General features: G+C 68.6%; 109 protein-coding genes and 1 pseudogene (2 of these 110 only partly in view). 53 read left to right on the top strand and 57 right to left on the bottom strand.

Annotation, left to right across the window (positions count from 1 at the left end):
• The 6 genes in view from EV644_RS11035 to EV644_RS11010 are tightly spaced (at most 51 nt apart) and all read right to left on the bottom strand, a layout consistent with a single transcriptional unit that may run on beyond the window.
• On the bottom strand, nt 1-719 hold the start of the coding sequence (locus tag EV644_RS11035) for an SCO6880 family protein (protein WP_132191762.1). 802 nt of this gene lie to the left of the window's left edge; 719 of the gene's 1,521 nt are visible here — the first part of the coding sequence; its start codon is at nt 717-719; its stop codon lies beyond the left edge, outside the window.
• Complete coding sequence (locus EV644_RS11030) at nt 694-2,184, bottom strand: TrbL/VirB6 family protein (RefSeq protein ID WP_132191763.1); 1,491 nt, start codon at nt 2,182-2,184, stop codon at nt 694-696. Before EV644_RS11030 ends, EV644_RS11035 begins: the two co-directional genes overlap by 26 nt.
• Before the next feature lies 1 nt (nt 2,185).
• Nucleotides 2,186-3,058, bottom strand: a complete 873-nt coding sequence (locus EV644_RS11025) for a TrbL/VirB6 family protein (RefSeq protein WP_132191764.1) — start codon at nt 3,056-3,058, stop codon at nt 2,186-2,188.
• Nucleotides 3,058-3,903, bottom strand: a complete 846-nt coding sequence (locus EV644_RS11020) for a DUF8175 domain-containg protein (protein ID WP_132191765.1) — start codon at nt 3,901-3,903, stop codon at nt 3,058-3,060. The genes EV644_RS11025 and EV644_RS11020 overlap by 1 nt, the downstream gene beginning before the upstream one ends.
• A 51-nt stretch (nt 3,904-3,954) precedes the next feature.
• Nucleotides 3,955-4,215 carry a TrbC/VirB2 family protein gene (locus EV644_RS11015; protein ID WP_132191766.1) on the bottom strand — a complete coding sequence of 87 codons (261 nt, stop codon included), beginning with the start codon at nt 4,213-4,215 and terminating at the stop codon, nt 3,955-3,957.
• A 15-nt stretch (nt 4,216-4,230) separates the two neighbouring features.
• A complete protein-coding gene (locus tag EV644_RS11010) occupies nt 4,231-4,773 on the bottom strand; it encodes a DUF6668 family protein (RefSeq protein ID WP_242001017.1) in 543 nt (180 codons plus the stop codon).
• A 339-nt stretch (nt 4,774-5,112) separates the two neighbouring features.
• On the opposite strand from EV644_RS11010, the gene EV644_RS11005 reads away from it, so the two are divergent.
• Both EV644_RS11005 and EV644_RS11000 read left to right on the top strand, forming a co-directional pair.
• Nucleotides 5,113-6,519 carry a hypothetical protein gene (locus tag EV644_RS11005; protein WP_199239741.1) on the top strand — a complete coding sequence of 469 codons (1,407 nt, stop codon included), beginning with the start codon at nt 5,113-5,115 and terminating at the stop codon, nt 6,517-6,519.
• A 6-nt stretch (nt 6,520-6,525) separates the two neighbouring features.
• Nucleotides 6,526-6,810 (top strand): hypothetical protein, encoded by a 285-nt coding sequence (locus tag EV644_RS11000; RefSeq protein ID WP_132191769.1) that lies wholly within the window; start codon nt 6,526-6,528, stop codon nt 6,808-6,810.
• A gap of 120 nt (nt 6,811-6,930) precedes the next feature.
• Here the strand turns inward: EV644_RS11000 and rplI are convergent, their stop codons facing one another.
• From rplI to EV644_RS10970, 6 genes are all read right to left on the bottom strand, one after another.
• On the bottom strand, nt 6,931-7,377 hold the full coding sequence (gene rplI / locus EV644_RS10995; RefSeq protein WP_132191770.1) for a 50S ribosomal protein L9: 447 nt from the start codon (nt 7,375-7,377) through the stop codon (nt 6,931-6,933).
• A 14-nt stretch (nt 7,378-7,391) separates the two neighbouring features.
• On the bottom strand, nt 7,392-7,625 hold the full coding sequence (gene rpsR, locus EV644_RS10990; RefSeq protein ID WP_012924539.1) for a 30S ribosomal protein S18: 234 nt from the start codon (nt 7,623-7,625) through the stop codon (nt 7,392-7,394).
• A 73-nt stretch (nt 7,626-7,698) separates the two neighbouring features.
• Complete coding sequence (locus EV644_RS10985) at nt 7,699-8,277, bottom strand: single-stranded DNA-binding protein (protein WP_132191771.1); 579 nt, start codon at nt 8,275-8,277, stop codon at nt 7,699-7,701.
• A gap of 90 nt (nt 8,278-8,367) precedes the next feature.
• Complete coding sequence (gene rpsF, locus EV644_RS10980; protein WP_132191772.1) at nt 8,368-8,658, bottom strand: 30S ribosomal protein S6; 291 nt, start codon at nt 8,656-8,658, stop codon at nt 8,368-8,370.
• Nucleotides 8,659-8,825: 167 nt separating this feature from the next.
• The gene (locus tag EV644_RS10975; RefSeq protein WP_132191773.1) at nt 8,826-9,668 is read right to left on the bottom strand and encodes a DUF4241 domain-containing protein; all 843 of its coding nucleotides are present in this window, start codon (nt 9,666-9,668) and stop codon (nt 8,826-8,828) included.
• A 26-nt stretch (nt 9,669-9,694) separates the two neighbouring features.
• Nucleotides 9,695-10,888 (bottom strand): MFS transporter, encoded by a 1,194-nt coding sequence (locus EV644_RS10970; protein WP_132191774.1) that lies wholly within the window; start codon nt 10,886-10,888, stop codon nt 9,695-9,697.
• A gap of 94 nt (nt 10,889-10,982) precedes the next feature.
• On the opposite strand from EV644_RS10970, the gene EV644_RS10965 reads away from it, so the two are divergent.
• The 4 genes from EV644_RS10965 (at nt 10,983) to EV644_RS10950 (ending at nt 13,444) form a co-directional block, all read left to right on the top strand.
• Nucleotides 10,983-11,480 carry an Lrp/AsnC family transcriptional regulator gene (locus EV644_RS10965; RefSeq protein ID WP_132191775.1) on the top strand — a complete coding sequence of 166 codons (498 nt, stop codon included), beginning with the start codon at nt 10,983-10,985 and terminating at the stop codon, nt 11,478-11,480.
• Between the two features lie 43 nt (nt 11,481-11,523).
• Nucleotides 11,524-12,327, top strand: a complete 804-nt coding sequence (locus tag EV644_RS10960) for a deoxyribonuclease IV (RefSeq protein WP_132191776.1) — start codon at nt 11,524-11,526, stop codon at nt 12,325-12,327.
• A gap of 136 nt (nt 12,328-12,463) precedes the next feature.
• Complete coding sequence (locus EV644_RS10955; RefSeq protein WP_132191777.1) at nt 12,464-12,874, top strand: hypothetical protein; 411 nt, start codon at nt 12,464-12,466, stop codon at nt 12,872-12,874.
• Nucleotides 12,875-12,910: 36 nt separating this feature from the next.
• On the top strand, nt 12,911-13,444 hold the full coding sequence (locus EV644_RS10950) for an NUDIX hydrolase (RefSeq protein WP_132191778.1): 534 nt from the start codon (nt 12,911-12,913) through the stop codon (nt 13,442-13,444).
• Here EV644_RS10950 and EV644_RS10945 read toward each other — a convergent pair.
• On the bottom strand, nt 13,413-14,621 hold the full coding sequence (locus tag EV644_RS10945; protein ID WP_132191779.1) for an MFS transporter: 1,209 nt from the start codon (nt 14,619-14,621) through the stop codon (nt 13,413-13,415). The two genes, EV644_RS10950 and EV644_RS10945, sit on opposite strands and share 32 nt — an antisense overlap.
• Before the next feature lie 36 nt (nt 14,622-14,657).
• Nucleotides 14,658-15,380 (bottom strand): SDR family NAD(P)-dependent oxidoreductase, encoded by a 723-nt coding sequence (locus EV644_RS10940; protein ID WP_241998873.1) that lies wholly within the window; start codon nt 15,378-15,380, stop codon nt 14,658-14,660.
• 56 nt (nt 15,381-15,436) lie between these two features.
• On the opposite strand from EV644_RS10940, the gene EV644_RS10935 reads away from it, so the two are divergent.
• Nucleotides 15,437-16,186: a class I SAM-dependent methyltransferase gene (locus EV644_RS10935; RefSeq protein WP_132191781.1), complete on the top strand. Its 750-nt coding sequence runs from the start codon at nt 15,437-15,439 to the stop codon at nt 16,184-16,186.
• 13 nt (nt 16,187-16,199) lie between these two features.
• Here the strand turns inward: EV644_RS10935 and EV644_RS10930 are convergent, their stop codons facing one another.
• Nucleotides 16,200-16,766 (bottom strand): TetR/AcrR family transcriptional regulator, encoded by a 567-nt coding sequence (locus tag EV644_RS10930; protein WP_132191782.1) that lies wholly within the window; start codon nt 16,764-16,766, stop codon nt 16,200-16,202.
• 147 nt (nt 16,767-16,913) lie between these two features.
• Here EV644_RS10930 and EV644_RS10925 point away from each other — a divergent pair, with 147 nt between their 5' ends.
• The 3 genes from EV644_RS10925 to EV644_RS10915 all read left to right on the top strand — a co-directional run bounded on the left by EV644_RS10925 (nt 16,914) and on the right by EV644_RS10915 (nt 20,092).
• Nucleotides 16,914-17,843: an SDR family NAD(P)-dependent oxidoreductase gene (locus EV644_RS10925; RefSeq protein ID WP_132191783.1), complete on the top strand. Its 930-nt coding sequence runs from the start codon at nt 16,914-16,916 to the stop codon at nt 17,841-17,843.
• Nucleotides 17,844-17,952: 109 nt separating this feature from the next.
• Nucleotides 17,953-19,083 (top strand): lipid II:glycine glycyltransferase FemX, encoded by a 1,131-nt coding sequence (locus tag EV644_RS10920; protein WP_132191784.1) that lies wholly within the window; start codon nt 17,953-17,955, stop codon nt 19,081-19,083.
• A gap of 7 nt (nt 19,084-19,090) precedes the next feature.
• Nucleotides 19,091-20,092 (top strand): alanine racemase, encoded by a 1,002-nt coding sequence (locus EV644_RS10915; protein WP_132191785.1) that lies wholly within the window; start codon nt 19,091-19,093, stop codon nt 20,090-20,092.
• Between the two features lie 65 nt (nt 20,093-20,157).
• Here EV644_RS10915 and EV644_RS10910 read toward each other — a convergent pair whose 3' ends face one another.
• On the bottom strand, nt 20,158-20,541 hold the full coding sequence (locus tag EV644_RS10910; protein WP_132191786.1) for a VOC family protein: 384 nt from the start codon (nt 20,539-20,541) through the stop codon (nt 20,158-20,160).
• A 125-nt stretch (nt 20,542-20,666) separates the two neighbouring features.
• Between EV644_RS10910 and EV644_RS10905 the strand changes: the two genes are divergently transcribed.
• Entirely contained in the window at nt 20,667-21,398 is a 732-nt protein-coding gene (locus EV644_RS10905) for a methyltransferase domain-containing protein (protein ID WP_132191787.1), read from the top strand.
• Here the strand turns inward: EV644_RS10905 and EV644_RS10900 are convergent.
• Nucleotides 21,375-22,655: an MFS transporter gene (locus EV644_RS10900; RefSeq protein ID WP_199239740.1), complete on the bottom strand. Its 1,281-nt coding sequence runs from the start codon at nt 22,653-22,655 to the stop codon at nt 21,375-21,377. The two genes, EV644_RS10905 and EV644_RS10900, sit on opposite strands and share 24 nt — an antisense overlap.
• A 117-nt stretch (nt 22,656-22,772) precedes the next feature.
• On the opposite strand from EV644_RS10900, the gene EV644_RS10895 reads away from it, so the two are divergent.
• The gene (locus EV644_RS10895) at nt 22,773-23,669 is read left to right on the top strand and encodes a LysR family transcriptional regulator (RefSeq protein ID WP_158292784.1); all 897 of its coding nucleotides are present in this window, start codon (nt 22,773-22,775) and stop codon (nt 23,667-23,669) included.
• Nucleotides 23,670-23,672: 3 nt separating this feature from the next.
• Here the strand turns inward: EV644_RS10895 and EV644_RS10890 are convergent, their stop codons facing one another.
• Entirely contained in the window at nt 23,673-24,830 is a 1,158-nt protein-coding gene (locus EV644_RS10890; protein ID WP_132191789.1) for an NAD-dependent epimerase/dehydratase family protein, read from the bottom strand.
• Between the two features lie 147 nt (nt 24,831-24,977).
• Here EV644_RS10890 and EV644_RS10885 point away from each other — a divergent pair, with 147 nt between their 5' ends.
• On the top strand, nt 24,978-25,697 hold the full coding sequence (locus EV644_RS10885; protein WP_241998875.1) for a class I SAM-dependent methyltransferase: 720 nt from the start codon (nt 24,978-24,980) through the stop codon (nt 25,695-25,697).
• Here the strand turns inward: EV644_RS10885 and EV644_RS10880 are convergent.
• On the bottom strand, nt 25,661-27,901 hold the full coding sequence (locus EV644_RS10880) for a glycosyltransferase family 2 protein (protein WP_132191791.1): 2,241 nt from the start codon (nt 27,899-27,901) through the stop codon (nt 25,661-25,663). The two genes, EV644_RS10885 and EV644_RS10880, sit on opposite strands and share 37 nt — an antisense overlap.
• Complete coding sequence (locus EV644_RS10875) at nt 27,898-28,824, bottom strand: NAD-dependent epimerase/dehydratase family protein (protein WP_132191792.1); 927 nt, start codon at nt 28,822-28,824, stop codon at nt 27,898-27,900. Before EV644_RS10875 ends, EV644_RS10880 begins: the two co-directional genes overlap by 4 nt.
• Nucleotides 28,825-29,111: 287 nt before the next feature.
• Here EV644_RS10875 and EV644_RS10870 point away from each other — a divergent pair, with 287 nt between their 5' ends.
• Nucleotides 29,112-33,074, top strand: a complete 3,963-nt coding sequence (locus tag EV644_RS10870) for a GH92 family glycosyl hydrolase (RefSeq protein ID WP_241998877.1) — start codon at nt 29,112-29,114, stop codon at nt 33,072-33,074.
• 274 nt (nt 33,075-33,348) lie between these two features.
• On the top strand, nt 33,349-34,623 hold the full coding sequence (locus EV644_RS10865) for a transglutaminase domain-containing protein (RefSeq protein ID WP_132191794.1): 1,275 nt from the start codon (nt 33,349-33,351) through the stop codon (nt 34,621-34,623).
• On the opposite strand, the gene EV644_RS10860 is transcribed toward EV644_RS10865, so the two are convergent.
• Nucleotides 34,601-35,791, bottom strand: a complete 1,191-nt coding sequence (locus EV644_RS10860; protein WP_241998878.1) for a mannosyltransferase family protein — start codon at nt 35,789-35,791, stop codon at nt 34,601-34,603. The genes EV644_RS10865 and EV644_RS10860 overlap by 23 nt on opposite strands.
• Before the next feature lie 163 nt (nt 35,792-35,954).
• Nucleotides 35,955-38,171 (bottom strand): transglycosylase domain-containing protein, encoded by a 2,217-nt coding sequence (locus EV644_RS10855; RefSeq protein ID WP_132191795.1) that lies wholly within the window; start codon nt 38,169-38,171, stop codon nt 35,955-35,957.
• A gap of 418 nt (nt 38,172-38,589) precedes the next feature.
• Between EV644_RS10855 and EV644_RS10850 the strand changes: the two genes are divergently transcribed.
• From EV644_RS10850 to EV644_RS10835, 5 genes are all read left to right on the top strand, one after another.
• Nucleotides 38,590-39,171 (top strand): PadR family transcriptional regulator, encoded by a 582-nt coding sequence (locus EV644_RS10850; protein WP_132191796.1) that lies wholly within the window; start codon nt 38,590-38,592, stop codon nt 39,169-39,171.
• A 10-nt stretch (nt 39,172-39,181) separates the two neighbouring features.
• Nucleotides 39,182-40,261: an inositol-3-phosphate synthase gene (locus EV644_RS10845; RefSeq protein WP_132191797.1), complete on the top strand. Its 1,080-nt coding sequence runs from the start codon at nt 39,182-39,184 to the stop codon at nt 40,259-40,261.
• A gap of 119 nt (nt 40,262-40,380) precedes the next feature.
• Nucleotides 40,381-41,232, top strand: coding sequence for a DUF72 domain-containing protein (locus EV644_RS10840; protein WP_132191798.1), 852 nt, complete (start codon nt 40,381-40,383; stop codon nt 41,230-41,232).
• Nucleotides 41,233-41,323: 91 nt separating this feature from the next.
• Nucleotides 41,324-41,500 carry a hypothetical protein gene (locus tag EV644_RS44465; RefSeq protein ID WP_158292783.1) on the top strand — a complete coding sequence of 59 codons (177 nt, stop codon included), beginning with the start codon at nt 41,324-41,326 and terminating at the stop codon, nt 41,498-41,500.
• Nucleotides 41,497-42,603, top strand: coding sequence for a hypothetical protein (locus tag EV644_RS10835; RefSeq protein WP_199239739.1), 1,107 nt, complete (start codon nt 41,497-41,499; stop codon nt 42,601-42,603). The genes EV644_RS44465 and EV644_RS10835 overlap by 4 nt, the downstream gene beginning before the upstream one ends.
• A gap of 273 nt (nt 42,604-42,876) precedes the next feature.
• Here EV644_RS10835 and EV644_RS10830 read toward each other — a convergent pair whose 3' ends face one another.
• The gene (locus EV644_RS10830) at nt 42,877-44,508 is read right to left on the bottom strand and encodes a PEP/pyruvate-binding domain-containing protein (RefSeq protein ID WP_199239738.1); all 1,632 of its coding nucleotides are present in this window, start codon (nt 44,506-44,508) and stop codon (nt 42,877-42,879) included.
• Between EV644_RS10830 and EV644_RS10820 the strand changes: the two genes are divergently transcribed.
• Both EV644_RS10820 and EV644_RS44460 read left to right on the top strand, forming a co-directional pair.
• Nucleotides 44,501-45,214 carry a hypothetical protein gene (locus tag EV644_RS10820; RefSeq protein ID WP_241998880.1) on the top strand — a complete coding sequence of 238 codons (714 nt, stop codon included), beginning with the start codon at nt 44,501-44,503 and terminating at the stop codon, nt 45,212-45,214. The two genes, EV644_RS10830 and EV644_RS10820, sit on opposite strands and share 8 nt — an antisense overlap.
• Before the next feature lie 53 nt (nt 45,215-45,267).
• A complete protein-coding gene (locus EV644_RS44460; protein WP_158292782.1) occupies nt 45,268-45,933 on the top strand; it encodes a transcriptional regulator in 666 nt (221 codons plus the stop codon).
• A gap of 475 nt (nt 45,934-46,408) precedes the next feature.
• Here the strand turns inward: EV644_RS44460 and EV644_RS10810 are convergent, their stop codons facing one another.
• Nucleotides 46,409-47,734 (bottom strand): pre-peptidase C-terminal domain-containing protein, encoded by a 1,326-nt coding sequence (locus EV644_RS10810; protein ID WP_242001016.1) that lies wholly within the window; start codon nt 47,732-47,734, stop codon nt 46,409-46,411.
• Between the two features lie 222 nt (nt 47,735-47,956).
• On the opposite strand from EV644_RS10810, the gene EV644_RS10805 reads away from it, so the two are divergent.
• A protein-coding gene (locus EV644_RS10805) for an IS3 family transposase (RefSeq protein ID WP_132333354.1) occupies nt 47,957-49,362 on the top strand; the annotation gives its coding sequence in 2 pieces (ribosomal slippage) (nt 47,957-48,317 and nt 48,317-49,362; 1,407 coding nt in all).
• A gap of 373 nt (nt 49,363-49,735) precedes the next feature.
• The gene (locus EV644_RS10800) at nt 49,736-50,371 is read left to right on the top strand and encodes a dihydrofolate reductase family protein (protein ID WP_132189880.1); all 636 of its coding nucleotides are present in this window, start codon (nt 49,736-49,738) and stop codon (nt 50,369-50,371) included.
• Nucleotides 50,372-50,472: 101 nt separating this feature from the next.
• On the opposite strand, the gene EV644_RS10795 is transcribed toward EV644_RS10800, so the two are convergent.
• Together EV644_RS10795 and EV644_RS10790 are read right to left on the bottom strand one after the other, a co-directional pair.
• Nucleotides 50,473-51,618 carry a zinc-dependent alcohol dehydrogenase family protein gene (locus EV644_RS10795; RefSeq protein ID WP_132189881.1) on the bottom strand — a complete coding sequence of 382 codons (1,146 nt, stop codon included), beginning with the start codon at nt 51,616-51,618 and terminating at the stop codon, nt 50,473-50,475.
• The gene (locus tag EV644_RS10790; protein ID WP_132189882.1) at nt 51,615-52,031 is read right to left on the bottom strand and encodes an acyl-CoA thioesterase; all 417 of its coding nucleotides are present in this window, start codon (nt 52,029-52,031) and stop codon (nt 51,615-51,617) included. Before EV644_RS10790 ends, EV644_RS10795 begins: the two co-directional genes overlap by 4 nt.
• A 147-nt stretch (nt 52,032-52,178) precedes the next feature.
• Between EV644_RS10790 and EV644_RS10785 the strand changes: the two genes are divergently transcribed.
• A complete protein-coding gene (locus EV644_RS10785; protein ID WP_132189883.1) occupies nt 52,179-53,111 on the top strand; it encodes an acyl-ACP desaturase in 933 nt (310 codons plus the stop codon).
• Nucleotide 53,112: 1 nt separating this feature from the next.
• Here the strand turns inward: EV644_RS10785 and EV644_RS10780 are convergent, their stop codons facing one another.
• Complete coding sequence (locus EV644_RS10780) at nt 53,113-53,742, bottom strand: MerR family transcriptional regulator (RefSeq protein WP_132189884.1); 630 nt, start codon at nt 53,740-53,742, stop codon at nt 53,113-53,115.
• A 77-nt stretch (nt 53,743-53,819) separates the two neighbouring features.
• Here EV644_RS10780 and EV644_RS10775 point away from each other — a divergent pair, with 77 nt between their 5' ends.
• Nucleotides 53,820-54,296: a DUF4188 domain-containing protein gene (locus EV644_RS10775; protein ID WP_132189885.1), complete on the top strand. Its 477-nt coding sequence runs from the start codon at nt 53,820-53,822 to the stop codon at nt 54,294-54,296.
• 59 nt (nt 54,297-54,355) lie between these two features.
• Nucleotides 54,356-55,636: an MFS transporter gene (locus tag EV644_RS10770; protein ID WP_199239736.1), complete on the top strand. Its 1,281-nt coding sequence runs from the start codon at nt 54,356-54,358 to the stop codon at nt 55,634-55,636.
• A 2-nt stretch (nt 55,637-55,638) separates the two neighbouring features.
• Here the strand turns inward: EV644_RS10770 and EV644_RS10765 are convergent, their stop codons facing one another.
• The 4 genes from EV644_RS10765 to EV644_RS10750 all read right to left on the bottom strand — a co-directional run bounded on the left by EV644_RS10765 (nt 55,639) and on the right by EV644_RS10750 (nt 60,075).
• Nucleotides 55,639-56,847, bottom strand: a complete 1,209-nt coding sequence (locus tag EV644_RS10765; RefSeq protein WP_132189886.1) for an ABC transporter permease — start codon at nt 56,845-56,847, stop codon at nt 55,639-55,641.
• A 128-nt stretch (nt 56,848-56,975) separates the two neighbouring features.
• Complete coding sequence (locus tag EV644_RS10760; RefSeq protein WP_132189887.1) at nt 56,976-57,668, bottom strand: ABC transporter ATP-binding protein; 693 nt, start codon at nt 57,666-57,668, stop codon at nt 56,976-56,978.
• Nucleotides 57,665-58,963, bottom strand: coding sequence for a peptidoglycan-binding protein (locus EV644_RS10755; protein WP_132189888.1), 1,299 nt, complete (start codon nt 58,961-58,963; stop codon nt 57,665-57,667). Before EV644_RS10755 ends, EV644_RS10760 begins: the two co-directional genes overlap by 4 nt.
• A complete protein-coding gene (locus EV644_RS10750) occupies nt 58,960-60,075 on the bottom strand; it encodes a hypothetical protein (protein WP_132189889.1) in 1,116 nt (371 codons plus the stop codon). The genes EV644_RS10755 and EV644_RS10750 overlap by 4 nt, the downstream gene beginning before the upstream one ends.
• Nucleotides 60,076-60,186: 111 nt before the next feature.
• On the opposite strand from EV644_RS10750, the gene EV644_RS10745 reads away from it, so the two are divergent.
• The 3 genes from EV644_RS10745 to EV644_RS10735 are packed head-to-tail and all read left to right on the top strand — an operon-like array spanning nt 60,187 to nt 63,250.
• Nucleotides 60,187-60,900, top strand: a complete 714-nt coding sequence (locus tag EV644_RS10745) for a response regulator transcription factor (RefSeq protein ID WP_132189890.1) — start codon at nt 60,187-60,189, stop codon at nt 60,898-60,900.
• On the top strand, nt 60,890-62,773 hold the full coding sequence (locus EV644_RS10740; RefSeq protein ID WP_132189891.1) for a sensor histidine kinase: 1,884 nt from the start codon (nt 60,890-60,892) through the stop codon (nt 62,771-62,773). Before EV644_RS10745 ends, EV644_RS10740 begins: the two co-directional genes overlap by 11 nt.
• A 54-nt stretch (nt 62,774-62,827) precedes the next feature.
• Complete coding sequence (locus EV644_RS10735) at nt 62,828-63,250, top strand: MmcQ/YjbR family DNA-binding protein (RefSeq protein ID WP_132189892.1); 423 nt, start codon at nt 62,828-62,830, stop codon at nt 63,248-63,250.
• A 90-nt stretch (nt 63,251-63,340) separates the two neighbouring features.
• Here EV644_RS10735 and EV644_RS10730 read toward each other — a convergent pair whose 3' ends face one another.
• On the bottom strand, nt 63,341-63,751 hold the full coding sequence (locus EV644_RS10730; protein WP_132189893.1) for a MarR family winged helix-turn-helix transcriptional regulator: 411 nt from the start codon (nt 63,749-63,751) through the stop codon (nt 63,341-63,343).
• A gap of 52 nt (nt 63,752-63,803) precedes the next feature.
• On the opposite strand from EV644_RS10730, the gene EV644_RS10725 reads away from it, so the two are divergent.
• Nucleotides 63,804-64,205 (top strand): SRPBCC family protein, encoded by a 402-nt coding sequence (locus EV644_RS10725; RefSeq protein WP_132189894.1) that lies wholly within the window; start codon nt 63,804-63,806, stop codon nt 64,203-64,205.
• A gap of 3 nt (nt 64,206-64,208) precedes the next feature.
• Here the strand turns inward: EV644_RS10725 and EV644_RS10720 are convergent, their stop codons facing one another.
• Genes EV644_RS10720 through EV644_RS10695 form a run of 6 tightly spaced genes read right to left on the bottom strand, consistent with a single transcriptional unit; the run spans nt 64,209 to nt 69,695 of the window.
• Nucleotides 64,209-65,153, bottom strand: coding sequence for an LLM class F420-dependent oxidoreductase (locus EV644_RS10720; RefSeq protein ID WP_132189895.1), 945 nt, complete (start codon nt 65,151-65,153; stop codon nt 64,209-64,211).
• Entirely contained in the window at nt 65,153-65,902 is a 750-nt protein-coding gene (locus tag EV644_RS10715) for an SDR family oxidoreductase (RefSeq protein WP_132189896.1), read from the bottom strand. Before EV644_RS10715 ends, EV644_RS10720 begins: the two co-directional genes overlap by 1 nt.
• A gap of 9 nt (nt 65,903-65,911) precedes the next feature.
• Nucleotides 65,912-66,595 (bottom strand): histidine phosphatase family protein, encoded by a 684-nt coding sequence (locus EV644_RS10710; RefSeq protein WP_132189897.1) that lies wholly within the window; start codon nt 66,593-66,595, stop codon nt 65,912-65,914.
• A complete protein-coding gene (locus tag EV644_RS10705) occupies nt 66,596-67,660 on the bottom strand; it encodes a phosphotransferase family protein (RefSeq protein ID WP_132189898.1) in 1,065 nt (354 codons plus the stop codon).
• Nucleotides 67,660-68,463: an SDR family oxidoreductase gene (locus EV644_RS10700; protein ID WP_132189899.1), complete on the bottom strand. Its 804-nt coding sequence runs from the start codon at nt 68,461-68,463 to the stop codon at nt 67,660-67,662. Before EV644_RS10700 ends, EV644_RS10705 begins: the two co-directional genes overlap by 1 nt.
• Nucleotides 68,460-69,695, bottom strand: coding sequence for an acyl-CoA dehydrogenase family protein (locus tag EV644_RS10695; RefSeq protein WP_132189900.1), 1,236 nt, complete (start codon nt 69,693-69,695; stop codon nt 68,460-68,462). Before EV644_RS10695 ends, EV644_RS10700 begins: the two co-directional genes overlap by 4 nt.
• Before the next feature lie 62 nt (nt 69,696-69,757).
• Between EV644_RS10695 and EV644_RS10690 the strand changes: the two genes are divergently transcribed.
• Nucleotides 69,758-70,393 carry a TetR/AcrR family transcriptional regulator gene (locus EV644_RS10690; RefSeq protein ID WP_241998425.1) on the top strand — a complete coding sequence of 212 codons (636 nt, stop codon included), beginning with the start codon at nt 69,758-69,760 and terminating at the stop codon, nt 70,391-70,393.
• Between the two features lie 77 nt (nt 70,394-70,470).
• On the opposite strand, the gene EV644_RS10685 is transcribed toward EV644_RS10690, so the two are convergent.
• On the bottom strand, nt 70,471-71,517 hold the full coding sequence (locus EV644_RS10685; RefSeq protein WP_132189902.1) for a LacI family DNA-binding transcriptional regulator: 1,047 nt from the start codon (nt 71,515-71,517) through the stop codon (nt 70,471-70,473).
• Between the two features lie 153 nt (nt 71,518-71,670).
• On the opposite strand from EV644_RS10685, the gene EV644_RS10680 reads away from it, so the two are divergent.
• Complete coding sequence (locus EV644_RS10680; protein WP_132189903.1) at nt 71,671-73,629, top strand: glycoside hydrolase family 30 beta sandwich domain-containing protein; 1,959 nt, start codon at nt 71,671-71,673, stop codon at nt 73,627-73,629.
• Nucleotides 73,630-73,681: 52 nt separating this feature from the next.
• Here EV644_RS10680 and EV644_RS10675 read toward each other — a convergent pair whose 3' ends face one another.
• Together EV644_RS10675 and EV644_RS10670 are read right to left on the bottom strand one after the other, a co-directional pair.
• Nucleotides 73,682-74,056 carry a VOC family protein gene (locus EV644_RS10675; protein ID WP_199239733.1) on the bottom strand — a complete coding sequence of 125 codons (375 nt, stop codon included), beginning with the start codon at nt 74,054-74,056 and terminating at the stop codon, nt 73,682-73,684.
• Nucleotides 74,057-74,073: 17 nt separating this feature from the next.
• Complete coding sequence (locus tag EV644_RS10670; protein WP_241998427.1) at nt 74,074-75,345, bottom strand: amidase; 1,272 nt, start codon at nt 75,343-75,345, stop codon at nt 74,074-74,076.
• A 148-nt stretch (nt 75,346-75,493) separates the two neighbouring features.
• On the opposite strand from EV644_RS10670, the gene EV644_RS10665 reads away from it, so the two are divergent.
• On the top strand, nt 75,494-75,943 hold the full coding sequence (locus EV644_RS10665; RefSeq protein WP_132189904.1) for a GNAT family N-acetyltransferase: 450 nt from the start codon (nt 75,494-75,496) through the stop codon (nt 75,941-75,943).
• Here EV644_RS10665 and EV644_RS10660 read toward each other — a convergent pair whose 3' ends face one another.
• Nucleotides 75,944-76,573 (bottom strand): hypothetical protein, encoded by a 630-nt coding sequence (locus tag EV644_RS10660; protein ID WP_132189905.1) that lies wholly within the window; start codon nt 76,571-76,573, stop codon nt 75,944-75,946.
• A gap of 53 nt (nt 76,574-76,626) precedes the next feature.
• Between EV644_RS10660 and EV644_RS10655 the strand changes: the two genes are divergently transcribed.
• Nucleotides 76,627-77,442, top strand: a complete 816-nt coding sequence (locus EV644_RS10655) for an aminotransferase class IV (protein WP_158292781.1) — start codon at nt 76,627-76,629, stop codon at nt 77,440-77,442.
• On the opposite strand, the gene EV644_RS10650 is transcribed toward EV644_RS10655, so the two are convergent.
• Together EV644_RS10650 and EV644_RS10645 are read right to left on the bottom strand one after the other, a co-directional pair.
• Nucleotides 77,439-78,194 (bottom strand): hypothetical protein, encoded by a 756-nt coding sequence (locus tag EV644_RS10650; protein WP_132189907.1) that lies wholly within the window; start codon nt 78,192-78,194, stop codon nt 77,439-77,441. The two genes, EV644_RS10655 and EV644_RS10650, sit on opposite strands and share 4 nt — an antisense overlap.
• 159 nt (nt 78,195-78,353) lie before the next feature.
• Nucleotides 78,354-79,814: a CCA tRNA nucleotidyltransferase gene (locus tag EV644_RS10645; RefSeq protein WP_132189908.1), complete on the bottom strand. Its 1,461-nt coding sequence runs from the start codon at nt 79,812-79,814 to the stop codon at nt 78,354-78,356.
• 24 nt (nt 79,815-79,838) lie between these two features.
• Between EV644_RS10645 and EV644_RS10640 the strand changes: the two genes are divergently transcribed.
• From EV644_RS10640 to EV644_RS10605, 8 genes are all read left to right on the top strand, one after another.
• Nucleotides 79,839-82,271 (top strand): hypothetical protein, encoded by a 2,433-nt coding sequence (locus EV644_RS10640; protein WP_199239732.1) that lies wholly within the window; start codon nt 79,839-79,841, stop codon nt 82,269-82,271.
• Nucleotides 82,264-83,919 carry a murein biosynthesis integral membrane protein MurJ gene (gene murJ / locus EV644_RS10635; RefSeq protein WP_132333352.1) on the top strand — a complete coding sequence of 552 codons (1,656 nt, stop codon included), beginning with the start codon at nt 82,264-82,266 and terminating at the stop codon, nt 83,917-83,919. Before EV644_RS10640 ends, murJ begins: the two co-directional genes overlap by 8 nt.
• A gap of 158 nt (nt 83,920-84,077) precedes the next feature.
• Complete coding sequence (locus tag EV644_RS10630; protein WP_132189910.1) at nt 84,078-85,748, top strand: protein kinase family protein; 1,671 nt, start codon at nt 84,078-84,080, stop codon at nt 85,746-85,748.
• Nucleotides 85,745-86,428, top strand: coding sequence for an RNA polymerase sigma factor SigM (sigM, locus tag EV644_RS10625; RefSeq protein WP_241998430.1), 684 nt, complete (start codon nt 85,745-85,747; stop codon nt 86,426-86,428). The genes EV644_RS10630 and sigM overlap by 4 nt, the downstream gene beginning before the upstream one ends.
• 112 nt (nt 86,429-86,540) lie before the next feature.
• The gene (locus tag EV644_RS10620) at nt 86,541-87,302 is read left to right on the top strand and encodes an anti-sigma factor family protein (protein ID WP_132189911.1); all 762 of its coding nucleotides are present in this window, start codon (nt 86,541-86,543) and stop codon (nt 87,300-87,302) included.
• 121 nt (nt 87,303-87,423) lie between these two features.
• The gene (trxB, locus tag EV644_RS10615) at nt 87,424-88,410 is read left to right on the top strand and encodes a thioredoxin-disulfide reductase (protein ID WP_132189912.1); all 987 of its coding nucleotides are present in this window, start codon (nt 87,424-87,426) and stop codon (nt 88,408-88,410) included.
• Nucleotides 88,411-88,454: 44 nt separating this feature from the next.
• Nucleotides 88,455-88,772, top strand: a complete 318-nt coding sequence (gene trxA / locus EV644_RS10610; protein ID WP_199234715.1) for a thioredoxin — start codon at nt 88,455-88,457, stop codon at nt 88,770-88,772.
• A gap of 52 nt (nt 88,773-88,824) precedes the next feature.
• Nucleotides 88,825-89,967, top strand: coding sequence for an N-acetylmuramoyl-L-alanine amidase (locus tag EV644_RS10605; protein ID WP_132189914.1), 1,143 nt, complete (start codon nt 88,825-88,827; stop codon nt 89,965-89,967).
• Here EV644_RS10605 and EV644_RS10600 read toward each other — a convergent pair.
• Entirely contained in the window at nt 89,957-92,143 is a 2,187-nt protein-coding gene (locus tag EV644_RS10600) for an MMPL family transporter (protein ID WP_132189915.1), read from the bottom strand. The genes EV644_RS10605 and EV644_RS10600 overlap by 11 nt on opposite strands.
• A gap of 87 nt (nt 92,144-92,230) precedes the next feature.
• On the opposite strand from EV644_RS10600, the gene EV644_RS10595 reads away from it, so the two are divergent.
• Nucleotides 92,231-92,557, top strand: coding sequence for a PadR family transcriptional regulator (locus tag EV644_RS10595; RefSeq protein ID WP_132189916.1), 327 nt, complete (start codon nt 92,231-92,233; stop codon nt 92,555-92,557).
• Nucleotides 92,558-92,578: 21 nt separating this feature from the next.
• Here EV644_RS10595 and EV644_RS10590 read toward each other — a convergent pair whose 3' ends face one another.
• From EV644_RS10590 to EV644_RS45260, 4 genes are all read right to left on the bottom strand, one after another.
• Nucleotides 92,579-93,256, bottom strand: coding sequence for a permease prefix domain 1-containing protein (locus tag EV644_RS10590; RefSeq protein ID WP_132189917.1), 678 nt, complete (start codon nt 93,254-93,256; stop codon nt 92,579-92,581).
• 69 nt (nt 93,257-93,325) lie between these two features.
• On the bottom strand, nt 93,326-93,703 hold the full coding sequence (locus EV644_RS10585) for a DUF2784 domain-containing protein (RefSeq protein ID WP_132189918.1): 378 nt from the start codon (nt 93,701-93,703) through the stop codon (nt 93,326-93,328).
• Nucleotides 93,704-93,722: 19 nt separating this feature from the next.
• Complete coding sequence (locus EV644_RS10580; RefSeq protein ID WP_132189919.1) at nt 93,723-94,379, bottom strand: GNAT family N-acetyltransferase; 657 nt, start codon at nt 94,377-94,379, stop codon at nt 93,723-93,725.
• A gap of 91 nt (nt 94,380-94,470) precedes the next feature.
• The gene (locus EV644_RS45260) at nt 94,471-94,647 is read right to left on the bottom strand and encodes a hypothetical protein (protein WP_199239731.1); all 177 of its coding nucleotides are present in this window, start codon (nt 94,645-94,647) and stop codon (nt 94,471-94,473) included.
• Between the two features lie 230 nt (nt 94,648-94,877).
• On the opposite strand from EV644_RS45260, the gene EV644_RS10575 reads away from it, so the two are divergent.
• From EV644_RS10575 to EV644_RS47125, 5 genes are all read left to right on the top strand, one after another.
• Nucleotides 94,878-96,188 carry an aminotransferase-like domain-containing protein gene (locus tag EV644_RS10575; protein ID WP_132189920.1) on the top strand — a complete coding sequence of 437 codons (1,311 nt, stop codon included), beginning with the start codon at nt 94,878-94,880 and terminating at the stop codon, nt 96,186-96,188.
• A gap of 120 nt (nt 96,189-96,308) precedes the next feature.
• A complete protein-coding gene (locus tag EV644_RS10570) occupies nt 96,309-97,256 on the top strand; it encodes a D-alanine--D-alanine ligase family protein (RefSeq protein ID WP_132189921.1) in 948 nt (315 codons plus the stop codon).
• 7 nt (nt 97,257-97,263) lie between these two features.
• A complete protein-coding gene (locus EV644_RS10565; protein ID WP_132189922.1) occupies nt 97,264-98,112 on the top strand; it encodes an SURF1 family protein in 849 nt (282 codons plus the stop codon).
• The gene (locus EV644_RS10560) at nt 98,109-98,462 is read left to right on the top strand and encodes a DUF3817 domain-containing protein (protein ID WP_132189923.1); all 354 of its coding nucleotides are present in this window, start codon (nt 98,109-98,111) and stop codon (nt 98,460-98,462) included. The genes EV644_RS10565 and EV644_RS10560 overlap by 4 nt, the downstream gene beginning before the upstream one ends.
• Before the next feature lie 159 nt (nt 98,463-98,621).
• On the top strand, nt 98,622-99,422 hold the full coding sequence (locus EV644_RS47125; protein ID WP_132189924.1) for a class I SAM-dependent methyltransferase: 801 nt from the start codon (nt 98,622-98,624) through the stop codon (nt 99,420-99,422).
• A 2,649-nt stretch (nt 99,423-102,071) separates the two neighbouring features.
• On the opposite strand, the gene EV644_RS10550 is transcribed toward EV644_RS47125, so the two are convergent.
• The 8 genes and pseudogenes from EV644_RS10550 to rpmH all read right to left on the bottom strand — a co-directional run bounded on the left by EV644_RS10550 (nt 102,072) and on the right by rpmH (nt 108,625).
• Entirely contained in the window at nt 102,072-103,025 is a 954-nt protein-coding gene (locus EV644_RS10550) for a ParB/RepB/Spo0J family partition protein (RefSeq protein ID WP_132189925.1), read from the bottom strand.
• Nucleotides 103,026-103,475: 450 nt separating this feature from the next.
• Nucleotides 103,476-104,411, bottom strand: coding sequence for a ParA family protein (locus EV644_RS10545; RefSeq protein ID WP_241998434.1), 936 nt, complete (start codon nt 104,409-104,411; stop codon nt 103,476-103,478).
• A gap of 851 nt (nt 104,412-105,262) precedes the next feature.
• Nucleotides 105,263-105,898, bottom strand: coding sequence for a 16S rRNA (guanine(527)-N(7))-methyltransferase RsmG (rsmG, locus tag EV644_RS10540; protein ID WP_132189926.1), 636 nt, complete (start codon nt 105,896-105,898; stop codon nt 105,263-105,265).
• Nucleotides 105,899-105,950: 52 nt separating this feature from the next.
• The gene (locus tag EV644_RS10535) at nt 105,951-106,478 is read right to left on the bottom strand and encodes a Jag family protein (protein ID WP_439649159.1); all 528 of its coding nucleotides are present in this window, start codon (nt 106,476-106,478) and stop codon (nt 105,951-105,953) included.
• 337 nt (nt 106,479-106,815) lie between these two features.
• A pseudogene (gene yidC, locus EV644_RS10530) lies at nt 106,816-107,796 on the bottom strand (membrane protein insertase YidC); the annotation flags it as partial.
• 9 nt (nt 107,797-107,805) lie between these two features.
• Nucleotides 107,806-108,117, bottom strand: coding sequence for a membrane protein insertion efficiency factor YidD (gene yidD, locus EV644_RS10525; protein WP_132189928.1), 312 nt, complete (start codon nt 108,115-108,117; stop codon nt 107,806-107,808).
• Nucleotides 108,114-108,458 carry a ribonuclease P protein component gene (gene rnpA, locus EV644_RS10520; RefSeq protein ID WP_132189929.1) on the bottom strand — a complete coding sequence of 115 codons (345 nt, stop codon included), beginning with the start codon at nt 108,456-108,458 and terminating at the stop codon, nt 108,114-108,116. The genes yidD and rnpA overlap by 4 nt, the downstream gene beginning before the upstream one ends.
• Before the next feature lie 29 nt (nt 108,459-108,487).
• Nucleotides 108,488-108,625, bottom strand: coding sequence for a 50S ribosomal protein L34 (gene rpmH, locus EV644_RS10515; RefSeq protein ID WP_132189930.1), 138 nt, complete (start codon nt 108,623-108,625; stop codon nt 108,488-108,490).
• A 645-nt stretch (nt 108,626-109,270) separates the two neighbouring features.
• On the opposite strand from rpmH, the gene dnaA reads away from it, so the two are divergent.
• The 4 genes from dnaA to recF form a co-directional block, all read left to right on the top strand.
• Nucleotides 109,271-110,911 (top strand): chromosomal replication initiator protein DnaA, encoded by a 1,641-nt coding sequence (gene dnaA / locus EV644_RS10510; RefSeq protein WP_132189931.1) that lies wholly within the window; start codon nt 109,271-109,273, stop codon nt 110,909-110,911.
• A 511-nt stretch (nt 110,912-111,422) separates the two neighbouring features.
• Nucleotides 111,423-112,568: a DNA polymerase III subunit beta gene (gene dnaN / locus EV644_RS10505; RefSeq protein WP_132189932.1), complete on the top strand. Its 1,146-nt coding sequence runs from the start codon at nt 111,423-111,425 to the stop codon at nt 112,566-112,568.
• Between the two features lie 34 nt (nt 112,569-112,602).
• Nucleotides 112,603-113,520 carry a phosphogluconate dehydrogenase (NAD(+)-dependent, decarboxylating) gene (gene gnd / locus EV644_RS10500; RefSeq protein WP_132189933.1) on the top strand — a complete coding sequence of 306 codons (918 nt, stop codon included), beginning with the start codon at nt 112,603-112,605 and terminating at the stop codon, nt 113,518-113,520.
• 1 nt (nt 113,521) lies between these two features.
• Nucleotides 113,522-113,676 carry the 5' end (the start) of a DNA replication/repair protein RecF gene (recF, locus tag EV644_RS10495; protein ID WP_132189934.1) on the top strand. The gene runs 988 nt beyond the window's last position, so 155 of the gene's 1,143 nt are visible here — the first part of the coding sequence; its start codon is at nt 113,522-113,524; the stop codon falls past the right edge of the window.

The following is a 113,676-nucleotide window of genomic DNA, read 5'->3' as shown; positions in this document are numbered from 1 at the left end:
ACCAGCGCCGAGCCCTCCGGGTAGGTCTGGATCACCTCGGACAGCATCGCCCGGGCGATCGCCGGTGTGTCGTCCTGCATGTTGTGGGTGACCTCACGGCGGAGCCGGATGCCGGTGTCCGGCGCGGACTCCACCGTCACCGAGGCGGCGATGATGCCCGGCTCGTGACCGAGGGACGCGAGCCACTGACCCCAGTGCGCCACCCAGACGTCGACCTGGTCCTCATCGACCAGCGAGGCGCCGTCCGGCTCCGCGTTGATGATGACGGTGAAGTGCCGGGTGCTGGGGTAGTAGAGCAGCGCGAACGGCCGGCCGTACGAGTCCTTGAACTCGCTCAGCTGCGAGGCCGCGGCGAGCCCGGGCAGCTGGAACTTGCCCCACGCCGTACGTCCGAGCGGACCGGACCGGTAGATGTTGTGCCTGGCCATCTTTGCTCGCTGCCATCCAATTCGCGTCGAGAGCCTCTGCAGGGTGGAGTGTCCGTGCTTGTCCTTGGTCATCAGCAACAGCAGGATCGCGCCGACGATCAGCAGGGAGATCAGCGCGCCCGGCAGACCGGCCGCCAGGGTGGCGATCATGGTCACCACCAGGCCGGCCATCATGATGCCGGTGCCGAGCGTGCCCAGACCGGCGATGCCCGCGCTGGCGGGCGCCCGCCAGTTGCCGTAGGTCCTGGGGGCGCTTCGTACGCCGTCAGCCGCTGCCACTTGGTCCCTCATCCATCGAGTCGTTGTCGATCGCCTCGGCGGCGCCGGCCTGAGCCGCTTCCTTGGTCATGTCGACGCCCTTCTTGACCGCGGCGGCTGTCGCCACGACCGCGATGCCGACCGGTCCGGCCGCAGCACCTGCTCCTGCCGCCGCGCCACCGCCGGCTGCCGCACCGCCACCGGCCGCGGCACCGCCACCGGCTGCCGCGCCGCCTCCTGCAGCACCGCCACCGGCTCCAGCGCCCGCACCACCGCCTGCACCGCCGCTGGCGCCACCGCCGGCTCCACTGGCGCCGCCACCGCCACCGCCGCCTCCTCCGCCACCGCTGGGCTGGGGACTGGAGTTCTGCGAGCCGCTCGGGCTGGAGCTCTGGGAGGACGATTTGCTGGCGCGGCCGACGTTGCGAGCACCGCTCGGCCCGTCACTCTCGCTGTCGGCGGACTGGGACACCTTGTCGGCGACCTTGTCCGCGCCGACCATCTTGGCCGCGAGCGCGCCCGCTCCGGCCGAACCCGCTGTGGCGGCGACCATCGGCGTGATGAACCGCATCAGGGCAGGCAACGCGAAGAGTGCGAGCACCAGCATCGTCACGCCGGTGATCGAGTTCATGATCTGGTCGCTGTTGAAGGACAGCGGGCCCTGTTGATGGCCCTCGCCGAAGGCGGCGCCGGTGAGCTTGAGCGCTGTGCCGTAGATCAGCGCCGCGACCGGTTTGTAGAGGATGAAGGCGACCAGCCAGGAGATTATCCGCTTGAACCAGGCCTTGCCCATCTCGGTGTGGGTGGCCGCCGCCGCGATCGGCAGCACCCCCAGCAGCAGGATCAGCATCGCGGTGCGGACCACCATCAGGACGACCTGGAGCATCGAGGCGAGCAGCGTGATGATGCCGATCGTGATCATCAGGCCGATGCCGGCACCGCCGGTCGCGGACAGGCCCAGCAGGACCACCATTGCGGCGCCGAAACCACTCGGGTCGACTTCGCCCGCGTTGCAGGTGAAACCCGCACCGGGAGTCCGATCCAGGCCGGTCAGCACGACGCAGCGGGAGAACTCGTCGCCGACCTCGATCAGCACCTGGGTGACCGCGATCGCCATCGTCGAGGCGACCGCCAGCGTGAGCAGTGAGCGGAGCAGGTCGCGGAGGTTGTCGCCGCGGTGCGACCAGGCCATCTGGGCGCCCGCCACGATCACGCCGATGGTCGCCGCGAAGACGGCGATCCACTGGGTGTGCTGCCAGATCCAGGCGACCGAGTTCGCGGCCGGCGCGCCGGTCGTCGCGCTGCCGACCGCCTGCGTCGGGACGAAGACCCAGAACGTGCCGATCGCGGCCATCATGGCGCCGACAGCTTCGGACAACGCGGTGAGAATGGGATCGAAGATCAACTTGATCAGCGCCTCAACTGCAGGGGTCAGGGCATCGAGCAGGAAGTCCTTGATGCACTCGAGCCAGCCGTCGTCGCAGAGCAACGGGTTCATGTCAGCCCGCCTTCGGTGAGACGAATCGGAGGATGGCGGGCAGGGCGACGACGGCCAGCACCATCATCGTCACGCCGGTGAGGACGGAGATCGTCACGCCCTCCGCGCCCCGGGGGACGCCGATCAACTTGATCGCGGTGGCATAGATGAGCGCGGCAACCGGTTTGTAGAGGATGAATCCGGCCAGCCAGGACACCGCCCGCTTGAACCAGGTCATCCCGACCTCGGTGTTCGTCGCGGACGCGGTCAGCGGCAGGATGCCGACCAGCAGGATCAGCATGCCGTAGCGGATCACCATCAAGACGAGCTGGACGATCGACGTGATCACCAGCAGGATGCCGATCACGATCACCAGCATCAGGCCGAGGCCGTCGGTCTCCAGCGGATCGACCAACTGGTTGCCGACCCGCTCGGAGAACGAGGAGCCGTCCAGGGCAGCGTCGATGATCTCCTGGGAGAACCAGTCCGCGATCTCGATCAGGGTGGCGGCGAAGGCGACGCCCATTCCCGACACGACCACCATGGTGAGCAGGCTCCGGAGGATGTCGCGGACCGGCTCACCGCGCTGGGAGACGGCCATCCGGATGCCGGCGATGATCACCGAGATGGTGGCGGCGATGACCAGGATCCAGAGCGTGTAGTGCTGGATGAAGGTGACGGCGTTGTTGTTCGCGACGTTCGGGGTGTCGATGTCGATCCAGAGCGTGCCGACGGTCTCCATGATCGCCTTGACAGCCGCCACCACGACCGACTTGATCGCGTCGAAGACGAATTTGAAGAGGCTGCCGACGACGCCGTTCAGCGCCTCGCCGAGATACTTGTGGACGCAGTCGTCCCAGTCCCAGGGCTTCCAGGAGCAACCGAGCGAGATCATCAGGCGCCCCCGAACCGGACATACCCCTGCAGCGACTGCAGCACGTCCGGCGCCACTTCACCGTTGAAGCTGCCGTCGGGCTGCAGCACGACCTTCCAGTCGCCCTTCAGCCAGAGCAGCGTCATCGGCAGGGCGGCCACGCTCTGCGGGTCGATCTGCACCGCGATCGAGACGATCGCCTTGGTCGGCTCGTAGTCGATCACCTTGAACCCGGTGAACTGCGAGGTATCGCCCTCGCCGCGGGGAGTCGGTGTCGACCTGACCTCGCGAAGCGCCCGGGTGAGACCGGCGCCCGGCGCGATCCGGGTCCGCAGTACGGCCTCGGTCAGGTGGGGATTGCGGATCTGGCCCAGGGTCACCATCGCGGCCAGCACGGCGCCGGTCGGCGAGTGGGCGAAGCAGTAGCGCACACCGTTGGCGTACGTCGCGGCCGGACCGCCCTGCTCCTGCAGGGGGATCAGCATGTCGGTCTCGAACTGCCAGCTCACCGACGCCGGGGCGACCCGGGGGATGCTCTGGTTCGGCGCCTTGCTCTTGCAGCCACCACGGCCGTTGTTGAGCGGCGGCGGAGTCGCCGTCGCGGTGGGCTCCCCCGGAGTGGCAGGAGGTTCAGTGGGCTCGTCCGTGGTCTCGTCGGTCGGCTCGACCACGCTCGGCGTGGCCGTCGGCTGCGTCGAGGGCGTGCCCCCGCCACGGCCGCCCAGGAGCAACCAGACCACCAGACAGACGACCACGGCGCCGATGACGATCGCCGACGCCACGAATCCGGTGCTCTCCCAGGGAGAGGTGGATTCCGCGTCGCCGGCGTCGTCATCGGAGGAGGAGTCGCGACTGAACCAAGCCACCAGAGATCAGCCTTCGGCGGGGCCGGACGGGGGAGTGTGCGGCCGGATCAATCAGACCAGCGCCTTGACGAACCCGGAGGCGGTGCCGATCACGATGCAGCCGGCCAGTACCCAGCCGAGCCGGGCGGCGTGCTCGCCACCCTCACCGCGGCGCTGACCGATCGCCATCATCGCGCCCGCGATGATGACACCGAGGATGCAGACCGAGATGGAGATCGTGGTGACCCAGCTGACCACCGTGTCGACCTTGCTCTGCACGCCGTCCGGCAGCGGCTCGAGCGGGACCAGCAGGGGAATGAACTTTGCCAACATGAGCGATGAGGCCTTTCAGTATGGGGCGGGGTAGTCCGCGGGGTTTGACGCGCGAAGAGCGTAGATGGATTCGAGAACTTCGAAAACCTCGTCAGGGGTGTTCTCTGGCGTGGGATCCTCCCCCCTTCGCCACTCCTCGATCCACGGGATGTCCCAGACCCTGGGCACCCCACCGCCGACGATGTCGGCGAAGTCGTCCAGCACCCGGGGCAACCGGCCCGGAGCGTCCGCGATCAGCACCAGCCCCAGCACCGCGACCCCCTGGACCACGCCCGAGGCCCACTCGATCGCGGCCCGCTGCGCAGCCCGCAACCCCGACCCATGCGTCCTGGCCACCAGTACTACGGGCGTCGGCACGGGCGGAGGTGGGATCGGCCAGCGGTGACCGGCCGCGCGCGTCCCCGGCAGCAGCAGCGACATCGTCGTCTCGCCGGCGCCACCGTGCACCCCGACCCACCAGAGCGTGTCGGCCGCGGGGATGGCGAACTTCGGCAGCCGCTGGTCCTCGGCCGGTGCGGGCACTCCGTGCTGAGGCGCGGAAGGGCCCCGCGGGGTCATGTCGACCTGCGGCGGCACGGGGCCTTGAGGCGGTTGAGCTGACCCTTGCCCCGACTGTTGCTGCCGAGTCCACGGGTTCTGCGGTTGCGTCATGGCCCCTCCTCTCGCGGCGTGTCACGGGCTGTCGCCCACAGTATTCTCTCGCTTCCCGGGTGTGCTGATGTGACCCATCCACAGGCGAGGATGTTTCTACCCCCTTGTCGGGGTCAGACGAGCCGACCGGCTCGCAGAGTGGTATGCCTTCGGGCGGCAGCATGTCTTCGGGCGGTCGACATGCTAGAACGAGAGGCCGACAACCCGATGACCGAGGGAGAGCAGTGGCGGGGATGAGGGGTGACCATGGCTGAGAAGGGCATCCCTTCGTGGCCCAAGGTCACGATCCGGCTGTACGACGACCACAACGCCGAGGTGAAGATCGCCGGGCGCAGTCATCCGGTGAACCACCACGATCCACGCCAGGCCGCGATCGCCCTCGTGGCCGACCGCGCGGGTCAGCTCGGCCGCCCGGTGAAGGCGACCGCGGTCGAATCCGACGGCTCGTCCTGGCCGCTGGTCATCCACCCCGACGGCCGGGTCGAGGCGATCGAAGCCGCACCCAAGTCGGACAAGCCGATCTGGCCGATCATCGCCGCCGCCGGCCTGGCCATCGTGCTCGTCGGTGGCACGGCCTTCTATCTGCTGATGCCGCGCGACAACAGCCCCAAGGACCCGAATCCCCCAGCCGCCAACAAGCTGCCCGAACTGCCCGCGCCGAAGGTCGTGCCCGACCAGTTCGTGGCCCGGCCGGCGCCGCCTGGTTGGTCGACGAACGCGGCCTGGACGGTCGACATCGCCGAGGACTCGACTCCGGTGGTGTCCCCGGACGGTAGCGAGGTCGCAGTACTGACGCAGGACAACAAGATCGCCGTCTTCGACAGTTCGGGCAAGGTGCTCTGGCAGGACAAGGTGCCGAAGAACGCGGACAACCCGGTCTACACCACCATCGACTCCAAGCCGGTGCTGGCGGTGACCACGCCGAAATCGTTGCTCTACTGGCCCGGTGACGGCATCGAGTCGACGGAGGTAGAACTGCCGGACGCCGCGCGGGTGCAGTTCTTCGGGACGTCCCCGCTGGTACTGCTGAACGACGGCGACGCGGGTGCGAGTGTTGTCAGCGGCAAGGATCTGCACCCCGTGCAGAACCAGCCGCGACTGTCGACGATCCTGCTGGCCGAGGGCGACAAGGCCTTGATGGCAAGGTATGCGGGCCCGCTGTACTGGAGCCAGACGGGCAAGGACCTGGTCGAAATGCCGCTCAAGCCGCCGGCCGGTGCCAGCGGCATCAACCACATCGCGATGGCCAGCCCCGGGCGCGCGCTGGTGATCTGGAACGTCGCGAAGTCGACCGACGTGATCCCGACGGTGAGCTCGACCGCGGACGGCTCGGTGGTCGCGACCTGCCCGAAGGTGGCGGCGCAGCAGCCGGACGACTGGAAGTGGCTGCCCGACCAGGGCGGCAAGGTCGCCGCCTGGGGTGAGTGCATGATCAACTTCACCAGCCGCAAGACGAGCCTGCTAACGGACTTCTCGCCGCAGTCGGTCACCCAGACGACGATCTACGGCACCCTCGACGGCAAGCCGGCCACGATCGTGCCGGGCGGCCGTGCTGGCACGCTGGCCGCGCCGACCGCCAGGCCGTGGGGCATCGTCGGCAACCACGCCATCGTCGTCCACGCCTCGGTTCTGTACGCCCTGGACAAGAAGTAACCCGCGATGAAGACCTCGAACGCACTCCGCGTACGCCGGGCCCGGTCGGCCCGGTGGACGGCGGCTATCGCGGCTGCCGGCGCGTTGGTCCTGACACCGATCGCGGCGGTGGCCACTGGGCTGGACGACGACCCGGCGCCTTCCGGTTGGCCCTCGGTCGCCGAGCCGGCCGACTCCAACAGCACGGTGTCGGACCCGCGGCCGACGAACCCGCCGACGGTCGCCAAGCCCCCGGAGGGGGAGGCCTCCGACCCCACGGTGCTTTCCTGGCCGGGCCCTCAGCAGCAGTAGCCGACGGCAACCGGCTTGCAGGCGGCGGCATCCCCGTAAGGGGCCGGCGGCAACGAACGGACAAACGAAACGGCCCGCTCTCGAGAGAGCGGGCCGTTCGGTGTTCGGGTGAGGGTGCCGTCAGACGGCTACGACCTCGAGGCGGACGGTGGCCGCCACGTCCGGGTGGAGCTGGACCGACACCTGGTGCTTGCCGGTGGTCTTGATCGGCGAGCCGATCGAGATCGCCCGCTTCTCCACCAGCGGACCACCGGACGACTTGATCGCGCCGGCGATGTCCGCCGGGGTGACCGAGCCGAACAGGCGGCCGGTCTCGCCGGCCTTCACGTCCAGCTTGACGCCGAGCTGCTCGAGCTGGTTCTTGACCTCGCTCGCGTGCTCCTTGCCCTGGATCGCCCGGGCGTCACGCGCCCGCTTGATCGACTGGATCTGCTTCTCTGCTCCACGGGTCCAGCCGATGGCCAGACCACGCGGTACGAGGTAGTTGCGGCCGTAGCCGTCCTTGACCTCGACGATGTCGCCGGGGGCTCCGAGGCCCTCGACCTCCTGCGCCAGGATGAGCTTCATGTCTCAGACCTCCCTCAGCGAGCGGTGCTCGTGTAAGGCAGCAGAGCCACCTCGCGAGCGTTCTTGATAGCGGTGGCCACGTCGCGCTGGTGCTGCACGCAGTTGCCCGTCACCCGGCGCGCGCGGATCTTGCCGCGGTCGGAGATGAACTTGCGCAGCAGCGCGGTGTCCTTGTAATCGACGTACGTTGCCTTGTCCTTGCAGAAGCCGCAGACCTTCTTCTTCGGCTTCCGAATGATCTTGGCCATTGTGGTGCTCTCTTCCTACTACGAAAGCCCGGCTGGTGCCGGAATGGTCACTCGGATTGTTGTCCTGCTCGGGTCAGAACGGAGGCTCTTCCATCGAGCCGCCACCGGTCTGACCTGCCCAGGGGTCGTTCTGCGGAGCGGCCTGGCCGCCACCGCCGCCACCCTGCGGGGTCGCCCAGGGGTCGTTCGCCGGCGCGCCACCCTGGCCGCCACCGCCGAAACCACCACCACCCTGGTTGCCACCGCCACCACCGAAGCCGCCGCCACCTTCGCCGCCGGGGCCCGAGCGCATCGCCCGGGTCACCTTGGCGGTGGCGCTGCGCAGGCTGGGACCGACCTCGTCCACGTCGATCTCGAAGACCGTGCGCTTGTTGCCCTCACGGTCGTCGTACGAGCGGGACTTGAGCCGGCCCTGCACGATCACGCGCATGCCGCGCTGCAGCGACTCGGCCACGTTCTCCGCGGCCTGCCGCCAGACGGAACAACTCAGGAACAGCGACTCGCCGTCCTTCCATTCACCTGACTGCCGGTCGTACGTCCGCGGGGTCGACGCGACGCGGAAGTTCGCGACGGCCGCACCGGACGGGGTGAACCGGAGTTCAGGGTCGTCGACAAGATTGCCGACCAGTGTCACGACGGTTTCGCCTGCCATTGCCGTTCCTCCTGCTATCGGGTGTGGCTGTGTCTACAGCTAATCAGTAACGGTCGGCACCGACACTGAAGCTGCTGACGACCCCAGGGATCAGTGCTGGTCCGGCCGGATGACCTTGGTGCGGAGGATCGACTCGTTCAGCGTGAGCTGACGGTCGAGCTCCTTCACCACTGCCGGCTCGGCGGTCAGGTCGATGATGGCGTAAATGCCCTCGGCCTTCTTCTTCACGTCATAGGCCAGCTTGCGACGACCCCAGATGTCGAGCTTCTCGACCGTTCCACCTTCCTTGCGGACGATGTTCAGGTACTGGTCGAGCGAGGGCTCGACGGTGCGCTCTTCGGTCTCCGGGTCGAGGATCACCATGACTTCATAACGACGCATGCGCGAACTCCACCTCCTTCGGACTCAGGCGGCCACGGTCTTTCCGTGGCAGGAGGGCGATGCGGTGTGCTCCACGCCGACAATCGCCGTCGGCGTCAAGCAAGGAGCCCGGTCGAAGGACCGGGCAACACAAACAGAATACCAGCGGCCGGACGTGCTCCTGACCACTATCCACAGGTCTGCTGGAAGGGTCTCCCGTCACTTCCGCCCCAACAGTCTCCCCAGCAACCCCGGCCCCGATCCTCGCCGCCAGCCGGAGCCGGTCCTGAACCCGCACTCGAACCCGCCGGAGCGGTGGCCGGAGCCGGTGTGTCCGCGTGAGAGACCGGAGCGTCCTCAGCCGGAGCTGCCTCGTCCTCCTCGTCGGATCCCACGACCAGGAGATCGATGTGGATGGCCAGCGGGCGGCCGGTCGCGTCCAGGGTTCGCAGTACAGGGTAGGCGCCGTCGCCCCAGCCGGAGTGGGACAGGACCACGTTCTCGCCGGCCTTCGCCAGCGGCATGACGATGTTCGCGCACCCGCCGCGGAGGTGCTCCGCCGAGTCCATCAGCGCGAACCAGCTGTCGTCCTGGTCGTTGTCGAACACGTCCTCGTACCAGTCGCCGGCCGGCATCGCGGTTCCGACCGCCTCGGCATCGGCGAAGGCGACCGTGCCCGCGTCCACCGGCACCACCCAGTACTCCCCGTCCGGCAGGTCGTCACCCGACTGCCGCGCCGCTTCCACGGCGGCCGCCTCGCCCTCGGCCAGTACGACGCTGAGGTACGCCTCGCGAAGGTGACTGCCGTCCTGCTCGTCGGACACGTCCGCGACGGTGACCCGGACCGGGTACTCCCCCGGCGGAACGCCGACGACCTGTCCTTCGCCGAGATTCACGAACGGGTCACTCGCCTCCAGGTGACCACTCGGCACCTGCAGCAGGCCGAGATCGTGGACGGTCAGCGCCCAGGTCTGCCCGTCGACCAGAACGGGTCCTGGGCGCAGGGCGTGGAAGTTCTCCGGAGTCGGCACCGCGCAAGGCTAGCCAGTCCAAGCGATCAGCAGGAGGGTTCGAGGGACTTCTGGTCGACAGGAGTGTCGCGGCGGAGGGCCACCAGGAGGAGGAGCGGCAAGGCGAGAGTGATCGAGCACGCGGCCAGGAGAGCGAAGCCGCCGGCCGCGAAGAGCCAGGTGGAAGCGGCAGTGGCCAGTGCGGCGACCGCCCACACCCAGGCTTCCACCTTGCTCTCCAGCTTGGCTCGGGCGGCTGGGGAGTTCGCGCCCGCGGTGCTGAGGAGCGCGCTGCCTCCTAGGTAGCAGAGGTTCCAGCCGTAGCCGAGGACGAACAATGCCGGGGTGAAGGTCATGCCGCTCGGTCCTGCGATGACAAGTGCGGACACTGCGACGGTGGCGAGTCCCGCGAGCATCGCCGGACGCGGGCCGGACCTGTCGATCCACCAGCCGGTGACCGGCGCCAACGCGAACATGCCGAAGGTGTGCGCCGACAGCATCAGCCCGAGCATGCTGAGCCCCTGCCCGTGGTGGTGAGCGTGGACCGGCACCGAGGTCATCAGAGCCACCATCACCAGATGCCCGACGAGCATCACGCCCGCCGCCACGAAGACCGTCGTACTGCGTGCCGCCGGCCCGCGCTGCGCGTCGTCGAGCCCCACAGCGTTCGGAGTTGCAGGGGTGGCGTGGATGGGCTGGATACGGCTAGCAGCCAGCAGGGCTGAGAAGGCAGCCGCTACGGCAAGGAGGAAGGGGCCGGCGAGGGGTGGGAGTCCCACAGAGACCGCAAACCCCTGGGCCGGCTCCAGGAGGAACGGCCCGCCCACCGCGCCCGCAGTACCGGCCCAGACGACTGTGCCCATTGCGGCGGCTCGCCGGGACGGGTCGACGGACTCCCCAGCGGCGTACCGCGACAGGAGGCTGGCTGCGTTGCCGGCGCCGAGCAGGAGCATGCCGAGGAAGAGCAGGATGACCGGTGCTCCAACGGCTGCCAGCACTGTCAAGGCGCCGCCGGCTACTGCGATGGCGTAGCCGGTGCGGAGTGCTTGTGCGCGGCCGAGCCGGGAACTCCACCGGCCGACGGCCACGGCGCCGGCCGCCGTACCGAGGACGCCTGCGGTGTTGGGCAGGCCGGCCAGGGCCGGGGAGAGTTCGTCGGCGATCAGGATGGTGCTGACCGCGCTGGCGGCGACCATCGCGGCGTTCATCAGGGCGGCGGCGAGAACGACGGGGATCAGCATGTCTTCAACGCTAGGAAGGCCGCTGCTTCCGTTGAATACCTGAAGTAAGGCGTCAGGGCTTGCGGAGTAGCGATACCAAAGGTGTTCTGGGGAGATGACCTTTCAGGAGCGAAACCTGGACGCCACCGACTGGCAGATCCTCGGCGAACTGCAGGCCGACGGGCGGCTGTCGTTCAACCAGCTCGGCAAGCGGGTGAACCTGTCGCCACCGGCCGTGGCCGATCGGGTACGGCGGCTCGAGGAGGCGGGCGTGATCGCCGGGTACAAGGCGCAGGTGGATCCGGCCCGCGCGGGGCAGCCGCTGTCGGCGTTCGTCCAGATGCGGTGCACGACCGGGCGGTGCCTGCTGAAGACGACCCGCTCGGAGGACTTCCCGGAGGTGCTGGAGATCCACAAGCTCAGCGGCAACTCGTGCTCGATGCTGCGAGTCCGGGTCGCCTCGATGCGGCACTTGGAGGGCCTGTTCGAGCGGCTCGGCGAGCACGGCGAGATGAACACCCACGTCGTCCTGTCCACCGAGTTCGAGGGCCGCCCGGTCCAGCCACCAGTGCCCGACGCCCGCCCGGTGACACGCTCCCAAGGCTGGTCCTGACACGGGTTGCGGGACTGTCGGTCGGCGGCCATAAGGTGGCGGCATGACCTTGAAACTAGGTGCGCACGTCGATCAGGACGACCCGCTGGCCGAGGCGGCCGACCGGGGCGCCGACCTGGTCCAGTTCTTCCTCGGCGACCCGCAGGGATGGAAGGGGCCGAAGGTCTCGTACTCCGACGGCGCCGAGGCGTTGCGGGTGCGGGCGGAAGCCGAGGGCATCGACCTTTACGTGCACGCGCCGTACGTGCTCAACGTGGCGACGCTGAACAACCGGATCCGGATCCCCAGCCGCAAACTCTTGCAGCAGACGCTCGACAAGGCGGCCGAGGTGGGCGTCAAGGGCGTCATCGTGCACGGCGGGCACGTGGGCAAGGGTGACGACCCGGAGACCGGGTTCGACAACTGGCGCAAGTGCATCGAGCGGGCGGCGCTCCCGGTGCCGCTGCTGATCGAGAACACCGCGGGCGGGGACAACGCGATGGCGCGGCAGCTGGACCGGATCGCGCGGTTGTGGGAGGCGGTGCAGGACTCAGGCAACGAGAACCTCGACCGCGTCGGGTTCTGCCTCGACACCTGCCACTTCCATGCCGGCGGCGAGGAACTGTCGACGATCGTGGAGAAGGTCACCGCGATCACCGGCCGGATCGACCTCGTGCACGCGAACGGGTCGCGCGATGCCTTCGGCTCCGGGGCCGACCGCCACAGCAACTTCGAGGAGGGCGAGATCGATCCCGCCGAGATCGTCGCCGTGGTGAAGGCCGCGGGCGCGCCGGTGGTGGTGGAGACGCCGAACGGCGATCACGGCCAGAAGGCGGACATCGACTACCTGCGAGCCCACCTGAAGTGAGCCCGGCCCCTGGGACGGGGCGGGAGTAGCACCGGCATCCCGGGACGTCGTACCGCCGTAGTGGCGGGGCTCCGGCGTGGAGTACTGGCGGTAGCGCTGGCGGCCTGACGCGGAGAACTGCGGTAGCGTCCGGCGCATGGCAGCGGCCGAACCTTCCCCCGAGCGTGCCCAGCGCACCACCACGCGACTCCTCTGGACCAGCGCGGGACTGACGGTGCTGGTCGGCGTGTTCCTCGTCTCCGACGTGATCCGCACCGCCGACCGGTACACCGCACTCGCCTGGGTGGGCGTCGCCCTGTCCACTCTCGCCATCCTGAGCCTGACGGTCCTGTACGCCGGCTGCGCCTCCGGCCGGCTCAGCCTGAACCAACAAGCCGTCGGCAAGCTCACCCTCTTCCAGCTCTCTACCCTGTGTCTGGTGATCGCCGTGGGCGCCGACATCCTCATCCCCGCCCGCAACACCGGCGGCCTGGCCCTACTCCTTCCCTGGGCCATCACCTACTGGCTCCACAACCTCCGCCCGACGGAGCGCAACACTCCCGCCTGAGCGGAGCAGCGCTCGTCCGCAGGGGAGAATGTCCCGATGCAGACCTGGGTGGAGCGGTTTCCGGAGCTCTTCGCGCCGGCCTTCTGGGCGTGGGGCGAGCTCGACGTCAGGTTCACCACCGAGCAGCCGGCGGACGAGCTGGTCAGCAACGTGCACGTGGTCGGCCGGACCGAGGGTGGCGTCGTCGTGTGCGCCAACGACCTCGGCTGGCGGTTCCTGCCTGGCGGGACCAGGGAGCCGGACGAGCCGATCCACGAGACCGCCCGGCGCGAACTGCTGGAGGAGGCCGGCGCCCGGATCACCGGCCCGCTGACCTGGATCGGCGCGCACCGCGCGGACCACCGCCGCCCCGGGCCCTACCGGCCGCATCTGCCGCACCCGGTCTCGTACTGGATCAACGTGGTCGCGGACGTCGTGATCGAGGCCGCCCCGACCAACCCGCCGGACGGCGAGCAGGTGACCGAAGTACTGGTGCTGCCGCCCGACGAGGCGATCGCCTATCTCGATGAGCACCCGGACGGCGTGATGGGCAACGTGGTCAGACTGGCTCAGGCAATGGGACTGGTTTAGCCGAGCGCCACGGCAGTACGAAGGCGCTGGCCAGGCAGCCAACGCCGGCGATCAGGAACGTGGTCCGCAGACTGGTGAGACCGGCCAGCACACCGCCGGCCGCTATGAAGGCCGGCTGCACGGACCGCGAGGTGATCGACCACGAGGTGAGGACCCGCGCCATGAACCCGTCCTCGGTCACGTCCATCCGGTAGGTGGCGAACGACGGGTTGAAGGCGCCGGCCGCGACCAGCAGCCCGGTGTCGGCGATCGCCAGCAGGGCGAGCCCGCCCCAGCCGGGTGGAGCAAGCGGGAACAACAGCAGCCACGGCGTCCGCAGTACGCCGAAGACGAGCAGCATGCGATGCAGCCCGTACCGGCGGGTCAGCCGCGGCGCCAGCCGAGCGCCGAGGACGGCTCCCAGGCACGGCAGCCCCAGGAAGAGCCCGTACTGCCAGGGGGCCAGGCCGAGGTCACGAAGCATGAAGACGGTGAGCAGCGGCGATGTCATCATCACCGGGCCGCCGAACAGTTGCGAGTTCCAGAACAGCGCCCTGAGCCCGCGGTGCCGCCAGATGTAGCGCCAGCCGGCGGTGACGTCGGTCTTCTCGGTGCGCTCGGCCGGACGCGGTTCCGGCTGCCGGATCCGCCGGATGCCGAGCGCCGAGAACAGGAACGAGACCGCGTCGATCCCCAGCGTCACGGTCGCTCCGACCAGGCCGACCAGCGCGCCGCCGATCGGTGGTCCGATGCTCAGCGTCGTCCACGTCGTCTGCTCGAACTTGCTGTTCGCCTCGGCTCGGTTCTCTGCCGAGACCAGCGCCTTGAGGTGCGCTCCGCTCGCAGCTGTGAACACGATCAGAGCCGCGGCCTGCAGGACGCCGACCACGCACAACTGCACATAGGTCAGCAGGCCGATCGCCGCCGCGAGCGGCACGCTCAGCAGAGATCCGAACCTGACCAGGTCGGCCGCGATCATCACCGGCCGCTTGTAGCGCTGCTCGATGAAATCGCCCGCAGGCAACGCGATCGCGGCGCCCGCCAGCGCCGACAGCGCGGCCAGCATCGACACCTGGAACGTGGTCACATCGAGCACGAGCACCGCGACCAACGGCAGCGCTCCGAACCCGATCGCACTCCCTGCCGCGCTGACGGTGAAGGCTGTCCACAACCGGCGGAAGTCCTGACCCAAGGGCATCGGCCGATCGTAGGACCGGCCACCGACATCTTCCCGTCAGCGCAGGTTGAGCCCGCCGTCGAGCAGGATCACCTCACCCGTCAGATACCTGTTCGCGAGGATCGAGGCGATCAGGTCCGCCACGTCCGAGGGCTGCGCCGCACGTCGCATCGGACTCGCGGTTCGCCACAACTCCTGGGCATCGGTCCACGATGCCGTCATCGCCGTGTCGACCAGCCCGGGCGCGACCGCGTTGACCCGTACTTCGGGTCCGAGCGCGGCCGCGAGCAACTTGGTCACGTGGTTCAGCGCAGCCTTGCTCGCGGCGTACCCGATGGAGCTTCCCTTCGGGCGGACCCCGGCATGGCTGGTCACGTTGACGATGGAGCCACCCGACTCGCGCAGCGCGGGCAGCGCCGCAGTGCAGAGCAACCAAGGGGCGATCAGGTTCACGTCGAGCAGCCGTCGCCAGTCGGCCGCGGTCAACGCCTCCAGGTCGGCGTGCGGCACCGGCCAACTGATCCCCGCGTTGTTCACCAGTACGTCGAGCCGCCCGTGCTCGGCGATCACCTGCGGCACGAGCCCGGCGGCTTCGTCGTCGTTCGCGAGGTCGGCCTGCAGGTAGGTTCCACCGAGCTCGGCGGCCAGCGCGAGGCCGGTGTCGCGGCTGCTCCGGGAGTGCACCACCACCGTCATCCCGTCGGCGGCGAGCCGCCTCGCCGTCGCTTCACCGATCCCTGAGGTCGATCCCGTCACCAACGCCACCGCACGTGTCTGCACCGACACAGCCTAGGAAGTCTGTGTACGCGGCCGCCCATCGTCCCTACTGTGAGCAGATGGGGGCATATGAGGAACTCGTCGAGGAGGCCACGTCGGCCTCCTTCAGCGGGTGGGACTTCAGCTGGCTCGGTTACCGTGCGGTGAGCGCAGATCTCTCCTGGTCATACGACCGGCTCGCCCGTGCCGCGCTGGAGCAGGCGACCGGGGTGCTCGACGTCGACACCGGCGGCGGCGAGCTGCTCGCCTCGCTCGCGCCATTGCCCGCGGCAACCATTGCCACCGAGGGCTACGAGCCGAACGTCCCGCTCGCGCGCTGCCGGCTGTACTCGCTCGGCGTCGACGTCCGGCAGCACCCGACCGGGGACCCGTTCCCGGTCGAGGACGGCGCGGTCGACCTGGTACTGAACCGCCACGGCCGCCTCGACGCCGCGGAGCTGGCCCGCGTACTGCGAACCGACGGCGTGCTGGTGACCCAGCAGGTCGGCAGCCGCAACGACGCCGACCTGAACGAGGCGCTCGGTGCTGCACCGGTGATGCTGCCGGACGCCAACACCTGTGAGGGCGCAGTGAACGCCCTTCGCGAGCACGGGTTCGAGATCCTCGAGGCCGCCGAGGAGTGGCCGGAGTTCGTCTTCCTCGACGTCGGCGCGATCGTCTTCCACCTGCGCGCGATCCCGTGGCAGATCCCGGACTTCGACGTGGACAACTACGAGCCCGCGCTTCGGGCGCTGGACCAGCGGATGCGCACGAACGGGCCGTTCGTCGCCCACAACCACCGCTACCTGATCCGGGCCAGACTCCGGTAACTCAGCCGATCTCTCAGCCGCGGTACCGCAGGCCGTCCATCAGGAGGTCGAGCAACCGCCCGGCCTGCTCGCGGTTGGACCCGGCGGCCAGTGCAACGCCGCTCAGGCTGATCAGTACGTCGCCCGCTGCGATGTCGGACCGGATCTCGCCCGCGGCAGAGCTGGCCTCGAGCAGCGGCTGGATCGCGCCGACCAGGAGCTCGAAGCTGTGCGCGTACGGGTCGGCGCCGGACGCGATCACCGCGCGCAACGCGTCGGCCATGCCGATCTTGCGGGTCATGTAGTCGATGAAGCGATCCATCCACGCCCGGGTCGCCTCGGCCGGCGGCATCGAGGCGAGCAGCTCGGGAGCGGCGTCGCAGACCACGGCCAGTTCGTTGCGGTAGGCAGCCTCGACCAGCGCCTCCCGGGTCGGGAAGTGCCGGTAGAGCGTGCCGATCCCGACCCCGGCGTTCTTGGCGATGCCTTCGAGGGTCGCCTCCAGGCCGCACTTGGAGAAGGACTCGACCGCCGCGGCGAGCAGCAGGTCGCGGTTCCGCTGGGCGTCCGCGCGCAGCGGACGTTCACCGGTCACCCCCATCCCACTCCCCTTCCACCCGCTCTGCCTACGGACCACGAACCTAGCCGACCACAGCGTCGGCTTGAGAACCGGAGGTTCCTCCGGTTAACTGTCTCTTACCGGAGGTTCCTCCGTTTAAGTCTAGCTCGGACCAGAACAGGACAGACGATGAGCAGAATCACCACCCCCTTCACCCGGGAGTCGACGGCGGACGAGGTCCTCGCCGGGGTCGACCTGAGCGGACGGCGGGCCGTCGTCACCGGCGGCGCGTCCGGGATCGGTGTCGAGACCGCCCGGGTGCTGGCAGCCGCCGGCGCCGAGGTCACCCTCGCGGTCCGCAACGTCGAGGCCGGCCGGCGCACCGCAGCCGAGATCACCGCGAGGACCGGCAACCAGGGCGTCCTGGTCGAGCCGATCGAGCTGGCCGACCAGGAATCCGTCCGCGCCTTCGCCGGCCGCTGGCAGGGCCCGCTGCACATCCTGGTCAACAACGCGGGCGTGATGGCCGAGCCGCTGACCCGGACGCCGGAAGGCTGGGAGCACCAGTTCGCGACCAACCACCTCGGCCACTTCGGCCTGGCCCTCGGCCTCCACCCCGCGCTCGCGGCCGCCGGAAACGCCCGGATCGTGTCCGTCAGTTCCAGCGCCCACCTGCGCTCGGGGATCGTGTTCGACGACATCCACTTCGAGAACCGCCCGTACGAGCCGTGGTCGGCGTACGGGCAGTCCAAGACGGCGAACGTGCTCTTCGCGGTCGAGGCGACCAAGCGCTGGGCGCCGAACGGGATCACCGCGAACGCGCTGATGCCAGGCGGGATCCGCACCGCCCTGCAGCGGCACCAGGACCCGGACAACGACCCGGAGCTCAAGAGGATCTTCGACAACTACGCCTGGAAGACGGTCGAGGAGGGTGCGGCCACCTCGGTCCTGCTTGCAGCGTCGCCGCTGCTCGAGGGCGTCGGCGGCCGGTACTTCGAGGACGTCAACGAGGCCGAGCCGCACGTGCCCGGCCGGGACGGCGGAGTCGCGGAGTACGCCCTCGACCCGGAAGCCGCCACCCGGCTCTGGGAGGTCTCGCTCGACCACGTGAACCGCTGATCCACCCCCGGTACGACGCCGCCGCCCACCCCGCCGCGGCGTCGTACCGGTAGGTACAGCCGTCCGCTCGGCTACGGTCTGAGGCTCCGGGCCGGTAACCTGACCGACCGTGAGTGACTTGAGCATCCGGACCATCTCCGCCGAGCAACATGCCGCCTACCTGGCGGCGCAGCCGTCGGCGAGCTTCCTGCAGACCCCTGGGTGGGCGGCGGTGAAGAGCGAGTGGAAAGCCGAGTCGCTCGGCTGGTTCGATCCGGCCGCTCCGGATCAACTGGTCGGGGTCGCGCTGGTGCTCTACCGGCAGATGCCGAAGGTCAAGCGCTACCTGGCCTACCTGCCCGAGGGCCCGGTGATCGACTGGGACGAGATCGACCTCGGCCGGTTCCTGCGGCCGCTGGCGGCGCACACCCAGGAGCAGGGCGCGTTCGGTCTGCGGATGGGTCCGCCGGTGCCGACCCGGCGGTGGACCGCGAAGACGATCAAGGACGCGATCGCCGGTGGGCAGCAGCCCAAGCTCGGCGACGTCCGGCCCGACGTGATCGAGCCGTCGGGTGCCACCGTGATGGCCCAACTCCGCGCGCTCGGCTGGAAGGCCCCGAAGGTCGGCGAGGGATTCGCCGCGGGCCAGCCGCAGTACGTGTTCCAGGTGCCGCTGGCCGGCAGGAGCGAGGACGACCTGCTCAAGGGCATGAACCAGCTGTGGCGGCGCAACATCAAGAAGGCCGACAAGCTCGGCGTCGAGGTCAGCCTCGGTACGCCGGAGGACCTGAAGGCCTTCCACGCGCTGTACGTCGAGACCGCGGAGCGGGACCACTTCACCCCGCGGCCGCTGCCGTACTTCACCAAGATGCAGGCGGCGATGGCGAACCAGCCGGCCGGCGTCTGCGACTTCCGGCTCTACAACGCCTACCACGAGGGGGACCTGGTCGCCTCGACGATCTGGGTCCGGGTGGGCGGTCACTCCTGGTACTCCTACGGGGCCAGCTCGACCGCCAAGCGAGACGTCCGCGGATCGAACGCGATCCAGTGGCGGATGATGGCGGATGCGCTCGCCGCGGGCGCGTCCGTGTACGACCTACGGGGCATCACCGACACCTTGGACCCCGACGACCCTCACGTCGGGTTGATCCAGTTCAAGGTCGGCACCGGCGGCGAGGCCGTCGAGTATGTCGGTGAGTGGGATCTGCCGTTGAACAAGGCGCTCTACACCGCATTCGACCTCTACATGAGACGGCGATGAACCTGACATGCCCCTGATCCTGCACATCGACTCGGACCGCTGGCGCGATCACCTCCGTTCCACCTGGAACCCCGACATCATCCCGGTCGCCAAGGGCAACGGGTACGGCGTCGGCAACGCCCGGCTGCTGGCCGAGTCCCGCGCCCTCGGCGCGAAGACGGTCGCGGTCGGCACCTACAACGAAGTACCGCCGGAGTTCCGCGACGACGTCGTGGTGCTGTCGCCGTGGCGGCCGTTCCTGGAGATCCCACAGGGCAAGAACGTCATCCACACGGTCAGCCGGCTGGCCGACCTGGTATCGATCCCGGCCGGCAGCCGGGTGCTGATCGAGGTGCAGACCTCGATGCGCCGGCACGGCATCGGCGCCCGCGAGCTGCGGCACACGATGCTGCTGAACGCGCTGGACCGGATCAAGTTCGAGGGCTGGTCGCTGCACTTCCCGATGGGCGCGGGCGGCACGTCGGCGAACCTCCGCGAGGCGCAGGAGCTGGGCAAGGCCGCGCGGGCGGTCCGGCAGGGCCCGCTGTGGGTGTCCCACGTCCCGGCGCAGAAGCTGGCCGACATCGGCGAGGACGTCCGGCTCCGGATGGGCACCGGTCTGTGGCTCGGTGACCGCGGCGCCTTCACCGTCCGGGCCACCGTCCTCGACGTCCACTCGGTACGCCGGGGCGAGCGGGTGGGGTATCGCCAGCGCCGGGTGGCCGGCGACGGCCACATCCTGGTCGTCTCGGGTGGCACCGCGCACGGCGTCGGCCTGGAGGCCCCGACCGCGGCGGCCACGGTGCGGCAGCGGGCGATCGCGATGGCCAAGGGCAGCCTGGACGCCGCCGGGATGGCGTTGTCGCCGTTCACCATCGAGGGCAAGCAGCGCTGGTTCGCCGAGCCCCCGCACATGCAGGCGAGCATGCTCTTCCTGCCGTCCTCGGTGGCTCCGCCGGCGGTCGGCGACGAGGTGGGCGTGGACGTCCGGTTCACCACCACCGTCTTCGACAAGGTGTCGATGGACTGACGAGCTGTGCGGCGGTCACCTCCGCGGTGACCGCCGCAGGTCAGGTCAGGCAGGGGTCAGGTCGGTCAGAAGGCGACCGGCGAGGCGAGATCGACGATGGTGCCGTCGGGCAGCCGGAGGAACGACGACACCTGTCCCCACGGCTTCTTCTCCGGTTCCTGCAACGGCTCTGCTCCGGCCTCGACCGCCTTCCGGAAAGCCTCCTCGACGTCCTCGGACACCAGCGACAGCTCGAACACCACCTTGCCGGGCGCTCCGACCTCGTACTTCTCCGGCAGGTGGTACTGCCCGACCGGGTAGTCGGCGAACGAGATCTTGGTGTCGCCCCCGGTCTCGATCTCCCCGTACCCCTGGTCGTGGTACGTGCCCTTCAGCCCGAAGGCCTTCTCGAAGAACTCCACCGACGCCTTCGCGTCCTCGACGTACACGATCGTCTTCACGAACTTCACAACAGCCTCCGATCTCCAACCGGCCGGGTCGATCCCGCCACCCAGCCTGACGCAGGCGGCCCGAAATGTGTGACAAAGGCCGCCGGGGTTGACTTCAGGTCCACCTGAGGTTGCAGCGTGGTGCCATGGGTGAATTGACCTTCCTGGACCGGATCGAGCAGACGACCGGTGCGCTGGCACTGCGGGCCGAGTCCTACCGGCTGCTTGCGCTGAAGCCCGGCGACATCTGCGTCGACGTGGCCTGCGGCGCCGGACATGCGGTCTGCGAACTGACCCGAGCGCAGATCAAGACGATCGGCGTCGACGCCGATCCCGACGCGATCACCGTCGCCCGCTCCCGTACTCCGGACGCAATGTTTCACGTGGCACATTCCGATCAGTTGCCGCTGGAGGACGAGTCGGTCGACGGCTATCGCGCCGCCCGGCTATTCCACCTGCTCGCGGATCCCCTGCCGACGCTGCACGAGGCTCATCGGGTACTGCGGCCCGGCGGGCGGGCGGTGCTCGTCGGTCAGGACTACGGGTTCCTGCTGATCGACGGGAGCGACCAGGATCTGACCGACGTGGTGCTGCTCGGACTCGAGTCTCGCTCGGTGGCGCCTCGGGCAGCGCGGAGCTACCGCGATCTCCTGCTCGACACAGGCTTCCGCGACGCCGAGGTGCTCGTCCACAACGAGGTGATCACCGACCACCGGCTGATGGCCAAGCAGTTGGAAGGCGCCGCGGCGGCCGCGGTCGAGAAGGCGCTGATCACCCGGGACGACGCGTCCGAGTGGCTCGCCGACCAGGCCGACCGCGGCCGCCGCGACCGCTTCCTCGCCATCCTCCCGACGCTACTGGTCGCCGCGACCCGCTGAACCACCGACCAATCCGCCGCGCTGAGTTGCTCCAACGCGCTGGGTCGAGCCACCGCGGAGGGCGATCGCGACCGCGGCGATGGTGCCCACCGACAAGATCGTGGCGAAGCCGATCATCGCGGGCTTCAGAGCGATGTGCTGGATCACCAGGCTGAAGGCGATCGACGGCGCGCCCAACCCGAAGTACGCGATCACGAAGAACGCCGCCAGCACGCCCGCACGTGAGGCGGGATCGGCCGCGATCACCGTCTGCGTGACGGCGCTCTTGAAGAGTAGCCCCGCACCGGCGCCGGCCAACCCCGCCGCGGTCAGCGCCAGCCACAACGTGGGCCGGTAGAGCGATACGGCCGTCAACGCCAGGCCGATCGGGAAGAGCACCGTACCGATCGGCAGCACCTTGGCCAGGGGAGCCCGGCCCACCGCGAGTTGCGCGACCGCGGACGCGGCGAACGCCGTGAACGGCGCGAGCCCGGCAACGAAGTACGACGTGATGCCGAGTTCGCCCCGGACGATGATCGCGCCGAGCGACGAGAACAACCCCATCACGGCGAAGGCGAAGAAGCCCACGGCCGCGGCGGCGCCGAACACCGCGCCCTGGCCCGGCCGCAGCGCGAACCGCACCGGCCGGGACTCGTCCGCCGCCTCGGTGTCGACGGTCTCCGGGCTGGACAGCACGAGCCCGAGCAGCACCGCCATCAACGCCCCGAACACGACGTACGACGTGTGAAGTGGAGCGGGGCCCCACTGCGCGAGGGCTCCCGCTACCAGCGGACCCAGCGCGAGACCGCCGAGGTTCACGGCGGTCGCGACCAGCCCTGGCTTGGGCGACCCGACCTCCGCCGGACGGGCCTCGGAGTACAGGTCGGTGAGGTAGGCGGTCGCGGTGGAGGCCATCAGGCCGACGGCGACCCCGGTCAGCACGCGACCGAGGATCAGCCCGGGCAGGTCCGGCCAGACGGCCAGCACCACGGCGGACAGGATCCCGACCAGCAGCGCGGGCACGATGATCCGGCGCCGGCCGAGGCGGTCGGAGAGATGGCCGAGCAGGCGGAAACTGGCGGCCGCGCCGACCACCATCACCGCGAAGGCGACCGTCACCGTGGTCGCACCGAAGTGGTCTCGGGTCTGGTAGATCGACCAGAGCGGCGTCGGCACCGTGCCGAACGCCATCAGCGTCAGGAAGGCGATCCCGACGAACCAGAAGCCGGTCATGTGACGGCTCGCGGTGACGATCCGCGTCGTTGTTGCAGTACTCATCAGAGCCTCTCGGAAAGAAGTTGTCCTCCAGTGGCAACTGACGGTCCGAGAAGGCTCATACCAGCTTTACGGGACCTGGATTAGATGGATTCCATCTCTCAGAGAGATACTCAGAGGATGGAGCTGCGGCATCTGAGGCATTTCGTGGCGCTCGCGGAGGAGCGGAGCTTCACCAAGGCTGCCGCGCGCGAGCTGATCGTCCAGTCGGGGCTGTCGACGTCGATCCGCGCGCTGGAGAAAGAGGTCGGCGCGCTGCTGTTCGTCCGCGGTACGCGGCCGGTCCGGCTCACGGCGGAGGGAACGGCGCTGCTGCCGGCCGCTCGTCACACGCTCGACGCGGCCGAAGCCGCTCAGCAGGCGGTCCAGGATGCGCACGGAGTTCTCGCGGGCCGACTGCGGATCGGGGCACTCCAGACGAGCGGCCATTCCCTGCCGTTCTCGACCTGGCTGGCGGAGTTCGCGCTGGCCCACCCGGGGGTGGACATCTCGGTCCAGCAGCTGCCCGCCCTGCAGATGCTCGATCTTGTCGCGGACGGACGGCTCGACTGCGCGCTCGTCTCCGTCGTCGAGGATCACGCGCGGGGCCTGGAGGTGATCCCGCTGTTGGCCGAGCCCGTCCGCTTGGTCGTCTCGCGAGATCACCCGCTCGCGTCCGCGGAGTCCGTCACACTCCGGGAACTGGCCGGCGAGCGGTTCGTCGACCCGCCGGCGCAGTGGGCGATCCGGGTGGTGGTCGACGACGCCTTCCGCGCCGCCGGTCTCACGCGCCGGATCGCGTGCGAGGTCAACGAGTGGACCATGGTGCTCGAACTGGTCGCGGCCGGCGTGGGCGTGACCCTGGCGCCGACCGGATTCGTCCTGGCACCACGGGTCGCGGCCGCGGTCCGGCTCGTCGGTTTGACCGGGGTCGAGCTGGTCCGCCGCATCGATCTCGTGCTGCCCCAGGGCCACGCCGCCAGCCCGGCAGCGCGCCGCTTCTCGGAGTACGTCACCGCCTGGGCGGCGGGGCGCTGAGGATCAGCCGTCCTTGAGCCCGCCGCGCCAGCGGACCGTGGGCAGCAGGGCGCCCAGGTTCACCCGGTCCTTGTTGGCGGAAACGATGTCGAACATCGATTCGATCAGCGTCTCGGACAGCAGGTGCGGCTGCAGGCCGAGGCCGACCAGACCGGTGTGCTTGACGTTGTAGTAGTGCTCCGGCTGCTCGACGCGCGGGTTCTCCAGGTGCTCGACCTGGACCGGGCCGGGGAAGCACTCGGCCACCTTCTCGGCGATCTGGGCGACCGAGTAGCTCTCGGTCATCTGGTTGAAGACGCGGAACTCACCGACCTCGGCCGGGTTCTCCACCGCGAGCCGGATGCACTCGACGGTGTCGCGGACGTCCAGCAACCCGCGGGTCTGACCGCCGGTGCCGTAGACGGTCAGCGGCTCGCCGAGCACGGCCTGGATGACGAAGCGGTTCAGCACGGTGCCGAAGACCGCGTCGTAGTCGAACCGGGTGGCCAGCCGAGGGTCGCGCACGGTCTGCGGAGTCTGCTGACCGTAGACGACGCCCTGGTTGAGGTCGGTGACGCGCAGTCCCCAGACCCGGCAGCCGAACTCCAGGTTGTGCGAGTCGTGCACCTTGCTCAGGTGGTAGAACGAGCCTGGCTTCTTCGGATAGAGCATCCGGTCCTTGCGGCCGTTGTGCTCGACCTCGAGCCAGCCTTCCTCGATGTCGATGTTGGGCGTGCCGTACTCACCCATCGTGCCGAGCTTGACCAGGTGGATGCCCGGGTCGATCTCGGCCATCGCGTACATCAGGTTCAGCGTGCCGATCACGTTGTTCTGCTGCGTGTACACAGCGTGCTGCCGGTCGATCATCGAGTACGGCGCGGCCCGCTGCTCGGCGAAGTGCACGATCGCCTCGGGCCGGAACTCCCGCAGTACCCCGTAGACGAAGTCGGCGTCGAGCAGGTCACCGGTGTACGACGCGATCTCCTGTCCGGAGACTTCCTCCCAGGCGGCGATCCGGGTGTCCAGGTCCTCGATCGGGACCAGGCTCTCGACCCCCAGCTCCTGGTCGTAGCCGCGCCGGGCGAAGTTGTCCAGCACCGCCGTCTGATGCCCGTTGTCGGACAGATGCAGCGCTGTCGGCCACCCCAGGTAACCGTCACCACCCAGGACGAGAACACGCACGAAGCGACCACCTTCCGGACAGGAATGTTGCTTGTCCTGATCATGTGTACCCAACCCCGGCTTCAAACACCTTGCCGGAAGCTGGGAATCTCCTGTGAATAAGGTCGCACGGACCGCCGTCCGAGCGCACGGTGCAGAATGGGCGGGATGCCAGAACACACCGGAGCCTTCAGCGACGCGACCGGCCGCGACCTCGAGCAGGGCGGCGCCGACCAGCCGCGCTACCGCCGCTACCAACTGGATCTGATCTCGCCGCACTGCGGGAGCACGGTCCTGGAGGTGGGCGCCGGCCTCGGCGAGTTCGCCGCCGGTTTCATTGGTCTGGACCGGTTGGTGGTCACCGACGCGGACCCGGGCGCGGTGGAACTGCTGGCCGAGCGGTTCGCCGACCGGCCGGAGGTCGAGGCGCGGCAGCTCGCGCTGGGTGACGAGCTCAGCATGGACAAGCCGGTGGACTCGGTGATCGCGATCAACGTGCTCGAGCACATCGACGACGACGCGGGCGCGCTGCGCTCCCTCGCGGAACTGGTCGTGCCCGGCGGGACCATCGTGCTCTGGGTGCCCGGCTACCAGCAGCTGTACGGCGAGTTCGACCGCCGCGTCGGCCACGTCCGCCGCTACACCCCCGCCACCGTCAGTGACGCCGTACTGCGGGCCGGGCTGCAGGTGGAGCTCGCGAAACCGGTGAACCTGCTCGGCGGGATCGCCTGGTGGGCCGCGGTCCGCCGGGGCGGCAGTACCGCGCCGAATCCCAAGCTGGTCGCCATCTACGACCAGTTCGTCGTACCGGTGACCCGTGCCGTGGAGAGCCGCGTCCGGGTCCCGTTCGGTCAGACCGTCCTCTGCGTAGCCCGAGTTCCTTCGTGACCACCCACTGATTGGTTGCCGTACGCAAAGGGCCGCCGACGCAGTACGTATTCCCGCCACCAGGTAGTCGTCATCACCCGCGCGTAGTTGGCGCCGTACACCAGGCCCGGGCCCTTCTTGCTCGAGCCGTCACCACGCCGCCGCATCGTCATCGGCAGTTCGACCACTCGCGCGCCACTCGCCAGCACCCCGAGCAGCAGCTCCGACGACTGGTACTGCGGCTCCCGCAGCGTCACCGCGCAGGCCAGGCCCGCCCGCATCGCGCGGAACCCGAACGAGGTGTCGGTCAGCTTCCGCCTGGTCAGGATCGACGCCAGCGTGGCGAACACCCGTACGCCGACCCAGCGCAACCTGCTGTCCGCGTCCTCCGCGCCCAGTCGGCGTGACCCGGTGACGAAGTCGGCCTGCCCGTCCAGGATGGGCTTCAGGAGCACGTCGAGCTCCGAGTTGTCGTACTGCCCGTCCGCGTCCGTCGTGGCGACGTACTCCGCTCCGCCCTGGACAGCGAGGTGATACCCGAGCCGGAGCGCGGCACCCTGGCCACGGTTGCGGGGAGCAACACAGACGAACGCCCCTTGCGCGGCGGCGATCTCGGCTGTGTCGTCCTCGGCACCGTCCACAACCACCAGTACGTCGGCCGGCAGCCCCGCGCAGGTCTTCGGCATGTTCGCCAGCACCGGGCCGATCCCGCCGGCCTCGTTGTAGGCGGCAATCACCACGACCAGCGGAGCGAAGGCGGGGTCACCGTGCCGCTCGCGGAAGTCGTCCAGCGCCTCGGAGTCCACCGGGTCCGGGTAGTCGGCCATGGCCGGGCGTCCCTGGTCAGCGCCGAGGAGTGCACGCAGCCCGATCGCTCCCGCCAGCGGGAACAACACCAGGCCGGGCAACTGGTAGCGCCAGGAGAACTCGAAGGCGGCAGACCCGAGCAGAAGGATCAGCCCGGCAGCCACCGGCAGCAACGCGGCAGAACGGAGCCCGGACTTCTTGGCCCGGCCCAACCCCGCAACAGCGGCCAGCGCGACCAGTACTGCGAATCCCAGTGCCAGGCCGGAGGTGTAGCCGCCGTTCAGCTGGTAGGCCCGCAGGATCACGGCCGGCTCGTGGTTCACGTGCGGCGCGGAGCCGCCCCACTTCTCGGCCGCCTCGGCCGTGTTGGGGTCGGACAGGTTCGGGTAGCTGAGCTGGAACTGCCACCGATCCAGCGGTACGTCGTCAGGCGACGTGGTCCGGGTGGGAGCGAAGCCCTTCAGGAAGTCCTTGAAGGCCGCCCACGCGACGTCGAACGGTTGATGCCGGATCACCAGGGCGCTGAACTCTTCGGCCAACTGCTGCTTGGTGGTCCCCGGCGGCAACGGTCCCGGCCAGTTCGGGTCGCCGTAGTGGTTGTGCGCGTACTTGTCGACACCCAGGCGCTGCCCGAGGGGCTCCTTGGGGCAGAACAGCCGCGTGCCCTCGTTCAACGGCAGCTTGGCGCAGTCGGCCACCACTGCGGTCCGCCCGTAGAGCACCTGGTTCTCGGCGCCGGAGATGGCCCACTTGCCGGTCTCCGCGTGGAAGTAGCCGACATAGGCGCCGAACACCACAGCAAAGCCGGCCACCGCCGCCCCGACCCGCAGTACGAGCTGCGGCCAGGCCCTCAGATGGCGCCAGGCCGAGCCCACCACGACGAGGTAGAGGACGGTGGCAACGATCAGGGTCAGGCCGATCGTCCGTACTGCGAAGGCAGCGCCCAGGAGCAAACCTGCGAGCGCGGCACGCTTCCAGCCGGGCTTGCCCCAGCCGAGCAGGGTCCAGAGGATCCCCACGAGTAGAACGTCGAAGGTGGTCTCGGCCATGATGTTCTGCTCGATCTGCACCTGGTAGGCGTCGAGCAGGAGCGGTGCGGCGGCCAGTGCGGCCAGCCAGCGGTAGACGCCCAGCCTGCGGGCCAGGGCGTAGATGGCGATCCCCAGAGCCAGACCGACGAGGTGCTGCACGATCACGACCAGAGTCAGACCGCCGAGGTCGACCAGCGGGCGCAGTACGAAGTCGTAGCCGATCGGGTTGAGCTGGTCCGGCTTCAGGTGCTCCATGTTGTTCAGGTACTGGACCGAGTCGGTGTAGATGATCGCCGGCCGGTAGGCGACGGTCGCCAGCACCCGGAGGACCAGGCCGGCCGCCAGCAGGATGGCGAGGAGCCAGTGCGTCCTCAGAACCTTCTTCACTGCTGCTGGAAGTACTGCCACGTCCGGGCCAAACCATCCTTCAGCGAGACGGCCGGACGGTAGCCCAGCGTCTCGGCACTCGCGGACACGTCCACCACCACCGCCGGCATCTCCCCGGGCGGGGCCTCGATGTGCTCCGCCGGCACCTCCGCACTCGTCACGTCGCGCACGGTCTCGAGCATGTCGAGCACCGAGACGGAGTTCCCCGAACCGATGATCGCCCGGCCGTCGAACCGGTTGTCGAGCGCCTGCAGCACCCCGGCGACCACGTCGTCGATGAAGACGAGGTCCCGCCGCTGCAGCCCGTCGCCGTACACGCGAACGCCCTCGCCAGTGAGCGCGGCGCGCATCATCCGCGGGACGAAGCTGTCCTTGTGCGACATGCCCGGCCCGTACACGTTCGTGAACCGCAGCGCCGCCGTCGCCAGGCCGTAGCTCCCGGAGTACGCCGAGAGCAGCATCTCGCACGCCGCCTTGGTCGCCCCGTACGGCGTGAGCGGGCGCAGGGGCAGGTCCGCGGTGATGGTGGCGGTCCCGACGTCGCCGACCACCGCGTTGGTGGATGCCAGCACGAACTGGTCGACACCACTACCGCGGGACAGCTCCAGCAGCACCTGCGTGATCGTCACGTTCTCCGCGAACGTCCGCATCGGGGCGTCCACCGAGCGCAGTACCGAGGTGAGCGCGGCCAGGTGGATCACCGCGCGCGGCCGGGTCTCGAAGGCCGAGATGCAGACCTCCTGGTCGGCCAGGTCCCCGGTGATCACGGTCACGCCCTCGTCCCACGACGGGTCGGGCGGCTCGCGGTCCACCACGGTCACCGGCACAGCCCGCTCGCGCAGCGCGGCGACGACGGCCCGGCCGATGAACCCGGCTCCTCCGGTCACCAGCACCCGGTCGAGGTCCGAGTTCGTTTCAGCCATGTCAGCCAACCTACCGCCGGTCGCCCGGAACGACCGTTCGGCGTCTGATCGGGCGCTACGAGCGGACGGTGTGCGACGAAGCCTTGACCGCGGGTGACGATGGTGGGCAGGATCGGCCCCGACGCGTGCTGACAACCTTGTCATCGGGGCCGCGTAAACATCTCGGTGTGGAGGACCCTTCGATCCGGGCTCCTGGCACCGGTCTGTCCTGCTAGGAGCCGTAGATGAACTTCCGCCGCCCCCTGGGGCTCGTCACGTCTCTCGGGCTTGTTGTGACAATGACTGCCATGACGCAGCCAGCAAGCGCCGCCGTACCCGCCGAAGCACCGACGGCCCAGCCCGTCGCCGCCGGGTCCTCCTCCTTCTTCACCTCCTTCGAACCAGGCCAGCCGCAACCCGGCTACGCCGACGAGGTCGAGACCGGCCCGGACGGGGAACCGCGGGCCGGCGGCGTCGAAGGCCCGACGCCGACCGGGATCGGCGGCAGCGAGATGGACAAGGTCACCAAGGTGACCGCGAACGACGAGAACACCGGTGGCGGCGAGATCGCGACGAACGTGGCCGACGGCGACAAGTTCACCAAATGGCTGGTGTTCGAGCCGACCGGCTGGCTGGTCTACGAGACGTCGGCCCCGGTCACGATCAAGAAGTACGCGCTGACCTCGGCGAACGACGCCGACGGCCGCGACCCGAAGAACTGGACGGTGTCCGGCTCGAACGACGGCACCACCTGGACCACCCTGGACACCCGGACGGGCGAGGACTTCGAGAACCGGTTCCAGACGAAGGAATACACCTTCGGCAACGACACGGCGTACAAGTTCTTCAAGCTGGACATCACGCTGAACCACGGCGAGGACATCGTCCAGCTGGCCGACTGGTACCTGTCCAACGGCGCCCCGCTGCCGCCTCCCGGCGAGACCGCCGAGTCGCGGCTCGACTCGGGCCCGACCAGCGCGTACAACGCCCGCGCCCGGACCGGCTTCACCGGCGTGAAGTCCTTCCGGTACGCCGGCCACCAGACCGCCGAGGGCCGGGGCTTCACCTGGAACAGGATCGCCGACGTGGACCTGGAGGTCGGCAAGGACACCCGGCTGGCGTACAAGATCTTCCCCGAGCACGTCGAGGGCGACCTGAGCTACCCGAGCACCTCCGCGGCGGTGGACCTGGCGTTCTCCGACGGCACCTACCTGAGCGACCTGAAGGCGAAGGACCACCACGGCTTCCCGCTCAGCCCGCGTGGCCAGGGTGACGCGAAGGGCCTGTCCACGAACCAGTGGAACAACATCGAGGCCGACCTGGGCAAGGTGGCCGCCGGCAAGACGGTGAAGCGGATCCTGGTCGGCTACGACAAGCCGTCCGGCCCGGCGGACTTCCGCGGCTGGATCGACGACGTACGGATCAGCAAGGCGACGAACCCGGACGAAGCTGCCCGGAAGACCGCCGCCAAGCACCCGTCGGACCTGGCGATCACGACCCGCGGTACGAACTCCACCGGCGGCTTCTCCCGGGGCAACAACTTCCCGGCGACCGCAGTGCCGCACGGCTTCAACTTCTGGACGCCCGTCACCAACGCGGGATCGACCTCCTGGCTGTACGACTTCGCCAAGGGCAACAACGACCAGAACAAGCCGCAGCTCGAGGCGTTCTCGATCAGCCACGAGCCGAGCCCGTGGATGGGTGACCGGCAGACGTTCCAGGTGATGCCGTCGACCGCGGCGACTCCGACCGCGGACCGCGACGCCCGCGCCTGGGCGTTCAGCCACGACAACGAGGTCGCCCGGCCGTACTACTACGGCGTCACGTTCGACAACGGCAACGCGGTCGAGCTGACCCCGACCGACCACGCGGCGATGCTGCGCTTCTCCTTCCCGGCCGGCGAGGCATCGCTCATCTTCGACAACACCAGCAACCTCGGCGGCCTCACCCTCGACGCCGAGACCGGTGTGGTGACCGGCTACAGCGACGTGAAGAGCGGCCTGTCGACCGGCGCCGGCCGGCTCTTCGTGTACGGCGTGGTCGACCAGGAGGTGACCGCCAGCGGCAAGCTCGCCGACGGCGGCGGCGCGAACGTCGGCGGCTACTTCTCCTTCGACCCGAAGGTGAAGCAGGTGCAACTGCGGGTCGCCACCTCGCTGATCGGCACCGCGCAGGCGAAGAAGAACCTCGAGCTGGAGCTCGCCGAGGGCAGCAAGTTCGACAAGGTGAAGGCGGCTGCCCAGCAGGCGTGGGACGCCAAGCTCCGCACGATCGAGGTCGAGGGTGCCACCGCGGACCAGCTGACCACGCTCTACTCGAACCTGTACCGGCTGTTCCTCTACCCGAACAACGGCTCGGAGAACACCGGTACCGCGAAGAAGCCGGTGATCACCTACGCCTCGCCGACCTCCCCGAAGGTGGCAGCGGACACCCCGTCGACGACCGGCTCCAAGATCGTGGCCGGGCAGACGTACGTGAACAACGGGTTCTGGGACACCTACCGGACCGTCTGGCCGGCGTACAGCCTGTTAGCGCAGGGCGAGGCCGCCGACCTGGTGAACGGGTTCGTCCAGCAGTACAAGGACGGCGGCTGGATCTCCCGCTGGTCCTCCCCGGGCTACGCCAACCTGATGGTCGGCACCAGCTCGGACGTGGCCTTCGCCGACGCCTATCTGAAGGGGATCAAGGGCATCGACGTCCAAGCGGCGTACGACGCGGCCCTGAAGAACGCCGCCGCCCGGCCGCCGACAGAGAACGTCGGCCGCAAGGGTCTCGACCGCGGCGTCTTCAACGGCTACACCGCCAACACCACCGGTGAGGGCTTCAGCTGGTCGATGGACGGCTACATCAACGACCTCGGCATCGCGAACATGTCGAAGGCGCTGTACGGCGCCGCCAAGAAGAACGACCCGCGCAAGCAGGAGTACCTCGATAACTACGACTACTACCTGAACCGGGCCCGCAACTACGTCACGCTGTTCGACCCGGCGCTGAACTTCTTCCAGGGCAAGGGTCCGGACGGCGTCTGGGGCAACTCCCCCAGCACGTTCGACCCGCGCGACTGGGGTCACGACTACACCGAGACGAACGCCTGGAACATGGCGTTCTCCACCCCGCAGGACGGCGCCGGACTGGCCGCCCTGTACGGCGGTCGCGACGGCCTGGCGAAGAAGCTCGACGAGTTCTTCAGCACCCCGGAGGACGCGCTGCACACCGGCGGGTACGGCGGCACGATCCACGAGATGCTCGAGGCGCGGGACGTCCGGATGGGCCAGTACGGCCACAGCAACCAGCCGTCGCACCACATCGCCTACATGTACAACTTCACCGGTCAGCCGGCGAAGACCCAGGAGAAGGTCCGCGAGGTGCTGGACCGGCTGTACCTGGGCTCGGAGATCGGCCAGGGCTACCCAGGCGACGAGGACAACGGCGAGATGTCGGCGTGGTACCTGTTCAGCATGCTCGGGTTCTACCCGCTGCAGGTCGGCTCGCCGACGTACGCGATCGGTGCTCCGTTGTTCACCAAGGCGACCGTGCGGCTGGCGGACGGCAACAAACTGGTGATCAGCGCACCGAAGAACAGCGCGAAGAACCTCTACGTCAAGGGCGTCAGGGTGAACGGCAAGAAGTGGTCCTCGACCGCGCTGCCGCACTCGCTGATCGCCGACGGCGGCAAGATCGAGTTCGACATGACCGACAAGCCGTCCAGCTGGGGCACCGGCCGCAACGACGCTCCCCCGTCGCTCACCAAGCCGGGCGAGGACCCGAAGACCTGGCGCGACTCGACGGAGGACGAAGGCGCTGTCACTGCCGCCGGTGGGGTGGACGTGTCCGCGCTGACCGACAACGACTCGAAGCAGCAGGTCACGCTGACCGGGGCCACCCCGACGGTGACGGTCCAGCTGCAGCAGGGTCGCCCGGTCGCGATGTACAGCCTGACCAGCGGAAACACCGGTACTGCGCCGTCGGCGTGGGTTCTGGAGGGCTCCAACGACGGGACCACCTGGGCCACGGTGGACCGGCGTACGGGTCAGACCTGGGCCTTCCCGGCGTACACCCGGTCCTTCAGCGTCGTCGCGCCGAAGCCGTACACGCAGTACCGGTTGGTGATGACTCCGGCGGCGGGCACGAACGGCGTGACGCTTTCCGAGCTCGAGCTGCTCGGCACCTTGAAGGGAGTCGAGGCGGGCACTCACCCGAGTGACCAGCGGGTGGCCCAGACCAAGCCGAGCCCGACCCCGTCGCAGTCCCTCGACCGGAACTACGGCTGATCCTCGCGGCGTCTGCCGGCCGACTCCTCGGCCGGCGGGCGCCGTGGGTCTGTCCGGGCAAAAATTTCCGGCGGAACCTGCCCCTGAGAGGTTCCGCCGGACATTTGTGGTGTCGTGCAGAGAAGTGGAGGGGTGGCGACCCCGCCCGGCCTGCCACCCCAACACTCCTACTGACGAGCAAGTCCCACGATAGGTTGCCTTCCCACAAAACTGTCCACATCCCGGACGATCACCGCGTGGGCGGGACGACCCTCACCGGGCTGATGATGGCCGGGTGACCGAGCCTGTGAATGATCTGCCGTCGCGTGAGTTGGCTGACCTGCGGCTTCGGGCCGAGCAGTTCGCGCGGGATGAGGACGACCAGTCGCTGCTGGACCTGGTGGGCGAGTTGCGCGCCGACGAGCAGTGGTGGGCCCATCTCTGGGGGCCGGCTGCCGCGATCGCCGCGCGGCGCCTCGGGTCACCCGAGGCGGTCGGGTTGCTCGAGGAGAGCATCGCCGCCGGATTCAGCCAGCCGGAGCTGTTCGAGGGGGAACTCGAGAAACTGTTCGGCGTCGACGCCACCTGGCCGGAGTTGCAGCGCCGGATCCAGGCGAATGTGCCGCTGCCGCTCGTGGAGCTGACCGAGTGGCCGGAGCCTGGTCCGACCCTGCCGGTCGAGCTCTACCGGATCAGCCCGGAGCGCGAGGCGGCCCTGCTGGAGCGGCTGCCCGAGGCCTCGGGGTCGGCCTGGGAGACGGCCACCCGGCTGCTCGCCTGGGTGCACGACTCCTGGGCCCACGCGAACGACCACGTCGAGGACCCGGACGCGCTGGACGTGCTGGAGCGCGTGGATGCCGGCGCGCGGTTCGCCTGTGTCGAGTATTCGATCGTGCTCAGCCAGGCGCTGAACGCGGTACGGATCCCGTCGCGCCGGGTTGATCTGCGACAGCTGAACCACCACGTCGGCGTCGGCCGCGGCCACGTGGTCAGCGAGGCGTGGATCGACGACCTCGACCGGTGGGTGTTGCTGGACGGTCAGAACGGCTCGCACTGGACCGATGCCGATGGCAACCCCCTCGGCGTGCGGGAACTGCAGCGACTGGCCGCGGCCGGGTCCGCAGTACCGGCGTTTGTCGGGGCTGGTGCGGTGGAGTCGCTGACGGAGCAGCAGGCGGCGGGCTGGTTCACGTACTTCGCGTCCGCCACGACCACGGGATACACCTGGGCCGAGGGGTCGTTCGCGCCGGTCTTCCAGGCGATGCGAGCCATCCGTACTCCGAGGCTGCTGCGCGACGGCGATCTCGCCTATCCGCGGCTGTCGGCGATCACCACGGGCCTTGGCGGCACTGGGACCACGTCGACCGTGCGCTTCAGCCACTCCCATCCCTACGGCACGGGGATCCGGCTGCGCATCGGCACAGAGGTGGTCGACACCGAGGAGTGGACGCTCGACCTCACCCCCGGCGTCCACGAACTCGCCGTCACCATCGTCACGCCGTACGGCGAAACGGCGGCGCGGAGGTTCAGCTACCTGGTGCGGGAGGTCAGCCGGACCAGCGGCCCGTGAAGAAGGCGGCTGCCCAGATCGCCCCGAGGGGTATCGCCACGGCCAGATAGAGGCGGCCCAGCCACGGTCTTCGCTCCGCGAGCACCGCCAAGCCGATCCACAGTGGCCACCAGAGCAGCGTCGCGCGGGTCAGCGAGTAGATCCAGAACGAGGTGACGAACGCGGCGACCGTGCTCGCCACCCAGGCCGCCTCGCCCCAGGACCGGCGCCAGACCAACCAGACGAGCAGCACCAGGCCGACCACCAGCGCGACCAGTTCGGCCCGAAACATCCAGGTCCAGTCACTGCGATCCGCCGAGAAGTGGCCCTTGGTCGCGGCCTCCACCGTGTGGATCAGGGAGATCCACGGCTCGGTGAACTCGCGCGCCCACCCCTTCTCCTGCGCCTCCTGCCAGGCGAACCAGGAGCCGTGGATCTGCTTCAGGTACGCCATGAAGCCGAGCACCGGGATGGCCGGCACCGCGAGCCACGGGATGGAGAGCCAATCGCGCTTCTTGGAGGTCAGGAACTCGACCACCAGGGCGAAGGCGAGGAAGATCCCGGACACCCGGACGGTCGACGCCAGCGCGACGAAGATCGCCGCGCGCGCCCAGCGGCCCTGCCGCGCGGCGAGCCAGCCGGGGAAGGCGAAGGCGCAGAACAGCGCCTCCGTGTACGGCGCGGCCAGGAACACACCGACCGGCGCCGCGAACCACATCAGCGCCGCCTTCGGCCCGAGGTTCGCGAGCTGCGGGAACTCGTACTGCGCGAGCCGGGCGAGCGAAACTCCCGCGAAGGCGCTCGCGACCAGGGAGATCACGATGCCGCCCGCTACCGGGCCGATCCCGATCCAGCCGATCCAGCGCATCAGGAACGGCAGGCCGGGGAAAAACGCGGCCAGCGGCGCCCCGGAGGGTTCACCGTTGTTGTAGCCGAAGTCCGCGATCGCCTTGAAATGCCAGACGTCCCACTGCAGCCAGGCGCGCCAGACGTTCGGGTAGGTGTCGCCGCGGTTGAACAGCATCGGCGCGGAGATCGACAGGACGAAGATCCCGATCCGGCTGACCAGCCACCAGCCGAGCGTCTCCCGGGCCATCAGGTCAGGCACGAACTCCCGGAAACGACCAGCCTCCCGAGCGCGCCACGCCCCGCGCGGCGGGTCTTCCTCAGCCGCTCGCTCAACCACCACCAGGCGCTCGTTTCTGCGCACGGGCCGACCCGCACGCCCCCGATCGCCTCGCCGCCATCACATCCCCCATGGTGCCCCATCCGCGGTCGAACCCGACTGGTCGTCACCACCTCTGGTGACCGGAAACGAAGGCGGCACCCGGTGAGGGATGCCGTCTTCGGGGTCAGCCGTTGGTGGGGCCATCACTTGGTTGGGCCGGCGTAGGCGGTGAGGTGAGCGTCGGCCAGGGCGGTTTCGGCGTCCTCGTCCTCGTCGGCGTCCTGGTGGGCTTGGTCTCCGGCGTCTTCGACGGCGGGTCGCTCGGCGTGAACGTCGGCGTCGGCGGCGGCGTGTCGCTCGGGGGGTCCGGCGGCGGTTCGCTCGGCGTGAACGTCGGCGTCGAGGTGTCCTTGATCGAGTCCTCGTCCGGCTCGGGGAACTCGGCGTCCGGCTGTCCGTCGAGCGCCGGCTCCATGAAGGCCAGCCAGGTCTTCACCGGCCAGTTGCCACCGAAGAAGGCCTTGTCCGAGCTGTAGGGGTCGAGGTCGCCCTCACCACTCGCGCCGGCCCGGTAGAGCACCGCTGTGGACAACTGCGGCGTATAGGCGGCCCACCAGGAGGTCAGCGTGTCGTCGCCGTCCATGCAGCCGTCGCACTTGGCGTTCGCCGCGCGGTGCTCGAGGGCGACGCCACCGGCCGTACCGGTCTTGCCGGCCACCGGACGATCGAGCTCCTTGGCGTCCTCACCGGTGCCCTTCTCGACGACGTTCTGCAGCACGTAGTTGACCGTGTTGGCGACGTCGGCGTCGAAGACCTGCCTGCCCTGCTTGGCCAGGGACGTATCCGCCCACTTGGTCTTGTTGTCCAGACCCTTGACCGACTTGATCGTGTGTACCGGCATGAACTTGCCCCCGGCAGCGAACGTGGCGTACGCGTTCGCCATGTCGACCGGCGAGGCGTACGGGTCCGGTCCCAGCACCGTGGACGGGTTGTTGCGGCCACGCTCCAGCGCCGTCGTCTTCGGGATCCCTGCCAATTCGGCGGCGTCGACCACTTTGCCAGGGCCGTTGTCCATCTGCTTGTCGACCAGGTCGTAGAAGGCGGTGTTGATGGATTCCTGCGTCGCCTTCAGCAGGTTGACGTCGCCGTAGTCCTCGTCGAACTCGTTGTTGAGCTTGAGCCCCTGGACCTCGATCGGGCTGTCGCCCTGGAAGACGTCGTAGATGCTCCTGCCGTCCTTCAGCGCCGCGGCGAGCGCGAACGGCTTGAAGGCCGACCCCGGCCGGGCCTTCAGCGTGGCCCAGTTCAACTGGCTCTTCAGGTAGTCGGGTCCGCCGTACATGGCGACCAGTTCACCGGTGCCGGGCTTGACCGAGGCCAGGCCGACGTGGAGGTTCTGCCGCTTCTTCGGCAGCCGCTCGGTGCCCGCCTTGACGATGTCGTCCTGCAGCTTCTTGTCGAAGGTGGTGACCACCCGCAGGCCGCCGCCGCTGATCTCGTCCTCGGGGATGCCGACCTTCACCAGTTCCTTGCGGGCCATGTCGAGCAGGAAGCCCTGCGGACCCTTGAAGCGGTCGCTCCGCTTGGCCGTCACGACCTTGGGAATCTGCTTGCTGTACGCCTGCGCCTGGGCGTCGGTGATGGTGCCGGTCTGGCGCATTCCGTCGAGCACGTAGCGGTAGCGCTCGAGGATCCGCTTCTTCGTGGTCGGGGACGTGTCGTACGGATCGAACAAAGTCGGGTTGTTGAGCACCGTGGCGAGCAGGGCCGCCTGCGGAACGGTGAGCTTCTGCGGGTCGCCCACCCCGAAGTACGCCTGGCCGGCCGCGGAGATGCCGTACGCGCCCTCACCGAAGTAGATGGTGTTGAGGTAGCCCTCGAGGATGCTCTTCTTGTCCTCCGAGCGGCTCAGCTTGGTGGCGATGAAGAGTTCGGAGAACTTCCGGGAGAAGGTCCGCTCCTGGGTCAGGTACATGACCTTCACGTACTGCTGGGTAATCGTCGAGCCACCCTGCAGCTGCTCGCCGCGGGCGATGTTGAACGCCGCGCGGGCCATGCCCGACGGCGAGATGCCCGGGTTGGTCCAGAAGGTCCGGTCCTCGGCCGCGATCACCGCGTCCTGGACGTGCTTCGGGATCTTGGCCAGCGGGAGGGAGCGCCGGTTCTGCTCGTAGAACGTGCCGAGCACGGTCTTGTTGTCGGAGTAGTAGACCGTGGTGGTGTTGGTCGCGAACTCCTTGTTCGGGTCCGGGATGTCCGTGGTCTGGTACCCGATGAAGAAGATGGCCGCAGCCCCGATCACTCCGAGGAAGAACAGTGCCAGCAGCCAGCCCGCGATCCTCAGTGCCCAATGTTTCTTTGCGCGCGCACGGGAAGGGGCCTTCCTACGAGCTTCACTCACAGTGCAATCCTCGACGATCTCGCTGAAGTCATTGCGACCCAGAGTACGGGCGATGTGGTAGCGCTCCCTATTCCGCCTGGATCGTAGCGGCTCGGGCGGTCACCCGCACCGCTCAGCCGGTCACGTGCGGCGCAAGGAAGGTCACGGCGAGCAACGCGGTCGGGAACAGGCCAGGAACATGGTGAAGGTGTAGCCCAGGTCAGCCATGACCCTCCGCTCTCGCGCCGCGACTCCGTGTCAGCTGGTTAACGCAGGACAGCGCCTGACGTAACGGTTTCGGCCCGGCTAGGCGTGACGGACCTGACAAAGTCCACCTTTGTCAGCAGTTGTGGACGGGGATCGCCCTGCTTACAGTGGCAATGCGATGTATCGAACCGATACATCACGTCATGACAAACCAGGTCGAGGGAGGTGGGTCATGGGAAACCGCACTGGTGTCCTGGAGCTCGCCGTACTCGGCCTGCTGCACGAAGCGCCGATGCACGGTTACGAGCTCCGCAAGCGCGTCAACGCCCAGTTCGGCTGGGGACGCGTGCTGTCGTTCGGGTCGCTCTACCCGTGTCTGAAGGCGATGCTCCGCAACGGACTGATCTCCGCCGACGCCGGGACGCCGGACGCCGGGCGGAGGCAGAAGATCGTCTACACGATCACGGCCGACGGCAAGGACCACTTCGCGAGCGCGATGAATGACGCCGGTCCGTCGGCGTGGGAGGACGACACGTTCGGCGTCCGGTTCTCGTTCTTCGGCCGGACCGATCCGGCCACCCGGTTGCGCATCCTCGAGGGCCGCAGGGCCCGGATGGAGGAGCGGCTGGCCAACTTCCGGGCCGCGATGAGCCGGACCGCGGAGCGGGTCGACGCGTACACCCTCGAGCTGCAACGGCACGGCCTGGAGTCGGCCGAGCGCGAGGTCCGCTGGCTGAACGAGCTGATCGACGGTGAACGACGCCAGCAGCGGCCCCCTGACACGCACCAACCGCCTGCAACACCCCCCAATTAAGGAGCTCCAGATGACTGCGATCCGCGTAGCGATCGTCGGTGTCGGCAACTGCGCCAGCTCGCTCGTCCAGGGCGTGCACTACTACCGCGACGCGAAGCCCGAAGAGCGCGTGCCCGGTCTGATGCACGTCCAGTTCGGCGAGTACCACGTCCGCGACGTCGAGTTCGTCGCCGCGTTCGACGTGGACGGCAAGAAGGTCGGCCTCGACCTCGCCGACGCGATCGGCGCCAGCGAGAACAACACGATCAAGATCTGCGACGTGCCGCCGGCCGGTGTCACGGTGCAGCGCGGTCACACCCTCGACGGTCTCGGCAAGTACTACCGCGAGACCATCACCGAGTCCGAGGCGTCGCCGGTCGACATCGTCGCGGCACTGCGCGAGGCCGAGGTCGACGTACTGGTCTGCTACCTGCCCGTCGGTTCGGAGCAGGCCGCGAAGTTCTACGCGCAGTGCGCGATCGACGCGAAGGTCGCCTTCGTCAACGCGCTGCCCGTGTTCATCGCCGGCACCAAGGAGTGGGCGGACAAGTTCACCGAGGCGGGCGTGCCGATCGTCGGCGACGACATCAAGTCGCAGATCGGCGCCACCATCACCCACCGGGTGCTGGCCAAGCTGTTCGAGGACCGCGGCGTCACCGTCGACCGGACCTACCAGCTGAACGTCGGCGGCAACATGGACTTCAAGAACATGCTGGAGCGCGAGCGGCTGGAGTCCAAGAAGATCAGCAAGACCCAGTCCGTCACCTCGCAGCTGGTCGACGACATCGACCCGCGCAACGTGCACATCGGCCCGTCGGACTACGTGGCCTGGCTGGACGACCGCAAGTGGGCCTTCATCCGGCTCGAGGGCCGCAACTTCGGCGACGTCCCGCTGTCGCTGGAGTACAAGCTCGAGGTCTGGGACTCGCCGAACTCGGCCGGCATCATCATCGACGCGATCCGCGCGGTGAAGATCGCCAAGGACCGCGGCATCGGCGGCCCGATCCTGTCCGCCTCGTCGTACTTCATGAAGTCCCCGCCGGAGCAGTACGCCGACGACGTCTGCCGCGACCTGGTGGAGAAGTTCATCAAGGGCGAGGTAGACCGCTGACCCAGGCCGCCACCGCAGCCTGAGCAGCACGGAGCTCCCGCCGCCGGACTATCCGGCGCGGGAGCTCCGCCAATACCGGTCACTCGTCCATCAACCTGAAGGCCCACTAGGTTTTCCCCATGCGGCTTCACGTGGGATGCGCGATGTGGACGCACGTACCGTGGCAGGGCCGCTTCCTACCGCATCCGCTACCACCCAAGGAACGCCTCCACGCCTACGCGAGCTGGTGCAACGCCGTCGAGGGCAACACCACCTTCTACGCCACGCCCGCCCGAGCAACCGTCGAGATGTGGGCCGGCCAGGTCGAGCCGGAGTTCCGCTTCGTCCTGAAACTCCCGAAGGTCATCACCCACGAGCACCGCCTCAACAACGTCGACCAGGAACTGCGGACCTTCCTCACCGCGATGGAGCCGCTCGGTCCGCGGGCCCATGCTCTGTGGATCCAACTCCCGGCCTCGTTCGCTCCAACCGATCTGGGTGCACTGGCCGCCTTCCTGCATCAGGCCCCGACCGGCTTCCGCTACGCAGTCGAAGTACGGCATCCGGCATTCTTCGAAGAAGAGCGTCCGGCGTGGCAACTCGAGCAGGTGCTTGCGCGAGTGGGAGCCGAGTGGGTTCCGTTCGACACGGTGACGCTGTTCCAGACTCCGGCGACCAGCTACGGCGAGCGCGAGGCCTGGCTGAACAAACCGCGGGTGCAGCGCCGGACACGCGCGCTCACCGGGTATCCGATCGTGCGCTACATCGGCCGGGACGACGTCGACGTGACGATCAAGGGCTGGCAGTACCTCGCCGACCAGGCCGCTTCGTGGCTGCGGGAAGGTCGCTCGCCCACGATCTTCCTTCACACCCCCGACAACGCCGAGTCCCTGGCGCTGGCTCGTCGGTTCCATGACGACGTCCGGGTCCGTGTGCCGGAGCTCGATCCGCTGCCCGAGCCGATCCCGGCCGAGCCGCCGACGCTCTTCTAGAGGCGTTATCCACAGGCAGTGAATCCGCGGCTGGGCGGCGGGTGCATCTCCTTATGTTCTCCGGCGAGGAACAACTCTCGGGAGGACAGCCATGGACCAAGACCGCAGCAAGCCCACCAGCGCGACGGACGACCGCTACGAGCGCACCCAGGTACTGATCGCCGATCTCCGCCGCCGCGCGGAGACCTGCGAAGACCCACGCGAACAAGCCAACCTCCGCCGCTCAGCCGACTCCCTCGTCCGCCTGGCCACGGCGCTCCGCCCATGACGGCGGCCCAGACATCAGCCACTCCGACTTCGTTGGCGGAGCTGCTCGAACAGCACGCCCAGGCAACCGTCCACATCAGCGGCGCCGAGCAGACCGCTTGGAGCGGCAAGGTCGTCGAAGCCGGCGAGGGCATCCTCGGCCTGGCGCACTGGGACGGCACCCTCCACCTGGACCGCGAATGCATCCTGAACCCACTGGAGGAGATGTACGACCGCTCCGGCTACCCACACTCCGACGCAGACCTGATCCGCTACCGCGAAGCTCTGGTCACCCTCCTACACGAGCAGTCCCATTTCCTCGGCCCGGTCGGCGCCACACAGGAGGCAGCCCGGGCGGCCTTCAAAGTCCCCGGCAGCCGCCACTTGGAAGAGGGCGTCGCCGAAGCCTGGGCACACGACCACCTGAACGATTACATCCGCCACCTCGGCATCGACAAGGTTGCCCCCGGCATCACCACCGTCCGCAGCGAACCCTCGTACGCCGCCTTCGTCCCAGCCGTCCGCCTACTCACCAATGACATAGACCGTCAGGCCAATCTCCCTCACGGCGAGACCCTGCACCGCCTGAACCGCCAAACCGCCGAACACCAATGGCCGGTCGCAGTAGACCTCATCTACCGCTCTACCCGCCTCCCCCACCTGGTCCCTCCAGATCAACAACCAGGAGTCCGCTTCCACCTGGAGAAGGCCCTCCGAACCTCCTTCCAGGCCCTGGAAACCTACGAACCCTTCCCCCGAGGCTTTGCCTCCTCCCGCTCGCACTCAGCCGGCACCCGAATCCTCACCCTCCTGCACAACAACCTCACCATCACCGAATCCCACTACACCCCCACCCACCATCGCCCGACTACCAAGGCGGCCACCTCCGAGGCCCCCGCCACGAAGCCAGCCGTCCCCGTGGTAGCCGTCCCCGAGTCAGCCACCGTCAAATCGCCTACTCCCAAGCCCATCCACCAAGATCCCCAAGCCGCCTTCCACCAAGCCCTCTCCGGCCTGGCCCCACCAACCCCATCCACCCATGACCCCACCAACCGACCCCAATTCCAAGCCCCGCCCACCCAACAACCCCCACACCGGCCCGCGCCCTCACCCCCAACTCGCTAGCCCACCCAGACACTCCACCCCCGAATCCGCGGCAACCCACCAATCGCCACGCTCGACCCCGAAACAACTCTCCAGCGAAACTTCCTGACCGACACGGGCGCAGCAACCCCATGCCAGGGGCAACATCACCGATGCACACCACCAGATCCCGCTGTGCCACGCGCCCGGCAACGGAGGCCAGGTCGGCGCTTTCTCGGGGCAGCTGGCTTGACCGGGCGGCATGCCTCAGGCGCCTTGTACCGCAGGGGTATCTCGGGGCCAAGGTGGTGCTGCCTAGGGCTTGGGCTGTGGGTGGACCGTGCCGGTGGTGCCGTTGATCGTGATGGGCTGGCCGTCGTGCAGGGTGGTCATGACGGACGGAACGCCAAGTACGGCGGGGATGCGGTGTTCGCGGGCGACGATCGCGGCGTGGGAGAGCCGACCGCCGGTTTCGGTGATCACTCCCGACACGATGGTGAACAGTGGGGTCCAGGCCGGGTCCGTGAAACGGCAGACCAGGATGTCGCCGGCCCGCACTCGCCGGAAGTCCTCAAGTCCGTTCACGAGCCGAGCTGGACCCGATACAACCCCAGCACTTCCAGCGGTTCCCTGGAGAGCTGCCGGTGGTTCGACGAGGCCGCGCAGCCTCGAGCCGCCTTCTCCCGGGGCGCTTGGCGGCGAGGCTGCTGTTGAAGTAGCAGACGTACTGCCGACGGGGGCGTTCGACGCTGCGGCTCGGGTGGGGAGGGGGGTGGTGATGGGGCGGGATTGGAGGAGCCAGAGGTGAGTGGGGGTTAGGGCGAACTCGATGTCTTGGGGGGTGCCTAGGAGGGCGGCTACGTCTCGGCCTAGCTGGTTCAGGTGGTGGAGTTGGGGGTCGGTCAGGGAGGGGCGTTCGCGGTGGGTTCGGGGGACGGGGGTGGTGGTGGTTCGGGTTGGAGTGGTCGTTCGCGTTGGAGTAGTCGTTTCGGTGGGGGTGCGGTCGGTTCGGGTGAGCTTGGTTCCTAGGTGGCGTTCGAGGATGGCGGTGGGGGTGACTGTGTAGGCGTCCGGGGTCACCAGGCCTTGGACGACACTTTCGCCGAGGCCCCAGGATGCTTCGATGAGGGAGGCGCCGTCGGGGGTGTTCGGGTCGGCGGTGAAGAGGACGCCGGCTACCTCGGCGTCTATGTGGCGTTGGACGATCACCGCCATCGCCGGATCTGGGGACGGTCCGGGTGTCTGGCGGTAGGTGATTGCTCGGTGGGTCCAGAGGGATGCCCACGTTGCGCGTACCGCGTCGGCGACTGCGTCGATCCCCTGCACACCCAGATAAGAGTCGTGCTGTCCGGCGGCTGAGGCTGCGGCACTGTCTTCGGTGGAGGCCGAGGAACGCACAGCGACCGGCGCCAGTGCGAGTGGCTGTACAGCGACTGGCGGCACTGCGTCCGGCGGGATTGCGGACCCCAGCGAGCGTCGGGGTTCACGCTGCAGTGCAGGGTCGCTGCCTAGCTCGGTCAGAGCTTCGGTCGCCTGACCGTGCGGTTTGGACGTGCCGGGGAGGTTGACCAGCTCGATCAGAGGCTCGGTCGCCTGGCCCTGCAGCCAGGGCGGGACGGGGAGGTTGGCCAGCTCGGCTAGGGCCTCGGCCGCCTGGGCGTGCGGCCAGGATGGGACGGGGTGGCTGGCTAGGTCGGTTAGTGCCTCGGTCAGCTCTTTGAGCAGCCGGGGTGGGAGGGGGTGGTGCTTGATCAAGCGGCGGGCTTCGGCTGGGCCGTGGGTGGAGAGGACGGTGGAGAGGTCCAGGTCGCTGACGAAATCGCGGTAGGTGTCGGCGGGGATGACGAAGGCCGGTGGGACTGGGAAGCCGGCCTGGGCGAGTCTGCCTAGGGTCGCGGCTTTGGGGCCGGCGTTCTCTGGTGTGGCGTCGGCGAGACGGATGATCAAAGACCCTCCCTGTCCGGTGATCAACGGCCCTACCTTCCGGTCGATTGCGCGTGCGGGCTTTGCCGGCCGATTGCGCGTGCGGGATCCGCCGGCCGATTGCGCACGTGGCCTCTTGCCGAGCGATTGCGTGTGGGTCTTGCCGGGCCGATTGCGACTGCGGACGCTCCTCCTGCTTTCCTCCTGCTGCCTTCCTGTCAGCGCTGGGGTTCAACATGATGTTGACAACATTTTGTTGATGATGGACTGTTTGCGGGTGAGAAGCAATGACAAGGGCAGTGGGGCTGACGATCAGGCTCAGGCGCAGCGGGAGCGCGAGGCGCGGGGGCTGTTGTTGGCGGCCGGGGCTGATGGGCTGGAGCGGCGGCCTTGGCAGGTCGGGTCTATGCCGCCGTCGGCTGTTGACCTGATTCAGTTCTTTCTGTGGCGGTCGGGCTCGGCAAGCTTCGGGAGTCCGCCGGATCAGGAACTCACGGACGCGGCGGTGGCTGCGTTGCAGTTGTTGCCGGCGGCGCGGGCTGAGCTCGATCAGCTCGAGACTGGGTTGTTGTTCGCGGCCCGTGGGCTTGGGCTCACGTGGGCGCAGATGGCTGACGCGCTCGGGATGAATTCACCGCAGGCTTGTCAGCAGCGGTTCGACCGGCTCACCGCTCGCAACGGGCGCCCGGCTGAAGACTCTGCCGAGGCGGGCGGCGGTGTGAGGGCGTGAGTCGGGGGTCGGGGGTGGAGTTGTTGGTACTTCATGCGGTTCGGCTTCGGGGGATGGCTGATGGTCGGGCGGTCGCCGCCCGGTTCGGGGTTGGGCAGGTGGTTGCGGATGACGTCCTGCTCGACTGCCAGGCGTTCGGGTGGGTCACGTGGTCGGAGTTCGCCGGTACCGGTGGGTGGTCTCTCACCGAGGCCGGGCGAGTGGAGAACGAGAGGCAGCTGGCGGCAGAGCTGGCGGGACTGGCAGAGCCGGAGGAGCCGGGAGAGGTCGCCGGCGCCGAGCCGGGAGAGGTAGCCGGTGCGGAGCCGGGAGAGGTCGCCGATGCCGAGGTGGTTCGTGAGGCGTATCGGGCGTTTCTGTCGCTCAATGAGCGGTTGCAGCGGGCCTGTACCGACTGGCAGATCAGGCCGACAGCCGACGATTCGTTGGCCTTCAACGACCACAGCGACCTCGCTTGGGACGGCCAGGTGATCGACGAACTCGCCGCGCTGGGCCACGCGCTCGAGGCGGTGTCGGAGCGGCTCACCTCGGTGCTCGATCGCTTCCAGGGGTACGACACCAGGTTCAGTACTGCGCTCGGCCGGGTGATCGCCGGAGACAGTTCGTGGGTCGACCGAACGGGTGCCGACTCATGCCATACGGTTTGGTTCGAGCTACACGAGGACCTGATCGCCACTCTCGGACTCGCGCGCGGCGCCGAGCTGCCTGTGGAGAACTGAAGGCCAACGCACGGGTGGGCGGACCGGAGGAAGGCAGCGCCCGTCGGGCCCCAGTGCTTGGCCGTGTCGGTGGTGGCGTTGAAGGCCGTCCACTTGTTGGCCTCGCCGTTGGCCGGTACGTAGACCAGCGATGTGTACTAGAGGCGACCGCGGACACGTTCGGGTCCGGCTGAATCCCCCCGCACACCTAGCGGTCTATACCGCTGACAGCAGTCGCGAAACCTATACGCCTTTGGCAACGAGCGGAACAGCCAGGTAGGCCAGAGACCCTCCGAACACGACGGCACCGGCACCCGCGAGCGCACCGGTTCGGCGGAACTCGCTCTGCATCTGGAATCCTCCTCAAGGATTCCCCCCGACCTCACGGATATTTCCCCCGAGCCCAGCGCCGCCGCCCTCACCAGAAGGCGGCGACGCGGGCAAACCCTGTGCGAACCCCCGTACTGCGACCACCGGGGGCTCCGGGCCGGACGTGCTACCCGGCGGTGACCTTGACCGAGTAGGCGCCGCGGCTGCCGTAGGTCGAGTAGCCGGTGTTGAGCGGGCTGCCGTAACCCGTGTTGTCCACCCGGAGGTAGTACCGCCCGGCGGTGACCTGGCGGCTGATGCTCGCGCTCAGGCCGGTCGGCGTACCGGAGTTGGACTGACCGGAGGCCGGGTCGGCGGTAGCGACGACGGTGCCGGCCGAGTTCAGCAACTGGAGCTTGATGTCCAGGTCGCCACCGGTCGCCGCCGCGTTGGCCGCGAAGGTGAAGGTGCCGGCCGCGAGGTCGATCCGGAAGGTATCGACGTCCGAGTCGCTCGCGTAGATGCCGTTCGCGGTCGCGCCGAGGGTCAGTGCGGTGGCGTCCGCCGTACCGTTGCCGTGGTCGTCGGCGCGCAGGGCCAGGCCGTTCCGGCCGACGACGGCGAAGTCGTCTTCCTTGTTGTTGGCGTTCGAGTACTCGCCCTTGCTCCACTGGCTGATCGCCTTGGTGTAGCCGACGCCCATGATCGGCGCCCAGGCACCGTGGCCGGCGTAGTACCCGACCGACGAGGTGCCGTCGTGGTTGAGCCCGACGTTGTGGCCGGCCTCGTGCGACGCTGCCTCGGCGATGTTCTTCGCGCCGGTGCCGACGCCCTTGGTGAAGACCAGGGCGGGCTGGTAGTAGCTGTGCTGCCTGGTGTTGTCGTAGACACCGACATACGCGACCCCGCCGCAGCCACAGCCGGACTGGTACCAGGTCGTCGGGTCGATCACGACGCGCGTGCCGTACTGCTGGTCCGACGAACCCGAGCGGGTGATCGCGGACTCCGGCGGCGCCTGGGTGGTCACGTCGACGTCGAACGGCGCGTAGTCCTCGGCGACCCGGGCCCACACCTCGCGGACCACGTTCTGCTCGGCGGTGCTCCAGTTGCTCGTGTTGCCGTCGGTGTCGTACGGCGTGATGTTCACGGTGGCGGGTTTGCCGCCGGTGTTCCACGCCGTACCGCTGATCGTGTGGCCGTCGAAGTCCAGGTAGATCACCCGGTTCGAGCCGGCCTTGCTGTGCAGCTCGAACGCCGGACCGGTGGCGGCCGCGACGGCGCGCTTTGCCCAGTTCGGGGACTTCGTGGTCGCGGTCCGCTCCTTGGCGGTGGCGACGGGCTCGCTGTAGAAGAGCTTGCCGTCCTTGTCGAGCCAACTGGTCTTGTCACTGGCCAGGATCCGCTCCAACTGCTGCTCGGCGATCCCGTTGCGCTCAGCCAGCTCCGCGAGTCGCGGCTGGACCTTGCTCAGGGCGGTCTTGCCCTGAAGCGGCTGGCCGAGTAGCTGGTCCAACGGGGCCGGGGACGGACCCTGTTGGGCGTCTGCCTGGTTGCCGGCCGCGACGGCCAGTGCTCCGAACAGAACGGCACCGGCGCCTACGAGCGCACCGGTTCCCTGCGTGTCAGGGTCAGTTGAGGCCAGCGGCTCGTAGCAAGTCCGCTTCTGCAGGGCGAGATTTTGGATGTTGAAGAGATGGCTGGTTCTGTTCTTGCACCGGTAGTCGATGATGGTGGGATGGGTAAATCGGGTCCGAGAGCTGGTGGTCCGAGACCTCGTCGGACGTTCACACCGGCCGAGAAGCTGGCGCACGTGGCTGCGTATGACCTGGCTTGCCGCGACGGTCAGGGTGGTGGGTATCTGCGGCGTGAGGGGCTGTATTCGTCTCAGATGACCGAGTGGCGCAAGTTGCGTGATGGTGGCGTGTTGGAAGGGCGCGAGCCGGGCGCGAAGGTCGGGCGGCTGAGCGCTGAGCAGGCGGAGATCGCCCGGTTGCGGGGGCAGTTGTCCAAGGCTGAGCGGCGGCTGGCTCGGACCGAGGTGGCGTTGGACATCATGGGAAAAGCACACGCGCTCTTGGAGGAGATCTCCGAGAGCGCACCGGACGAGCAGCCGCCCAAGCGGCGCTGATGGCGGCGTTTCGGGAACTGACCGCGGCCGGCGTCACGACCCGGGACGCGGCCGGGTTGACGGGTGTGTCTCGTGCGACCGCCGGGCGACCCGCGCCGCCGGTGGGGCTGGTGACAGCCCGGGTAGCACCGGCCAACCAGCTCACTGTGGGCGAGCAGGCCAACGTTCTGGCCGTTTTGAACGGTGTCGAGTTCATCGACCGGACCCCGGTGCAGGTGTATGCCGTGCTGCTGGAGCGCGGCCAGTATCTGTGCTCGGTGTCCACGATGTACCGGATCCTCGCGGCGAACGCGCAGGTGAAAGACCGCCGGCGCCAGGCCCGGCATCCGGCCAGGGCCCGTCCCGAGCTGATCGCGACCGGCCCGGGGCAGGTGTTCACCTGGGACATCACCAAGCTGCCCGGCCCGGCCAAGGGCGTCTACTACGACGCCTACGTGATGATCGACATCTACTCCAGGTACGTCGTCGGCGCGCATGTCCATGTCACCGAAACCGCCGTCCTGGCAGAAGAAATGATGCGTGAGGTGTTCACGATCCACGGGATCCCGCAGGTCGTGCACGCCGACCGTGGCACCTCGATGACCTCGAAAACCGTCGCGGCCCTGCTCGCCGACCTCGGCGTCACCCGGTCTCACTCACGGCCCCGGGTGTCGAACGACAACCCGTTCTCCGAGGCGTGGTTCAAGACCCTGAAGTACGCGCCGGTGTTCCCCGAGCGGTTCGGGTCCCTGCAGCACGCCAGGGCCTTCATCGACGAGTTCACCCAGTTCTACAACCATGACCACCACCACACCGGGATCGGGCTGCACACCCCCGCCGACGTCCACTACGGCCTCACCGCGGCCACCGACCGCCACCGCCACCATGCCCTGGCCGCAGCCCGGACCGCGAACCCCGAACGGTTCACCACCACCACGACCCCGGCCATCCTCAACCTGCCCGACACAGCCTGGATCAACCCACCCATCCACGAAACCCAACAAAACAAGACAGTTCAACAGACCGCCGCGTAACTCCCGCTGGCCTCAACCACCTTGACAAATTCCGGTTCGGCGGAACCTGCTGTGCATCTGGGGCCCTCCTCAGGGACTCCACGGCACCGCCGGCACTCTGGGGGGACGGCCGGGGCGTGCCGTTTGCCTCACTTGTCGTACGCGGGCGCGCACTCTGCGTAGAGTGCCTCATCGGTTGTCCGGTGTACACATTTTCCGGCGGAATTTACCTTCCCCAAAGGCTGCCCGAGCCTGCCCGCCGCTCGTTGACGGCACAGCGGGGCGCCTGTGATACAGATCACAGAAGTCGGAATGTCGAGTACGCCGGCCGCCGGCCGACGCCTGGGTGAACGGACACGACAACCGATGTCAGGCAGCGAAAGGGAGATCGACCATGAAGCTCACCTTGCACACATTCCTCAGCGTCGACGGCGTCATGCAGGGCCCCGGCGGTCCCGACGAGGACCGCAGCGGCGGGTTCGAGCGGGGTGGCTGGCTGGTCCCGTACTCCGACGAGGGCATGGGCGAGATCGTCAGCGACTGGTTCACCCACGCCGAGGCGATCCTGCTCGGCCGCACCACCTACACGATGATGCAGGCCTTCTGGTCCCAGGTGACCGATCCGGACAACCCGGTGGCGGCCGCACTCAACAACCTGCCGAAGTACATCGCGACGTCGACCCCGCTCGAGCCGGCCTGGAACAACAGCACGGCGCTGACGGACAACGCGATCGAGCAGATCCGCGAACTCAAGGGCAAGCCCGGCGGGGAGCTCCAGGTGCACGGCTCGTGCGGGTTGGCCCAGTCGCTGCACCAGGCCGGGCTGATCGACGAGTACCGACTGCTGACGTTCCCGGTGGCGGTCGGCACCGGCAAGCGCCTCTTCACCGACGGCGCCCAGGCCTCCGGCTTCACCGTGGTCGACAGCCGCATCACCCGCACCGGTACGACGTACGTCGCGCTCCAGCCGAAGCCGTTCCACGTCGGCGACATCGAGGTGGAGGACGGCAAGGAGAAGGAGATTCGCTGAGCCCCTGGTACTGCTGCCAGGAGCCGGCCCGCGGCTTCATCGACAACAACTAGTACTGCGGACGGCGGTGGCCGGGACATCGGTCACCGCCCGCGTGTTCCTCAGAGCACCAGGACCTGGCGGATGGAGGTGCCGGCCGCGAGCGTGTCGAAGGCCTCGTTCAGGTTGTCCAGGGAGACCGTCGAGGTGAGCAGCCGGTCGACCGGTAGGCGGCCTGCTCTATAAAGGGAGATGTAGCGAGGGATGTCGCGGCTGGGGATCGCGGAGCCCACGTAGGAGCCCATGAGGGTGCGTTCTTCGGCGACCAGGCTGACCGCGGGGATGCTCAGCATCTGTGAGGGATGCGGGAGTCCGACAGTGACGGTGGTGCCACCTCGGCGGGTGGCTGCGTAGGTCTGGCCGAGGACGGCCGCACTGCCGACGGTTTCAAAGGCGTAATGTGCGCCGCCAGCCGTCGCCTCGCGTACCTGCTCGACCACATCGTTGCTTCGAGCATCGATCGCGTGGGTCGCGCCGAGCGAGAGTGCGAGCTCGAGCTTCTCCGGTACGACGTCGACCGCGACCAGCGGATGCGCGCCGACCAGTTCAGCCCCGAGCAAGGCTGACAGCCCGACGCCGCCGAGGCCGAAGACGACTGCGCTCTGGCCGGCTTGGACCCGGGCTGTATTCACCACGGCACCGACGCCCGTCATCACCGCGCACCCGAAGAGCGCGGCGATCTCCGGGGGCAGGTCGGGGTCGATCTTCACGGCCGACCGCGCCGAGACCACCGCGTGGTCGGCGAAACCGGAGACGCCGAGGTGGTGGTGCACCTGACCCGACAGACCTTCACCCGCTTGATATCCATCCGGCCGGCCGAGTCGGTGCGCGCCCGAGAGCAGGGTGCCTGCGGTGTTGGCCGCTGCTCCTGGCTCGCACAGGGCCGCGCGCCCTTCCGCACAAGGGCCGCAGGCGCCGCAGGCTGGGACGAACGCGAAGCCGACCGTGTCGCCAGGGACGAAACCCCCGGCCTCCGACTGGATCACCTCGCCGGTCGCCTCGTGGCCGAGCAGCATCGGCATCACCCGCGGCCGGGAGCCGTCGATCACCGAGAGATCCGAGTGGCACAACCCGGCCGCACGGATCCGGACCAGCAACTCCCCCGGGCCCGGCGGATCCAGCTCGACCTGTTCGATCCGCAGCGGCCGCGACTCGGAGTACGGGCTGGGTAGTCCCATCTCCCGCAGTACTGCGCCTCGCACGATCATCCGGTGATTCCTTCCAGGGCGGCGCGGAGCCGGTCGGGCAGGGCGACCGGGCGGCGGTGCTCGCGATCCACGAACACGTGCACGAAGCGGCCGGTGGCGGCGGGCTCGTCCGAGCCCGCGCGGAACAGCCCGATCTCGTAGTGGACGCTGGAGTTGCCGAGCTGCGACACCCGCAACCCGGCATCCACCGTCTCCGGGAACGCGAGCGACTGCTTGAAGGTGCAGGCCGACTCGACACACAGCCCGATCACGTCCCCGCGATGGATGTCGAGCTCACCCGCCCGGATCAGGAACTCGTTGATCACCGTGTCGAAGAAGCTGTAGTACTCGACGTTGTTCACGTGCCCGTAGACGTCGTTGTCCTTCCAGCGCGTGGTGATCGCCAGGAACTGCGCGTAGGAGCTCCGATCCATCCGCCCACCATAAGGTGCAGAAGATGACGTACCTCCTGATCCCGGGCGCGGGTCGCGAGCCGCCGGGATCGGCAGGGCGCGCGGAACCTACGGTGGCGTAACTTACGGTGCCGTAGGGTGGGGGGACCCGACGACAAGGAGACCCCGGTGACCGACAAGCTGGTGACGAACCTGCTGCACGAGCTGGAGCCTGTCGTCGAGCAGAATCTCGAGCGGCACCTGGCCATCACCAAGGACTGGAACCCGCACGACTACGTGCCGTGGAGCGAGGGCCGCGACTTCGCCTTCCTCGGCGGCGAGGACTGGGCGCCGGAGCAGTCGCGGCTGGACCCGGTCGCCAAGGTCGCGATGATCACCAACCTGCTGACCGAGGACAACCTGCCCTCGTACCACCGGGAGATCGCCACCCAGTTCGGCCTCGACGGCCCCTGGGGCACCTGGGTCGGCCGGTGGACCGCCGAGGAGGGCCGGCACGGGATCGCGCTGCGCGACTACCTGGTGGTCACCCGCGGAGTGGACCCGGTCGAGCTCGAGAACGCCCGGATGGCACACATGACCGCCGGTCACGTGGTCGAGAAGAACATGCTCGAGGCGATCGCGTACGTCAGCTTCCAGGAGCTCGCCACCCGCGTCTCGCACCGCAACACCGGCAAGGCCACCGGCTGCCCGATCGCGGACCAGCTGCTGGCCCGGATCGCGACCGACGAGAACCTGCACATGATCTTCTACCGGAACCTGGTCGCGGCCGCCTTCGAGTCCGCGCCGAACGAGACGATGCGAGCCGTCGTCAACGAGGTCCGCGACTTCTCGATGCCGGGCGCCACGATGGAGGGGTTCGCCCGGAACTCGGTAACGATCGCGAAGGCAGGCATCTACGATCTGCGGCTGCACCACGACGAGGTAGTCGCGCCGATCCTCCGGATGTGGAAGGTGTTCGAGCGCGACGACCTGAGCGGCGACGGCGCCAAGGCCCGCGACGAGCTCGCCGAGTTCATGGCCGCCCTCGACGCCCAGGCCAGCCGTTTCGTCGAGCAGCGCGCCCGCCTGCGGGAGCGTCAGGCCGCTCGCGCCGAAGTCTGAGTCAGGGGCAGTTTCGCGGTACTGCGTTGTAGCGGTGGGCTGAGGCGTTCTGCTGGGCCAGCCGGCGGAGAGCCAGGAGAACCGGTCCACCCAGGGCGGTGAGCAGCACGGTGGTCTCCACCGTGTGCTGGCGATCGCCCGAAGGTAGGTGGGCCACCTCCGCCTCGGCGGTTTGCTGGGCGGTGGTCGCGTAGGTCTCCAGTAGGTCGTCGTCAAGGTGATACCCGACCTTCTCCAAACCGTCGAGGGCACTGGCGAGGAGTGCGCGGTCGCGGGACTCCCGGTCGACCTGCCAGTCGTGGTCCTCGAGGAGCCTGTCCACCCGGGCGAGCGAGTCCGGAGTGGCTTCGATGGTGTCGGGGAGCAGGGCACTGTGGGCCGCTCCGAGCACCTCGTGGATCTCGCGCGACTCCTCGTCGACCGCGGTGAGTACGCCGCGGATCCGGGCGAGCGACAGACCACCCGCCTCCGCCAACGCGCGGATCAGCCGCAGCCGGCGGACGTGCGACTCGTCGTACCGGGATCTGGTGGCGCCGACCGACTCGCCGGGCGGCAGCAGGCCCTCGCGCAGGTAGTACTTGATCGTCGCCACGGGGACGTCCGTCCGCCGGGACAGCTCCGCGATCCACATCCGGTCCTCCTCTTGACTTTTGGAGAGTATCACTTTCCAATATTAGAGAGCTTGGGTATCCAAAAGAGGAGATCGAGATGTCAGTGGTCGAGGGACGGCAGACGGCGGCGTACGAGGGCGACCTGGTGGTCTTCCTGATCGGGATGCGGGTGAACTCGCTGCGCGCCTGGCGGCAGTGGATCCCGGTCGCGAAGGCGATGGGGCCGATGCTGCGCGAGTTGAGCGCCGATCCGGACAGCGGGCTGCTCGGCTTCCGGAGCTTCCCCGGGCTGCGGAGCGTCACGATGATCCAGTACTGGGAGTCCGTCGAGAAACTGCAGGCGTTCGCGAATGATGCGCAGCGGACGCATCGGCCGGCTTGGACCGAGTTCTACAAGCGCGCGTACAAGGGCAACACGGTCGGCATCTGGCACGAGACGTACGTCGTTCCGGCCGGACACACCGAGACGATCTACGGCAACATGCCGCTGCTCGGCCTCGGGAAGGTCTCGGGCGTCATCCCGGTGAACTCCCGGGGTCGCACCGCCGCCCAACGGCTGAGCACCAAGCACTAGCTCGGAGAATTGGTTGAGGCGGGCGGGGTTGTGGTGAGGGCTGTGGTTACAGTGCTGGCGTGCAGTTCTTGCGGGATCTTGGGCGGTTGCTGAGGCGGGGTGACTTCCGGCGACTGTTTGCTGTGCGGCTGACCTCGCAGTTCGGCGACGGGGTGTTCCAGGTCGCGCTCGCGTCATACGTGCTGTTCTCGCCGGAGCGGGCGCCGGACGCTGCCGCCATCGCGGGATTGTTCGCCGTCGCGCTGCTGCCGTACTCCGTGCTCGGCCCCTTCGCCGGGGTCCTCCTCGACCGCTGGTCCCGCCGGCAGATCCTCTTCGGGGCGAACCTGACCCGGGCGGCGCTGGTCCTGGTGGTCGGCGCGATTGTTGCTGTCGGCAACGCGGGAGTCCCGTTCTACCTGGCCGTGCTGCTGACCCTCGGGGTGAACCGCTTCCTGCTGTCCGGGCTGTCGGCGGGCCTGCCGCACGTGGTCGACACCGACGAGCTCGTGATGGCGAACGCGGTCACACCAACCTCGGGCACTGCGTTGTTCCTGATCGGCGGTGGCGTCGGGGCCGGCGTGAAACTGATCTCCGACTCCGACCTGGTAGTCCTCGGTACGACGTCCGTCGTCTACCTGGCGGCGGCTCTGCTGGCCCTCCGGCTGGGCCGGTACCAACTCGGGCCCGACCTGACCGGCCGGCGGCCCGGAGTGGGCGAGGCGATCCGGGGTATCGCGGCCGGCTTGATCGATGGCGCCCGCCATCTGAAGGAGCGGCGGCAACCTGCCCTCGGGCTGGCCGCGATCGGCTCGCTCCGGTTCCTCTTCGGACTCGTGACCGTCGCGATGATTCTGCTGTACCGCAACCGCTTCTACGGCCCGGACCAACTCGACGAGGCCTTCGGCGCACTCGCGCTGGCGACCGGTGCGGTCGGAGCCGGCCTGTTCCTCGCCGCCCTCGTGACTCCCTGGGCGACCCGGGCGCTGACCTTGCGGCGATGGATCACCGCGCTCTTCGTCGCGGCCGGCGTGGTGACGGCGGTCCCGGGCGGTCTCTACACCCAGCCCGCGATCCTGGTGGCGGGATTCCTCACCGGCTTCTGCGCGCAGGGCGTGAAGATCAGCGTCGACACCCTCGTCCAGACGGGTATCGAGGACGTCTACCGCGGCCGGGTCTTCTCCCTCTACGACATGATCTTCAACGTCGGGCAGGTCTCCGCCGCCGCACTCGGCGCCCTGATCCTGCCCGACGACGGGAAGTCCTACTCGGTCCTCATCTTCGTGGTGCTCGGCTTCCTGCTGACTGCTCTCGCCTATTCACGCCTGTCCGCCAAGGACCCGCTGCCGGCCACGTCCTAGGATCACGTCCCACGCAAGGCAGTGATCGGCTGGATGGCGGAGGCCTTCCAAGCGGGGTAGGTGCCGGCGATCAGGCCGATGACCGCGCCGAGCAGCGGCGCTCCGAGCGACAGCCGGCTGTCGAGGATGGGCGTCCAGTCCCGGAACCACGAGACGCCGACCGTCAGCAGTACCCCGACTGCCGTCCCCAGCAGACCGCCCAGGAACCCGACGATCACGCTCTCCACCAGGAACTGCGCCGCCACGTGTCGTCGCGCGGCGCCGAGAGCGCGGCGCAGGCCGATCTCCGAGACGCGTTCCAGCACGGACAGCAGAGTGACGTTGGCGATACCCAACCCGCCGACCAGCAGCGCGACCGCCCCGAGCAGCAGGAACAGCGCATTTAGGTCGGACTCCACACCCGTGCGAACGCCACCCTGCTTCGGCGGCGCGTCCACCTTCAGCGCGCTCGGGTTGTTCGGGTCGATCGCGACCGGCGCCTGGCCGGCGATCAACTGCGCCGCGCCGACCGCAGTACGGATCTCGACCGCGTCCGGGGCCTCCAGGTCGTAGGCCAGCTTGGCCGCGCCGTTCGGCATGATCACCGCGTCGAGCAGTTCGGCCCGGCCGCTGACCGAGTCGAGGATGCCGATCACGGTGTACGCCTGGTCGCCGAGGAAGATCGCCGGCTGCGAGTCGATCCGGTTGATGCCGAGCCGCTCCGCCGCATTCTTGCCCAGAACGACGACCCGGTCGCCGCGGTTGTCATGCCCGGCGTCGAAGAACCGGCCCGTCTTCAGGCCGCCGCGGACCGCGTCGAACAGGCCTGGCGAGCCCGCCATCACCTGCAGCGCGTGCCCTTCCTTCTGGCCGTCCAGCCCGGCGACGCTGCGGACCAGGTCGTCCCCGACCTCGAGCTGGCTCACCGTGCCGGCCGCGTCCACGCCGTTCAGCCGGGCGATCCGCTCCGGCGCATCCCACGGCAACTGGGTCGCGGCCTCACCTTCCTGCCCACCTTTGTCATCCGGCTGTACTACGACCCGGGTGGCGGCGGCCAGATCGAATCGCTGGGTGATCTGGCCGGCCGCGGTCTGCCCGAGCCCGACTGTTCCGACCAGCGCGGCGATACCGAGCACGGTGCCGAGGGTGGTCAGGATCAACCGCGTCGGCCGCGCGGCGACGCCAGCCAACGCCTCGTCGAGCAGATCCCGTACTGCGGGCCCGCGCGTCAACCGCTTCCGCCGTGATCCGGCGCCCCTCCGTACTACGCCTGCGAGGGCGAGGCGGGTACGACGGAACAATCTGGTGGAGCGGGAAGTGGACGGCCCGCCGGCGGGATCCGGGGGGCCTGCTGGAGGGGTCACCACTGGAGGGTCCCGTCGACGATGCGGACCTGGCGCTGCGCCCGGCGGCTGACGTTGTCGTCGTGGGTGATGACGGCGAGCGTCATGCCCTCGTGGTGCAACTCGTCGAACACTTCGAGGATCGCCTCCGCATTGGCACTGTCGAGGTTGCCGGTGGGTTCGTCCGCGAGCAGCAGGCTCGGCTCGGCCACCAGTGCCCGGGCGATCGCCACCCGTTGACGCTCACCACCGGAGAGCGTGGTCGGCGCGAAGTCCATCCGATGCGCCAGCCCGACCCGTTCGAGGGCTACCCGAGCTCGGGCGATCCGCTCGCGCCGCGGCACTCCGACGTACACCATCGAGAGGGCGACGTTCTCCAGCACCGTGCGGTGATCGAGCAGGTGGAACGACTGGAAGACGAACCCGATCCGCTCGCCCCGCAGTACCGCGCGACGTCGTTCGCGCAGGCTGAGGGTGTCGACGCCGTCGAGGCGGTAGACACCGCCGGTCGGGTTGTCGAGCAGCCCGAGCAGATGCAGCAGGGTCGACTTGCCGGAGCCGGACGGGCCGACGATCGAGAGGTACTCGCCCTGCCCGACGGTCAGGTCGACCTCCCGGATCGCCTGCACCTCGGGTGGTCCGGGGAAGAACCGCCGGACGCCGATCATCTCTACCACCGGCGCCGGCAAGGCGACTGCCGTGGCGCTCATCGGCCGACCACCACTTGGTCGCCCTCGGTCAGTGTGGCGTCGCCCGACGCGGTGACCTGGGCGTAGCCGTCCGCGGAGAGCCCGACCGTGACCGGGATCAGCTCGACCTTGCCGTCCCGCAGTACCTCGACTCGGGAGCCGCCGTCGGAGCCCGCTGACAACGCGGCGAGTGGGACGGCGAGGACCTTGCCGTTGGTGCTCTTCACCGGGATGGTGACCCGGACATTCGCTTCGCGCAGGCGTTCCAGCTGGGTCGCGGTGAGGGTCTTCGGCGCGACCACCACGTCGAACTGGTCCGCGTTCCGGGTGATCCGGCGGACCGTGGCGGCGATGAGGCTGCCGTCGCCGAGGTCGAAGCTGGCCGGCATGCCGACCTTCAGCCGTTCCTTCGTCGCCGCGTCCACCTTGACGGTGACCACGAGCGAGGCGCCGCTGACCGACATCACCACGCCGTTCACCGTGCCGCCGCGCTCGACCTTCACGTCGTCCACCCGGCGCGGCAGCGTCTTCACGAAGACGACCTCCGACACGGGCAGCGGCGTACCGGCCTTGAACTCGGCTTCGGCGAGCGCCTCCTGGGCGTCGTCCAGGTTCTCCTCCGCGTCGTCGACCGCGCCCTGCTGGACCGAGGTGTCGCCCTTGCCCGGGCCTGCCTTGGCCTGCTTGAGCGCCGCCTGCGCCTGGCGGAGCTGGTTCTTCATCGCGTCGACATTCTTGTCCGCGCCTTCCACCGCCTGCTTGAGCTGCTCGTCCGGCTCAGGCGCCTCGTACCCGGCCGACTCGTAGAGCTCCTCGACCGCCCGCGCAGTACTGCTGTCGTACTTCGTGTCGACGGTGCCCGGGTCGAACCCCAGCTTGTCCAGGGTCTGCTCGAGCTGGAGCACGTCCGGCCCCTTGGAGCCCGGGGTGAGCGTGCGGTACATCGGCAGAACGCCGGGCAGGCCGATCACCGGACGCCCGGCGATCTCCAGCAGCGCCTTGCCCGCCTGGATGGTGGAGCCGACCTTCGGCACCTTGCCCGTCACTACGGCCGGGGTCTGCAGGCCGCTCGTCTCGACCCGGACATTCACCGCTCCGTCGAACGAGGTGTCCCCGCGCGCGACGACCTTGCTGGACAGCGCCTTCTTCTCCACCGGCACAGTGATCTGGGAGGCCTTCGGCGGCGCGGTCTTGGCGGCCGCGTCCTCCGGTGACATCAGCCGGCTGCCGGCGGCGACACCCACGCCGAGCGAGAACGTCGCCACCGCGGAGACCCCGACCAGCACGCGCCGGCGCGACTTGGGCGAAGCGGTCACCGTTCAGCCATTCCGTCGCGGTAGGCCTCGAGCTCGGCCTTGTGCGAGGCGACGAACTCCGTCTCCTGCTCGTACTGCGCCTTCTTGTACGACTCGTCGTACACCTTCGCCTTGCAGCCCTGGTCCGCCTTGGCCAGCTCGATCTCGAACTTGCGCAGGTCCGCCAGCTTCTGCGCGTCGACCTTGTCGAACGACGGCGGGCCGACCGCGGTCACCTTGCCTTTCTTGGGCGTCGCCCCGCCGGTAGGGCTGCCGTTGTCGTTGCCGGTCAGCTCGTCGAGCTTCTGGCTGACCTTCTCGCGCGGCTCGTCGGTCTTCTTGAACCCGGCGTGCCCGGCATCAGCCAGACAGTCGGCCCAGGCCGAGGTGGCGTCGACCACGCGCTGGTCGGACTCGATCCGCTTCCGCAGCGCCTCGAGATCCTTGAACAGCGACTCGTACTTGCTGAAGTCGGCCAGCTTGTCGCGTTTGCCGTAGACCTGCTCGACCGCCTTGCCCCGGCAGCCCATGTCGGTCGGGCCGGTGCTGTTGCTCTTGCCGTCCGCCGGCACCGCGATCACGTTGCCGTCGCCGGTCGCGTTCGGCCCGTTCAGCGCCTTGTCGTAGGCCTTCTTGGCGGTCGCGGACAGCGCGTTGCGGATCTTGGTGTTGGGGTTGGTGTCGTCCTCGCCGCCCGGCTTGGACCAGTCGATCGTGCTGATGCCATAGCCGTACTGCTCGGCGAACTTGTCCGGCGGCAGGTTGAACGCGTCGTCGAACTTGGACTTGGGGTTCGACTCCGGCGGCACCGCGACGTACTCGAACCCGGCCGCCTTCATACAGGCGGCGGTGCCGTCCTCCACCTTGCGCTGCTTGGCCAGCTCCTCCTCGGACGAGCCCCGCCCGCCGCCGGCCCGGATCGCGACCCGCATCCCGCCGCCGGAGCTGCTCATGAACCCGTCACCCATGTACTCCGCGAGCGGGCTCTTCTCGCCCTGGTCGTCGTTGCCCGAGGCACCCGGGTCGTTGGTCCCACCGCAGCCGGCCAGCGCCAGCACGGCGACCAGAGCAAGTGCCGCCCGCGCCGAATGGTGTCCAACGCGGGGCACTGGTGCTTTCCGTGTGGTTTTCATGGGTGGGAGCCTGGCGGCGGGGCTGTCAAGAACCTGTGAAAGACCGATCAGCACCCGATGCTCTCAGCTGATCTTCATCGAAATCTCATGAAGATCAGTCATGGTCGTTGCATGCCAGCCCGGATCCTCGTCGCCGAAGACGACCGGAAGCAGGCGGAGCTGATCCGGCGCTATCTCGAGCGAGAGGGCCATCTGACCGTCGTGGTGCACGACGGCCGGGCCGCCATCGACGAGGCCCGCCGGCGCAGCCCCGACCTGCTGGTGCTCGACGTGATGATGCCGAAGGTCGACGGCCTCGACGTCTGCCGCGTACTGCGGGCCGACAGCGCGGGTGGCGGGGATGTCCCGATCATCATGCTGACCGCCCGGTCCACCGAGGACGACCTGCTGCTCGGGCTCGACCTGGGCGCGGACGACTACCTGACCAAGCCGTACAACCCGCGCGAGCTCGTCGCCCGGGTCCGGACCGTACTGCGTCGCACCCGGAGTCGCTCCGAGGGCGAGGTGTACCGGGTCGGCGGGCTTGAGATCGACCCGGTCCGGCACGAAGTACGGCTGGAGGACGAACTCGTCGAGGTCACGCCGGCGGAGTTCAAGATCCTCGCCTGCCTGGCCGCGTCCCCCGGGCGGGCGTTCTCCCGGCAGCAACTGCTCGAGCATGCCTTCGGGTTCGACCACTACGTGTTCGACCGGACGATCGACGTGCACGTGATGAACCTGCGCAAGAAGATCGAGCCGGCACCCGCCAGCCCGGCGTACCTGAAAACCGTGTACGGGGTGGGCTACAAGCTCGCCGACAAGGTGGTGACCTCGGATGCGTCGTAGCGTCCTGCTCCGGTTCCTCGGGCTGTCCCTCGCGGTCGCCCTCGGCGCCGTCATCGCGACCGCGGTGATCGCCACCTACAGCACCTCGGAGAAGCTCCAGGGCGAGATCGCCGAGAACGCGTCCCAGCTGCAGACCGACGGGGAGATCTACAGCCGGCTGAACGAGTACGCCGGTGAGCACCCGACCTGGTCCGGGGTGGACAAGGTGGTCAAGCAGCTGGCCGACGAGACCGGCCGGCGGATCGCGGTGACCGAGCCCGACGGCACGGTGATCGCCGATTCCGCCCGGATGCTCGGCGCCGGTCCCGAGCTCCCCTCGATGCCGGCCGCAACGATCGACGTGCGCAACGAGGGCAACGCGCTCTTCACCAAGGCGTCCGCGGCGATCGCCACCCGGATGCCGCCTGGCAAGGCCGAGGCAAGGGTGATGATGAGCGCGCCGTACCTGATGTCCCCGAGCTGGGGGCTGACCGACCAGGAGCGCCGTGAGCGGGACCGGCTGGCGGACCAGGCGGTCGCCTGCTACCAGTCCAAGGGCACCACCGCGACGGTCTCCAAGGGCGGCGGCGAAGGCCCGCAGGTGATCGTCGAATCCGGGGGGTCCGTCGACGGTGTGGCCGTCACGCAGGTGATGAAGGTCGGTGCCGCCCCGGTCGACGACGAGTGCATGCCGGCCGAGCTGAACGCCCCGAGTGCCAAGGCGTTGATGATCAACCAGGACGAGGTACGGCGTGCTGTCTCCTGCCTGAAGGCAGCCGGGGAGCCCTTCTCCCTCAGCTCCTACAAGCTCCCGGGCCTGCAGACAGTGGTGCCGGCGAACACCGACCAGCCGTTCTCCCAGACCATGATCGAGTGCACCTCGAAGGCACGCTCGGACGCGCTCGCGCCGTACGTCGCTCCGGAGGCGCGGCTCTACCTCGGAGCCAAGAACGCGTTCAACGTCTTCTCCGGCGAAGGACTCCTCCGTACTGCGGCCACCGCGCTCGGCGTGCTCCTCATCGCGGCGCTGGTGATGGTGTTCGCGGGGCGGCGCCTGGTCCGGCCGATCCTGGCGCTGACGGGTGCCGCCCAGCGGATGACGAACGGGGACCACGCCACCCGGGTACCGGTGGCCGGCAAGGACGAAGTAGCTCGGCTCGGGCACGCGTTCAACGCGATGGCGGAGTCGATCCAGCATCACGACCACCAGCGCAAGGCGATGGTCAGCGATGTCGCCCATGAGCTGAGGACACCGCTCGCCAACATCAAGGGTTACCTGGTCGCGTCCGAGGACGGCGTGGTCGCGCTCGACCAGGCTTTGGTGAGCTCGTTGCTGGAGGAGGCTGGGCTACTCGAGCGCCTGGTCGTGGATCTGCAGGATCTCGCCCTTGCCGATGCCGGGAAGCTCCGGGTGCATCCCGAACTGCGGGATCTCTCCGAGCTGGCGCAGCAGGTGGTCTCGGCTCATCGGCCGGCCGCCGAAGCAGCCGAAGTCAGCTTGATCGCCGAGGTGAACGGGCCGGCGCCTGCCGTGGTGGACAACGCCCGCGTCCGCCAGGCGCTGGGGAATCTGGTGTCCAACGCCATCCGGTTCACCCCGTCGGGCGGGAAGGTGGTGGTCGGCGTACGGCGGGCAGGTGACGGCTACAACCTGACGGTCGTGGACAACGGGACCGGGATCGCCGCGGAGCATCTCCCCCACCTGTTCGACCGGTTCTACCGAGCCGAGCATTCCCGCAGCCGGACGACCGGTGGCAGCGGGCTGGGCCTAGCGATCACCAAGCACCTGGTCGAGGCGCACCACGGAACCATCACCGTCACCAGCAAGCTCACCCATGGCTCCACCTTCACCATCCACCTGCCGAGCCGCCCGTTCCCGCCCGACAAGGCTTGACCTGGGCGCCGATAGCGTCAAGTTATATCCCTTACGGGACACTAGACTGCGGCAATGGCCGGTCGGACCCGGAAGGCGCGCGTCGCGGACGTGCACGAGGTGGCGCTGGGGATGCCCCACGTCACCGTCGAGCAGGGCGGTGCGGAGAACCCCGTCTACCAGGTCGGCGGCAAGTCCTTCGTCTTCTTCCGTACGCCGCGGCCGGACGCCTTCGACCCAGACACCGGCGAGCGGTACGACGACGTCATCGTGATCTGGGTGCCCTCCGCCGACGACAAGCTCGCCCTCGTGTCGGACGACTCGAACCCGTTCTTCACCACCCCACACTTCAACGGCCACCCGTCCGTCCTGGTCCGAGCCAGCCACCTCGGCGAACTGACCCGCCAGGAACTGACCGAAGTGATCCAAGACGCCTGGCTCGCCCGAGCCTCCAAACGCCGAGCCACCACCTGGCTGGAAGAACACCGCCTCAGCTGACCGCCGCGCACTCGCCGACGCGTTCCGACGTACGGGGGATGAACCTCGCGCTGATCACCAGGTCGATGCCGAGGGCAAGGAACAGCCTGGTCACCCGTTGGCGAGGCGGCCCAGCATGCTGATCAGTGAGCGCCGTTCGGCAGCGGTCAGTTCGCCGAGCAGGTCGTCTTCCATCGCGCGGATGTCGGCCTGTACTGCGGTGTGCCGCCCCTGACCCGCGGCGGTCAACCGGACCTGGCGATTCCGGCGGTCGGCCGGGTCGGGCTCGCGGACGATCAAGCCGTCTCGCTCGAGTACGTCGAGCAGCGCGATCAACCGGGACTTGTCGTACCCGATCGCGGTGGCGAGGGTCAGCTGGTTGACCCCGGGTTGCCGAGCCAGCTGTGACAGCACGCTGTAGCCCCACATCGAGAGTCCGTGACCGTCCAGCAGCGGGCCTTCGGCAGCGATGAGCCGCCGGGTGATCCGCCCGAACAGCGATCCCAGATCCTCGCGTTCCATGCCTCGGATGATAGGACTTGAGAAATGATATGCAGACGCATATCATCAGCAGATGCCTACTAATTCGTTGTTGACTGCCCGAACCCGGTCCATCTCGATCGCCGCGTCACCACGAGCCGTCTTCGAGTTGGTGACCGATCCCGCCGCCCTGCCGCGCTGGGCTCCGGGGGTCGCCCGTGCCGTTCGCGTGGAGGGTGACGACTGGATTCTCGAGAACGACCAGGGCGAAACCCGCCTCACCGTGCGCACCTCGCGTGACCACGGCACCGTCGACCTGCTGACCGCCGAGAACCAGGGTGTGTTCACCCGCGTGCTGCCGAACGGCGCGGGCAGTGAGTACCAGTTCACGCTGATGTTCCCCGCGGAAGTGGCCGACGACGCGGTCGCGGAGCAGCTGGCCATCGTCGAAGCGGAGTTGGAGGCCGTCCGCGCGCTCTGCGAGGAACAGTCCTGATCCTCAGGGAGCGAGGGCCCTGGCCGTGTCCAAGAGATCTGTACCAGTGGGAAGCGCGGCGATGATCGGGGTGTCGAGGCCGTTCTCCACGTAGCGATTGATCTGCGCGCGGCAGTCCGCGGCGGTGCCGTGGACGACGAGATCGTCGATGACGGAGACCGGTACCGCGGCCATCGCCGCGTTGCGATCCCCGGCTGCCCAGGCGTCGCGCATCTCTTTCATCGCCTCGCCGCGCCCGAGCCAGTCGTGGAAGGCCGCGTAGCCCGGGACGGTCAGGTAGGTGGCGATCAGGAAGCGACCGATGTTGCGGGCCATCTCCGCGTCCTCGGTGACGCAGACGAAGATCCGCGCCGCGAGTTCCTTGTCGGCACCGAGTTCGGCGCGAACCTGCCGCACGTCGTCGGCGGACAGCCAGTTGGTGATCGCGCCGTCCGCCTCCCGCGCGGCCAGTCGCAGCATCTGGGGCCGGAGCGCCGCGAGCATGATCGCAGGCGGGATGTCCGGTGCCTTCTCCAGCCGGAACCGGTTGATCGTGAAGCTGTCGAACTCCCCGTCCACCTTCTCCCCGGCGAACGCCTGCCGCAGGAAGCGCAGTACGTCGCGGGTGCGGGCGAGCGGCGGGTCGTAGGCGATGCCGTTCCAGCCGGTCACGATCGTCTCCGAGGAAGCCCCGATGCCGAGGACGAACCGCCCTGGCGCCAGCTCGGCCAACGCCGCCGCACTCATCGCCAGCGCAGCCGGCCCGCGAGTGTGCACCGGCACCACGGCCGTCCCCAGGCGCAACCGGTCGTCCCATTCGGACGCCAGCACCAACGGCGTGAAGGCATCGGCGCCGGCCACCTCGGCCGACCACAGATCGGTGTAGCCCAGCGAAGCCAGCTCGGACACCAGCGGACGATGGTCCCGCAGCGGTACCCCGGTCAGCGGAACGGTCAGACCCCAGCGCATCAGATCATCCTCTTCAGCAACGGCAACGGCGCGTACTTCAGGAACCTTGCCATCGGCACCCACGGCCACGGCGGCACGTAGGCCTTCGCCTTCTCCGCCTCGATCGCCTTCACGATCGCACGAACGCCCTTGACGGTGTCCACCATGAACGGCGCGCTGGTCACCTTCTCGTTCAGTTCCGACCGGATGTAGCCCGGGTAGATCGCGCTCACGGTGATCGGCTTGCCCAGCAGTTCCAGCTGCAGACCCTCCGCCAACGTCGCCACGGCGGCCTTGGTGGCGGCGTACGTGGTCACCGTCTTCGGCAGACCCCGCAGCGCGGCGACCGACGAGATGATCACCAGGTGCCCGGCGTTCTTGGCCCGGAACAGCTCCATTGCCGCCTCGGCCTGCGCCAGCGCGGCGACGAAGTTCGTCATCGCGGTCTCGCGGTTCGCGTCGAACCGGCCGCTGCCGAGCGGCGCGCCCTTGCCGATGCCGGCGTTCACGATGATCCGGTCGAGCCCGCCGTCCAACTCGGCCTCCGCGGCCCGGAACACCTCGAACACCTGCTCGTGGTCGGTCACGTCGAGCCGGTGCAGGATCACGCTGATCGCGGGATGCTTGGCGGTCAGCTCTTCCTGCAGAGTCTTCAGCCGGTCCTCCCGGCGCGCGGTCAGCACCAGGTTGTGGCCGAGAGCCCCGAACTGGCGGGCCATCTCCGCACCGAGTCCCGAGCTCGCCCCGGTGATCAGGATGTTGCGTCGCATCGGACCGCCTTATCGGTAGGAGAGCATGTCGGTGCCGTCGAGGTGCGCGTGCTCGTTGAAGCTGATCAGCGTCAGCCCGCTGCGCCCCGAGACGACCGTGGTGACAGCGGTGTTGACGGTCACCGGGTTCAGCCGCAACCACAGGTCGTCGGTGCCGGTGAGCATCCGGCTGACCGCCGCCGCGATCGGTCCACCCGAGGTGAACACGACCGCGGTCTCCCCCTTGCCCAGCCGATCCGCAGTACGTCGTACCGCGTCCTCCGAGCGGCGGCAGAACGTCTGGAAGGACTCGGTGTAACCGTCGCCGTCGCTGCGGGTCCAGCGCTCGGTCGCGGCGCCGAACATCTCCTGGAACGCACGCGCCGGCTGACCGGTCCGGGCCAGGTCGGCGAGCAGTACCGCGCGGCGTTTGTAGGCCGGCTTGTGCGCGACGATCACCTGGTCGTGGTCGAACTCGTTGAACCCCTCGTCGACGTCCACCGGGTTGGTGAGGCCGGCGGTCTGCAGGGCGAGCTCCGCGGTCCGCGCGTGCCTGCGCATCGCCCCGGAGACGACGAGATCGGGCTTCACCCCGCGCGCCGCGAGTGCCTCGCCCAGCCGGACGGACTGCTGCTCGCCCTGCGGCGAGAGCCGGTCGTAGTCGCTGCGCCCGAACGACGCCTGCGCGTGCCGGATCAGGTAGATGGTCGGCACTCAGCTGCCCATGATCCGGCGGCAGCGCCGCTCCAGCAGGTTGACCGGCACCCAGAGGTTCTTGAACCGCGGGTTCCGGGTCTGCTTGTGGTGGTAGCGGTAGTAGATCTGCTGGGCGATCACCGCGAGCCGGAACAGCCCGAACACCTCGTAGAACGCCCAGTTCGCCGGCTCGAGGCCGGACTTCTCGCAGTAGTAGCGGACGATCTCGTCCCGGCTGACCATCCCCGGTACGTCGGACGGCTGCAGGCGGAACCGCCGGAACGCCCAGTCGTCGTCCGCCTGAACCCAGTACGCGAGCGCGCTGCCCAGATCCATCAGGGGATCCCCGAGCGTCGCCAACTCCCAGTCGAGCACACCGACCACCCGCAGCGGGTCGTCCGGCGCGAGCACCACGTTGTCGAGCCGGAAGTCGTTGTGGATCACGCAGATCCGTACGTCGGCCGGGCGGTTCGCCTCGAGCCAGGCCATCACCCGCTCGTAGCTCGGCACGTTCCACGTCTTGGCCTTGCGGTACCGCCCGGACCAGCCGGCCACCTGGCGCTCGACGTACCCCTCGCCGCGACCGAGATCCGCCAGCCCGGCGGCGGCCGGATCCACCTGGTGCAGATCCACCAACGTGTCGATCAGGGTGTGGCAGAGCTGCCGGGTCTGCTCCGGGGTCAGGTCTACGCCGAGTTCGGAGCGCCGCGGGATGGTGCCGGCGATCCGCTCCATCACGTAGAACTCGGACCCGAGCACCGCCTCGTCGTTGCAGTGAGCAACCATCTTCGGCACGTAGGGGAACACCGGCGCGAGCCCCTGCTGGATCCGGAACTCCCGCCCCATGTCGTGCGCCCCCTTCGCCTTCGTCCCCACCGGCGGCCGGCGCAGGATCAGGTCATGCCCGGGGTAGCGCAGCAGGTACGTCAGGTTGGAGGCACCGCCGGAGAACTGCCGAACCACCGGCAATCCCTTGGGCAGCGTTGTCTGCACCCGCAGCCAGGTGTCGACCGCCGCCACGTCGAAGGAGTCCTCGTCCCGAACCTCCCGGGCACCTGGCACCGCACTCTGCTCTACCGCCATCACCGCTCTCCGGTTGACGGCACCTGGGTCTCAGCGCGCTCCCTGGCCCGGGCGGCGATCTTGCGCATCTGGCGGTCGTACAGCGGGCGGGCGAAGCGCTTGGTTCGCCAGGCGAGCAAGGCCGGCCGGTCAGGGATGATCAGGAACTGCTTCTTCTTGATCCCGGCGACCACGCCCGCGGCGACGTCGTCCGCAGTACGGGGAGACTTTTCGATCAGCCGGCGCGCGGTCGCGCCCATCTCGGCGTCGTCGCCCTGGATCGAGTCCGCCAGGTTGGTCCGGAAAAACGACGGGCACACGACGGACACCGTCACGCCGTACGGGTGGAGTTCGTGCGAGAGCGTCTCGGACAGTGCGACGACGCCCGCCTTGACCGTGTTGTACGAGCTCATCATCGGCGGATGCACCAGACCGGCCGCGGAGGCGGTGTTGACGATGTGCCCGGAGCGCTGCTTCTTGAACAGCGGCGTGAACGCCCGGCAGCCGCGGACCACACCCATCAGGTTGATGTCGACGACCCGGTCCCACTCGTCCAGCGACTCGACGTCGATCCGGCCGCCGGTGGCGATGCCGGCGTTGTTCACCAGGATGTCGAGCCCACCCCAGTTCTCCTCACACCAGGCGACCGCCGCTTCCCAGTCGCTCGCATCCCGCACGTTCAACTGCCGGTACTGCGCTCCGCCGGTTGCGGGTGACTCGGCCGCGAGGTCGGTGCAGAGCACCTGGTGGCCATCAGCAACGAAGCGGGCGACCAGGGCGGCGCCGAGTCCGCTGGCCCCGCCGGTGACGAGAACCCTGCTCACTTCGACTCCTTCGGCTGATATTTCGCCAGCTCGATCCTGGCGACCACTCCACGATGCACCTCGTCCGGCCCGTCGGCCAGCCGCAGCGCCCGGGCACTCGTCCACGCCGCGGCCAGCGGGTAGTCGTCGGACAGCCCGCCACCGCCGTGCAACTGGATCGCCATGTCGATGACGTCCTGCGCCATCCGCGGTACCGCCACCTTGATCTGGCTGACCTCGCTCAGCGCGCCCGCGAGGCCCTGGGTGTCCAGCAGATACGCGGTCTGCAGCACCAGCAGGCGGGCCTGGTTGATCGCGATCCGGGCATCGGCGATCCGCTCGCGGTTGCCGCCGAGGTTGACCAGTGGCTTGCCGAACGCAGTCCTGCTGGTACCGCGCTGGAGCGCGAGCTCGAGCGACTTCTCCGCGAGGCCGATCAGCCGCATGCAGTGGTGCACCCGGCCCGGTCCGAGCCGGCCCTGCGCGATCTCGAAGGCGCCACCCGGCCCGACCAGGATGTTGGCCACGGGCACCCGGACGTCGGTGAAGGACACCTCGCCGTGGCCGTGCGGTTCGTCGTACCTGTTCATCGCGGGGAGGAGGCGCTCGACCTTCACGCCGCGGGTGTCACGCGGCACGAGGACCATCGTGTGGCGGGCGTACCGGTGGGCGTCGGGATCGGTGAGGCCCATGAAGATCAGCAGTTCGCAGTCGGGGTGACCGATACCGGTGCTCCACCACTTGCGGCCGTTGATGACCACCTCGTCGCCCTCCACGGTCGCGGTGGCGGCCATGTTGGTGGCGTCGGACGACGCGACGTCGGGCTCTGTCATGCAGAACGCCGAGCGGATCGCGCCGTCGAGGAGCGGTTCGAGCCACTGCTTCTTCTGCTCGGCCGAGCCGTAGCGGAGCAGGACCTCCATGTTGCCGGTGTCGGGGGCGTTGCAGTTGAACACGTACGGCGCGAGGAAGGAGCGGCCGGTGAGCTCCGCGATCGGGGCGTAGTCGAGGTTGCTCAGGCCCTCGCCGTAGCTCTCGTTGCCGGGCTCGGGAGGCGGGAGGAAGAGGTTCCAGAGGCCCTGCTTGCGAGCCTTCGCCTGCAGCTCCTTGAAGGCGGGCTGCGGCTGCCAGGGGTCGGCCGCGGCGCGAGTGGCCGCGTGCAGCTCGGCCTCGACCGGTTCGATCTCGGTCCGGATGAACTCGTCGACCTTGCCGATCAACTCCTGCGCCCTGGCGGACGGCTCGAAACCCATCAGCTGCTCCTCACCTCGACTCCTGTTGACGGTAGCGCAGTTACTGAGCAATGCTCAATAGCGTGAAAGCCGCAGACGCACCGCTAGCTGCCGGGGAGGCAGCCGACGGCAGACGGAGACGACTGAGCGCGGAGGATCGCCGCAAGCAACTGGTCGGCATCGGGCTGCAGATGCTCCGCACCCAGCCGATCCACGACCTGTCGATCGACGCCGTCGCGGCCGAGGCGGGCATCTCCCGCGGCCTGCTCTTCCACTACTTCCCGACCAAGCGCGACTTCTACATCGCGGTGATGAGCGCCGCCGGCCGCAGATTGCTGCGTGTCACCGCGCCGGATCCGGCCCTGCCTCCCGACGAGCAGTTGCGGCAGATGCTGCTCTCCTTCGTCGCCTTCGTCAGCAGGCGCCGCGACTCGTACATCTCCTTCGTCCGCGGCGCCGCAGGCGGGGACGTGTACGTCGTCGAGGTCTACGCCAACACCCGGGCCGCTCTCACCACCCGCGTCCTCGACCTGCTCGGCGACTCCGCGGCCGCCGCCCGACCCGCCTCACCGGTGCGGCTGACCGTCCACGCCTGGCTCGCCTATGTCGAAGACCTCGCCATCGAATGGTCCGGCCTCCCCGAGTCTTCCCGCTCGTCAACCCCCGACGAGCTCGTCACCCACTTCGTCGACGCGCTCCACTGCCTCCGCACCCTCTGAACCACTGGCAGGCTGTCAGACCGCTGGGTGCTGGTAAGGCGCTACAGGTCGAGTAACCCGCTATCGGCACGGCACCCTCAACGGGGCGGGGCGGTGGAGTCGCGGATGACCAGCTCGGTGGCCAGTTCTACGTGCAGGGCTTCGAGTTCGTGGCGGTCCAGGAGGCGGATGAGGAGGCTGACGGCCATCCGGCCCATCTCCTGGAGGGGTTGGCGGACGGTAGTGAGAGTCGGGAAGGTAGCGCGGCTGAGGTCGATGTCGTCGAAGCCGGCGACGGACAGGTCCGTGGGGACGTTGAGCCCACGCTCGGCCGCCGCTTGGAGGGCACCGACTGCGGCCTTGTCGTTGAAGGCGACCAGCGCGGTCGGACGCTGGGGAAGGTCGAGCAACTGCCCCGCGGCGCGACGGCCCTGCTCGGTGGTCGGCTCGACCGGCCGGACCAGGTCAGGGTCGGGGAGGATGCCGACGTCGGCCAGCGCGGCCGCGTGACCACCCAGGCGCGCGTCGCTGGCCAGCCACTCCCGCGGCCCGCCGATCACGCCGATGCGGGTGTGGCCGAGGCCGACCAGATGTGAGGTCACCTGGCGCGCGCCGGCGAAGTGAGCGGCTGAGACGGACGCGATGTCGCGCGGCAAGGCAGTACGGGGGTCGACCACGACGAAGGGGAAGCGCCGCGAGCGGAGGCGGACCAGGTCGTCGGCCGATTCCGGCGGGAGGATCAGGATCGCCCCGGCCAGGCCGTTGTCGGTGAGGAGTCTGGGCAGGATCTGGGCTCCGGCTGCGCCTTGCCCGGCGTTGAGGACGAGTTGGCGGCCGTGGCGATCGAGGGTTTCGGCGATCGAGGACACGATCAGCCCGAAGTAGTCGGTGAGGACGTACGGGCAGCGGACGAAGACCGCGCCGCCGACGGGCTTCGGCGAACCGCCCCGAGGACTGGGCGCACGCACGCCAAGGCGCTCGACTGCCTGTTCCACCAGTTCGCGGGTCCGCGGAGCGACGCTCCCGCTCTGGTTGAGCACCCGGGAAACGGTCGCGATCGAGACGCCGGTCTCCGCCGCGATATCCCGCACCGTCGCCCGAAGACCTCCCCCGCCCACTCGGCCGTGCGGTTCCTGGCTAGGCATTTGTTACATCGCTTTGTTTCACGCTTGCCACTCTAAACCACGCCAGCTCGCGAGTCAGGAAGTCTTGACAGCACCCGGCGCCCGTCGTTTGCTGAAGACCGTGTGTTGCGTGTTTGTTTCATTTGTTTCAACGGGGTTGACCTGAGGAGTGCGATGAGGAGACATGCGATCGGGGCGGCCGTGGCCGGGTCCGCCCTGCTGGTGAGCGGCGTGCTGAGCGGTGCCGGAGCCCAGGCGGTGGACCTGTCCGGCCAGACCCAGCAGGACAGTCAGGCCGACAAGGCGACAGCGACCGCCCGCGTCTGGGTGACCACCCCGGACCGGGCCGAACTGCTGCACGAGCGAGCGCCGGTCGCCTTCCGGAAGAGCCAGAGCGCGGAGACGACGATCACGGTCGACCCGGACACGCAGTACCAGACGATGGACGGCTTCGGTGCCTCCATCACGGACTCGTCGGCGGACATTCTCTACCGGCTCACTCCCGCGGAGCGCGACAAGACGATGCGCTCGCTGTTCGACCGGGACAAGGGCATCGGCGTGAGCTTCCTGCGCCAGGTGGTCGGCTCGTCGGACTTCACCGCCGCGCCGCAGCACTACACGTACGACGATGTGCCCGCCGGCCAGACGGACTTCCCGCTGCGGCACTTCAGCATCGCGCACGACCAGACGCAGATCCTGCCGCTGGTACGCCGGGCGAAGCAGCTCAACCCGTCCCTCAAGGTGATGGCGACCCCGTGGAGTCCGCCCGCGTGGATGAAGACCGGCGACTCACTGGTGGGTGGTCGCCTCAAGGACGACCCGGCCGTCTACAACGCCTACGCCCGCTACCTGGTGAAGTTCGTGAAGGCATACGAGGCGGCCGGAGTACCGGTGGACTTCCTCTCGGTGCAGAACGAGCCGCAGAACCGCAAGCCGAGCGCCTACCCAGGCACGGACATGCCGGTACGCCAGCAGGCCGCGGTGATCGAGGCGCTCGGGCCGATGCTGCGCGCGGCCAGCCCGCGGACGAAGATCCTCGGCTACGACCACAACTGGACGACCCATCCCGGCGACATCGAGTCCACCCCGCCCGGCGAGGACCCGGAGACGGACTACCCGTACCAGTTGCTCGACAGCCCGGCCGGCAAGTGGATCGCCGGTACGGCGTACCACTGCTACTCGGGTGATCCGAGCGCGCAGAGCGCCCTGCACCAGACCTTCCCGGACAAGGGCATCTGGTTCACCGAGTGCTCCGGCTCCCACGGGCCGAACGACACCCCCGAGCAGATCTTCCGCGGCACGCTCACCTGGCACGCCCGCACCCTGATGCTCGGTACGACGCGCAACTGGGCCAAGTCCGTCGTGAACTGGAACATCGCGCTCGACTCCACCGGTGGCCCGCACAACGGGGGCTGCGACACGTGCACCGGGCTGGTGACGCTGCAGCCCGCCGGCACCGTGACCACCGACGCGGAGTACTACACGATCGGGCACCTGTCGAAGTTCGTCCGCTCCGGCGCGGTGCGGATCGCGAGTACGTCGTACGGGACGACCGGGTGGAACGGGCAGTTGATGAGCTCCGCGTTCCGCAACCCGGACGGCTCCACCGCGCTCCTCGTGCACAACGAGAACGACGATCCCCGGACCTTCGCGGTGGCGGTCGGCGACCAGAGCTTCGAGTACACGCTGCCCGGCGGCTCAGTGGCGACGTTCACCTGGCCGCGGTCGCAGACGCTGGATCCTGAGCTCTCTCCCGTCTCGTTGACGGGCGCGACGGCGAGCGCAGTACCGGCTGCTGACGCGGGGTTCGCCTTCGACGCGGACGGGTCGACCGTGTGGCAATCCAAGGCTGCGCAGGCGGCCGGGCAGTACGTGCAGGTCGACCTCGGTACGGCGAAGCAGTTCCGCCGCGTCGCGATCGACAGCGGCGGCAACATCGGCGACTACGCCCGCGGCTGGCAGGTGTCGACCAGCTTCGACGGCACCTCGTGGCATCCGCTGGCGAGCGGCGCGAGCACCGGCCAGCTCACCAACGTGGATGTCCGCCCGACGCGAGCCCGCTTCATCCGCATCACCTCGACCGGCACCAGCGACCACTGGTGGAGCCTGGCCGACGTCCGCCTCTACAAGTAGTCCCACTCCTGACGCCCTCCCACGCAGTCCGCGTGGGAGGGCGTCAGTTTGATCAGCCCCGGGAAGTCAGCCGAAGGTAGTAGCCGTCGGGATCGTGCAAGCGGAAGTCGCGCAGCCCCCACGGCTGCTCCCGCAGACCTCCCTCGAGCGGCCAGCCGGTCTCGTGCACCCGGGCGAACTCCGCGTCGATGTCGTCCACCTCGAGCACGATCTCGGTGCCGGCGGGCACCGACCGGACCGCCGGATCGACCACCTGCCAGGCGGTGCCGATCCCGATCCGCGCTGTCCCCCGGCCCATCCACAGGTAGTGGACAACTCCGTCGGCACGTTGGCGCGAGAGCTCCTCGAATCCCAGCACTCGCCGGTAGAACTCGCCCGAGGCCTCGGGGTCGGTCGCGAACACTTCCACGCGCAGACTCATATCCATACCGACAGCCTCGGACCTCAAGCTTCCTCGAAGTCAAGGACGCGCTCGATCCAGGATGCGACCTGGGCCGCCACTTGGTTGCTTCCAGCAATCACCTGGAGACCGATCGGCAGGCCTGTGGTCGGCAGCGGGAGGCTGAGGGCGGGGAACCCGGTGAGGTTGGCGAGGCGGGTGTTGCGCATCAGCCTCGCTCTGACGGCTACCGCGCCGTCGGCGTCTGCCACTGCGTCGATCGGTGGTGCCACCACCGGGACAGTCGGAAGGATGAGGGCGTCCACCTCGCTGAAGCGGTTGGCGACGGTCCTGGTGAGCTCCGCGGCTTCCGCACGCGCCTGCACATAACGCCAAGCCGGTACTTCGGCCGCCTCCCGCAGGCGCTGCTGTACGTCGGGTTGGTACGCCTCGGTGGATCGACCGGCGTGGTTGGCCACCGCCTCCGGCCCTTGGAGGTCTACCGCCGTCCGGTTGGTCGCCGTCCAGTCGGGCAGTTCCACCTCCCGCATGACCGCCCCGGCGGCCCGGAGCCGGGTGATCGCTGCCGACCACGCCTTACCTACTTCTTCAGAATGGTCCTGGTGCTCGGGATTCGAGACCAGCCCGAGCCGCGGCGCCTCGATGGCCGCACCCGATTCCGTGCTGGACAGCGAGTTCACCGCGTAGACCGCATCGACGACTGAGGTGGTGAGTACGCCGACATGGTCCAGGCTCTGCGCCAGCGGGAACACTCCGTCGATCGGCAGAGTCCCCCGGGCGGGCTTGTAACCGACCACACCGCACAGGGCCGCGGGGATCCTCACCGAGCCCGCCGTATCCGTGCCGATCGCCAGTGGAACCACCCCGGCCGCAACTGCCGCTCCCGCACCGGCGCTGGAGCCACCGGTCATCCGCGAGTGGTCGTGCGGGTTGCGGCAGGGCCCGACGCGGTTGGACGTGCCGGTGCAGCCGTAGGCGAACTCGTGGCTGTAGCTGAGCCCGAGGATGATCGCGCCGGCGGCTCGCAACCTGGTGACGATCTCGGCATCCTTCGCGGCGGTCTCGTCCATCGCCGCCGACCCGCACCGGAACGGCAGCCCCTCGACCTCGACGATCTCCTTCACCAGCACGGGCACTCCGGCCAACGCGCCCGACCTGACCTGTCGCGCGGCCTGCCGGGCTCCGTCGGCATCGAGGTGCACGACAGCATTCAGTACGGCCGTCTCCTCCGCTCGCCGCAGCGCCTGCTCGACCAGGTCGACCGGATCCAGCTCACCCGCTCGGACCGCCGCGGCGATCCTCTCCAGAGACGTCACCGCCCCATCAGATCACCTCGACCGTGGAACTGCCCCGCGCACTACCGACCGACCAACCAGTGACACAGCGTGGACCTCACTGCCTCCGATCCGAGCGGAGAGGAAAACGAAACAGTGGTGTCACGGCTCGTTGCTACCGTCCGGAGCCATGATCGACGGGGTGGAAATCAAGCCGGCCGCGCGGACCGACGCGGAGGTGCTCGCACTGACGACGGCCCAGCAGGCCGAGTTGGCCGCGCTGTACGGCGAGGACCAGCCGCTCGTCGACCTGCACCCGGACATCGAGTTCATCGTCCTGCGGCTGGACGGCGCCCCGGTCGGCTGCGTCGGCCTGCAACCGATCAGCCCCGGTCTCGGCGAGATCAAGCGCATGTACGTCGAGCCGTCGTCGCGCGGCTGGGGTCTGTCCCGCCAGCTGCTGGCGGAGGTGGAGTCGCTGGCACTGGTCCAGGGCCTGACCACCTTGCGGTTGGAGACCGGGACCCGGCAGCACGAGGCGATCGGCCTCTACACGCGGCACGGCTACCTCCCGACGCCGCCGTACCCGCCGTTCGAGAACGAAACGGTGTCGCGCTGCTTCGCCAAGCAGTTGGTCTAGTCAGGCTGTGGGTTGGGACGGCAGGTCGAGGACCAGGTCGGAGCCGTCCGGGTGGAAGCCGACCTTGCTCAGGTAGGAGGCAGACTCCTGCATCCGCCGCGGAGCCATCACCTGCCGGAACCCGTGGTGGGTGAACACGTCGCTGCGCCGGTAGACGAACTCCCCCGGCGTGAAGTCGCGGTACTGCGGCAGCACGTAGTCGAGGTCGATCTGCGCCCGGCCGTCGCCCGCGTCGTGCGCGAGCACCACCCCGACGGTCCGCTCGCCCCGCTGCACCAGGAACGCATACGAACTGTTCTCAGGAGTGAACCCGGGGTTGAACCGGCTGATGTCCTTCTCGTGCGACGACAGCACGTGCCCGAGGTAGGCGTCGTCGTGGTTCACCTCGAAGACGGTGTACTCGGCTTCGTCGTGCCGGTGCCGCAGCAACCGCCACAGGTGCACGACGTTGATGACGGCCAGCACCGCGTTCATGCCGACCATCGGCCAGACCTGGATGGCGAGGTTGAAGAAGACCAGGACCACGCAGCCGATCAGGTTCAGCACCCGCAGCCGCAGGATCCGGGCCTGCAGCAGCGACGCCACGACCAGCGCCGACCCACCCCATCCGATAATGCTCCAGACGTCCACGTCGTGAGACTAGACCAGAGAGCCGAGTGGACTGGTTCGGTCAGACTCGGGGTGTGACCGACTTCCTGCAGTTGAACGACGCGCCTGTCGAGTTCGTGGAGCCGGAGTTGCTCAGAGCAACCAGCTACGGCCACTTCACGTCCATGCAGGTCCGGAGCGGCCGGGTCCGCGGTCTCGACCTGCACCTGGAACGGCTCGACCACAGCTCACTCGAACTCTTCGGCCAGGGCGTCCCGGCCGACCGAGCGCTGTCTTACCTGCGACTGGCCCTGGATCGGGCGGACTCAGCCGACCTGTCGATCCGGGTCAACGCCTTCACTCGCGAGCGCGCCAAGCTCGACGCCGGGATCCCCGTGTCGCCCGAACTGCTGATCACCGTGACCGACCCGCTCGATCCCACCCCGGATCCTCCACGGCTGCTCGCGGTCGAGCACGAACGCGTCGTACCGCATCTCAAGCACACGGGCACCTTCCCGCTCGTGTACTTCGGTCGCCAGGCGCACCTGGCTGGGTACGACGACGCGCTGTTCCACAACCGCGCGGGGAACGTTTCGGAGGCGTCGATCTGGAACATCTGCTTCGCCGGCCGGGATGGAATCGTCTGGCCAGAGGCCGAGGTCCTGCCCGGCATCACCATGCTCACCCTGCAAGCGGGTCTGGCTGCCACCGGCGTCCGCAGCGCGACCGTCCCCGTCCCGCTGACGGACCTGGCTTCGTACGACGCGGCCTACCTCACCAACTCCATCGACCCAGCACTCCCCGTCGCGTCCATCACCACGCCTGCCGGCACCACGGAGTACAGGACCGACCCAGCGTCGACCGCTCTCATCGCGGCAGCGTTCGAGGCAGTTCCCCCGCAGCAGATCTAGCCGTCACCGCCTCCGCCACCATCGCCCCCGCCGAAGTCCCCGCCACCGCCGAAGTCGACCGCGCCGCCGGGGGCGGCGTTCCAGCCGCCCCACGCCATCCCGCCGCTCATGCTGTCGAACGACGCGAGGGCGATGTAGGAGGCCCCGGCCCCGCTCGCGAAGTACCCAGTGCCGTACGGCGCGACCGCGGCGCCCGCCTCCCAGTAGGGAACCCGGCGGGAGTGGTACTGGACGTAGCGCACCTCTGGCTGCTGACCTGCCTGCAGGCGGGCGGCGTCCTGCGCGCAGGCCGGCACTTTGCGAGTGCCATGGGCAGGCTGGTTCCAGAGCACGTCCATGGTGGACGGGCCGTGCTGCGGATTGAAGAAGCACGGCACCCGCCGCTCCGGCACCGGCTCGCCGGCCACCCGGGCCTGCACACAGGTGATCGCGTACCGGCCCGTCGCCAGTGTGTCCGTGACCGTGCTGATCGCCTCGGCGGACTTGATCCCGCCGACCGACCGTTGCGCTGACTCGTAGGCGTCCAGGGCCCGCTGATAGTCCAGCCGGGTGTCGGCGTCCAACTCCCGGCCCTGCACCGACTCACCGAGTCGGCTCAGCTCCTCACCGAGCAACGTCACGTCCTCGTCGGCGAGGTTCCTGATCCCCTCGAGCTCCTCGGCGTCACCGCGCTTGGCTGCTCGGCGGTCCCACCAGTACCGCCCACCCAACGCGATGCTGCCCCCACCCAGTACCGCTAGAAGCCACAACATCTACCGACGGTACCGCCGCCTCCGGCCGCTGTGGAGCGCCCAGGAACGATCGGTCCCGGCTCGTTGCGGAACCGGCGACAGATCGCAACAACTCGTCGCCCTCGGTCGAACGACCTGTCGCCGTCAGTCAGCGTGAAGGGTGTCGGCAGACCTCACCGCTCAGGAGCGGGCGTTCCACCAGCTGAGGAGTGCTTCCCGAGCGCGGTCCTCGCCGAGCGGGCCCTCGTCCATCCGGAGCTCCATCAGGAACTTGTAGGCCTCGCCGACCTCGCGGCCCGGCCCGATACCGAGGATCTCCATGATCTGGTTGCCGTCCAGGTCCGGGCGGATGGAGTCGAGCTCCTCCTGCTCCTGCAGCCGGGCGATGCGCTCCTCCAGATCGTCGTACGCCGACCGGAGGGCCTCCGCCTTGCGCTTGTTCCGGGTAGTGCTGTCGGCCCGGGTGAGCACGTGCAACCGGCTGAGCAGATCACCCGCGTCCCGGACGTACCGGCGTACGGCGGAGTCGGTCCACTCGCCGGTGCCGTAGCCGTGGAACCGCAGGTGCAGCTCGACGAGCTTGCCGACCTGGTCGATCTGCTCGTTGCTGAACCGCAGCGCTTTCATCCGCTTCTTCGCCAGCTTGGCGCCGACCACGTCGTGGTGGTGGAACGTTACCTTGCCGCCGTCCTCGAACTTCCGCGTCTTCGGTTTGCCGATGTCGTGGATCAGCGCGGCGAACCGGGTCACGAAGTCGGGCAGCTCGACACCCAGCCGCGGCTCCAGATCGATCGCCTGCTCGAGCACCGTGAGCGAGTGCTCGTACACGTCCTTGTGCCGGTGGTGCTCGTCCAGCTCCAACTGCAGCGCGGGCAGCTCGGGCAGCACGTGGTCCGCGAGGCCGGTGGCCACCAGCAGGTCCAGGCCCTTGCGGGGCTGCGGCGAGATCACCAGCTTGATCAGCTCGTCGCGGACCCGCTCGGCCGAAACGATGGTGATCCGGTCGGCCATCGCCTCCATCGCGGCCACCACGGCCGGGTCCGGGGTGAAGTCGAGCTGGGCCGCGAACCGGGCCGCGCGCATCATCCGCAGCGGGTCGTCGGAGAACGAGTCCTCGGGCGATCCCGGCGTCCGGATCACCCTGTTCGCGACGTCCTCCATCCCGCCGTACGGGTCGACGAACTGGTGGGACGGCAGCAGCACCGCCATCGCGTTCATCGCGAAGTCGCGGCGGGACAGGTCACCCTCCAGGCTGTCGCCGTAGGAGACCTCCGGTTTGCGCGAGGTGGGATCGTAGGACTCCGACCGATAAGTGGTGATCTCCAGGACCCACTCGCCCTTCCGACAACCGATGGTGCCGAAAGCCTTGCCGATATCCCAGACGTGGTTCGCCCAGCCGGCCAGCAACCGCTCGACCACCTCCGGGCGGGCCGAGGTGGCGAAGTCCAGGTCCTTGCTCCCCCGGCCTAGCAGAATGTCCCGTACAGGACCCCCGACCAGGGCGATCTCATGACCGGCGGTGGCGAAGCGGGCACCCAGCTCGTCGACCACCGGCGCGATCTGCAGCAGCGACTGGACAGCTTGCCGCTGTACCGCGGACAGCGATCCGGAGGAGGCAGAACGGTCGGGAGTAGGAGACACGGGGAACTAGGTTACGGTGACGGCGTGTTCAGACGGCGACTGAGGCTCCCCGCGGCCGCGGGCGTGAGCCTGCTGATCGCGGCGTCGGCGGCGGTTTCCGCCGCGATGGCGGCGGTCGCGGCGCCCACCGCCGACCCTCCGGTGGTCGCCGTCCGGATCGACTCGTTCAACCCGACGGCGGTGACACCGGGCGACCCGGTGACGATCCGCGGTCAGGTCACCAACACCAGCGATGTCACCCTGAAGGCGCCCCAGGCGATCGCCTGTATCGACACCAAGCGGCTGGACACCCGGGCCGACCTCGCCGCGGTGCCGGCCGAGAACGACATCCCGGTCGACGAGCAGAACAGCTGCCGCCGGCTGGTCAACTCCGAGTCCACCTTCCAGGAGTTGGGCGAACTGCCGCCCAACGCCACCGCGAACTACCAGTTCACCGTGCCCTGGGCGGAGTGGAACATCGGCAAGCGACCGGGTGCCTACACGGTCGGCGTGGTCATCCGCGCCACCCCGGACCAGCCGGAGGACAGCGACCGGCTGACCGTCGGCCGGGTGCGGACCCTGATGCCGGTGATCGACCCCGCGGAGCTGCCGCGCAAGGTGAACGCCGCGATGGTCGTGCCGCTCCGGCACCGGCCGACCCTGCTGAGTGGCAACCAGTTCGCGAACGACTCCCTGGCCGAGGCGATGGCTCCGAACGGCGCGCTCGGCCGCCTGCTCGCGCTCGGCGAGAAGCAGAAGGTCACCTGGCTCGTCGATCCCGCGATGCTCGACGAGGCTGCCCGGATCAAGCAGGGCAACTACAGGGTCGTCGACGGCAACAACCAGACCAAGCCGGGGACCGGACAGAAGATCGTCCAGGCCTGGCTCGACGCCTTCGAGGCGAGCCGCGCCCGCAACCCGGTGGTCATGCTCCCGTACGGCGACCCTGATGTGGGCAGCCTGATCGACGCCGGCGACCCGCTCAAGAGCCTCGTCGGCCAGTCGCGCGACGCCACCGAGAAATACAGCCTGGGCGGCGACCACCCGAACTTCGACCGCGGCCTCTGGCTCGAGAACGGCTCCGCGAGCAGCCGGAACCTGGCTGCCGCCTCCACCGGCTACCCCGGGGCCCCGAATCCCGGCGACGTGAATCTGGTCAGCAGTTCGTCCTGGGCGCCCGCCGACCGGCCGAGCCTGCTGCCGACCCCGGTCTACAACGTCACGACGCCCGAGGGTCCGGTGAAGTCCGTCCGGACGGTGGTGACGGACTCCAGTCTGACCGCCGGCGGTCCGGACCCGGCCTCCGCCGACCAGCCGCTCCAGGTGCGCCAGCGCTTCGCCGCCGAGACCGCGATGCTTGCGGGCACCGGGACCGGTACTGCGACCGTGGTGGTGCTGCCTCCGCGTGATTGGGAGACCGAGGGCTCCGCCACCGCCTCGCTGGTACAGCAGGGTCTCTCGTTGCCCTGGGTGACCCCGATCTCCATCGACCAGGTGACAGCCGCCAAGGCGCAGCCCGCCAGGCCGCCGAGCACGCCTCGGTCGACACCCGGACTGCCGAGCGGCCGGCTCGACCAGATCAAGCAGCTCAACGCCGCGACGACCACCTTCGTCTCGCTCCTCGCCGACCGCGAGCAGGCGCCCGTGGATCTACAGCGCGCGCTGCTCCGGGTCAGCTCCTACAGCTGGCGCGAGTACCCCGACGAGGCCCAGCGGTTCCTCACCTTCGAGCAGGGCTCGGTGAACACCTGGCTCGGCAAGGTGCACCTGGTCAACAACGCCGTCGACCGGGGTCAGCACCGCGAGATCAAGGTGAACCTCTCCGGCAGCAAGGGCACCTTCCCGCTCTCGGTGGTGAACGAGCTCGACTGGTCCGTCCGGGTCGGGGTCGCGGTCAAGCCCGCGAACCGGACCGACCTGCGGATCGCCCCGCTGCGGACGCTGGTGCTCCCGGCCGGGCAGAAGGGCACCTTCCAGATCACCGCGAGCGCCGAGCAGAACGGCCTGATCCGGGCGAACGCCCAGGTGATCTCCGCCGAGCAGTTGCCGGTCGGCAAGTCGCAGGAGCTGGTGATCCAGGCCGCGCAGTACGGCAGTGTCGGCTGGATCCTGGTCGGCGCCGCGATCGCGCTGCTGTTCGGTACTTCGGCCGTGCGCATCTACCGCCGGATCCGCTCCGAGCGGCGCAACCCGACGCCGTCCGGGACCGAGGCGGACCCCCTGCACCCGGCCCCGCTGGACCCCCACGACCTGGCCGCAGCCGAGCCCGCCGACTCCCTCCAGAGCGAGCAGCCCGATGATGAGCCGGCCGGGGTGGAGCCGAACCCACTGGAGCCCGTCCAGCCGCTGCGAGTCAACCCGAACGGCGGCACCGAAGTACAGGCCGGGGAGAGTGACGGGGCCGCGGGCAACGGAGTACCGGGCGGCATCGAGGGCGACGCGAGCCTGAAAGAAGGAGTCGGAACGAAGGATGGCTGACCGCACCCTGCGCTCCGCGGCGGTGATGGCAGCCGGAACTGTGCTGTCCCGCCTGCTCGGATTCGTGAGGATCGCCCTGCTCGCGGCCGCCATCGGCACCGCCCTGCGCAGCGACATCTTCACCGCCGCGAGCACGATCCCGAACAGCCTGTACATCCTGCTGGCCGGCGGCGTCTTCAACACGGTGCTGGTGCCACAGCTGGTGCGGGCGATCAAGAACCACGACGACGGCGGCCGGGACTTCACCAACCGGCTGCTCACCTTCGGCTTCGTGCTGCTCGCCGTGGTCACCGTCGGCTGTGTGCTGCTCGCGCCGTTCATCGCCGAGCTGTACATGCCGAGGGAGCTCCAGGATCCGTCGCGAGCGTCCGAGCGTGAGTCGATGATCGTGTTGGTCCGGCTCTGCCTGCCGCAGATCTTCTTCTACGGCGCGTTCGTGCTGGTCGGCCAGGTGCTGAACGCGCGGCGCCGGTTCGGCCCGATGATGTGGGCGCCGATCGCGAACAACATCGTCGCCTGCGCGTCGATCGTCGTGTTCCTGCTGATCTACCGCACCGGCGACACGCCGCCGACCTACAGCCACGGTGAGGAGTTGCTGCTCGGTCTCGGCCACACGTTCGGGATCGCGGTCCAGCTGCTGGTGCTGCTGCCGTACCTGAGGGCCAGCGGGCACCTGTATGCGCCCAAGTTCGGTCTGCGCGGCACGGGACTGGGGCACACCGCCCGGCTTGGCATCTGGACCCTGCTGTTCGTCGCGGTCAACCAGGTGACCCTCGTCGTGGTCACCAAGCTCGCCATCGCCGGTAGCGCGTCACTCGACCCCGGCGCCAAGGCGGGTCTGTTCGCCTACAGCACGGCGATGCTGGTGATCCTGGTGCCCCACGGCATCGTCACGGTCTCCCTGGCGACGGCCGCGCTGCCGCAGATGTCGGCGCTCGCCGCGGACGGCGACGTGACCGAGGTGGCCCGGCTGGCGGCCCGGTCGATCCGCCAGACGCTGGCGATCGTAGTACCGGCGGCTGCCGCGATGATCGCGTTCGCGTACCCGATCATGACGGTGATCGCGGGCTACGGCTCCGGCAAGAACAACCTGAACCTGATGGCGTACACGCTGATGGCGCTGGCGTTCGGGCTGGTGCCGTTCACGGTGCAGTACTTCCAGCTGCGCACCTTCTACGCCTTCGAGGACACCCGGACCCCGTTCTTCCTGCAGTGCGCGATCGCCACGACCAACATCGCGGCCGCGCTGATCGGCGTACGGGTGATCCTGGACCAGGAGCACCTCCGGTTCAGCGGTGTGATGCTCGGCGCCGCCTTCTCGGTCTCGTATCTGGTCGCCGTACTGCTCTCCCGCCGGGTGCTGGCCCGCACGGTGCCGCGGGTCCACGGCGCGGGCATCGGCCTGCCACTGGTCGCGATGGTCATCGCCGCTCTGCTCGCCGCGGGCATCGGCCGGGGCGCGGTGATGCTGTTGAACTCCGCCCTCGACTGGAAGGGCCCGCTCGCGGCGCTGCTCCAACTGGCGGTCGGCGCGATCGTGATGCTCCCCGTGTACGTCGGAGTGGCCCGGGTACTCCGGATTCACGAGGTCACGGACGTGGTGTCCGTCGTCACATCGAAGCTGCCGGGACGGCGCCGCCGGTCCTGATCGGCCCGCTTGTGCGATCGTGCACCACTTCTCAGCTGACGAGGGCACTAGCATGGGGGCTGCGATCGGACCGCCAACCGCTCGCAATCGGATCCTCGCCGACCGGATCCGAGCGGAGACGCAGGACGACCAGTGCATCGAGGAGGGCGAGAGACGCCGTGTCGAACCAGACCGTCAGTCCTGGTGCCCTGCTCGCGGGCCGCTACCGGATCGCCGAGTTACTCGCGGAGATCGACGGTGCGCGCGTCTGGCGAGCAGTGGACGAGGTGCTCAGCCGAGCTGTGGTCGTGGACGTCCTGCCGGTCGGCGACCCGCGGACGAACCTGCTCTTCGACGCCGCCCGCCGTGCGGCGGCCGCGGCCGACCCGCGCTTCCTCCGCGTCCTCGACTGCGACGTGCACGAGGGCGTCACCTACTGCGTGCGGGAATGGGCCGGCGGCCGCCCGCTCGAGCGGATGCTCAGCGCCGGACCGCTGACCGGGCAACAGGCCGGCTGGCTGGCCCGCGAGGTCTCCGAGGCACTGGAGAACCTGCACCGCACCGGCCAGTCGCACGGCTCGATCAGCCCGTCCACCGTCGTGGTGACGGACGCCGGCGCCATCAAGGTCGTCGGCCTCGCCACCGAAGCCGCCCTCCGCTCCACCGGTCCCGGTTCGCCGGAGCAGGATGTCCGCGCACTCGGAGAACTGCTGTACGCCTCCCTGACCGGCAGGTGGCCCGGCCCGGCTCCGGCCTGGGGACTCCAGCCCGCGCCCGTCGAGCACGGCCGGCTGCTGAGCCCGCGCCAGGTCCGCGCCGGCGTGCCCCGCTCGCTGGACGACATCTCCGACCGCCTGCTCGGTTACCCGCCGCGGCACCACGCCGTTCCGATCACGAGCGCCGCCGGACTGTCGGCCGCTCTGTCCGGGGTCATCGGTAGCTCGCACGAGCCGCCGAACCAGATGGACGAGACCGTCGCCGTGGCCCGGCAGAACGGAAGCATCGACGACGCCACCCAGGTGTCGCCGGTCATTCAGACGCCTCCCGCGCTGGACCCGACGCCGCCGCAGGCCGCCTACAACGGCAACGGTCAGACCCAGCCGCAGGCGGTCTACACCCCTGCACCCCCCGAATCCCGTCCGGTGCGCCGGCAACCGCCGCCGAGCCACGACGGCTACGGCCGTCGCAAGCCGCCGGCCGACGAGCCGCGGGCGCGCGGAAGCTGGGGCGGCCGGATCCTGATCCTGCTCGCCATCCTCGCGCTGCTGTCGGTGATCGGGATCGCGCAGTTCCTGGTCAAGGGCGCGATCAACAACGACCAGGGCTCCGGCACCGACAGCGGCAACAGCCCGGCGCCGCAGACCAGCGGGCCGCCCACGGCGACGAACGAGCCGGCGAAGATCGTCGGCGCCAAGGACTTCGACCCGCCGCCGGACGGCAACGGCGAGGAGCACCCCGAGGACGTCAAGAACACCTACGACGGCAAGCAGGACACCACCTGGACGACGATGTCGTACAAGCGGCGTCCCGACCTGGGCGGCACCAAAGAGGGCGTCGGCATCGTCTACGACCTCGGTGCGGTCACCACGGTGTCCCAGGTGACGGTCGACCTGATCGGTGACAAGACCAACCTCGAGCTGATGATCCCGAAGGCCGACCCGGACAAGTCGGCGAGCACCGTCAGCGGCTGGAAGTCGGTCGCCTCGGCGGAGGACGCCCCCGACGGGCCCGCCGCGCTGAAGCTGGCGGCGCCGACCGAGACGCGGTACGTGCTCGTCTGGCTGACCAGTCTGCCGAAGGAAGGCAGCGGTTACCGCGGCGAGATCTCGGAGGTCACGATCCAGCAATGACCTCTGATATCACCCGGATCGGCGCCGGCGGCCCCCCGGCCGACGGGCCGGGCGCGCGGCCGGCCGGGTACGAAACGATGGACGACCACGAGCTGCTCCGGCTGCACGTGGCCGGCAACCCGGACACGTTCGGAATCCTGGTCAAGCGGCACCGGGACCGGTTGTGGGCGGTCGCGATCCGCACCCTGGGCGAGCCCGAGGAGGCGGCCGACGCGCTGCAGGAGGCGTTCATCTCCGCCTTCCGCCGGGCCGACTCGTTCCGGGGCGACGCCAAGGTGACCACCTGGCTGCACCGGATCGTGGTGAACGCCTGCCTGGACCGGATCCGCCGTCGCCAGGTCCGGGCGGCCGACCCGCTGCCGGAGGACGAGGACCGCGCCGCCGAGCTGGCGGGCCCCGCCCAGGACGACCCGGCCGAGGTGCGCGAGCGCCGGCTCGACGTGTTGAACGCGCTGAGGCAGATCAACTCCGACCAGCGCAGCGCGCTCGTGCTGGTCGACATGGAGGGCTACTCGATCGAGGAGGCGGCCGCCATTCTCGGCTGTGCGCCGGGCACCGTGAAGAGCCGTTGCGCCCGAGGTCGCGCCCGGCTGCTTCCCCTGCTCCGGCACTGGCAGACCACCCGCGGCGGCTCCGACGTACCGGAGAAAACTGCTGCCGAATCCGTGGGAACCGAATGACCGGGTATCCCGTCTCAGCGAGGTCGCTCAGCCGCGACCTCGTTGCGATCGCCTACCGGAGCACTTCACCGATGACCACTCTGCGGACCTCCCGTGAGGAGGCGAGTTCCCGATGACCGATTCCGGTCTGCCGACCAGTGAGCACCTGGAACACCTGGATACGGACACCATCGCCGACCTGATCGAGAACCTGCTCCCCGCGCCCGAGGCGCATCGCGCTCGTGAACACGTGAAAGCCTGTCCGGACTGCCAGCAGACGTACGACGCGCTGGTGCAGCTGACCGAGGACCTCGCCGACGACGGCCGGGCGGACATCCCGATGCCGACCGACGTCGCCGAGCACCTCGACGCCGTGATCGTCTCCGAGTCCGTACTGCGTTCCTCCACCGTCGGCGTGCACTCCCTGGTTCAGCTCCGCGAGGAGCCGCGCCGCCATCTACCGAAGCTGGTGCTCGCCGCGGCCGGGGTGATCGTGATCGCAGCGGTCGGCGTGGGTGTCGTGGTCAGCACGGCGGATCACAGCAACGAGGGCGCCGCCGGGATCAACCCGACGCTGCCGGCCGGCGAGGTGCCGTCGATGACCACCGACCAGGTGGGTCCCAATGCGCAGAAGTGGCTGGAGAACTCCAACGGCCCGGTCCTGCACGGGAGCAACGACGAGATCCAGTGCGCGCGCGTGTTCGCGGCCGGGCGTCCTGGCTCGGAGCTCAGGCTCGTCCAGCCGGCCAAGGTGGACGGCAAGCGGGCGACGGTGATCGGGCTGCCAGGCGGCTCCCCACAAGACATCCAGCTCTCCGTGGTCACGGGCTGTAGTGGATCCGGGGGCGTTGCCACCCCGTTCTACGACACGACGGTGACGCTTCGCACTCGCTGACTTCAGCCGGTGAGCCCCCGGTGTGCTCGGCGCGGGCGATGGGTACCGTGGGAATGGTCGGCCTCTAGGATCCGTTGAGTACGACGTAATGATCGTCTCGAGGAGACCGGGGAACACCTGCATGAGCGAGGCAGAAGTCCGCAACGTCATCATCATCGGCTCCGGCCCGGCCGGGTACACGGCCGCGGTCTACGCCGCGCGCGCCCAGCTGGCGCCGTTGGTCTTCGAAGGTTCCGTCACCGCGGGTGGCGCGTTGATGACGACCACCGAGGTGGAGAACTACCCCGGCTTCGCGCAGGGCATCATGGGCCCGGCGCTGATGGACGAGATGCGGACCCAGGCCGAGCGGTTCGGCGCCGAGCTGGTCCCCGACGACATCGTCGAGGTCGACCTGACCGGTGACATCAAGGTGGTCACCGACTCCGCCGGCGCCCGGCACCGCGCCCACACCGTGATCCTGGCGATGGGTTCGGGCTACCGGAAGCTGGGGCTGCCGCACGAGGAGCGGATGTCCGGGCACGGTGTGTCCTGGTGTGCGACGTGTGACGGGTTCTTCTTCCGTCAGCACGAGATCGCCGTCGTCGGTGGTGGCGACACCGCCATCGAGGAGGCGACCTTCCTGACCCGGTTCGCGGACAAGGTGACCATCGTGCACCGCCGCGACGAGCTGCGCGCGTCGAAGATCATGGCCGAGCGGGCCTTCGCGAACGACAAGATCGAGTTCGCCTGGAACTCCGAGGTGGCCGCGATCCACGGCGAGGAGAAGCTGACCGGGATCACGCTGAACGACACCGTCACCGGTGAGACCCGTGAGCTGCCGGTCACCGGGCTGTTCATCGCGATCGGTCACGACCCGCGCTCGGATCTGGTCAAGGGCCAGGTGCACCTGGACGAGGATGGCTACGTGCTGGTGCAGAGCGGCTCGACCAACACCAACCTGCCGGGCGTCTTCGCCGCCGGCGACCTGGTCGACCACACCTACCGGCAGGCCATCACGGCCGCCGGGACCGGGTGTTCCGCCGCCTTGGACGCCGAGCGCTACCTGGCGACGCTGGAGTACGGGGCGGGCGCCGCGGCCGCTGCGGCCACCGAGCCTGTCTCTGTCTGACCTCACACAAACCACCTGAAGGAGATACGCCCGTGGGCGAGAAGATGAATGCCGTCACCGACGCCGAGTTCGACACCACCGTGCTGAAGAGCGACAAGCCTGTACTGGTCGACTTCTGGGCGGAGTGGTGCGGGCCGTGTCGCCAGGTCTCCCCGATCCTGGAGGAGCTCGCGGGTGAGCACAGCGACAAGCTCACCTTCCTGAAGATGAACGTCGACGAGAACCCGGTCACCCCGAGCAACTACCGCGTTACCGGTATCCCTACCATCAACGTCTACGTGAACGGTGAGCTCGCCAAGTCCATCGTCGGCGCCAAGCCCAAGGCCGCGCTGCTGAAGGAACTGGCCGACTTCACCGGCTGAGACTGTTTTGGCGTCCCGTCAGGGACGTTCCGCCGCACGGTAAGGAGCTTTGATGCCCGACAACCTGTTGGATGGCGCGCACGCCCTGTACCGAATTGGCGACAGCGGTGAGGCCGTCGCCGAGATCATCGGGAAGCTCCAGCGGCTCGGCCTGCTGGAGCCGGGAGATCACTACGTCTACGACGAAGCGACCGCCCGCGCCGTGCGGGGGTTCCAGCAGCAACGCGGGCTGATGATCGACGGGATCGTCGGCCCGCAGACTTACCGGGCGCTCGACGACGCGCGCTGGCGGCTGGGTGACCGGCTGCTCACGTACGTCGTCTCGCACCCGCTCACCGGCGACGACGTCCAGGCCCTGCAGGCGAAACTGCAGGAACTGGGCTTCGCCGTCGCCCGGGTGGACGGCATCTTCGGTCCGGACACCCAGCGCGCGGTGACCGAGTTCCAGCGCAACATGGGCCTGCCGGCCGATGGCACCTGTGGCCCATCCACCTTCAAGGCCCTGCAGCGGATCCGCCCGATGGCGACCGGTGGCCGGCCCGACGCGCTGCGCGCCAACGAGGCGGTTCGCGCCGCCGGGCCGCGGCTGTCCGGGAAGACCGTGGTGATCGACCCGGGCCACGGTGGGTTCGACTACGGCTGGGAAGGTTTCGGCCTGCGCGAGTCCGACGTGGCCTACGACCTCGCCTCCCGGATCGAAGGCCGCCTGGGCGCGACCGGAGTACGGGCTTATCTTTCGCGGGGGCGTGACCAGGGGCCGGACGAGTTGGCCCGCGCCGCGTTCGCGAACGAGACGGACGCCAATCTCTGCGTGTCCCTGCACACCGACGGGTCGATGAACCCGGAGGCGCAGGGCGTCGCGACGTACTACTACGGCACCGATCTGCATGGTGCCTCCTCCAGCGTGGGCGAGCAGTTCGCCGGCCTGGTGCAGCGCGAGATCGTGGCGCGGACAGACCTGCTGAACTGCCGGACCCACCAGAAGACCTGGGACCTGCTGCGGCGCACGAAGATGCCCGCCGTCCGGCTCGAGATCGGCTACGTGACGAACCCGCACGACTCCGCCCGGCTCGCCGACCCGGCCTTCCGCGATGTGATCGCGGAGGCCATCGTGGTCGCGATCCAGCGCGTCTACCTGCCGCCGGAGCAGGACGCCGCCACCGGCATGCTCCGCTTCGGGCAACTCACCGTCTGACCTCCGAGCCGACGAGTTCCGCCTTGTTCGGCTGCTCCTCCACCGGTTCCTCGCGTTCGAGGGCGATGGTGGGGAGGATCCGGTCGAGCCAGCGCGGCAACCACCAGGCGCGGGTGCCCATCAGCCGCAGTACGGCGGGCACGATCACGCAGCGGATCAGCAGTGCATCGAGCAGCACCGCGACCGCCAGCCCGAGACCGAACTGCTTCAGCATCCGGTCCGGGCTGAGCAGGAACGCCCCGAAGACCACGATCATGATCGCCGCCGCAGCCGTGATCACGCTGCCAGTGTTGGCCAGGCCTTCCCGGACCGCTTCCCTGGCATCGCCTGTACGCCGCCACTCCTCATGGATCCGGGAGATCAGGAAGACCTCGTAGTCCATCGACAGACCGAACACGATCGCGAAGATCATCACCGGTACGAACGCCTCGATCGGCCCTTGCTGCGCGCCGAACCAGCCTTGCTGGAAGACCAGGGTGATGACCCCGAGCGATGCGCCGATGCTGAGCAGGTTGAGCACCGCCGCCTTGAGCGGGATCAGGATCGACCGGAACACCGTCATCAGCAGCAGCGCGGACAGGCCGACCACAACGAGCACGAAGATCGGCAGCCGCTTGCTCACCGCCCCGGCGAAGTCGTCTGCCGCCGCGGTGGTGCCGCCGACGAGATAGGTCGCACTGGTCTCAGCCGCCAACTGAGGAAGGGTTACCTCGCGCAGCCGATGCACCAGGTCGCTGGTCGCCTCGTCCTGGGGCGCGGATTTCGGGAACGCCATCACGGTCGTGACCTTGCCGTCCGCCATCAGTTGCGGCGGAGTGACGGCCGCGATACCTGGATCTGCTGCCAGCTTGCGGCCCAGCGCCTCCGCGGCCGCCTGGTCCCCCTCCGAGACGATGATGAGCGGACCGTTGAAGCCGGGGCCGAATCCTTGCGCCAGCAGGTCGTACGCCTTGCGGCTGGTCTTGGCCGGGTCGTCCGTACCTGCGTCGGCGAATCCGAGCCGCATGTCGAGTGCGGGCAGACAGAGTGCCACGAGAGCAAGCGTTCCGAGGACGAGCGGCACCCAGGGACCGCGCTGGACGCGAGTCGCGAGCCTCCTCCAGCCGTCTCCCGGCTGACGACGCGACTTGGCCGCGTGCTTGCGGACGCTGCGCTCGATCCTCTTGCCGAACAGGGTCAGCAGGGCCGGCAGCAAGGTCACTGCGGCGAGCATCGTCATCAACACGGTGACTGTCACGCCGAGCGCAAGCCCCTGCAGGGAACCGAGTCCGAGTGCCAGTAGACCGAGCAACGCGATCACGACTGTGCAGCCGGCGAAGAGTACCGATCGGCCCGCGGTGTCGAGGGCGATACGGCCTGCCTTGGGTCGGTCGGCGCCCTTGAGGAGTTCGCTGCGGTAGCGGGAGAAGATCAGCAGCGCGTAGTCGATGCCGACGCCCAGGCCGACCAGCATCATCACCGGGGCTGTGTAGCTGGGAATCGTGAACACGTGGGAGGCGAGCACCAACAGGCCGAGCGTGCTGCCGACAGCGAACACGGCTGTCAAGAGCGGAAGGCTTGCCGCCAGCAACGACCCGAACAGGAAGACCAGGATCACCAACGCAGCAAGGACTCCTGCGCCTTCGGCCGCGCCGCCCGCGCTGTCGGCCGCGCTGCGGGCCAGGTCGCCGCCGACCTCCACCTCCAGGCCGTCCTTGGCGATTCCCTGGGCTTTGTCGATGATCGTTCGCACGTCCGCCAGCGGCATGTCGACGGCTGCCACGTCGAGGTCGACAGTCGCGTATGCCGTACTGCCGTCGGTCGACAGAGAGCCTTTCGCGGTGAAGGGATCCGCGACCGCGGCGACACGCGGGAGTTTGCCGACCTCCGCGAGCATCCCAGCGATCTGGCTCTTGGTAACGGGCTGGGTCAAGCCGTCCTCGTCGTGCAGGACGATCTGGACCGAGTCCGTCTCGCCTCCCGGCTGGTGCTCGCGGAAGACGTCGATGACGCGTTGCGAGTCTGTGCCGGGCAGGGAGTTCTCGTCCCGGTAGGCGTTCCCGGCCAGCGTCGAGCCCACGGTCACGCCGACGAGGACGAGAAGCCACAGGAACACCGCCAGTCCGGCGTGCCGCATCGCCCACGCGGACACCCGATGCAGCAGGCCACCGCGGTCCCTTCCACGGTCGTCGGTCATCTCGTCTCCTCCAAAGTCGCACGTCTACATGTAGCTTCTCTACATGTCGTCTATCGACGGTAACACCTCTATGGGTAGACTGCCTACATGAAGGCGGATGCGCTGCGGGGGCACCTGGACCCGATGATCCTGGCGGTGGTCGAGCAGGAGCCCCTGCACGGCTACGCGATCATGGAGGCGCTGCTGGAGCGCAGCGGCGGCGAGCTGGACCTGCCGACCGGGACGCTGTACCCGGCTCTGCGGCGTCTGGAGCGCGCCGGCTACCTGGCCAGCGAGTGGAGCACCGTCGGCGGCCGCAAGCGCCGTACGTACCAGCTCACGTCCGCGGGACAGAAGATGCTCGCGGCCGGTCGAGGCGACTGGGAGACCTTCCGGACGGTCATCGAGGGCGTGCTGAAGCCCCGCACCACCTGATTCACCAGGCTGGCGGCTGACTCAGGTGAGCGTCAGGCGGAGGCAGCGGTGGGCCGAGCGCGTGACAAGGCTCAGCGGAAGCAGTACGAAGGCGCCGACCACCGACATGCCGGCGAGGGTGGAGCCGTGCAGCTCGTTGCTCGAGGCGCCCAGGCAGATCGAGATCCCGCCGACCAGCACGCAGCTGATCAGCGCGAAGATCGCCGTGATCCGGGTCGCCCGGTCCCGCACCGCCGGATAGCGCAGCCCCAGACCGGTCGCGACGAGTGCCAGTACGGCGCCAGCGATCGCGAGCATGCCGACCACCATCACGAGCTGGTTCATCAGGGCGACGAAGGCGTTCGCGGATTCAGGATGCTGGGTCCACGCCCAGACACCCTCCTGCCAGACGATCGGCTGGGCGAGCATGACGAGGCAGAGCATCACCGCCGTACGCCGTCCCTGGGCGATCCCGAGCTCCGCCCGGTAGCCCGGCACGACCTCACTGAGGTCACCGAAGTCCAGTACGGCCTTGCGCTCTGCCTCCAGCTTGCTCAGACCGTCGGCCTCGAACGCCTCGGTGGCGTCCACCAGGCTGTCGTGTGCCTCCGCCATCAGGTCGGCCTTGCGGCGGCGCGGTCCACTGAGCGCACGACTCAGCTCGGCGAGATAGGTCTCGACCGGTGTTGGCGCGGCGACGACGGCTCTGGTGCGGGGCACGCCCTCAAGTATGGGGACCACCCGGCCGAACCACGTCGGGGTGTCCACTGAACATCCCCTGGTTGTCCGTCAGGGAGCGGCTTTCACGCGCGCCTTGCGGCGATGCCTGATCACGAAGAATCCGACGTACGACACCACCAGTAGGGCGAAGCCGATCTTCTCCGCCGTCGGGGTGGCGCCCTCCGGCCAGAGCCTGCCGTCCAGGTAATGCTCGATGAAGCCGGCCTGGTACGGCTGCTCGCCACCCTGGCGGCGGAAGTACTTCTCCAGCGCTGTCACCGGACAGCCGAAGTCCAGGATCACGATGGACAGGTTCCACACCGCGACGAACAGGACCCCCCAGATCAGTCGCGGCCACCGCCAGGCCAGGAACCCGCCGATGACGAAGAACACCAACAGGGCGCCGTGGATCACCATCACCAGATCCGCGAGGGCGCGGTACACCATCACGCTCTCCTTGTCCGGGCTATCGGTGGGACTCGCGGATGACGGCGTCCCGCACGGTGACCGGCCTGTGCGGGGACGGTTCGGGCCTGATCGCGCCCATCAGACGCTCCACAGCCGCCTCCATCTCACTGCGCCAGGTGACCGTCGAGCGAAGGTCGAGCCGCAGTCGCGGGTTGCGAGGATGGTCCCGTACTACGCCGAAACCGACCGCCTGCAGGAAGTCGGTAGGCCAGACACAGCCCGGGCCGTTCCACCGGGAGTCACCGAATGCCTCTACCGCCCGGAAACCCCGCTTCAACACGTCCTTCGCGACGGCTTGCACGAGGATCTTGCCCAGGCCCAACCCGAGGTACCGCGGCAGGATCCGCCCCGTCGCCAGTACTACGGCGTCCGGGCTGACCGGCGCGGTCGGGAACGCCTGGATCCTCGGGAGGTAGGACGCCGGCGCGTAGATCGCGAATCCCGCCGGCTCGTCGTCGATGGTGAGCACCACCCCCGCAGTACCCCAGTCGAGCAGCAACTGGGAGAGCCACGCCTCTTTCTCCAGGCCGGTATCGCCGTTGCGGCCGGCATGGCCTGCTGCGACCGGATCGAGCTCCCAGAAGACGCAAGAACGGCATGGCACCGGTAGCTCGTCGAGATTGGCGAGCGTGAGCGGTTCCAGCCGTCGCGCCATCAGTGCATCCGTTGCCCGTAGATCTGCTGCCAGGTAGATCGCAGCCCGGTCAGCTGCTGCCGAGCCTTCCGCTGCCGGAGCATTGCCCGGCTCATCGGGCGGCTGGCGCCGGAGTCCGCGCGCCGGGAGTCTCCGCCGCCTCGGGGGCGACGTATCGCTGCTGGATCTTGGCCGCGGGTTGCCGTCGGAACAGCTCGCCCGCGAACCCGGCGAGCACGCCGAGGAGTAGTCCACCGAGCATCCACCCGAACGCCTTGCCCACGCTCATCGCGTCCCCTGCCTTCCGCAGCACTCCAGGTCGTGCCGGGGCGCCGGCCTGTCACCGGCCGTCTCACCTGCCAGTCAGCAGCATGGTCGAACGTGCCCCTATAAGGCATGGTAGTGAGAGGTTGCGCCGATCGGCAGTCCGGGTTCGCGAACACGCTCGGCTACGTCGGCGTAGCCTGGTGCCTTCCCCGGTGAAAGCTAGCCCCTCATCACCCGCTTTGGAGCCGCTCCGTGAGTGCTGACCTGCCCGACGTCCGGCAGACCCGTCTCGACAACTATGTCGACCGGTACGCAGCACGGACCAAGGGCATGACCGCATCGGAGATCAGGGCGCTCTTCTCGGTCGCCAGCAGGCCTGAGGTGGTCTCCCTGGCGGGCGGAATGCCCAATATCGCAGGGCTTCCGCTCGACGTGGTCGGCAGCGCGGTGCGCGATCTGGTGGTCGACAACGGCGCGGTCGCGATGCAGTACGGCTCCGGTCAGGGCGATCCGACGTTGCGCGAACAGATCTGCGACGTGATGCGGCTGGAGGGTATCGACGCCCATCCGGACGACGTCGTGGTGACGGTCGGTAGCCAGCAGGCGGTCGATCTGGTCACCCGGGTGTTCTGCGATCCGGGCGACGTGGTGATCTGCGAAGCCCCCTCGTACGTCGGCGCGCTGGGCGTTTTCCGCGCTTACCAGTGTGAGGTTGTACACGTCGCGATGGACGACGACGGGGTGCAGCCGGAGGCGCTGGAGCAGGCGATCGCGGCTGTCCGGGCGGCCGGCAAGAAGATCAAGTTCTTCTACACGATCCCGAACTTTCACAACCCGGCCGGTGTCTCGCTGTCGGCCGAGCGTCGCCGCAAGGTGCTCGAGATCTGCGCGCGGGCCGATCTGCTCGTGCTTGAGGACAACCCGTACGGCCTGCTCGGCTTCGAGGGAGACCCGTACCGCGCGCTGCGAGCGGACAACCGCGAAGGGGTCATCTACCTCGGCTCGTTCTCGAAGACGTTTGCCCCGGGGTTCCGGGTCGGCTGGGCGGTCGCGCCGCACGCAGTACGGGAGAAACTCGTGCTGGCACAGGAGTCGGCCACCCTGTGTCCGCCGGTGTTCAGCCAGTTGGCGATCTCGTCGTACCTGACCCGCCACGACTGGCTCGGCCAGGTGAAGCAGTTCCAGGAGATGTACCGCGAGCGCCGGGACGCGATGCTCGCGGCACTGACCGAGAAGATGCCTGCGGCAACGACCTGGACCCGTCCTGGTGGCGGGTTCTACGTGTGGCTGACCCTGCCGCAGGGGCTCGACGCGAAGGCGATGCTCCCTCGCGCTGTCACCGCCCGCGTGGCCTATGTGCCCGGAACCGCCTTCTTTGCGGACGGTTTCGGCTCCCAGTGCATGCGGTTGTCGTACTGTCACCCGACCCCGGAGCGAATCACCGAAGGTGTTGCCCGGCTGGCCGCGGTGATCAACGAGGAGCTCGAGCTCCGCCAGACCTTCGGACCGCTGAAGCCGGGTGCCGGCCGCGACTACGACGCTCCGGGCCCGGAGCTGAGCTAGTGGTGTGGAAGCCGTTGGACCGGGCTCCGGCCCGGTCGGCCGGGCAGTAGCGGTACCGTTCGAATGGGCCTCGGGACCGGCGCCCTGCCGGAGTCGCCCACGAGTGATCAGGAAGTTTCTATGAGTGATCTGGGTCGAGTGCTGGTACTGGCCGGCGGTCTGTCGCACGAGCGTGATGTGTCGCTGCGCTCCGGCCGCCGAGTCGCCGATGCGCTGCGCAGCGTGGGTGTCGAGGTCGAGCAGCGCGACGTCGACGCGAGCCTGGTCGAACGACTCCGCAACGATCCACCCGACGCGGTCTTCCCGGTGCTGCACGGCGTCACCGGCGAGGACGGCGCACTCCGCCAGGTCCTCGACCTGTACGGCGTGCCGTACGTCGGCGCCGATGCGGCCGCCTGCCGGACTGCCTTCGACAAGCCGGTGGCCGCCACCATGGTCGGCTCGGCCGGTCTTAACACGCCACCTTCGGTCGTTCTCGGCCACGACACCTTCCGCGAGCTCGGGGCTGCCGCGCTGATGGAGTCCGTGATCACCCAGATCGGTCTGCCGCTCGTGGTGAAGCCCGCCCGTGGTGGTTCGGCCCTGGGCGCCTCGATCGTACGCTCGGCCGACGAACTGCCTTCGGCGATGGTCAACTGCTACGCCTACGGCCCGGTCGCGCTGATCGAGCGATACGTGGACGGCACCGAGGTCGCCGTCACCGTGGTGGACACCGGCGACGGACCACGCGCGCTTCCTGCGGTGGAGATCCGGCCGGACTCTGGGTTCTACGACTACGAAGCCCGGTACACCGCCGGGGCCACCCAGTTCGTCGTACCGGCTCGGCTCGAGGAGTCGGTGGCCAAGGCTTGCGCGGAGGCCGCCGTCACGGCGCACGAGGCGTTGGGGCTGCGGGATCTGTCGCGGTCGGACCTGGTTGTCGACGCCGATGGGGTGCCGTGGTTCCTCGAGGTGAACGTCGCGCCAGGGATGACCGAGACGTCCTTGGTGCCGCTCGCGGCTGAGGCTGCTGGTATCGAGCTCGGTGTGCTGTGCCGCGATCTGCTGGCCGCTGCCGCCGCTCGTTGAGGTTCTGATGCCTGTCGCGCCGACTACCGACCCCGTGGCTACCGACCCGCAGTCGCCGGCGCGACCTTTGTGGCGGACGATTCTGACTCCGCGATGGACCGGGCTCTTCCTCCTGGCTGCGGCGATCGCTGCGGTCATGTCTGTGCTCGGTGTGTGGCAGCTGGACGTCTACCAGTCGAAGACTGCGGCGGCGACTGCCAAGCGGGCTGAAGGTGCACCTGTGCCGCTGGAGTCGTTGTTCTCGGTGAACGACGGGCTTCCCTCCAAGGCTGTCGGCCGACAGGTGACTGTCGCCGGCACATGGGGACCGGCCGCGGATCAGCTGTACATCTCCGATCGGCGGAACGGCGACCGCGACGGGTTCTGGGTGGTGTCACCCGTGATGCTCGGTTCTTCTGGCACCGAGGCTGGTGCGGTGATGGTCGTGCGCGGGTGGGTGGCGACTGTGGACGATGTGGCGGCCAAGGCACCTACCGGGCCCGTTTCATTGACCGGAGCAATTGCCGCTTCTGAAGCTCAGGACGCGTCAGGTGATGCCGCGAAGGGACGGGTCCTGCAGTCGCTGCGGATTCCGACGATCGTGCACCTGGTCGACTACCGCATCTACGACGCCTTCGTCGTACAGACCTCTCTTGACAGCGCTGCCGGCTCTGGGCAGGCGCCGGCGAGCGTGACGCCGCCGAGCCCGCCGACCGACCACGCGGGTCTCCGCAACGTCGCCTATGCCTTCCAGTGGTGGATCTTCGCCGCCTTCACGCTGTGGATGTGGGGACGGATGGTCCTCGACGCGCACCGCTCGGACGAGGACGACCAGGCTGATGGCGACGTGGGGCCAAGCGGTACCGTTTCAGCGTGACCTCCCCCGTAGACCCCGCCACGTCCGCCGCAAGCCCGACCATCACGCCGGCCGTCCGGGGCGCCCTCACCCGCTATCGCATCATCGCCTACATCGTCGGCGTGATGCTGCTCGTGCTGCTCTTCGTGGCGATGCCGCTCAAGTACCTCGGCGACAACCCTGCCGCCATGAACGTCGTCGGCCCCCTGCACGGCTTCCTGTACGTCGTGTACCTGCTCGGCGCCTTCGACCTGGCCCGCCGGGTCCGCTGGAGCCTCGGCCGCATGATCCTCGTAGCCCTGGCCGGCACGATCCCCTTCCTCAGCTTCTACGCCGAGCGCAAGGTCACCCACGAGCTCACCCAGCACTGACCCTTCCGCCGCGAGGCCGGTGAACGGACCTGGTCCGACATCGACGTCCTGCACCGCGCTGGCCACTCATTCCCGACCGGCCGGCGCGACCATGCAAGAGTTCCGCTTGCGCCATCCTGATGCAGGTCCACTGCTCGCTCGAATGCAGTCGTTCGGGCGATTCTCCTCACCTACGGTGCTGCGCATGGACGCCACCATTCGCACCACCACCGAGGCCAACCGCTCCAGCTGGAACACCATCGCCCCCTCCCGCCCCGGCCAGCCGGCCGAGTTCTTCAGGTCCGGAGGCGTCGTCCTCAAGGACTACGAGCAGGGACTGGCCGGCGATGTCCACGGCAAACGCATCCTCCAACTGGCCTGCTCCTGCGGCTACGAGGTCCTGTCCTGGGCCACCTCGGCGCGATCGCGACCGGCATCGACATCTCCGACGTCGCCGTCCAGATGGCCAGACGGCCTCCGACGCCTGCATCGAACTTCCGCCAGGCCGACATCCTCGACCTCCCAGCCGACCTGGTCGACGTCGACCTCATCTACCTCAGCTGGGGCGCCATCTGCTGGGTCCCGGACCTCTCCACCTTCGCCCAGATCGTCGCCACTCGCCTCCGCCCCGGCGGCTCCATCCTCCTGGCCGACCACCACCCCCTCTGGGAAGTCCTAGCCGTAGAAGGCCACAACCACCTCTCGGTAGCCGGCAACTACTTCGCCCGCACCACCCCTCGCCAGACCCCTGAAACCAACAACGCGAAACTCCCCACCGACGCCCGCAACCACCCGACCCCACCCCCGTTCTCCACATTCATCTGGCCCACCAGCGACGTAATCACCGCCTCCTCACCGCCAACCTTCACCTCACCACCTTCACCGAATCCCCCGCCGCCACCCTCTACCCCGCCCTGGGCCCCACCCCCCCGCCTGCTACTACCTCCAAGCCGCCAAGCCCCACCCCCACGTTTCACGTGAAACACCCACCGACACATCGCCAAATCCCTTTGTCGACAAATCTCTCCACCCCGCTCCCTAGAAGCCCGACCAAGGATGCACCCCTGGAGAGCACGCCCAGCCCCGCCAGCAGAAGCACTGACAGCGACCACCAAGCATCGCCAAGATCGCTTAGAACGCCTCCCACAGAACCTTCGGCCCACCAACCCCCACCAGCCAACCTCCAGGACCGCCTCGGCGATCGAGCCCCGGTGCCCGCCTCGAAGGACCGAGTCGGGGAACGCAGATCAAGAGTCTGGGTAGGCCGGGGCGAGGGCCGCCAATCGTATGTCGGGAGTCAGGCACAGGAATCGCGATCGGACTACTGGGGGCCGGCTGACCGGGTGGGGAAGCCGAGGAGCCTGGGTCGGGACGTTCGTCGGGAGGCAGTCGTGAGTCGGGCGCAGGAGTCGCGATCCGGAGGTCGGCGCGGCAGGTCGGCGCGGGACTCGGGTGGTGGACGGGGCGCGGGTACGCCGGGGTGGACGGCCGGCGCGGGGGGCAAGCGGGTCGGATGCCCGGGAAGTTCGGGGTCAGGAACCTTGGGCGCCGGGCCTGAAGGCCGCGATCGGATCCGTAGGTTGCGTGTTGCCCGCGGCGACCGGAGGCAGGCGTGGCCGGCAGTCGAAGGGGCGGGCGTGGCCGGCAGTCGAAGGGCGGGCGTGGCTGGCAGTCGGCAAGCGACCGTGACCTTTCAGTGCCAATCGCCGACCGTCTCAGGAACGGCGACACGGCACACGCTTCCAGTCGCGCAAGACCGAGCCACCACCAACGCGCGACCTTCCGCCCGCCCCCGCCAGACCGGCCGGATGTCAGACTCGCCCCCCAATACATCGAACCTCCCCCAGCAACAGGAGACGCGGCTGCGAGAGGAAGCCCTTCGACAACGAGGCCCGCCGCAACGGGGTCGCCGCAAACTCCGATGGCCACGACCGCCCGACGCCACCCACCGACTGCAACCCGCACGCGCACAACGACAGCCGCACCTGACCCGCGCTGCCGTGAGCCGATAGCGCTTTGGCCACGACCCTTCGCGCAGCCACCACTTCGCGGACACCATCCGCCAGCTCGGCACCGCGGATCCCGATCGCCACTACAGACCTCCGCCTCCGGCATCCCATCCCGGACTGCGAGCGACCCAAACAAACTGCGTGGTCGACGAAGTCGAGTCCCGCGCCGGTCACGCCATCCATCTCAGCCAGCCACACCCAGCTACCCGACTTATGCTGGCGTGCTCACGGAACTCGGGGCCCAGGGCCCACGCGATGCGGATAGGCCGGCGCTCGGCCCCTCATTGACGCAGGGGTGTGGGCCAGAAACTCCAGGCCCATGGTGCAGGTGCAAGGGCAAGGGTCTAGACGGCGGCAGGCTGCGTGGAGGCGGACAGTACGGGCAAGGGCCCGGCGACAGAGCGGGAAGGTGTACGGGGTAGCCGGAGGCGCTGCTCAGCGGCGCGGAGGCATAGGCACTGATGCAGGGTTCGGATTCAGAGGTGTTCAGGGGTGTGGATCCACTGGGTGGGATCCGTGGGGCACGGAGGCAACGGGTTCAGGCGGTCAGCCGCGGGTGTGGAGTCTGATGCCAAAGGCACTGGGCACCCGCTCTGCTCGGGCACCGCGCCTTGGGGTGCGCGATGGGACGTCCGGCTTCCGATCTCCGGCTTCCGACGTCCGGCGACGGGAAGTCCGGCGTTCAGGCCTGACCGGATCTCCGGCGTCCGACGTCCCCCGCCGGGAGCTGACTGGCTGACGAAGTACCAGTAGCCCGGCCGCGACCTTCGAGGTCCTCCGCGAGACTTGAGCCCGACCAAGTCGCGGCCGTACCGACAACCCTCCTCGCGCGTGCCCCTTGGCTCGCCATCTCCCTGGCGTCGATTGCGTGGTCGTTGTCGCGGCTTGGTCTCGGACAGCCTCGCCGGCGGCGACCTGTTCAGGGTCGGACACGGGGCGGGGCTGAGGGTTCCTTCCATGGGCAGGGCGGGCAGGAGCGCGCTGGTGGCGGTTTGGGCTCCCGATGAGCACGTTTCACGTGGAACGCCGCGGTCGGGCCTACGAGGGGTCACGAGCTTCCTGTCGCCGTTCGCGCTGGCTTAGCGGAGGTAGCGGGGCCGGGTGGTCGTACCCGAATCCGAACGAGGGTCTGACTGAGTGCGCTGCGTTTGGCCTGCCCGACGGTGCGCGTCTTCGCTCGTTTCACGTGAACCGTGCGGCGCTCTCGGCGAGACCTGCCGCGCTACCCGGACTGGCTGGGGGTGGGTACCAGTCCCTGCCCGGGTATCGGCCTTGGTCTCGCGACTCGTCGCGCACGTGTGCGCGTACGTGAGCGCGCCAGCGCCGCTCGGAGGTCGTTGAGGCGGTGGTGTCAGGAGTTGGTCGAGGTCGACGACGGTCTGCTTCAGGGTCGGCTTGGCCCTGGCGACCGATGCACGTCGGCGGTCCTACTGGCTTGGCGGGGTTTCCGGGGGGCGCAGCGGGTGCCCGGACGATCTGTTGCTGGTTGTGTTTCACGTGGAACGGCACCCCGGTCCGGCTGGAGAGTTAGCCGGGGCAGGGCGCCGTTGCGACGTTCGAGGGGTTATGTGGTTGGGATTCGCCGGAGGATGGTGGGAGTTCGGCGGGGTGGAGCGAGGGGTTAGGGCTGTTGGGGCTTGTTGGGGTCCATCAGGGTGACGATTCGTTCTAGGTCGTCCAGGGACGCGAACTCGACGGTGATCTTGCCCTTGGTTTTGCCGAGGTCGACCTTGACGCGGGTTTCGAAGCGGTCGGAGAGGCGGTCGGCCAAGTCGACGAGGCGCGGGGCTACCGGCTTGTTGCGGCGGCGAGCGGGGATCGGGTCGTCGGCGGACATCTCGCCCATGGCGACGATCTCTTCGACGGTGCGGACCGAGAGGCCTTCGGCGACGATGCGCTGGGCGAGGCGCTCGATAGCGTCGCCGCTGGGGAGGCCCAGGAGCGCGCGGGCGTGGCCGGCTGAGAGGACGCCTGCTGCGACTCGGCGCTGCACGGAGGCTGGGAGCTTCAGGAGGCGGAGGGTGTTGGAGATCTGGGGGCGGGACCGGCCGATGCGGGTGGCGAGGACTTCCTGGGTGCAGCCGAAGTCGTCGAGCATCTGCTGGTAGGCGGCCGCCTCTTCAAGCGGGTTCAGCTGGCTGCGGTGCAGGTTCTCGAGCAGGGCGTCGCGCAGCATCACGTCGTCGGCGGTGTCGCGGACGATCGCCGGGATGGTGGTGAGGCCGGCCTGCTGGGTCGCGCGCCAGCGGCGTTCGCCCATCACCAGCTCGTACTTGTCGTCGCTGAGTCGGCGGACGACGATCGGCTGGAGCAGGCCGATCTCCTTGACCGAGTGGACGAGCTCCTCCATGGCGTCCTCGTCGAAGACGCTGCGGGGCTGCTTCGGGTTCGGCGTGATCTTGTCGACGTCGATCTCGGCGAACTCGGCGCCCGGAACGGCAGCCAGCTCAGGCGCCGCCGGTGCGGGCGGTGCGCCCGGGATGGAGCTGGACTTCCTGCCCAGGGTGGTGCTGGTCCCGGCAGCCGGTGTGCTGGGGATCAGCGCACCAAGTCCGCGTCCGAGTCGGGTGTTCATCGCCGCTCCCTCGAGGTTCGACTGCCTAGTACTTTCGACTGCACTAGTACTGACGACAACTGTTCACTGCTCCCAGCCGACAGACCTCACGACCCGCCGCCTGTGTTCGACCTACTCCGTACTGCGCCACCGCGGCCGACCCTTGCACGAAGCACCACCTCGGTGAGGTGGTGCTCCACAAGCTCGCCGGGATACCCATCGCCGGCGATGCAGCATGTCGCCTCGCCGTCTGAGCTGTCGACCAGTCACCACGGTGACAAGTCGCCATACTCCGTGACGGCGAAGACAACCTCGCAACGGTAACCGGTCGGCCCCGATGGCACGACATCCGGTCCAAGTTCGTAGAGCCGACACCACGCGTCGTACGGCGTCGAGGACTCGTACCTCCAGAAGAAGGACGCTCGCCGACCCGGTGGAAGCGTGGGCGGCGAGCGTTCGGGAGTGCTGGGATCAGGCGTTGTTGCGCATGGCGATTTCGCGTGAGGCTTCGAGGTACGAGAGGGCGCCAGCTGAGGCCGGGTCGTAAGCCAGGACGGTCTGGCCGTGGCTCGGGGCCTCGGAGATGCGGACCGAGCGGGGCACGGCGGTACGGAGTACGGCGTCCTGGAAGTGGCCGCGAACCTCGGCGGCGACTTCGCCGGCCAGCTTGGTGCGAGCGTCGTACATGGTCAGCAGGATCGTGGAGACGTCCAGCGTGGGGTTCAGGTGCGACTTCACCATGTCGATGTGGCGGAGGAGCTGGGACAGACCCTCGAGTGCGTAGTACTCGCTCTGGATCGGAACCAGTACTTCACGGGCTGCGGTCAGCGCGTTGACGGTGAGCAGGCCGAGCGACGGCGGGCAATCGATGAAGACGTAGTCGTACTTCTCGCCCGCGGCCTCCGTCTCGGCAAGGTGAGCGTCGAGCGCCTTCTTCAGGCGGCTCTCCCGCGCCACGATGCTGACGAGTTCGATCTCGGCGCCGGCCAGGTCGATGGTGGCCGGTACGACCACGATGCCGGGGTGCTCGACGCAGGGAGCCAGCAGTTTGCTCAGCGGCTCCCCCTCGATGATCGCCTCGTAGACACCGGGCGTGCCTTCCTGATGGTCGATCCCCAGCGCCGTCGACGCGTTGCCCTGGGGGTCGAGGTCGATCACCAGGATCCGCGCGCCGTAAAGCGCCAGGCCGGCAGCGACGTTGACAGTCGTCGTGGTCTTGCCGACGCCACCCTTCTGGTTGGCGACGACGAAGACCCGGGTTTCGGCGGGCAGCGGGAACTCGCGGCCCATCGTGCGTCCTTCATTCACCAGCAGGGTCCGTTCGGTGGCGGCGGCGATCGGAGTTTCGAGAAGGCGTCGCTGAAGCTCGTCCGACGTGGCCCGCGCGGCGATCTGTGCGGCAGTCATAGCGCCCATTCCAATAGGTGCGGGACTTGGCCCGAAGAGGATGTCCGTGGGGGTCGGGGCGGGTTTGCCCCCAGGTTCATCCACAGGCTTCTGTGGATGAATTCCCGTGTGAGGAGGAGTTTCCAGGGGGTAGTCATCCACAGGCCGTGGGGATTCGGGGTAGTCCTCGCCCGATCCCTCGGCGGTGGCGGTTTCACGTGAAACGACGTCCGCGAGTGCCCCAGCTTCGGCGCTCTCGGTTTCACGTGAAACAGGTTCTGGTGAAGCAGAAAGTGGTTCGGCGTCGAGCCCGATCGAGGCGGCCGCGCGCAAGGGAGACGGCTGCTCCTGGCCGGCCGTCTCCTCTGGCTGAAGCCCGGTGGCTTGCTCTGTTGCCACCTCGGTGGTCCGTCCTGGCGCTACCTCGGAGGGAAGTCCCACCGCGACCTCGGCGGTCGGCTGCACTCCCGCCTGTGCCGTGGTAGCGGCCGCCACCCCCGCGATGCGGCCGGCGAGATCGTCCACGCCTTCCGCGACGTGCGCGGCGGTCGGGCGGTCGTCGATGACCGCGGTGCTGGTGTTGGGCGATGCCGCTGCGGTCGGTGATGCCGGCGCCGTCAGCGGCGCGGCCGTGCCGCTGGGCGACACGGTTGCCGACGACACGGACGCGGCAACAGGGGAAGAGGAAGCGGGCGCCTCTGCGGCAGAGGCTGAGGTGTTGGAAGGGGACAGATCTTCGGTGGGAGCGTCCGGGGTTGGCGGGACTTGGCGGATGGTGGCCTGGTCTGCGGCCGGCCAGCCGATTCCTTGTGACACCCGAGGTTCACCGGTGCTCTTCTCAGGCCATCCGAGGGCACGACTCACGAACCCGCTCACCTCCCGCGTCTTCTGTGCTGGGATCCCCGCGCAGCACGTCCGGCCACAATACTCACGACTGTCGTCGGCTGGGCCAGTTCATCCACGCCGAGTTCGTGGATGTGCCATTCCTCTGCGCCGAGGGCCTGCAATTCACGTTCGGACGCAGCGAGTTCCTCTTCGACGGAGGCACCCTTCATCGCCAGCATCAGGCCGCCCTCGACCACCAGCGGCAGGCACCAGGCGGCCAATTTGCCCAGCGGCGCGACGGCCCGGGACGTGACCACGTCGTACGACGCGGCCGGTAGATCCTCGGCGCGGGAGCGGACTACTTCAGCGTTGTTACAGCCGAGCATCTCCACGGCTTCCTGCAGGAAGGTGGTGCGCCGGAGCAACGGCTCGACGAGCGCGACCTGGAGATCGGGACGGACAAGGGCGAGCACGATCCCCGGCAGACCGGCACCGGTGCCGATATCGGCGACGGTGGATTCCTCGGGGATCAAGCGCTCCAGCACAGCACAGTTCAGCAGGTGGCGGTCCCACAGCCGCGGCACCTCGCGCGGACCGATCAGGCCCCGCAGTGTTCCTTCTGTGGCCAGCAGGTCGGCGTACGCCGCAAGCCGGTCCACCGCTCGTGGAAAGAGTTCCTCCACGAGCGGCGGGGTTTCACGTGAAACGTCTTCCGTCACGAGCAGAACACGGCGATCACGCGGGCTGGACGACGACCCGGCGACGCGGCTCCTCGCCCTCGGACTCGCTGGTCAGACCGGCGGCCGCGACGACGTCGTGCACGACCTTGCGCTCGAACGGGGTCATCGGATCCAGCCGCACCGAAGCGCCGCTCGCCTTCACCTCTTCGACTGCCTTCCGGCCAACCTCTTCGAGCTCGGCCTTCCGGTTGGCGCGGTAGTTCGACACGTCGAGCATCAGCCGCGACCGCTCACCGGTCTCCCGGTAGACGGCCAGCCGGGTCAGCTCCTGCAGCGCCTCGAGCACCTTGCCGTTCTCGCCGACCAGGTTGCTCAGGTCGGCCCCGACGATCGACACCGCGGCCCGGTCGCCGTCGATGTCCATGTCGATGTCGCCGTCCAGGTCGGCGATGTCCAGCAACTCCTCCAGGTAGTCGGCCGCGATGTCGCTCTCGGCCTCCAGTGCCTTGAGGCGGTCGGCCGCCTGGTTCGTCGCCGGAGCGGACTTCTCCGCCGCCTCGGTGTTCTGCATGCCGTCGCTCACGGCCACTCCTTCACGGTTCGAGATCCGCCCCACGGGGACCCACGTAGTACAGAGCAGAGAAATCAGGGGGATGCCGGCATCTGCCGGTCAGCCGTCGGTCCTAGGAGCGGCCGGACGAGCCACCGCCGGGCTTCTTCTGCGCGGCTTTCCTCTGGGCTGCCTGCCGAGCGGCCCGCGACTTCGCGGCCGGCTGACGCTTCCCGGCGGAGGAGGTCTGCTTCGCAGCGGCAGCCTTCTTGGCGGGCTGCTGCTGGCCGTTGCTCGAAGACTTCGGCGCATCCTGCACGGGCGAGCTGTCATCCGAAGCACCCGAGGCAGCCGACGCGGGCGAACCCGTCTTCCGGGTGCTGCGCGACTGACGCTTCGGCTGCTGGCGGTTGGCCGGACGGCGGTCGGTGGCAACCGAGCCTTCGCCCTCGCCATCGGCCCCGGCCAGACCCGCGTCGGCAGGCTTGCCGGCGCGCAGGTTGTGCTCGCGCTTGCGCGCTTCCATCGCGTCGTACGCCGGGGTGCCGGGCGCCGGGTTGCGCCGGATCACGTAGAACTGCTGGCCCATCGTCCACAGGTTCGAGACGAACCAGTAGATGAGCACACCGATCGGGAAGTTGAAGCCACCGATCAGGAAGAACACCGGGAAGACGTAGAGCATGATCTTCTGCATCTGCGCCGCCTGGCCCTCGAGGGCCTCCTTCGGCATGTTCTTGCGCATCAGCTGGAGCTGGGTGATGAACATCGTGGAGGTCATCAGGATGATCAGCACGACAGCGACGATCTTCACGTTGAGCGCACCCGGGCCGCTCGCCCGCAGGAACGTCTGCGAGATCTCCGCACCGAAGATCTTCGCGTGCTGCAGCGACTCGACGTACGGGTCCATGATGCTGCTGTGCGTCTTGCCCTTGGACGCGTAGTCGAGCACGCGGAACAGGGCCAGGAAGATCGGCGACTGGAGCAGCAGCGGCAGGCACGAGGAGAACGGGTTGGTGCCCGTCTCCTTGTACAGCTTCATCATTTCCTGACCGAGCTTCTCCCGGTCATGGCCGTACTTCTTCTGCAGCTCCTTCATCTTCGGCTGCAGCAGCTGCATATTCCGGCTGGATCGGATCTGCCGGACGAAGAGCGGGATCAGCAGGGTCCGGATGACGATGGTCAGACCGGCGATGGACAGCGCCCAGGCCCAGCCGCCGTTCGGATCGAGCACCAGACTCCACAGCCAGTGCCACCCGACGAGCAGCGCGGACACGGCCCAGTAGAGCGGGGTCATGACCGCGTTGAAAACGTCTACGATCCCGTCCCACAGGGCGAGCTGGGGGATGGCCAGAAGAGTCACTCAAGCACCTCGCTGCGCGGGCCCGGCGTCGATGGACGGTCCGGGCTGGTTGGCGGAGTCGGAATCTCCGCGCTGGTCGACATCTGTAGGTGGAACGGGGTCGTAGCCGCCGGGGTTCCACGGGTGGCAGCGGGCGAGTCTCCTCGCCGCCAGCCAGCTACCGCGCACCGCGCCGTGCCGCTCGACCGCTTCCAAAGCATAGGCAGAACAACTGGGGTAGAACCGGCAGACCTGCCCGTACATCGGGCTGACGAACTTCCGGTACAACTTCAGAAAACCGATGATCCCGTACTTGACGGGCGCGATCTTCATCGCGTGTCCAGACGCCGCAGGGCGCCCTGTACGTCGTCGGCCAGCTCGTCGTACGACGAGGAGGCCGACGCGGGGAGTGCGCGTACCACCGTCAGGCTGCCGGTCGGCAGGTTCGGGAGGTGCGCCGCCATCACAGCACGCAGACGGCGGTGGACGCGGTTCCGCAGAACCGCATTACCCACCGCCTTGTTCACCACGAATCCGATGCGAGCGGGCTCGGCCTCTGGGCCGGCCCGCAGCAACTGGTGGACCACCACGGCACGCCGACCAGCCCGCCGTCCGGACCGGACAGCGCGGCGGAATTCGTCGGACCGGCGGAGCCGGTTCGACGCGGGTAACACGAGGTGGTCACCGTCGCCAGCTCAACGGCTCAGGCCGCCAGGCGCTGGCGACCCTTGCTACGACGCGTTGCGAGGATCGCACGGCCCGCGCGGGTGCGCATCCGAAGACGGAAGCCGTGCTTCTTGTGCCGACGACGGTTGTTCGGCTGGAACGTCCGCTTGCTCACTGGAATGACTCCGGTTACTCGAGATCACGTGTGTCGACAAATCCACTGATAGATCTGTCCCTGGTGCAGGTCCTGCCCACCGCTCGAGAACCTTGACTATCCACAATGGTCCCGCTGGGAGCGCAGCACGAAACGGCCGGCTCAACACCGACTGATCCACGGTACGTGGCTGCCTGTGGACAGGTCAAACCAGTCATCCCCATACTTTTCCACAGGCCTGTGGATAGAACGTGCCATCAACGGATGGTCACACACTGGTCAGAATGGCTACGGACGGCGACAGTGACGCCATGGCCTCATCATGACTACGCTCCGGCGTCTACCCGACACGCCGGAGGTCGCCCACATTTTGGGTCCCACAGCCTGTGGATGACGGCTTGATGCGGTGTACGCGGACTTGTTAGCGTCAGCCACTCACACCAGAGGTCCCGTACCCCGAGATTCGGTAACAAGTAGCTCCGCGCTTCGTTCACAACTGTGGACAACAGTGTGGACAATGAGGAAACCGGCTGAGGAGAACAGCAACTGCGACGTGCGGCCGACCGGCTGCACGAGTAGTGGCCGGGTGACGGGTCAAGGTCGCGTTGTACCGGGGACGAACCCGGGAGCGCCGGCCACCGCAGCGAAGGATTCGGGGAGCAACGCGTGGTCGAGGACCAGTCCGCCAGTGCGGAACGCAAGGCGGAAGTGAAGGATCTGGACGAGGCCTGGACCCGGGTACTCGCGGGACTACCACCGAACCAGCGGGCCTGGCTGACGAACTCCCGGCCAGTGACCCTGCACGAGAGCACCGCGATCGTCGCCGTCCCGGACGACTTCACCCGCGGTCAACTGGAGACGCGCCTCAGGCCTGACCTGGAGCGCATCCTCACCGAGAGCTTCGGTCGGGACATCCGGATCGCCGTCACGGTCGACCCGTCCCTCGACCCCGAGTTACGCGAGCCGAGCGCGGCTCAGCCCGTGGTACAGGACTCAACGCCGGCGATCCACTCCCCGCTGCACCAACCGCTCCAGCAGCCGGGCCTTCAACAATCGGGACTACAGCAATCCGGACTCCAGCAGCCGCCCCAGCCGATGCACGGGCAGCCGATGCACGGGCAGCCGATGCACGGGCAGCCGATGCATGGACAGCCGGCCAACGGACAGTCCCTCCGGCCGGGCCTTCAGCAGCCGAGCGAGCCGATCGGTTCGGTCGCGCCGCCGCCGAACGGATCCGCCCCGATCCAGCCGGCGACCGAGGCCCAGGGCGAGGCGCGCCTCAACCCGAAGTACACGTTCGAGACCTTCGTCATCGGTAGCTCGAACCGGTTCGCGCACGCCGCCGCGGTCGCGGTCGCCGAGGCGCCGGGCAAGGCCTACAACCCGCAGTTGATCTACGGCGACTCGGGTCTGGGCAAGACGCACCTGCTGCACGCGATCGGCCATTACGTCCGCAGCCTCTACACCGGCGCGCGGGTTCGGTACGTGTCCAGCGAAGAGTTCACCAACGACTTCATCAACGCGATCCGCGACGACAAGGCCGCGCAGTTCCAGCGCCGGTACCGCGACGTCGACGTGCTGCTGATCGACGACATCCAGTTCCTGGAAGGCAAGATCCAGACCCAGGAAGAGTTCTTCCACACGTTCAACACGCTGCACAACGCGAACAAGCAGATCGTGATCAGCTCCGACCGGGCGCCGAAACGCCTGGAGGCGCTGGAGGACCGGCTGCGGAACCGGTTCGAGTGGGGCCTGATCACCGACATCCAGCCGCCCGACCTCGAGACCCGGATCGCGATCCTGCGGAAGAAGGCCGCCACCGAGCGGCTGACCGCGCCGCCCGAGGTGCTGGAGTTCATCGCCAGCAAGGTGCAGACGAACATCCGTGAGCTCGAGGGCGCGCTGATCCGGGTGACCGCGTTCGCCAGCCTGAACCGGCAGCCGGTCGACCTGTCCCTCGCCGAGATCGTGCTGAAGGACCTGATCCCCGAAGGCAGCAAACCTGAGGTGACGGCAAGCATGATCATGGGCCAGACCGCCTCGTACTTCGGGCTGTCGATCGACGATCTCTGTGGCTCGAGCCGGAGCCGGGTCCTGGTGACCGCGCGCCAGATCGCCATGTACCTGTGCCGCGAGCTGACCGATCTGTCGCTGCCGAAGATCGGCCAGCAGTTCGGCGGCCGGGACCACACCACCGTGATGCACGCCGAGCGGAAGATCCGGCAGCTGATGTCGGAGCGGCGCAGCGTCTTCAACCAGGTCACCGAGCTGACCAACCGGATCAAGCACCAGGCCAAGCAGCAATGACGTGCCGTGTGACCGTGCCCGAAGCCCTGTACGCCGAGCGCTACGACATGGTCACACGAACCGCACAGGCTGGGGAAAGTCCTGTGGATAACTGTGGGTATCCCGGTGGACACTCTCGCCTTGCCTGTGGATTGGCTGTGTGGATCGCGAGCGTCGTCACCAGCCGTCCAGAGAACGGCCTGATTTCGTCCACAGCCGGTCCCCAGCCACTTTCGGCCTCTGACCTGCGAACTCGTCACTTGTCCACAGTTTCCACCGGTGCGAACAACCCTATGGAATCTGTAAGGAAGTCCCAGTCCACAAAAGGGTCTGGGCGCCCAACCTGGGGAAAACCCAGATTTCGTACCTGCTGCCGGCCCGTCTTGCACGACCTGTCAGGCTGTCCTCACGAGCCCCGAAAAGCTCGGGTCGCGACCCGCCCGAACCGCCACGTCAAGCCCGGTTGGCGCACATCACATCTGTCCGTGGCAGGATCTGCCTGGCACACAGCCGAATCAGGAGGCACCCAGCGGTGAAGTTTCGCGTCGAGCGCGACGTACTGGCCGAGTCGGTGGCCTGGGCCGCGCGCAGTTTGCCCAGTCGTCCCAGCGTCCCGATCCTTGCGGGACTTCTTGTCGAGGCCGAGGAAGGCCAGATCACCCTGTCCGGCTTCGACTACGAGACCTCCGTGCGCGTTACCGTGCCCGCCCAGGTGGCGGACACCGGCAAGTGCCTGATCTCCGGCCGGCTCGTCGCCGACATCTCGAAGAGCCTCCCGAACCAGCCTGTGGACATCGCCGTGGACGGCGCGAAGGCGCAAGTCACCTGCGGCACGTCGCGCTTCACGCTCCAGACGCTTCCCACAGAGGAATATCCGGCTCTGCCAGACCTGCCGGCGGCCAGCGGCACCGTCCGGAGCGACGTATTCGCCCAGGCGGTCGCTCAGGTGGTCACCGCCGCGGGCCGGGAGGACACCCTTCCGGTGCTGACCGGCGTACGGGTCGAGATCGAGGGATCCACCATCTCGCTGCTCGCGACCGACCGGTACCGGTTGGCGATCCGCGAGCTCGAGTGGAGCCCGCAAAGCCCAGATGCCTCTGCTGCAGCCCTTATCCCGGCCCGCGTGCTGTCGGAAACCGCGAAGGCGATGACCGGAACCGACATCATCGTCTCCCTGGCCGCCCCTGGCAGCGGTGACGGCATCGTCGGCTTCGAGGGTCAGGTGTCCGGCGGCAACCGGCGCGCCACCACCCGTCTGCTCGACGGCGAGTTCCCGAAGGTTCGCGGCATCATCCCGACCGACGCGGCGATCGCCACGCGGGTCCGGATCGATACCGCCAACCTGGTCGAGGCCGTGAAGCGTGTCGCCCTGGTGGCCGAGCGCAACGCGCCCGTCCGGCTGACCTTCTCCGAGGACACCGTGACGCTCGACGCCGGCAGCGGCGACGAGGCGCAGGCATCGGAGTCGATTGAAGCGCGGGTCGTCGGGGAACCGGTGACCGTCGGCTTCAACCCGACCTACCTGCTCGACGGCCTGAACGCGATCGGAACACCGGTCGCCCATCTGGCGTTCACCCAGGCGACGAAGCCGGCCGAGCTGACCGGCGTCAAGGACTTCGAAGGCGACCCGATCAGCGAGTTCCGGTACGTGCTGATGCCGGTCCGCCTGAACAGCTGAATCAGGGAAAGCCAACAGAACAAGGGGATTCACGATGGAGCTCGGCCTTGTCGGTCTCGGCAAGATGGGCGGCAACATGCGCGAGCGGATGCGTGCCGCGGGCCTGAAAGTGGTCGGCTTCGACCACAACGCGAGCATCTCCGACGCGACGGATCTGGCCGACATGGTCGGCAAGCTGACGGCAGCGGACCAGCCGAAGGTGATCTGGGTGATGGTGCCGGTGCAGGCCATCGACCCGGTGCTGACTGAGCTAGCCGACCTGCTGTCCGAGGGCGACATCGTGATCGACGGCGGCAACAGCCGCTGGACCGACGACATCCGCCGGGCCGAGCAGCTCGCCACCAAGGGCATCAAGTTCGTCGACTGCGGTGTCTCCGGTGGTGTCTGGGGTCTGGAGAACGGCTACGCGCTGATGTGCGGTGGAGACACCGAGACGGTCGCGACCGTGATGCCCATCTTCGAGGCGCTCAAGCCCGAGGGTGAGTTCGGCTTCGTGCACGCCGGCAAGGTCGGCGCCGGCCACTTCGCCAAGATGGTCCACAACGGCATCGAGTACGCGATCATGCAGGCGTACGCCGAGGGCTTCGAGCTGCTCGAGGCCGCGGAGATCGTCGAGAACGTGCCGGAGGCGTTCGACTCCTGGCGCGAGGGCACCGTGATCCGGTCCTGGTTGCTCGACCTGATGGTGAACGCGCTCAAGGAAGACACCCACCTGGACAAGATCCGCGGCTACGCCGAAGACTCCGGCGAGGGCCGCTGGACAGTCGAGGCCGCGATCGACCATGCCGTACCGGTGCCGGCGATCGCCGCGTCGCTGTTCGCGCGGTTCGCCTCGCGGCAGGACGACTCCCCCGCGATGAAGGCGATCGCGGCGATGCGGAACCAGTTCGGCGGCCACGCGGTGAAGGGCGCCGAGGACCCGTCGTACGCGACACCGCCGATCAAGCACTGAGGTGTATGTCACCGCCCTGGGGCTGGTCGATTTCCGGTCGTACCAGCAGGCGGAGGTCCAGCTCGCCCCGGGCGTGACCGCCTTCGTCGGACCGAACGGTCAGGGCAAGACCAACCTGGTCGAGGCGATCCACTACACCGCGACACTCGGCTCCCA

Origin of the sequence: Kribbella orskensis, assembly GCF_004342085.1 — a bacterium.
Classification (GTDB): domain Bacteria; phylum Actinomycetota; class Actinomycetes; order Propionibacteriales; family Kribbellaceae; genus Kribbella; species Kribbella orskensis.
The sequence above is the reverse complement of the archived record's forward strand: the minus strand, read 5'-3'. Positions and strand labels throughout refer to the sequence as shown.

Bases quoted from the DNA above. Each gene is read 5' to 3' on its own strand.
- EV644_RS11000 (WP_132191769.1), top strand. From the start codon at position 6,526: ATGAAGACCTCGAACGCACTCCGCGTACGCCGGGCCCGGTCGGCCCGG.
- EV644_RS10735 (WP_132189892.1), top strand. From the start codon at position 62,828: ATGGCCGGTCGGACCCGGAAGGCGCGCGTCGCGGACGTGCACGAGGTG.
- trxA (WP_199234715.1), top strand. From the start codon at position 88,455: ATGAATGCCGTCACCGACGCCGAGTTCGACACCACCGTGCTGAAGAGC.
- rplI (WP_132191770.1), bottom strand. From the start codon at position 7,377: ATGAAGCTCATCCTGGCGCAGGAGGTCGAGGGCCTCGGAGCCCCCGGC.
- EV644_RS10600 (WP_132189915.1), bottom strand. From the start codon at position 92,143: ATGACCGACGACCGTGGAAGGGACCGCGGTGGCCTGCTGCATCGGGTG.
- EV644_RS11015 (WP_132191766.1), bottom strand. From the start codon at position 4,215: ATGTTGGCAAAGTTCATTCCCCTGCTGGTCCCGCTCGAGCCGCTGCCG.
- EV644_RS10550 (WP_132189925.1), bottom strand. From the start codon at position 103,025: ATGAACACCCGACTCGGACGCGGACTTGGTGCGCTGATCCCCAGCACA.
- EV644_RS10775 (WP_132189885.1), top strand. From the start codon at position 53,820: ATGTCAGTGGTCGAGGGACGGCAGACGGCGGCGTACGAGGGCGACCTG.
- EV644_RS10680 (WP_132189903.1), top strand. From the start codon at position 71,671: ATGAGGAGACATGCGATCGGGGCGGCCGTGGCCGGGTCCGCCCTGCTG.
- EV644_RS10760 (WP_132189887.1), bottom strand. From the start codon at position 57,668: ATGAGCGCCACGGCAGTCGCCTTGCCGGCGCCGGTGGTAGAGATGATC.
- EV644_RS11010 (WP_242001017.1), bottom strand. From the start codon at position 4,773: ATGACCCCGCGGGGCCCTTCCGCGCCTCAGCACGGAGTGCCCGCACCG.
- murJ (WP_132333352.1), top strand. From the start codon at position 82,264: ATGGCTGACCGCACCCTGCGCTCCGCGGCGGTGATGGCAGCCGGAACT.
- EV644_RS10965 (WP_132191775.1), top strand. From the start codon at position 10,983: ATGACCTTTCAGGAGCGAAACCTGGACGCCACCGACTGGCAGATCCTC.
- EV644_RS10750 (WP_132189889.1), bottom strand. From the start codon at position 60,075: ATGAAAACCACACGGAAAGCACCAGTGCCCCGCGTTGGACACCATTCG.
- EV644_RS10720 (WP_132189895.1), bottom strand. From the start codon at position 65,153: ATGCGCTGGGGTCTGACCGTTCCGCTGACCGGGGTACCGCTGCGGGAC.
- EV644_RS10950 (WP_132191778.1), top strand. From the start codon at position 12,911: ATGCAGACCTGGGTGGAGCGGTTTCCGGAGCTCTTCGCGCCGGCCTTC.
- EV644_RS10935 (WP_132191781.1), top strand. From the start codon at position 15,437: ATGGGGGCATATGAGGAACTCGTCGAGGAGGCCACGTCGGCCTCCTTC.
- EV644_RS10985 (WP_132191771.1), bottom strand. From the start codon at position 8,277: ATGGCAGGCGAAACCGTCGTGACACTGGTCGGCAATCTTGTCGACGAC.
- EV644_RS10850 (WP_132191796.1), top strand. From the start codon at position 38,590: ATGGGAAACCGCACTGGTGTCCTGGAGCTCGCCGTACTCGGCCTGCTG.
- EV644_RS10580 (WP_132189919.1), bottom strand. From the start codon at position 94,379: ATGGCGCGACGGCTGGAACCGCTCACGCTCGCCAATCTCGACGAGCTA.
- EV644_RS10715 (WP_132189896.1), bottom strand. From the start codon at position 65,902: ATGCGACGCAACATCCTGATCACCGGGGCGAGCTCGGGACTCGGTGCG.
- EV644_RS10900 (WP_199239740.1), bottom strand. From the start codon at position 22,655: ATGAGTACTGCAACAACGACGCGGATCGTCACCGCGAGCCGTCACATG.
- EV644_RS10705 (WP_132189898.1), bottom strand. From the start codon at position 67,660: ATGGCGGTAGAGCAGAGTGCGGTGCCAGGTGCCCGGGAGGTTCGGGAC.
- EV644_RS10605 (WP_132189914.1), top strand. From the start codon at position 88,825: ATGCCCGACAACCTGTTGGATGGCGCGCACGCCCTGTACCGAATTGGC.
- EV644_RS11005 (WP_199239741.1), top strand. From the start codon at position 5,113: ATGGCTGAGAAGGGCATCCCTTCGTGGCCCAAGGTCACGATCCGGCTG.
- rpsF (WP_132191772.1), bottom strand. From the start codon at position 8,658: ATGCGTCGTTATGAAGTCATGGTGATCCTCGACCCGGAGACCGAAGAG.
- EV644_RS10945 (WP_132191779.1), bottom strand. From the start codon at position 14,621: ATGCCCTTGGGTCAGGACTTCCGCCGGTTGTGGACAGCCTTCACCGTC.
- EV644_RS10595 (WP_132189916.1), top strand. From the start codon at position 92,231: ATGAAGGCGGATGCGCTGCGGGGGCACCTGGACCCGATGATCCTGGCG.
- EV644_RS10875 (WP_132191792.1), bottom strand. From the start codon at position 28,824: ATGGCTGAAACGAACTCGGACCTCGACCGGGTGCTGGTGACCGGAGGA.
- EV644_RS10730 (WP_132189893.1), bottom strand. From the start codon at position 63,751: ATGGAACGCGAGGATCTGGGATCGCTGTTCGGGCGGATCACCCGGCGG.
- yidD (WP_132189928.1), bottom strand. From the start codon at position 108,117: ATGAAGATCGCGCCCGTCAAGTACGGGATCATCGGTTTTCTGAAGTTG.
- EV644_RS10650 (WP_132189907.1), bottom strand. From the start codon at position 78,194: ATGTTGTGGCTTCTAGCGGTACTGGGTGGGGGCAGCATCGCGTTGGGT.
- EV644_RS44460 (WP_158292782.1), top strand. From the start codon at position 45,268: ATGGCTGATGGTCGGGCGGTCGCCGCCCGGTTCGGGGTTGGGCAGGTG.
- EV644_RS10895 (WP_158292784.1), top strand. From the start codon at position 22,773: ATGGAGCTGCGGCATCTGAGGCATTTCGTGGCGCTCGCGGAGGAGCGG.
- EV644_RS10745 (WP_132189890.1), top strand. From the start codon at position 60,187: ATGCCAGCCCGGATCCTCGTCGCCGAAGACGACCGGAAGCAGGCGGAG.
- gnd (WP_132189933.1), top strand. From the start codon at position 112,603: ATGGAGCTCGGCCTTGTCGGTCTCGGCAAGATGGGCGGCAACATGCGC.
- EV644_RS10845 (WP_132191797.1), top strand. From the start codon at position 39,182: ATGACTGCGATCCGCGTAGCGATCGTCGGTGTCGGCAACTGCGCCAGC.
- EV644_RS10925 (WP_132191783.1), top strand. From the start codon at position 16,914: ATGAGCAGAATCACCACCCCCTTCACCCGGGAGTCGACGGCGGACGAG.
- EV644_RS10840 (WP_132191798.1), top strand. From the start codon at position 40,381: ATGCGGCTTCACGTGGGATGCGCGATGTGGACGCACGTACCGTGGCAG.
- EV644_RS10960 (WP_132191776.1), top strand. From the start codon at position 11,524: ATGACCTTGAAACTAGGTGCGCACGTCGATCAGGACGACCCGCTGGCC.
- EV644_RS10695 (WP_132189900.1), bottom strand. From the start codon at position 69,695: ATGGGTTTCGAGCCGTCCGCCAGGGCGCAGGAGTTGATCGGCAAGGTC.
- EV644_RS45260 (WP_199239731.1), bottom strand. From the start codon at position 94,647: ATGAGCGTGGGCAAGGCGTTCGGGTGGATGCTCGGTGGACTACTCCTC.
- EV644_RS10620 (WP_132189911.1), top strand. From the start codon at position 86,541: ATGACCGATTCCGGTCTGCCGACCAGTGAGCACCTGGAACACCTGGAT.
- EV644_RS10835 (WP_199239739.1), top strand. From the start codon at position 41,497: ATGACGGCGGCCCAGACATCAGCCACTCCGACTTCGTTGGCGGAGCTG.
- EV644_RS10685 (WP_132189902.1), bottom strand. From the start codon at position 71,517: ATGCCTAGCCAGGAACCGCACGGCCGAGTGGGCGGGGGAGGTCTTCGG.
- sigM (WP_241998430.1), top strand. From the start codon at position 85,745: ATGACCTCTGATATCACCCGGATCGGCGCCGGCGGCCCCCCGGCCGAC.
- EV644_RS10725 (WP_132189894.1), top strand. From the start codon at position 63,804: ATGCCTACTAATTCGTTGTTGACTGCCCGAACCCGGTCCATCTCGATC.
- EV644_RS10585 (WP_132189918.1), bottom strand. From the start codon at position 93,703: ATGGTGTACCGCGCCCTCGCGGATCTGGTGATGGTGATCCACGGCGCC.
- EV644_RS10675 (WP_199239733.1), bottom strand. From the start codon at position 74,056: ATGGATATGAGTCTGCGCGTGGAAGTGTTCGCGACCGACCCCGAGGCC.
- EV644_RS10820 (WP_241998880.1), top strand. From the start codon at position 44,501: ATGATCAAAGACCCTCCCTGTCCGGTGATCAACGGCCCTACCTTCCGG.
- EV644_RS10570 (WP_132189921.1), top strand. From the start codon at position 96,309: ATGAGTGATCTGGGTCGAGTGCTGGTACTGGCCGGCGGTCTGTCGCAC.
- EV644_RS10915 (WP_132191785.1), top strand. From the start codon at position 19,091: ATGCCCCTGATCCTGCACATCGACTCGGACCGCTGGCGCGATCACCTC.
- EV644_RS10930 (WP_132191782.1), bottom strand. From the start codon at position 16,766: ATGGGGGTGACCGGTGAACGTCCGCTGCGCGCGGACGCCCAGCGGAAC.
- EV644_RS10955 (WP_132191777.1), top strand. From the start codon at position 12,464: ATGGCAGCGGCCGAACCTTCCCCCGAGCGTGCCCAGCGCACCACCACG.
- EV644_RS10885 (WP_241998875.1), top strand. From the start codon at position 24,978: ATGCCAGAACACACCGGAGCCTTCAGCGACGCGACCGGCCGCGACCTC.
- EV644_RS11030 (WP_132191763.1), bottom strand. From the start codon at position 2,184: ATGAACCCGTTGCTCTGCGACGACGGCTGGCTCGAGTGCATCAAGGAC.
- EV644_RS10780 (WP_132189884.1), bottom strand. From the start codon at position 53,742: ATGTGGATCGCGGAGCTGTCCCGGCGGACGGACGTCCCCGTGGCGACG.
- EV644_RS11025 (WP_132191764.1), bottom strand. From the start codon at position 3,058: ATGATCTCGCTCGGTTGCTCCTGGAAGCCCTGGGACTGGGACGACTGC.
- trxB (WP_132189912.1), top strand. From the start codon at position 87,424: ATGAGCGAGGCAGAAGTCCGCAACGTCATCATCATCGGCTCCGGCCCG.
- EV644_RS10790 (WP_132189882.1), bottom strand. From the start codon at position 52,031: ATGGATCGGAGCTCCTACGCGCAGTTCCTGGCGATCACCACGCGCTGG.
- EV644_RS10795 (WP_132189881.1), bottom strand. From the start codon at position 51,618: ATGATCGTGCGAGGCGCAGTACTGCGGGAGATGGGACTACCCAGCCCG.
- EV644_RS44465 (WP_158292783.1), top strand. From the start codon at position 41,324: ATGGACCAAGACCGCAGCAAGCCCACCAGCGCGACGGACGACCGCTAC.
- EV644_RS10565 (WP_132189922.1), top strand. From the start codon at position 97,264: ATGCCTGTCGCGCCGACTACCGACCCCGTGGCTACCGACCCGCAGTCG.
- EV644_RS10665 (WP_132189904.1), top strand. From the start codon at position 75,494: ATGATCGACGGGGTGGAAATCAAGCCGGCCGCGCGGACCGACGCGGAG.
- EV644_RS10905 (WP_132191787.1), top strand. From the start codon at position 20,667: ATGGGTGAATTGACCTTCCTGGACCGGATCGAGCAGACGACCGGTGCG.
- EV644_RS10970 (WP_132191774.1), bottom strand. From the start codon at position 10,888: ATGCTGATCCCCGTCGTTCTCGCCGCCGCCCTGATGAACGCCGCGATG.
- EV644_RS10545 (WP_241998434.1), bottom strand. From the start codon at position 104,411: ATGACTGCCGCACAGATCGCCGCGCGGGCCACGTCGGACGAGCTTCAG.
- EV644_RS10800 (WP_132189880.1), top strand. From the start codon at position 49,736: ATGAAGCTCACCTTGCACACATTCCTCAGCGTCGACGGCGTCATGCAG.
- EV644_RS10870 (WP_241998877.1), top strand. From the start codon at position 29,112: ATGACGCAGCCAGCAAGCGCCGCCGTACCCGCCGAAGCACCGACGGCC.
- rpsR (WP_012924539.1), bottom strand. From the start codon at position 7,625: ATGGCCAAGATCATTCGGAAGCCGAAGAAGAAGGTCTGCGGCTTCTGC.
- EV644_RS10740 (WP_132189891.1), top strand. From the start codon at position 60,890: ATGCGTCGTAGCGTCCTGCTCCGGTTCCTCGGGCTGTCCCTCGCGGTC.